Below are 104,856 nucleotides of genomic sequence, written 5' to 3' on the forward strand. Positions count from 1 at the left end.
CTTCGGGACGTTTTTTTCGTGTAGTACCAAAGCTAAAACCGAGTATAGAGCGACAACTTGCGTGTAAATCTTTCGTTTGAAAGTTACCAATTTCGCCGCTTGCATTTCCGAAATGAACGAGGCGACCATAATAAGCAAGACATTTTAAACTTTTTTCCGAAACTGTTCCAGAAATAGAATCTAAAATTACATCGACCCCTTCACCATTTGTCAGCTCATTGACTTTCTCTACAAAATCCTCATCTTGATGACAAATAACATAATCAGCTCCAGCGTCTAAAGCGATTTTACTTTTCGCTTCATTTCCGACAGTACCGATAACCGTTCCAGCACCTAATAGTTTAGCAATTTGAATTGCTGTCGTACCAATTCCACCAGCCGCTGCATGAATGAGTACAGACTCGCCTTGTTGAAGCCTTGCTACATTTGCAAGTAAATTATAGCTTGTGAAAGATACGATAGGGCATGCCGCTGCAGTTTGAAAATCGACTTCATCAGGTAAAGAAAAAGTAAGGTTTTCATTTGCAACAACGTATTCTGCGTAAGATCCATTTTGAGGAAAAGCAATGACACGTTGTCCAGGATAAATATTTTTTACATGAGAACCGACTCGTTCTACAACACCAGTTGCATCTATCCCTGGTATAAAAGGTAGTGTTGTATTTCCTTTTTTACCATAACGGGATTTAATATCGGCGAAATTTACACTAGTAGCAACAATTCGAATTAAAACTTGATTGTCTGAAATCTTTGGCATATCCACATCTGTATATTTCATCACTTCAGGACCACCGAACGACGTTACAATAATAGCTTTCATTATATATCCTCCTAAATTTGACTATATAAATCATTTTAAATCGCCATTAGAAATTGGAAAATTATATAATAGTTATGCGACTTTATAAGGGAAGCTTATGAACTCATTCGATCATTATATTAATTTATATAAAACTTTTTGGAAAAATCGAACGAAATATCAATTACTTGCCAATATATAGTGTAAGACAAAGGAGGGATGGTATATGAAGGATGAAACAGTGTATACAGATTTAATCCATTTAACTTTATCAGGCAATAAAGAAGCATATAGCGAGTTGTATGATAAAACGATTCAAGAAGTATATAAAACATCACATTTTTTAATAGATGATAAAACAGATGTAGATGATGTCGTTCAAGAAATATACATACAGCTATATGAATCGCTTCGTAAGTATGATAGCAAGAAACCATTTCGCCCTTGGCTAATTGGACTTGCGATTAAACAAATTCACTCTTATAGAAGAAAGAGGTGGATGCGATTACGAATTATAAAAAAAGCAGAAGAGCAAAGAAAACCAGTACAAATTGATTTTTCTAACGATGTTGTAAGTAAAATATCAAACCAAAAACTAATCGAACTCATTCATAAATTACCGTATAAATTGAAACAAGTTATTATATTAAGATACTTACACGATTATTCACAAGAAGAAGTAGCACAAATATTACATATTCCAATTGGTACTGTGAAATCTAGAATTCACGCAGCATTAAAAACACTACGTCAAAAAGAGCAAGTAGAAGAAATCTTTTTAGGAGAGGTAGGGAATGTGAAATGAGTTTAGATTGTAGAGTTAGAGAATCTATACGAGAAGAGGCGAAGGGGATTGTTGCCCCGCCGGAGTTAAAAGAAAAAGTAATCATTCAAATAAAAATGAATCGAGGGGGGCGTAAGAGAAAGAAACATCTTATTGCAGGAGTGCTTGCAGCAGCTCTTTTAATCCCGACGACTGGTTTTGCGTATCAATCTATTATGGCGGATGGTATATACGGATCTTTTGAGAATTTAAAAAAACATGCTGGAACGATGACATTAGAGGCGTATATGCGTTTTAGTGCAAAGTTATCAGAAGCGAAAGATGACATGGGTGCGAAGGAATATGAAGAGTTTACAAAAGAACTAAAAAAATTAACAAATGCAAAGCTTGCATACGGAGATTCGAACGGTAATATTGATTATGATCAATTATCACCAGCAAAAAGAGATGAAATGAAGAGGGTAAGTATGGGGCTTCAACCATACTTTGATAAATTAAATGGTCATAAATCTAGTAAAGAAGTATTAACAAAAGAAGAGTTTGATCGTTATGTGGAAGCTTTAATGACGTATGAAATCGTACAAGTAAAGACAAAATCAACTGGTGGAATGAAAGTAGAAGACGTACCTGAGGCGTACAAAGAAAGATTTATTCAAGCAGAGCGGTTTATGGAGTATGTAGATGAAAAGGTGAGATAAGTAAAAAAAGCTCATAGCTTAAGCTGTGAGCTTTTCTTATTGAAATGTAAATATATTAACCACCTATTCCTTTTGCTAGCAATAGGAAGTATACAACTACTAATATTACGCCATTTAATGCCGTACCAACTATTCCGAATAACCAATTCTTTGATGCGATTGCAAAAAGAATACCGAGTAATGAAAGTATAGCTAGAATCGTAATAATTAAGGTTAAATTTGCATGAGGTCCTCTTAGAATAAAGAAAGAACATATACTTGCGAGAAACATTAGACACGAGAATCCAAAAAGTTTATACATAATAATTCTCCCTTAGTTGAAGTGTCATTTAACTTAGTACACGATTTTCTTTAGTTTAACATAAATTTCCTTACCGCATGAATAGCGACTCTTACAAGTAATATCGCACTTATAAATAAACCAACGTAATCAACGAACGACACTTAAAAATTGATTATTTGGTTCTGTCGCACTGTTTGCTAAATTCAATAGAGTACTCAATTATATTTTTTCATATTTACAGTATCTTTTTGTATAAAGCAATCTAAAAGGGAATAACCAGCTATTAAACTTATTATCGTAACAAAAGTTGTATTGATAAGAATAATATTAGTTAAATAAGGTAGGTATGCACCAACTGGTGAAAAGAGTAGAGCTGGAGAAAAGGAAATGAATAGCGTAGGTACGGTAATAGCGATAAATTTATCCGGTTGAAAGCGCCAGTTTTGTTTACTTGTTTCGCGATTAATGGATTGAAGGAATCGTAATAAAATGCCAACTATAAGAGGGAAGAGTGTAAAGTAGAATAATCTTGGATACACGTTAAAATTCACCTGTGAATCTGTATCTAAATAAAATTGAATTTTCACCCCGACAAATAATAATAAGACGATAAATAAGGTGAAGCAGAGATATAGCATCACTTTTTGCATTGCATTCCACCATCCTTTATTAAAGATATATTCAAAGAAAAAAGAGATATACAATAACTACTGTTGTATATCTCTTCTTTTACGGTTAGTTAATAGTGGAGTTTACTTTTTCTTGCTTCGTGAAATAATCTATAATGCCCATCGCGCTAATTTCTATATCTAGATGTAAAATGTTATAAACAGAATGATCTGATGGAACGTTTAACTTTGTAAGGTAAGAAGAGATCTTATCCATTAATGCAGTTTGTAAAGCTTTAGTCGCTTCATCGAAATCATTATACTGTTCAAAGACCTCTTTACCAGTATGAACGAAAATAGGTAGCCAATGTTCAAGCTGGTTATATACTTCTGTAACATTGGATGATGCACCGTAATGACCGAAATAAATAGTATCTACATTCATACTTTGAATGTGATTTTTTGAAGCAATCATCGCATCTGGTTGGAATTGTGAAGGAGACGTTGATGGGAGATATAGTTCTATACCAACGTCTGCGAGTTCTCTATAATAAATGCCAATTGTATCGCCAGTAAAAATGCCGTTTGTTAATGAATCGTGAATGCTAATATGGTGCTTTGCATGTCCCGGTGTATCATAAAATGTAAGGATGCGGTCTTCGGCAATTTGTAATGTATCACCATTTTGTACAATACGAACACGTTCTTCTTCTATAGGAAGAATTGGATCAAACAGTTTATCGAAATCTTCTTTGTATACAGCTTTTGCGCCTAAAATGAGTTTTGTTGGATCAATCATATGACGAGCGCCGCGAGAATGCACATATAAAGTAGCATTTGGGCACTTTTCCATCATTAAACCAGCAGCCCCGGCGTGATCTAAATGAACATGTGTTACGATAATGTTTTTTACATCGTTTAAATCAATATGTAATTGTTGTAAGCCGTCTACAATATACGGAAGAGAAGGGGCTGCACAAGTTTCAATTAAAGTAATATCGTCACCTAATAAAACGTACGTACCAGTTCGTTCATTATGTTGTAAATCAAAATCATCAATAAGATATAGGTGAGAAGATAATTGCTCTACTTTTTTCATCATTACCACTCCTTATTTACTGTACGTTTCTATTATACGCTAAAATAGAAAAAAGGCAGAAAACGAAAGCTCGTCTTCTGCCTTTTTAAATTGTTATTATTTCGTTTGTTCTTTATTGATAGACATAACGAACAGTCCAACTATGCCACCAACAATTGGCAGCATAATCTCTCCTGCTAAATTAAAGTAGGAGCTTAAAAATAAACCATTAACATCGATTACCCAGCCGATCACATACAATAACATCATATATAGTACGAAATAAAACTCGCGATTTGAAATCGTTTCATGTTGTGCAGTTTTCATAATGAACACCATCCTTTTCTTTTATAATGGAATATAAACTGTCACATTTTGTTCACAATTCAATTGTAAAACTTTCCAACATAAAAGTCTAGTAGTTTGTGTCGAATTTTCGAACAGAAATAAAGCGCTTTTATTTTGGAGGAGAATACGTAATAAGAGCTGTATATTCACGAATGTAGTATAGTATAAACATAGAATGATAGTGAAGAGAGGGGCAAGGACCATGACAGTTTATGATTTTTCAGCTAAAACGATAACAGGAGAAGATAAGTCGTTAAAAGATTACGAAGGAAAAGCGCTTCTTATTGTAAATGTAGCTAGTAAGTGTGGTTTTACACCGCAATATAAAGGTTTACAAGAAGTATATGATAAATATAAAGACCAAGGACTAGAAATACTCGGTTTCCCTTGTAATCAATTCGGAGGACAAGAACCAGGTACAGAAGCAGATATTACTAGTTTTTGTGAGTTAAACTACGGTGTGAATTTCCCGATGTTTGCAAAGGTTGATGTGAAAGGTGATAAGGCACATCCGCTTTATACATACATGACAGAACAAGCACCAGGTTTACTCGGTATGAAAGCAGTGAAATGGAACTTTACTAAGTTTCTAATCGGAAAAGAAGGGAAAGTAGTAGGGCGTTTTGCGCCGCAGACGAAGCCGGTGGATTTAGAGGTTGAGATTGAGAAGGTACTTGGGTAAATATCACGAGTCACTGCTTTGGTCACTTCCGCTAAAAAAGTTCGTTTAGCCTTTCCGCTACCGATTTTTGCATGCTTGGTAGTACGTGACTATACGTATTTAATGTCGTACCAATATCCGTATGCCCCAGCCGTTCGGATATTAATTTCACGTTAATATTTTGCTGTATCAACACTGTCGCGTGAGTATGCCGTAGATCATGTATACGTATCTGAGGAAGCTCTAAGTGCTTCGTAAGTGAATAGAACGCTCTACGGAAACTCCGTGGCTCTAAAGGTCTTCCGTGAATTGTAGGAAGGACTAAGTCTAGGTCTGTATAATCTTCGCCATAGATAAGTTTTTCCTGTCGGATTAACTTTTTATGTGACTCTAGTTCTTCTATAAGCACGGTAGGGATGTGTAGTGACCTTACGCTTGCCTCATTTTTCGCTCCGATCTTCAGCTCTCTACCTACTGTTAAAGTCTGTCTGATATAGACAATGCCGTTTTCCATATCAACGTCTTTCCAACGTAAACCTAATATCTCGCCTTGCCTCATTCCGGTAAGTACAGCCATTAAATATCCGATATAATAGCGCGTAGGATACTTCACACGTCTTCCTTCATCGATGAATTTAGTAACCTGTTCTAATGTCCAAACTCTCATTTCTTTACGAGTCACTTTCGGTAAGGTGACCCCGATAGTTGGATTAAACTTTACCAATCGTACTAGAAATGCTTTCTTAAACGAAGCGCTTATAATTCGAAAAATTAATACGATTGTATCCTCCGCATAGTGTGACTCGTCTACTAGATCGTTTACAAACCGCTGTAAATGCCTCGCGGTCACTTCTTGTAATTTAAAGTGACCTAACTTAGGTTTGATCGTTTTCTGATATAGAGCAAAGTGAGAAGTATACGTTGATTTCTGCAACTTGTTTTTCCTCTCTTGAAAATACTCTTCCATAAACTTTTCGTAAGTCATATACGTAGGCTTGAGATATTCATTAGTTAGAATTTCCGCTTTGAGCTTAATCATTTCCTCGTTAGCTTCTTGCTTTGTTTTAAAACCTCTTCTTCTAATTTGTTTGCGTTTCCCAGTCATAGGATCCTTCGCAATATTAAATATGAAATCCCAATTACCTGTCTTTTTATTTTGTTTTATACTTCCATTCATGTCGAATGACCTCCTTTAATTTGGTCACAAGACGTAATGATAGTTTCCATTACTTGTATTTTATCGCTATAGTCACCGTTTGTATAGAGTCAGAAAAGTAAAAAACGCAGCAGTGGGAGAATACGGTTTATACAATTCTACCAATTAGTCAACTAGCGATATTCGGTAATGAACCGGAATCTATTAGTCCATGTGACACGTAACCACATATGGCGGCTTCCACACATGGTTGTAGTTCACACTAACAAGAACTATCTTTTAACTAGAAAAAGATTACGAGCCAAAACCTTGAAGTCTATTTCTAGCGAAATATCCTTCCGTCATTAATGTATTCAGCGGTAATTACTTATATAAAATAATGCCGCTAATAGATGGGGAGATACAAGAAATGTAAGCGAAGTTGTGGGGGTTTAAATGGTTAAGGAGGTGTTAATAGTGAGGAATGGAATAGCGGAGTTATCAAACGATATTAACGTAATCACCGCAGAGATAAAGGATTATCAACGAGTAGCAGGCGAAGCAGTTTTTGAAATAGGACGTCGATTGAGGTATGTAAAGGAAAACAATTTAGTTCACAGTGAATTCGGAAAATTTATCAGGATGAATGACGGTCCGTGAATTACGTGAGGTAAAGAAAGCACCCCTCCGCAAAGCAAACGAAGCTAAACAAGTACTCGGTTAACTACTAGCGGAAGAACGCAATAAACCACCGGAAGTGAAATACGTAAAGGATACCGAATCGGAAAAACAACTACGTTTGTATCGTGAACGTTATGGGGATATATCCGAAAATGTTTACCAGATTACGAACGAAACTGAAATATCCGGCATGGTAATGGAGTTTTCGGAGCACACACGTGACTTTATCAAACAGTGGGCATTCTTAAAACATTACGAAGGTGAGTTTCATGCGTTAAATAGACGATCTGAAACGGAGTATGAAAGTACGTTGAATGCATTGCTAGATTTCTTAAACGATGTGTAACGCGTAGTAGAGTATTCGAAAACATCGTCCTTTCAATTATGTATCTAACTGTATGCATTTCTAGGGTTTATTACGGAATAGGGCGGTGGCTACCTATTATTTCCGTTCTTATATTCCTTACGTATTTATAGGTTGCAGAAAGTAGTTAAATCGTGCGGGTAAAAAGGAAAAAATATAAAATTATTAGGTAGGCATAGCGGAGGAATACTTAGTAGACAGACGTAATTATTAGCCTCCGGTACGTAGGAAACGCACGAGAAAAGAAACGTGGCAAATCGATAAGGAAGCGAAGTCTAGGAACGAGGAGAGACGGAGGGTATATCGGGAGTTTACGAGGGTGCAGGCGGTTAGGGCGTATAATATAAAGAGTTAGTAAATTCATTAATAATTCCGAGATATAACTACCAAAGATGGTGGTTATATTTTTTGTTTATGTTTATAAATTGGGTATAATTTAGCAATGAAATTATGATAGTATTTTAAGAGATAGAAGTTTCGTTCCAGCTTTAAATGTAGGAGGTAGATTTGTGAAAGCAAATGAAATAATTAATGTGTTAAATCTTTTTAAAGATTCAAGCTACCAAAAGGTGTTAATTAGAGGAAATTGGGGTATTGGAAAAACTGAATATGTTTCTAAGTTTATAAAAAGTTATAAGAATGTTTGCTATATTTCTCTATTTGGAAAAAAAGACATTAACAGTATCATACAGGAAATATACTTTGAAATAGTTAAAAATGAGAAAACTGGTAAAATAAAAAAATATTGGAGGCAAATTAGTGAAAAACTAAATAAATTTAATATTTCATACCATGGAATTTCTCTATCAATTCCACTTATAGGGGATTTACATAATACATTATATAATGAATTAGGTCATAAAGATGCGTATATTATTATATTTGATGATTTAGAAAGAAAGCATGATGATCTTAATGTTAAAGAAATATTAGGGTTGATTGATAATCTTTCAAAAATAGAAAATATAAAAACGGTCCTTATTGCAGCCACAGAACAGCTTGATGAAAAGAGTAAATCAATTTTTAATGGTTATCAAGAGAAAGCTATTGATCGAGTTTATACAATAGGGGAATATGCGAATGAGGCGCCTGTAAATATCCTCGGTCAATCGGTATGGAATACCATAGGCACACTTGTTGAATCCTTGGAATTTAAAAATTTGAGGACTTTTGAAAAGACAAATTTGTTTATTAGAGAAGTGGTCCAGGTCCTAGGTCAAGATATTTTTAGCAATAAATTCACAAGAAATGACCTTTATCGAATGTGTTTTGCGACGGTATTCTTCAACATTGAACATAAAAATGAATTGAAATTATTAAATGAAAAAGATTCTAATTTTAAAACTACAAAGGCTACTTACAGTAACGAAAGTGGAAATATAGAGTATCTATGTCGTTTCATTCTTAAAGATTCAATGGACAATATAAAGAGTAAATTTGTATTTTATCATATCAAGAAATGGTTTGAAACAGGTGCCTACTCTAAAGAAACTATTATCGATGCGATTAATTTCATCAATAATAATGAAGATAACCCTATAAATTACTTTTCTTCTGAGCAGGAAATAATAGAAGATGTAGAATATTCACGAAAATACATTAGGGGTCTATCTGGGAATGAGAAAATGATTGATATTATTTCTATATTGTCTAATGCAACTATGTGGAGCAGGGATTTATCTATTGACTTTGGGATTAGCATCGATGAAATTCTCACTTTAATAAAGGGGAATATCTCTAATCATATAGATTTAGAAAAAAGTAACTATGAAAATAAAATTGATTCTTTGCGTTTCACTATTCAAAATAAAGAATTCCAAAATATATTAAATCCGATAAATAGGGCTATAGATATTGAATACTATGAGCAATTATTAAAGAAATTAAATGAATGTCTTATTGATAACTCTTACAATAAGTATTCTTATATACAAAAATTAATCCAAGAATTACCTTCGATTAAGGATGGTTCGATAAGGGTTAGTCTAGTAAAAGACATAAAGAACCAACAATTTCTCTTTCCAATCCCCTCCGGTAAAATTAGTAAAGAACATTGGTATTGGTGTGTCTTAATTGAAGAACTTATAAGAAATATAGAAGAGGTATGGGGAGTAGAGGGCTATTGTAACGATTTCAAAACTTATTGTGATAATTTAGAATGTACAAAACAAGATAAAATGCTTCAAATTAGATTAAAAGAAATTCTCAGTAGAATTACTAACTAGTAAAAGTATGTTAATTTTTTGCATATAAGGAATTTTGCGAATGTAAGTAACGTAACCAATGAAGAAGAGTAGAGGTCGCCAATTCAGGTAACCTCATTTTTTCTTATATAGACCTCTTTTAACTGGTCTCCAATTTCCGCTACGTTTTAACGCCCACCAGATAGCCTTACCTTTTGGTTCTATGTATGTATCGAATTGTTCCTTATTGAAAGTAGAACTATTAAATATACTAACTAATTCTTGCGTTGTATATGTTTTATCAGGCGATACAGTTCTTTCGAATTCTTGAATGAATTGAAGCGTTTGGTCGTTCAGTGAGTACTTTTCTACCATATATATATCCTCCGAATAAAGTTTAATAATATTATTTTAGCATTTATATCGAGTAACTACTAATTCTAATAATGACTCGTCATATAGTAGAGCGGTACGTCTAACACAGGTGAGGCTATAAATATAATATATAGTGTCGAAACGAGGAGGAGCGGAGAAAGTTACACGAGTGCAGGTAGTTAGTTCGTGTTATATAAGGAAAATGTGCTGATATACACCCTATTTGAAAATTTGTAAGGAGGTAAAATCTTAAAGAGTCAACTTTGTTATTGGAATGTTATTATCTATTAGTAGTGTTCAATTCTTATCTTATATACAGAAATATAAAAAGGTGATACTTTATAAATAAGGATTTTAAATGTAAGATATGGAAGGTGATTGGATGTTTGCAAACGTCATAGCACATACTAGTGCCAAGACGCAATTAAGTTCTATTCGAAAATTCACGAGTGAAATGGAAAAAAACAATACATTAAAGGTAGAAGAATTATTAAAAGCAATTGATGAAGGTCCTGAAGAAATAACATTAGATCAACAGGAAGAGTACCGGGAAGCTATATTAGATGAATTACATGAGCTTGAGAAAACATACCCGAGTTTATTGAGATATTCCAATGTAGTTTTAACATATTCTATCGTAGAACAATATTTAGTAAGGATTGTTAAACCACATATGATGGAAAAACTAGGTTATGAAGATTTATTTGAATTAAATCCGGAATTTGAAAACGAGTTGAGAAAATTACGTTATAAAGGTAGTTTACTAAAAAGAATAGGGAGATATATTACTAAAGATATGGGCATACCCTTCCCTTTTAATAGTAAAGAGTGGGATTTTATTGAAGATTTAAATATCATCCGTAATAATATTGTACATTGCAATGGAAGAGTGTACGATGATAGGGATTACAAAAAGTTAGAAAAGGTAATAAAATCATATAGTTCAATTAATATTAGTAATAGTTGTGAAATTGTAATAAAACAAGAATTCATTATACATATGCTTAATCAAGTAGATGTATTTTTATCACTAGTATTTGAGCGTGTAAATCAAAAAAGTAATTAAATCACTATAAATAGAGAGTAATATAAGCACCAGTTTAAAGCTGGTGTTTTTTAAAAATTTCAGAAGAAGTCGATTAAATGGAGAATAATAAATCACTAAGCAGATAAAAAATTAACGTAGAACTAGAATCAGTAGGAGAATGTCCAGATAGCGGATAGCTTGAAAAATTAGTAGAGATTAATTATTATACGAGGAGTTGCACGATACGGATCACATGAAAGTACGGAACAATGAATATCCGATTATGAGTGATACACAAATACAACGTAGGCAGGAAGGTACTCGTCAGCGAAAGGGAAACGGTAGTGAAGTTCCGTTAAAGGCAGCTTTTGGTCTAGCGGCGGTTTCGTTAGACCATCGGATTCCTAGACGAAGAAAGCGTACGATTAACGAAATGTTACGAAGTGATCGTGCGAAATCTCGTAATAAAGAGCGTCATCAGCAATATCGAGAGTTTACGAGAGTACAACCGGTTATGACGTATAACGAAAGAGAATTGGCTTCATGCAGGTAACTAATAGTAGGAATACATAGTAATAACAAAAGAGACCACATTTTAGTGGTCTTTTCTATTTTTATAATATGGAATTATCTACTATAATTGAAAGTGGAGGTGAATTTATATGAACGATGAAAAAGTAGTACGAATACCGATTAGTCCTAAGCAAAGAAGAATGAATGAGCATGGGAATGGTTACGTCGAGTGTGAAGTTTCTTCGAGATGGTTACAATTTCAAGAATATAACGAAGAATTAGGTCTTGTCCACGTAGACGTGATGACTCTAGGAGAAAATGATAAAGAGCGAAAATTATGTGAGTTAATTCTTAATAGAGATGAGCTTTTAAAGGTACTTAATATTAAAAAATAGTTTTGAAAGGGTGTTGTAGATGATATTGCCGCAACTAATGATCGATATCGAAAGTTCAAGAGAAAGTAATGTTGAATACGACGTAGAAGTAGAGACTCTTAGTGGCAAAAATGCTGTTTTTACTATTAAACTCTCTGACTTCGGGCATGAAAGCAAAATACAAGAGCAAGTAACAAGTTACATTGAGGACGCGGAAGATAAAAATGAATTTGCCCTATTTAAAAACGGAGTCTCTTTAAGAATTGGCGATATTGTATACATAAAAGTTAATGAGGGTTCCGATCTTCCGTTTTAATTACATTTAGATAATTTTCGACGGAGCTACTAACTTTTACCCTAAAAAGTATCCTATTAAGTGGATACTTTTTAGGGAAACGAATGAGGCGGGTAAGCTCCGTCCACCCTTCGCATTTATTACGGAAGGGGAAAACGAAATGCCTACATTAAGAATTTTCGATGTAACTACCGGTGAAGACCGTACACAAGAATATAGTTTAATAGGAAAGTTAATTCCTAATAACTTTATGTATAGATATAAAAATATACCACCTCGAATATTGGTGGCGTTAAAGTTTATCTTACTATTAAAGCACAATCTGGAATATAATAACTTTTTTCTGTTTGCAATATCGATCTAATTGTAGGACCAGGTAATGTGAAATAGCCGGGAATAACAACACCGTTCTTATTAATTTCATCCGTCATATGAACGCCTTGAGTACACTTAGAAGTATCAATGTTCGTTAATGGATATTGATTTTGTAATGCCCCAGTTTGGCCCATAGCTGCATATTTATTTGCCATAACATAAAGTGTTGATAAAGCAGAATCTAAATATGAAAACCATACAAGGGTTCCTAAGCCAGGATTATCTGGCATACCAGCTATCAAAGGTGCTTTATTAAATATTCCAGTGCTGGTAAAAGAATTCGCTGGAATAGCAGCTGCCATACAAAACCAAGAATTCAATGGTGGTCTCAAAGGAATGGGCTGTCTCATAACAGGTTGTTCTGTAATAAATTTATTTGCAGCATAAGCTAAGGCATAGCATCCTAAAGATAGACTTACTATAAAGATTTACTATTAAGAGATTAAAAGATATTCGGTAAGTATTCACTAACGTTCATACTTACCGGTAATCCTTTTCTAACGAAAAGAATTACTATCCTATATAGTCGATAAAGTACTTATATAAAAGATACTCCGCTAAATAATAAAGATAAAAAGAAAGTACATGAGTGTATTGATAGGATATCGATATTTCATTAATTTTAAAAAGGAACCTCGATTATTAAGTAGAAATATAGATTTATCTACTTTTTAATAGGAGATAATTTAAATGGCGAAGAAAACAGTTATCGGTTTTGAATCAGTTTCTAGTCCAAGAGAAGGTAAGAGTTGGATAGAAAACGTCGAAGAGATATCTGAAAAAGCAAGGGAAGAAGCGGAGTTTGATAAACATATACAAGCCGAACTCAAAATGCTTATAAAGTATTGCGAGCAACAAGAAAACGAAGAAGTAAAAGCATTCGCTAATAGTATCGTGGAGAAAATAAAGCCATTAATTAAAACGAAATAGTGTTACTAACGTCTCTTATAGTGAGGCGTTTTTATTTGCACAGAAAGGAGTACGTATTCTTTTCTCTAAGAGGAAAACGATAAAATACTACGAAAGTAATATAGAGGAGGGATGACGGATGAACGGTAGCGTTAAACAAAATAAAGAAACAGGTAAATGGGACTTTGTATTTAGTATCCCTAAATACCCACTGACTGGAAAGCGTAAGCAAGTACGAAGAAGGGGATTTAAAACAAAACGTGAAGCTACGGAAGCAATGGTTAAATTGAGGGTTGAATACCTAAGTGTTGAGTTTTTAGAGCCGTCAACAATGAAATATGTAACATATATGGAAAAATGGTTGAAAGAGAGAACGTATACTTTACAAGAGACTACATATGAGGTCCATTTGTCTTACTATCGAAATGTTATTAAACCTAATCTAGGCCACATTAAATTAAGAGATATCGAGCCAATAAATCTCCAAGAATTCATAAATTACCTTGTTTTTGAAATGGAGTATTCTCCAAATACCGTTCATTTAGTTTTCCGGATAATTAAGTCCTCACTAAAAAAGGCCTGTACTTTGAAGTTAATTAAAGATGACCCAACCATTGGGGTTACATTACCAAAAATCAGAAAAACAGAAATGAATATATGGACGTTAAAGCAGGTTAATTATTTTATTACACAGTCGAAACAAATCGAACGTTTAACACGTTTCTATATAGTATATACTGTCGCGTTATTAACCGGTATGAGACAAGGTGAAATATTGGCATTACGATGGAAAGATATCGATTTTAAGAAACGAATCATTTATATTCGACAAACGATTACTCAAAATGCTCAAATCAAAGTTGGTGCGAAAAATAATTCTAGTGTTCGCTCTATTCATATCCCGGATCTATTAATAAAGGAACTTGAGGAGCATCGAAATAAGATAAGAGAGGAAAAGAGGTATTTTAAGCGGGAGTATAAGGATGTGGATTTAGTTGCTTGTACTAGAAAAGGGAATCCAGTAATAGCCCGGAATTGCAGAAGAGAGTTCTATAACTTAATCGAAAAACTCGCTTTACCTAAAATTCGTTTCCACGACCTACGACACACGCACGCAACGATGCTGATACAACAAAATGTAAATGTAAAGCTGATATCAGAACGGTTGGGGCATACGGATATACAGACGACGTTAAATACATATAGTCATGTGCTGCCGAACATGCAACGAGAGGTGGCCGATAAGCTTGATGAGATGTTTGATTAACTTATTTTTAAAAGTAGATAGTTTTCATCAGATATTGACTGTATTTCTATAAAGTCCTATCCTAGTGTTAAGGGGATATTTACCAATGGGTAAGGAGTGATTTGGATGTACAGTAATTATTTAGAAGAATCTATGGCCAGACTAAAGTCCGTTATTGATGACAGTGGTACACGGCCCATATTATTTGTTGGAACGGGATTATCAATGCGCTACCTTAATGCACCAAACTGGATTGGATTACTAGATATGTTGATACATAGAAATCCTAATTGTATCTATCCAATTGCATACTACACGCAAAATTGTGAAGATAATCCTCACATCGCATCGCTATTAATTGAGGAATACAATAAGTACGCATGGGATAATTATAGAAATGGAGTCTTTCCAGAGAAACTTTATGAATCAAACAATCATAATAGTATGTTTTTAAAGTATCAGATATGTAGAATATTTGAGCGGATAATGGGAAATTTCAAATTAGAGGATCATCCATTAAGTGAAGAAATAGAACTATTACGCAAACTAAAACCGCATGCCATCATTACTACTAATTATGATAAGATGTTAGAAAAGATTTTCCCTGAGCATTCTGTAACTGTAGGGCAACAGGTTATAAAATCTAAAGAGTCTTTACGTATAGGTCAAATTTTAAAAATCCATGGTTGTATAGATAAGCCTGAAGAAGTAGTTATTTCCAGAGAAGATTATAAAAAGTTTCATAAAAAGCAAAAATATTTAACAGCTAAATTACTTACATACTTCATGGAACACCCGATAATATTTTTAGGGTATTCGCTTTCAGATTCGAATATAAAGAAAATCTTATTAGACATTGCTGAAATGGTTTGTGAAAGTCCGGAAGAAATCGTTGAGAATATTTGGTTTATTGAATGGAGTAAAGAACCTATATCAAATGAGTATAAACCGCCTAGTGACAAATACATTGCGTTAGACGACGGCAAAAGTATTAGAACAAATTACGTGCTTTTACACACGTTTGAAGAGTTGTTTAAAAACTTAGATCAAGGTGACGTATCTTCTGTGAATGCTTTACAAAGTCTCGAGGATAAAATCTATAATATTGTAAAAAGTAAATCTATATCGGATTTAAAAGTAGACTATTTAACAATGAGTCATATTGAAGATGAGGATGCATTAGCAAGGGCAATGGGCTTTCAGCGTACAGATGACCCTGGAAAAAGTGAAGCTAGAAGTGTTTCGGTTATTGGAGTAGGTGTAATGTCTGACCCTGAGCAAATTAAATTGAGATTTCCGTTCAGGCTTTCTGACATTGCTAAGCAGTTAGGATTAACACATTATAACTATGTCAGTCAACTCATAGATAAAGTCAAACAACAGACTACTGTTAACATAAAAGACACGAGTAACAGGTATCATTTTGATGTTAGTGTAGTGGAAAACCAGCCTCAACATAGGTATTCAGCCGATGCAGTAGAACTACTTAGAAAAGTACTTAATGGAGAGGAATACTCGGTTTATGACGAAAGTAATAATCTTGTAAGCCCTGAGTTTATAGAAGAACAACCTCAACAATTAGGTATGGAAATTTAAAAAAGAGGCTACCTTAATCGGCGGCCTCATTCGTTTTGCTACTACGTATAAATTTATAAAATAAATGCACATTACTGCCCTTTAAAATCAGGAAACTGATTTAAATATTCAATAGCTATTCTCATTACATAATCACAATTTACGTCTGTAAGCTTTCCTTCTACTTTATAAGTAAACGATGGGATTAAACACTGAATATGACTACCGATTTCTTGTATAAATATCGGTCTATCATCATCTTTATCTAGATCTTTCATTAAATAATGTACCTCTGTATAATCCGGACATGCATAGTGAGAAATAAAAATTAAAAATGAAACATATACAAAATGTTTAATTTCTTTTTCTTTTTCAAATATATGATTATAGTATTTATCCCATTTCTCAATAAGTATTTCTGCAAATCTTAGAAAAGCTCTAGGATTTTGAATATTAAGCTCACTCGACAAAATTCTTGATATACCAAAATATGACGCTCTGATAGTATATTCAGTATTCTCGTTTTTATAGTTATAATTATCCGATAATGAAGAATCATAAAAACTAGGGGCTTCATCCGGTTTATATATGAAATAAAAATCTTCTAAATAGAAATATGCTAATAGGGCTTCCCGCAATGCTTTATGTGATTTTTTGTCCGGAACAAGATATTTCATAATGAAATTTTCTGAAAGCGTCTTAATTTGATATTTTGTATTAATAAGATATTTTCTTTGAAAAATCTTTTGTAAATAATACTCAGGTTTACTAACTCCTTTTTCTTTTAAAGCATCAAAGACTACTTCTTCATCCATGGCGACTACGAAAAATAATCCAGGTAAATCGAGATTAGACTTAATCATCTGAAACACAGTAATAACTTCATCTGGGAAAAGTCTGTCTAATTCGTCAATCATTATGACAATTTTTTGTCCGTCTTCTTTGAGGGTTTCATCTAACATATTATTTAAATCTTGTTTCCTCTTTGATAAAGGTTTCTCGTCAAGTAGTTCATCGCTAATTACTTGTATGGTATCTCCTGCGATTGTACTTGCCGTAGCAGCGGCAGCTGGTGTTATACCGTGCATATATGATCCAGCAAATGTTAAAGCTTTTGTTGCTGAAGGTATTATTTTTCGTGCATATTTGAAGAATGAATTTTTCGCATTTTGGAAATCTCCTTCTCCCATTGCATAGTATATTTCTTCAAACAAACTTTTTATCAAATCTTCTTTTTCAGTGACCATCCAAGGATTAAAGCGTACAACTTTACATTTTCCTATATCTAATTTAGTTTCTATAAAATTTAACATTGTAGATTTACCAGCTCCCCATGAACCATTTATAGCAAGGGAATACGGTAGTTTTGGTGAAAAATCATTAATAAATGTAGCAATTTCCTGAGCTTTCTCTTTAAATCCAAGTCTATCTTTTTCTATGTCTTCTAATGGCAAATATTGTAATTCTTCTATCATTTGTTGTCCTCCCTAAATCGATAAACTATTTCTTAAATCTTATATTATAATACAACTATTGGGTTAATTTAACAATAAAGCAAACGGCCAAAAAGGCGGGTTCCCCCGTAGGTACTCCTTTTTTAGCTTCCCTATCGATTTTCTACAGCCTCTTTTTTATATAATTAACAAAACTGAACAAATGAGCGTACTCTTACCGTTATACACTACGGTACATATTACCAGCCGAACGCTCGCGGCGCACGCCCACCCTCTGAACCTCACCCTTCGATAATTTCTTCCACGCACGGAAACCGTGCATCGTAATCTATGTAATACCTAACTATGGGAAGTGCCAATTTCACTACGTATATATAGAAGCAACTATAATAACGACTTCCCAACGCTTCCCATTTCGTCAACTTTGCGTTCCTTACAGACGTCTCTTAATGAAATTTCAATAAGTAACTATAATACGGATAATCCGCGCCATATAAGGAAGAAACGGATTAAATCGCCTATAGTACGGTATAGTAATTTGCGACTTTTACCAGGTGGAAGGATCAGACGGACGTGCTCCGATAATTTTTCGATAGGAACAAGTCACAATGTAATCGTTAATTGATTTTCGCTTAAATATGCGTGAATAACGGCTTTTATTCGGAAATTCTAGTATTTTATCGTTATGAGCCGTTGTGATTTATTGTGATTTTCGCCAGCTTTCGGCTTGTTATATGCAGCCATTCCGAAACTTTTAACGCACATGTAAAGCAGTCTGATTTAACGCTATATAGAAGAGATTGGATTCGGGAGTTTACATCGTTTTACATTTCGGAAGTCTCCGCTGTCTTACACACACACCCGCTGGAATTTTCGGAAGTGGGTCATTTTTCGCCTATATATAGAAGAAACTCGTTTTGTACCTTTCTTAACACTTCCAATTTCACCAGCCGTACCCCTCCGACAGAGACGTGCCTCGAAAACCTCAACCCTACCGTTTGTTACCTCCGTTCATAAAAGTATACCTTTACGAACCATCAATAACAGGTCGATTATTAAGTGAAGTAACGTCCGTTTAATATAAGAAAACACTTTATGAACGTTCATTTATTTTATCGACTTTTGCGAACAGTTGTTTTACAATCGAATCAAACATAACGGAAAGGGAGTAAGGGGAATGGCGGAGACTAGAAAGATCGGATACGTAAGGGTAAGCGCTAAGGATCAAAACGAGGGCAGACAGTTAGCTGCGTTAAAGGAGTTAGGTATTTCGGAGCGTGATATATACGTAGATAAGCAGAGCGGTAAGGACTTCGAACGGCCAGAATATCAGACGCTTAAACGTGTGCTCCGTAAAGGCGATATATTATACGTTCATTCACTTGATAGGCTAGGACGTAATAAGGATGCGATATTAAAAGAATGGAACGAGATAACACAAGAGATACAGGCGGACATTATCGTAATTGATATGCCTCTGCTAGATACAACGAAGTATAAGGATAGCGTCGGTACATTCGTAGCTGACTTAGTATTACAAATACTCTCATGGATAGCTGAGGAAGAGCGTAAGAAGATACGCACTCGGCAAGCTGAAGGAATTGCCAACGCACGTAAGCAAGGGAAAGAACTAGGTAGACCTAAAGTAACGATTACAGATAAGTTTATTGAAGCATATAAGCGATGGAAAGCGGGAGAGATAACGGCCGTTACAGCGATGAAAGAAATAGAAGTAGGGAAGACAACGTTTTATAAGTTGGTAAAAGAATACGAAGCAAAGTTATAGTCGGTAAAATAATACCGGCTTTTTTCTTTAGGGGGGCGGGGAGCTATTTGGAATTTTGGTTCGCCAGGTGCCTGCAAAATCCGTACAAAATTTAAAACTTCGGGTCTAAATCACTAGATAATACTCTACGTTTTAGAGTATATAAGCCGTTTGGAAGGTATTTGTATTACTTCGCATGTACGTACTCGATTTTGCTGATAAATGTCTGGGGAAATGGATTTAAAATGAACATTATGGTTTCTAATACGTAATTTGGAAAGGAGAATTGCCGTGTTTCTATCGATGGATTTAGTTCAAAGGCATGGGTGGGGGAGGCGATACTTCCCTTTCTAAAGTATCGCTACAATTCTTCTTCTTTCAAATAAAAGCTAAAATGTACTATAATTAAAATTATAAAAAATCTAATAATATCTTTTGCGGATTAAAAATAATATAAAATGGAGGATTATAGCTTGAGTATATTTTCTACTGTATGGATAGATGGAAAAATCCCTGATTTTCACGAGTTAGCAGAGCAAAATAAAGATAGAAAATGGATGTTTTTTCTTGATACGAATTTCGTTATTTATGCCAGAGATTATATACATAACAAAAAAGATTGGAATAAATTGAATCCATCCCTAAAAAATGAATTTTTAAGTGCTGTAAATATTATAAAAAAATGGTCTAATCGAATAATTTATCATTACGCTTGTGAAGAAGCAGCGAGAGATAAAAAGACTGGAAACTTTAACTCTGAAAAATATAGATTACTAGTAGCATGTTTAGAAGAATTATTCGATAAAGCATATTGCAAAGAAATTTTATCTGAAAACCCCTCTATTGACAATGATCTTTCTTTTTCTAAAGTACCTTTACTAAGAGGAAATGGTCTGTTCACTATGCAATCTGCCCTGACATATGCAGCAATTTTAAAAGCCTATACCATGAAACACTTTACAAAGCATGAAAACGGTAAAGAAAAAATTTGTGACTACTTTAATTTTTTAGATGAAGAATTAGACGCATTTTCTCCGGTGCAAATAACTTTTTCTATACATTACTTAGGAAACGAACTAAATATACTTAGAAGGACAAGTCCTAATAAAGGTATTACTGAAATATTAAATAAAATATACGCTGCTGCAATAGACTTACAAATGCCTACAAGAGCTTCTCAGATTTCTGGAATATCTAATTATCAAGAAATCCCTATATTTGTTACTTTTGATAAAGGAAGTAAATTAATATTTGATTCCTTGTTAATTGAAGAATCACAAAATACTTTGGGTAATCATACTAATATTCCTAGTTATAGTTTTATGATATTTTATAGCTCTGGATGGAAAAATGATGAAATTACTGAATTATCCCAAATTGCAAGCAGTATAAGTAAAAGAAGGAGGTTAAAAGGGAAGGGAGCTGATTTTAATTTGGATCGTATATTGAATATATGTAGTTCATTAGAGGGGGAACTCATAGAACATATGGAAGCTTTGTATATCAATACATAGTATGACTGATTTGAATTGGATGCTCCGAACGAGGGATGATGGAAGGGGAGGGAGCGGTGTTTCTACAATTGAAGGCAACGGTATTTGGACGAAATGGGGGCGAATATGTAAACGAAAGAAAACCGCCTGTTATAGGCGGTTAATTTTTTATAGTATTTTAATATCACGTATAAGTTCCTTAATGTCACGTTCTTCGCCTTTCTCAAACGATTGGATAAAATCGTTTAATTTAGCCTCGTAATTTTTAATAGCTTCTGTTTCGCCCTTCGCACCTTTGATATCGCCTACATGCTCAAGTACTAACTTTAAATCACCTGAAAGCATTTTTGTATCAGAGTCAGATAACTTTCCGTTATTAATTGATGATTTTTTTAAATCAGCGATTGATTTATCGGTTGTCATAAGTATTTTCCGTATTGCCCCTTTAGCCTCGGAAACTTCTTTTTCAATCTCAGCTTGTTTTTTCTTTTCCTCTTTTTCTTTTTGCTTACTTTCCTCTTTAGCGTCTTTCTCTTGTTGCTTACGTTGTTTCTCGGCGTCTTTATTGGCTTGCTTTTGCGCTTTTTCTTCTTCTTTCTGTACCTTCGCTTGTGATGCGGCTTCTTTTTCTTGTGGAGTACATCCAGTAGTAAGTGTGAGTGACGTACCGATAATAACTAATCCGAATTTATTTAACCATCCATTCCCCATTTAGTTCACTCCCGTTTGTATATTCTAGTACAAGTATATCAAATAAAGGAATATATTGGATGAATGGGCGTGTTTTTTCAATAAAAAAGAACGCTATTATTTAGTAGCGTCCTCCTCATCTTCTACGATAAGTAGTAATTCATTCATATCGGTAATATTTAATTTATCTGCGATCTTCTCTATCGCTTCTTTCGGGTATCTCTTCATTTTTCCGCTCGCTAGTTCACTTATTGTCCGTGTAGACAATCCGTTTTCATCATCGATTAAATCTTTCTGATCCATACCGCGAGATTTTAATATGTCACGTAGCTTAACTTCGATTCTCTTTGCCACTATGTATCACCCCTTGTCTATATTATATAGATAAAGGAGAATTACGTAAAATGTAATTTAAGGGTTGACTATTACGGTAAACGTAATTTATGATGTATGTATAGATTACGGTAAACGTAATTAAAGGAGGGGAAATGAGAAAATGAATTTACAAAATATCGAAAAGGTAAACGTAAATATCACGGTGGAAAACGGGGACGGCTCGAAAGTAACATTCGCTGAGAAAGCCTATAAAATTACGGATAAACACGTTCTATCTATATATGAGGACGGAATTTCAATCGAAGAGTTTACTCACGGTGATAATGACGAAATTATTCTTGGCGATACGGTATTAGACTTACAAGGGGATTTAGATGAAAGCTTGGTCGATATTACTCAAATCGGAAATATGAGCGCGCTTGATTTTCTTTTAACACTTGCATCGATTAAAAAGGATATCCATTAAGGGAGGCGTTGAGCATGTTCGCAAAGCTAAACCGTTACTTTGGTCTGGAGACGTTATCTGATTACACTTGGTATTTTGGCACTTTCATTATCGGAACACTATTATTTTTAATCGATATGTTCATAGCGTTTATTTTATAAAAATTCGTAAAAGGTGAGTCGTAAGATTCGTCCGTTATAGGCAGGCGGATGAATCATCGATCTAAGTAATACATTAAGGTGGCATGGAGATGTGAGACGGTAAACTCGCAGTTGTGTGTGACTTTTCGGCATTGGCCTATAAATAAAAGGGGGAAACAGAAGTGGAGAAAATAACAGTTAATTTTCATTATCAAGACGTAGATGGACTAAAGGAATCGAAGTATGAAGCGTATTTATTATCAGATTCGGTGTATTACGTGTTTGACGGAAATAATTTAACTTTCCGTGAAATACCTTTGTGTGAACGCGGCAAAAAAGAGCTGACGATATACGATTCCGATAGTTTTAGAGCGGTCGAAATTAACTGTAAAGCAGAAATCGAAAATATACACGAAATGAGCGCCGTTGAATTCATTGAAGCGGTACTAGAAGGACAGAATTAAACCAGCGGCAACTGGTCAGAAAACAAACCCGGATAAGATGAAGACAAAAACAACGACGGCAATTTTATATATAGAACGGAAAAAGAAAACACGCGCAGGCTATACGCGTGTTTTTTGCGTTTATTTAATCGGAAAGTGTGCGAAATGAGAAATTCACGCGTCTTATATAGTATAGGCGGTAAAAATTACGAAAACGGAGGCGCGGAAATGAGAAAACCAAAAATATTTCGCAAAGCAAAGGGAGCGTACAAAGGGAATTTTATCAAACTTCCATCAAATCTAAAACACTACGTATATCATCCGAAGTACAAAGCCGAAATGAGTTATCTTTATGCGTTGATTGTTGACTATTTTAACGAAGAGTTTGGATACGCCTGGCCGTCAACGCACCGACTAGCGATGGAATACGGTAAAGCCGAAAAGACCGTACGAACGCACTTGAATGTGTTAGAAGAGTTGCGATTGATCCAGAAGCGAAGAGGATTATTAGGTAATAGCTATCGACCGTATGAACCATTAGACGAGGAAGAGTTTTTCGAAGAGTTCCCGGATGCAAAGAAAGCATACGAGAGAGCATTACGAAAATTAGAAGCGGAAAAAGAAGCAGGAATAGAGCGTAAAAAAGAGCTTTATGGCGCTCATTTATTCGACGATTCTTCGGAATTTTAAAGAACGGTAAAAAAGTACAGTTAAGCGAGGCATTTTAGGTAATTCCGTAAGGGTAATATTTACCGTCTAACTAGATTTATTATAACGAGATTTAAGGAAAGAGATTTAAGATAACGAAGCATTCGCTTACGCTCATACTCCGGGAATCATTTTCTATCGAAAATAATTCCTATCTTATATATTATCGATTAATTACTTATATAAAAGATACTTCGCTAAATAGTAATAAAGATAAAACATAACTGTATTGGTGGGCAAAATCTTAAAAATGAAGGAGAGCGCCCTGAACCGAAACAACTTGAGCGACTAGCAGATTTGTTGCTATACGAAGAGCTTGCGGATACACATCCGGATAAGATGGCTCGAAGTGAGTTTCCAATTATGAGTGAAACGCAGTTAGCACGAAGGCAGTTCGGTAAAGGTGTGAAGAAAGGAAAATTAGCGAAAGGTGAGGTATCGTTAAAGAAACTAAAGTATATTGGTGTTGATCATAAGAATCACCATATACCTACACGCCGTCCGTTAAGTGATTACGAATTAATTATACGAGATTGAACGAAGTCGAGGAACAAAGAAAGACTACGTAACTATAATGCGTTTGTGAAACCTGGAAAGGTTAATACATGGCAATTACAGTGAGTTATTGAAATAACCTTACGGAGTATAACTTGTAAGGTTATTTCTTCGTAATTAGACAAACTTCATTTCCACATCCGCGGGCAGTAACCCTTGGCCCTTTAATTTATTAAACATTTCCTCGGTTAATGGTTGGTAAGTTCTGAATTTAGTTAAGTCAATACCTTCGGAAGGAGTAGAATATCCGTTTTTGTTTAATAAATCGTTTAAGTATTCTTTCACCTTTTTATACCCAGAGAAAGCATCTGTAACTTGATCCCTAGTAATATTTTTATTTCCAGCATGTACTATAGAGTTTCTATATGCATATAGACTTTTTACCCATGCATTAATTACTGGATTTTTATCAAAGCTTAAGTCAGTACCTAAGTTACTACCCAAATGCTTCTCAAATAAGTTTCTAAAGTTTTTTATACCTTCTAATTGTTTTACTTTTTTATCAATTTCTGAGCGTCGCTTATTCCTTTTTTCCATTTTAGTAATGGTACTAATCTTTAATGCGGTTCTAATAAAAATCTCAAAAGACGTTTGAAGCTGTATTATTGAATGGGTATAGTCCCCTTTATATAGTGATGACTCAGCCTGAGAATAGAACTGTTCGACTAATCCGATTTCAGGATAGTTATTCCATGTAGCCACACACGACATTACACTTTGAAACGCCTCTTTAGTAACCTCTGTATCCGTTACTAAAGGGATAAGTTCCTCAATTCTAGTGTAAAGAGTCAGTTCATCATTGAATTTTATTATCGTGTGCTTAGGTAAATCAAGGAAATCTATATTACGTAAATATGTTAATCCATTAATAGAACGGAAAGCATCAATAAATGCATTTACATACTGTATCCCGTGGTCTAGAGACTCTTTAATAAGTGCAGTTTTATCTTCATCAGAGGTAACCTTATTTTTTAACTCAGGGCAAATCTCTAAATATACAATAGTATTTTCTTCTTCAGGAATATCGAGATATTCATAGGTTGAAGGGTAGGTTATTTTCTTGATATAGGTATCAAATGAGATTGTAAATTGAGCATAACCCGGGAAAATAGAGATAGCTTTTTTTCCTGTACCTACGGGAAGTTTATATGGTAGTAAAAATGGGATTTCTATTTTCATTTTTCTATTCTCCTAATCTTACAGATTTATACAAATACACTGTTTAGATTATAACACATCGAAAGGACGAATATCTAATCTGTGATTAGGAGAAAAGTTTATAGTAAAATTTATTAATTAATACTAATAAATCATACCTTAGTTAACCTTATAAGTAGAACCTCTCAATTGATAGTATTTAAGGAAGAAGTTCTATTAAGGGAAACGAATGAGACGGGTAAGCTCCGTCTCATTCGTATTTGCCTATTTATTAACACTTTGCTTTTCTTTATTTATATATCCTGGGCAGTATAGTTAATTTCAACTACCTTAGCAAGTGGTACAAACTTTTTTAGAAAGACTACTGTTTTTAATCCCTGTAGTTACCTATACCTTATATAAGAGTATCTTTATCAAATACTATTGTTATTTACACCGTTTTGTGGTTATACGTATTGAAGAGAGTACTAATTTTTATATCATTTTGTATCCTATTAAATGAGAAATCCTAATCAAATTTTGAGGTAGTACCGACTGTAAGTAATCATGGTCGTTATTATATAAACTAATTGTTCTAGTTTCTAACGCATTCGTTTTGCAAACATTTAGAGGGCGCTTCCTTAGTGGAGCGTCTTTTTCTTTTACCTTCAATGTGAAGTTTTGGAATGAAAAAATAAAAGTTTATAAGAAAGGGGTTGAATTGGATTGAGAATTGACGGCAAATTAGTTCGTTTGATTCGTTTTGATGAGGGATTAACACAAGAAGCTTTTGCGAAAACATTAGGCGTAGGATTAACTACGATCGCTAACGTTGAGACGGAGTACCGTCCTGTTTCCAATCAATTAAAAGTGAAGCTAATTCGTACGTTTAACTTAACGGACGCTAAATTGGAAGAATTGAAAGCGATAGAAAAGGTGGTCTTTGCATGAAATCAGATACGATGATAGTCGATTTTACCGTGCTACGTATTCAAAACGAGGCATACATCGCAGGTGCAGCGATAGACTTTTTAAACTTCGATGATGAAGAGAAACGCATTTACACTCCGTACAAGGTAGCGAGTCTTTACATCGATGGTACTGAAGTGAATTCAATGACGAAGTGTATTAAGTGGTTACTAAAACGATTGTTAGAAGAAGTTCCGGAAGGCGCTACGCAAATTATATTTCGTTCTGACTTACCTCATCTTATTCGCAATAGATTTTATCGGAAAGAAATCGAGAGTTTAACTGACGCTCAGGTACTTATTAAACATATCCCTCGATTGGGCAACAAACGAAACGAGATTCAGTTATTAGCAAATGACGCTTTATCTCGCAAATCAAGTGTGATAGGAGTGGTCGAATGGAACAAATGAAGGAAGCAGTAGCAATTATATTTTTACGAAGTCATCCCGTAGCAGGTTTAGCGATAAATTGGCATGTTGTTGATAAAGAATTAGGCGAAATCATTCACAGCGATGCGTTTTCTCGATTTAATTTCGAAATCGTAAATACAATGCACGAAGTCATGCAGGAAATTATCGGCGTGTGTAACGAAGCTGATTTACGTCTAGTTGACATCCAACTGAAACGGGGGTAAATGATATGAAACAAGAAGTCTACCGCGAAAAAAGTAATATCTTTATCGGCAACCAACTACAAGAGGAAACGGAGACCATCGTTTATTACAGTGACAATACTTTCGAAATATTATCACCGGAAACAACTTCAGAAGATGAAGACGACGATTAAATTACGCCGTATAAGGCGTTTCACATAAAACAATTAAAACATTTAGGAGGAATTAAATTATGAAGGATTATAAAGATGTTTACATGCTGGTAAGTGAGACTATCGATGGGAATTATTCGCAAGCAGGAAAGATTTATACGTTTACTGAAGATCGAGCGAAAGAGCTGGTTAAAGAAGGGAAGGAACCGTATGATTACATGTTAAATTATTGGTGTGAAAAATCAGAGCAATTATTAGAGGATTTTCAAAAAGAAAGAGATGCCATCCGAGAGAGCAATCGATTAACTGAGACGGCAAAAGCTGAGGATGTACAGGCTTTGATTGAAAAGTACGATAGTCAATTCGCTACAATTCAACGTCTGTATGAAGAAGAGATTAAAAGTCGATTAGAGGAAGCGAAAAAAGAAGCGGGTATCTCAGCGTTAAAGGAACAAACTCAATTTGATTCCGATAAGGTAAGAAGAGAAGCGGGAATTATTGCGTCCGATGTGATTATGACAACCTCTTTAAAAGAAGCTATTACCTATCTCGAAGGGAAATTGGAATTTATTGATAAAGAAGTGGCTAGAGAACTGTTATCTCAGTTTACTACTATCAAGACGCATCTAGATAGCTTAAAGTCAGAAAGTACAGTCGATAGAGTGATGGCAAGTACGCGAATTCGAAGTGTGTACGACAATTTAAAGCGAGCATCTTCTGGTGAAGCGCAAGTAGAAATTGACGCCAAGGTTGGATTATATACGGCTTTAAATGATCACCGAAATGATATTGCTTGGGAATGGCGAAGAAAAAAGCTTTTTATGGGAAGAAGATAACATAAAATTAAATATTTTTACTTATTTAGCACCTGCGCACAAAGCGTGGGTGTTTTTTCTATATCGATAAAAATTTAAAGGAGAGATTATATGAGCACAGTACAAAATCTAAAAGAAATGGAAAGACTTTCGACTGCATTAATGAAAACCGCGGAGACACCTGAAACGAAGTTCCATATTGGAATGTTGTTGCAATTGTTTGGGAAGGAAGCGGAAAAATTCGGGAAGTTAAATCAAGCTTTAAGCAGTGAACTAGCTGAATTAGAAGCGTTACGACAATTCATCGAATCTCAAGGGCTAACAGAGAACTTTGAAGCGTTCCGGAAGATTGGAAGTAGATAACTATGTCTACAAATCGAGTAGAAGTACAGTTACTAGCAGATATCTCTAACCTACAACGTGGAATGCAACAAGCTACGCGAGCAGTGCGTAGCTTCCATCAAGCGGTAAGTCAACCGATAAATATACCGACTCCTAACATGAGTGGTTGGAATAACGCAGTCCAAAGTACGGGACAACATGTACAACAATTGAATCATCAAATGCAAAATATGACGCCACCTTCACCACCGAATATGTCATCGTGGCAATCTACGTTTCAGAACGTGGGAAATCGAGTGCAGGAAATGGGACATCGAGTCCAACAAGCAGGGCAGACGGTACAGAATGCTTTTGCACCAGCTGCCAACGCATCGGGATTTTTTCTAGGGCGTATGGTGAAAGACGCAATGAACTTCGAATCTGAGACCCGTAGAGCGGCGATGTTAACAGGTGGTAGCTATAACAAAGTTAAGAAAGATATTTTAGAGATGGCGACCACTTCGGTGTACTCAACTGGGCAAGTAGCCCAGGCATATGCCGAATTAGGAGCGAAAGGATTTGACGCAGCAAAAGCAACGGCCGCATTACCAGGAGTACTTGTTGCCGCAGCCGCTTCGGGCGAAGACCTTGGACTTGTAGCAGATACAGTTACGAGTGCGCTTAACGCATTCGGGTTAGAAGCAGATAGGAGTGGCCATGTTGCTGACGTTTTAGCACAAGCGGCCAATCAGTCGGCAGCAGGCGTATTAGATATGCAATACGCCTTTAAGTACGCGGCAGGTCCGGCAGCACAGTTAGGTATATCAATGGAAGAACTCGCAGCTTCTGTCGGTATTATGTCTGATAATGGTATTCGTGGAGAGACGGCCGGTACAGCGTTGCGTGCATCTTTACTCCGTTTAGTTAAGCCACCAAAAGCCGCTGCAAACGAGTTGAAACGCCTAGGGGTAACCGTTACAGATCAACAAGGAAACATGCGTCCCCTAAGTCAAATTATAGGTGATTTACAAAAAGGCATGGAAGGTATGACAAAAGCCCAAAAAGGAGCGGCGTTAGCTACTATCTTCGGGACTGAAGCTGTTTCCGGTATGATGGCACTAGTTTCAGCAGGTCCTGATGCTATCAATAAGATGACAGACGCCTTAGTAAAAAGTGATGGGGCGGCAGCCACTGCAGCTAAAAAAATGAACGAAGGTTGGGCGGGCGCAATAAAAGAAATGTTGTCAGTAGTCGATACCGCATCAAAAGCTTTTGTTGACGCATTAGGACCCGCAATTATCCTCGTCGCAAACACGGTAAGAGACTTAGCGAATTGGTTTACAAACCTCTCTAAACCGATGAAAACAGTCGTTGCAACTACAGCGGTAGCAATAACCGTATTTTTAGCAATAGCTACTGTTGTTGGGATAATGATAAATGCTATAGGAGCCACCTTACTAGTATTCGGTAAATTATTTTTAGTTATAGGTAAGTTAGGTTCAATTATTGGTGTGCTAGTAGAAGGGGTAACAATTTTAGGTACTGTTATCGCAGCGCTTTTAGGTCCTGTAGGTATAGCGATTGGAATAATAGCTCTATTAGGTGTAGCGCTAGTTCAGCTATACAAACATAACGAGACGGTCCGTAACGCTGTTAATAGCGCTTGGGAATCGATTAAAACTATAACTATATCAGCCGTGGAATCTATGAAAGTGGCATTTGACTCATTTGGTGCGTATCTTGCAACAATCCCCGCTAAGTTTTCAGCGATGGGTAGTGCGATAGGTGCTTTTTTTGAGTCCGTAAAAGCGAAATTTAGCGGACTTGGGCAAATGATCGGCGTTGCGTTCGGTTCAGCTATCGAAGGATTAACCGCCAAGTTTTCAGGGATTAGTTCCGCAATTTCGCCAATAGTAGAGTTTATTAAAGCTTCATTTTCAACAATCGGTAATACAATTGCTACATTAACACCGTTAATCGTTCGTTTAGGGTTAACGTTTTTAGGTGTTTCTGGACCTGTCGGTTGGGTAATCGCTATTGTCGCTTCATTAGGTGCTACGATATTTAAACTCGTAAACACAAATGAACAAGCGAAATCAGCGTTGATGTCAGCATGGGAGTCGATAAAAGGTGTCTTCAGTACGGTTGCTTCCGTAATCATGCCAATTATCACTTCGTTAGCACAAGGGTTTATCGATGCCTTTGCGCCACTAGCACCTGAGTTTCAAAAGACAGGCCAAGTAATCGCAGAAAGTTTCGCTACTTTAGGACCAGCACTCGCTGAATTAGGAGCGGCGTTCGGTGAACTTGGCTCAACTATTGCAAGCCTATTCGGTGAAGTTGTAAAAGCCGTGGTACCAATTGCGACTGAAATGTTTACTGGATTCGGTCAAATTATGCAGCAGGTTATGCCGATGGTAACTGATCTTATTCGTATGTTCGCAGATACAACTATCCAAATTATGCCGATGATAAGTGAGGGTATCCAATTTTTATCTCAAATGTTTTCAGAGTTTGCAACTACGGTTTTACCAATATTCATCGAAGCATTTCAAACTGGATTCCCAATTATTCTACAAGTTGTTCAAGCTGCATTTAGTATAGCTGGATTGTTGATACAAGGGTTTGGAGAAATCCTGACAGTTATTGCTACTTCAGTTATTCCGATTATTTTGCAAGCAGTCCAGGCTGTTTTCCCAGTAATAGCGGCAATCATATCGGCGGCAATATCGGTCGCGATTCCGATCATTCAATTACTAGGCCAAGTAATCTCTATCATAGCCACAACTGTGATACCTTTGATCTTACAAATTGTTCAAGCGGTCTTTCCAGTAATAGTTTCGATTATTCAAGCGGCAATCCCGGTAGCAGTTGCAATTATTCAAGGTTTAGCAACGATTATAACCAATATCATAAAGTTATTTACTGCAGTTCTACAAGGAGACTGGAGTGGGGCATGGAACGCGGTGAAAGGGATAACCTCAAATGTAATGTCACTAATTGGAAGTATAATCCAAGGAGCGATAGATTTAATAAAAGCTGTAGTGACCTCGGGGCTAAATTTAGTACAATCCGTTTTTTCTAGTGTTCTATCAGCAATCGGTTCACTAGTAAGCTCGATTTTCTCGGGTATAGGTTCGGTCATTTCATCAACAATGTCTGCAGCAGGCAATATTATTTCCGCAATGTGGAATGCAGCAAGCTCTGCTACATCTAGCATCCTAAACGCTATCTATAACACCGTAACTCAAATCTTTAATAATGTGACATCCTTCTTAAGCGGGATCAATTTAGGAGATATTGGTCGTAATATGATGCAAGGACTATTAGATGGTATAAGCGGAATGGCAGGGGCAATTTGGGGCAAAATCACGGAAATCGGAAATGGAATTAAAGATAAAATTTCTGGTCTATTATCAATCCATTCACCTTCTCGTTGGTTCAGAGATTTCATTGGTGTCAATATGATGAAAGGTTGGATCAATGGTATTGATTCGATGAAAAGTGCAGTACAAAGAACAACGGGAGAGATGACTGAGTGGATGAAGCCGGAAATGTTAGCGGTTGATACAGGACCTGTAAGTACAAATCTAGCAAAATCCGTAGCGCCTTCGGTGTATGGGTCGAGTAGTGGGCGTAATGGCAACACCGAGAGCACTCAGTCGAATCGTACATTGATTATCGAAAACGTAACGGTTATGGATGGGTACGAAGTAGCTAGAGTAACTCAACCGTACATTGACGATATGCAGACGAGTAAAATCCAAGTGAAATCATATATGAAAGGGGGGCGCTGATGAATACAATAGTAGAAAGACTAGATGGGAAAAGGTATGACCTTGAGGAATTAAACGTTATTACAAGAGATTTTCTTGTATCTGCCCCCTCTTATCGTCATACAACAGAATTAATAGAAGGAAGACCAGGAGCAATTGATCTAGGCACATTCTAAACTTATTAATATTAAAAAGAATAGATGCATGGTAAAATGTAGTAAAAAATAATTGGGGGATTAGGGATGGAGTCTATGAAAGAAGCTATGATTAGAGAATATTTGAGAAAAGATTTAGAGATATTATTAGATGAAGGGATTATTGCTGAAACAGATAAAAGAATAAAGAGTTTTATATTTGTAGGAAATAATTCAAGACACCAGGCTTTAGCAGATATTATTAAAGAAATATTAGGAAAAGAAAGATATAATTATGACATTGAAAATCAAAGTGATGACGATGAAGAAGGACCTTATCGGATTTTCACTTTGCACACTCCAAATAAAAATGGCGATTGGGTAAGGTGTATATACACTACAGAGATAATCGATCCAGCTGAAGTAGTAAAATTAATGTCAAATAGAATTTAATTATAACGGCGGATTCTCCTATACGGAGGGTTCGCCACTTTTTGTGCCTATTTTTACGCCGAGAAACGTGATATATAACGACAATGATGGTTCTTCCGATTACGGAGGGCCTATTTTTATTTACAAAAGAAAGGGAGCGATGTTGTGAAAGTAGAAACACAGGTAAAACGATTAATCCGAGAAACATGCGCTTGCTATACTCCAAAGGAAGGTAACTGCATATATCAGGCGAAATGCCCGTTCCTACATACGATGTATTATCGAGATAAAGAAGTAAAATTCGAAAGTAAACGCTGTGACTATTTCGAAACGCATGTGTTACCTGCTGATAAAGAGTTGTATTCGTTATATTTTAATGAGGGGCAGAAAGGTAAAGTATGCGAGGTATGTAACGGTCATTTTATCGCTAAAGGAAATCGAGCTAAATACTGTGATGGGTGTCGTGAGGGAGTTCGAAAGAGACAGGCGAGGGAGCGGATGCGTAAGTACAATCGAAAAGTAGGATAGATATTGACGCAATAGGACGGTAGAAATGTGTTTTAAGGTCGGGTTTCACTGATAATAATCCCAGTAAATTGAACGATACATAATGGATTGATTAATTATATTACGATGAGATAAAGCGTAATCCATTGCGTAAAATTATCAAATCTATTGAGGGGGAATGTAATAGATAGAAAAAGTAAGGTGACTTCGGTGACCAAAATAAAAAGCGTAGGAAGCCCTACGCTCTAACAATGGAAACATACATCATACGTCTTGTGATTAAAAAATATTAGTCTATATTAAGATAAATTACTTAGTCACTACTTTGGTCACATTCCAATTAAAATACCACCTGCATTCACCTAGTGAACACCTATTTTACGATACGTCTTTATATGATAAATATAAAGACCAAGGACTAGAAATACTCGGTTTCCCTTGTAATCAATTCGGAGGACAAGAACCAGGTACAGAAGCAGATATTACTAGTTTTTGTGAGTTAAACTACGGTGTGAATTTCCCGATGTTTGCAAAGGTTGATGTGAAAGGTGATAAGGCACATCCGCTTTATACATACATGACAGAACAAGCACCAGGTTTACTCGGTATGAAAGCAGTGAAATGGAACTTTACTAAGTTTCTAATCGGAAAAGACGGGAAAGTAGTAGGACGTTTTGCACCGCAGACGAAACCGGTGGATTTAGAGGTTGAGATTGAGAAGGTACTTGGGTAATCACTAGAAGTTTCACTTTATTAAAAAAGCCTCAAAGAACAATGTTGTTCTTTGAGGCTTTTTCTTTTAACTCACATTATCAAGATTAAATCGCTGAATGGAAGTCATTTGATTTAGGCGGAGAAGCTGCTTTTTTCATAAGGATTTCCCATAAGTGTACGGATTTTTCCCATTCTGCTGCAGCTTGTCCCTTTTGATACATAGCGTTCTCATAACTGAAAGTAAGTTGTTGCATATGAGCCGAGTTGTAAAGCGTATCGATGTGGAGAGCGTATTCTCGGAATGTTTGACTTTCCCCTCGTGGTATGCCAATTCTCGCAAATTGTTTCAAAAGTGCGCCATAAGCTTTGCTATAAACAGCATCATCTTTTCGGTATTTGTAGAAAAGAATGATAAAAAATGTAATCCATTTCATTCTAGTAGCGAAGAGAGTGTATCCTATAATACTAATTAGTATCGAAGAGAGGAATAGGTACCACCAAGAAAATCCATTTTTAGCATTTGTAATCTTTTTAGTAGGAGCTTCTTCTGTATCTTCTATTAAACTTTTGAGCTTTGCTTCATTGTTTCTTTGGTGCATTTGCGCGTTTTGAGAATTAGTTTCTTCGCTATTTTGTATAGTAGGGGCAGGAGCATTATTTGTGAAATTATAGGGATTCGTAAATCCTTTTGTCGGTTCGAATGGAATCCATCCGTATCCAGGGAAATATACTTCGACCCAAGAATGTGCGTTATCGTTCGCGATTTTATAAACATCCTCACCTTCTGCAGAGGCAAGCGTATTATCAAGAGTTCCTTCTGAATAACCTTTTACCCAGCGAGCAGGAATCCCGGCAGAACGAAGTAACACGATCATAGACGTCGAGAAATTATTACAGTAGCCGCTTTTTGTATCAAAAAGGAATTGATCAACATAATCTTGATTTTTGGCAGGGAACAATACATTCGTTGTTTCATATACAAAAGAATGATCGGTGAAATATTTTTCAATAGCTAATACTTTATCATATCGGTTATCTTTATCATTTGTTAGATTAACAGCTAAGTCTCTTACTCGCTGCGGTAATGATTCGGGAAGTTGCGTGTATTTTGTCATGAAATAAGGATTTGTTTCTTGACCTTCATTCGTTTTTACAGCTTTCAAGTTTTCTATGGAAAACTCCGGGATCCCATATGTTACTTTATATGAATGTAAAGTAGTGGAGGAGTCTCCGTCCATCGTATAGATTTTTTCAGAAAATGGATCAACGCTGTATGATACATCTGAAGAAGCCTCAACAGATATTAACCCCGCTGGATAGGTAAGGTGAGGATAACTTTTTTGCATGGTAATTGTTGCCTCAGTTGCCTCTGTTTTTGTATTTTGTTCGTACCAGCTTACGACATCGTTTTTATTTTTAAAAGAAACCTTTTTTTGATTTTCAGAAATTCCCCAGCCTTTTCCTGTATAAAAATCTTTCGTTTCGACTCTCCAATATTGTTTGTTTTGCGTTTGTGCTGTGAAAACAATTGTAGGATCAGCCTTAAAAGGACCACCTAATCTCGAGTCATCTAAACCATACCCAATTTTAGAAACTTCTTGCTGTTTACTTGCTTCGGATGTGTTGAATTTTAAAAAATCCATTGGGTTGGGCCATTGAGGACCAAATTTTGGTGCGAAGTATGCGATGGTTGCTGACAATACAATAAACACTGTAAGAGGTCTAAGTAATTTTGAGATTTCTTTAGCATAATTTTGTAAGTGTTCCATCTCTTTTATTCGTTCTATGCGAAGAAGGCTAAGCATAAAAAAGCCGATGACAACAGTACGAATAATAGCGAAGTTTGCATCGTATAAATGTAAGTTATGAAAAACGGTGATATAAATAATAGTCAATATAAGAAATAACAACCCACGTTTTTTATGAATCATCCAAAAAGAAATGAAAGCACTCAAAAACCAAAATGATAAAAAAAATAAAAGTGTTGGAAAAACTGGAGAGATATCTAGTAAATTCCCCTGAAATAACAGGGAGAAATTTCGAGAAATATCAGTAAAAAATTTCGTTAGCCAAGATGGATTTATAAAAGCATTTTTATAATATAGGAAATGTATGATGAATAAAATCGTGATGATCTTTATTGGAATCTGCCACTTTGTTTGAAAAAAAGAGAGAGTGAAGCAAATCCCTATAAATATTACAAAAATATCAAATCTACCTACGTTTGTAATACCTATGAGGGGCCTTAGCCATTCTAGTAAAAGTAGAAATGCGCATGCATGCATGAAAAATCTGTTCATATCCCATTGTTTTTTTGTCTGTAATGTTATCATTTGTTCACCTCAAAAAATACGTTTGTATAGCGGTTTTCATAAACCGCTTTTACAAATATTTTTCGTTTTTGTAGAGCTTCTAGAATACTGAGTTCTCGATGTGAGAGTTGATTTGCTTTTTCTTTTACGACAAACACCATTAATTTTCTATTTTTAATAGCAGCATAGTCAGCCGCCTTTTGAAAATCGGGAGAAAGATCGCTTGTCACGAGTATAATCGTGACGGGCTCATAAATTTTTCTTAATTCCATTTCTACACTCCGGGAGAGCAGGAATACACTATCTGCTTGTACTTTCGCTAAATGACAAAAGATTTGATGCAACTGATTATCTCCATTGTCTAAAGGGAAAAAAGTTCGTTCTTTTCCGACAGATACGAATGACGCTGGTGAATTTTGTTTCAAGACAGACCTGACAATAGAGGCAGTAAATGTGACGACTGATTCGAATAGAGGGGATGGGGTTCTGTCCATGAATATCATAATATTATGGCTGCGCTGTTGTTCAAACTCTTTCGTCATAATGTTGTTTGTTCGGGCAGTTGCTTTCCAATCAATCCATGAAAAGCGGTCACCAGGTTTATAGTCTCTCACACCGACAGAAATGGTAGAGTCTTTTACTAAATTTATATTTGCTGAAAGTGCTCCTTGTTCGAAATGATTTTCCATTTGTCGATATGTTATATCTACATACTGGGGATAGACTAAAAATGTATCTGGAACTGAAAAAGTTATTTCTTTCTCCATCATACCGAATAAATCACCAGTTTTGACACGTACGCTTGAAAAAGAGTGCTCTCCTCTAGGGATTGTATCAATTGCATATTGAAACGAAATATTTCGTTTCAATCCTGGAAAGAGTATTACTTTATTCATCTTTGTTTGTTTACAATTTATAAAATGTGATGGCAGTACATCTTCTATAATTAAATAAAGTAAGGGAAAAGGAAAACTTCTTTTTATTGTAATCGTACTTAAAAATGGTTCTCCTGCTACATATTCGTCTTGATTTGTTATTCGTTTTACCTCGGCGTTCCGTAAAGCATAGAAGGGAAGCAGTAGTGAATAAAGTCCAATAGGAATCATACTGTAAAACAAAAACCAACTTACAAATCCTCCTTGAAGCATAGCGTATACAAATGTTAAGACTAGGCATAACGGAATAAGTGATAACTTAGTAAAATGATAGAGTGCTCGTAGTATCCGTTTCATCAAAGGTTCATCTTCCTTTGAGTAGGTACGGTAGTTCGCGCAACGATTTTTGTGATAACTTGTTCTCCTGTAATTCCTTCAAATTTTGCCTCCATTTTTAGAATGAGTCTGTGAGCCAATACGTAAGGAGCTAAAAATTTAACATCGTCTGGAATAACATAATTTCTGCCATGGATGAATGCATAAGCTTGTGAAGCTTTCATTAAAGCAATCGAACCACGTGGACTTGCACCTAGTTGTATAGAACTATAAGAACGAGTCTGACTAACAAGCTTTACAATGTAATGTTTGATTGCCTTGTCCATGCTTACTTCCCGTACGCTTTGTTGTAAATAAAGTAATTCTTCTATTGTTGTAATAGCTTGTAAATGGGAGAGGGGATTTGTTTTTTCCATCCTGTTTAAAATTTCAAATTCTTCTTCTTGTGTAGGATATCCCATTTTTAGTTTCAATAAGAAACGATCGAGCTGTGCTTCTGGTAAAGGGTATGTTCCCTCATATTCGACCGGATTCTGTGTAGCCATTACAAAGAACGGTTTTGGTAACGGTCTTGTCCTGCCATCTATTGTAATATTGCCTTCTTCCATACTTTCAAGTAAGGCAGATTGTGTTTTGGGAGATGTACGATTAATTTCATCAGCAAGTATAAAATTCCCCATGATTGGTCCAGGTTTGAACTCAAATTGGAGCTCTTTCGGATTATAAATAGAAACACCTGTTACATCTGACGGCAGTAAATCAGGTGTGAATTGAATGCGCTTGTAATCAGCATCGATAGATTTAGAAAGAGCACGTACTAACATTGTTTTCCCAACGCCAGGAACATCTTCTAATAGTACATGACCTTCAGCTAAGAGAGCTGTCAAAGCTAAGATCGTTTCTTTTCGCTTTCCGACCATTAACTTTTCAATATTATTAATTATTTTTTCTATAATGGGATGTAATGAATCAAGCTGGTGCATCGTAATCCTCCTAATGTTATTATCTTTTTTTAATCTATTTAGTGGAAAATAGAATGTATCCATCTAATTAAGGGCATAAAGATTTCATCTTTAATTCTAAGAATATTCAGATTATTTACTCTGATTACATCTAGTATAATTGTTTCCGTAACTAAGGGCAATATGGTAAATAATGATTTGTAGTTTAATGTGAAATATGCCTTGATATAAGGTAATATCGCTGAAGAAAAAATTCTTTGCATTCAATTTAGGATATTTCCCGTATGGCAGTTTTAAAATAATATCAAAACTCTTTTTCATATATTTATAAAGAAAAACGTAGGAATGTCTCCTGCGTTTTTTCTTTTGCAAAATAGTCGATACCTCAAAATACTATTCTCCTAATAATTTAGATAAACCATAAACTTTTACAACGGAACAAAAGATTTTCTCACAAACTTATTTTCTACTGAATTTTTGACAATCTCTTGAACTGTGCGAAATGTCACATCTGTATTTTACAACCTCTTTTATAGTAAGTGTATGTAAGAGAGACGTATTAAAGGAGTGAACATTATGAAGAAGAAACCTTCAGCACTAATGAGACGTTTAAAATATTTTTCACCAATAGATCGTTATAACGATAATCATACACAAGAAACATATGAAGATCGCGAATGGGAGAATGTGTACAGAAAGCGTTGGCAGCATGATAAAGTAATTCGTTCTACACACGGCGTGAACTGTACTGGTTCATGTAGCTGGAATATATATGTGAAGGATGGAATTGTAACTTGGGAAGGACAGGAGCTTAACTATCCGACTACAGGTCCTGATATGCCTGATTTTGAACCACGAGGATGCCCACGTGGAGCAAGCTTTTCTTGGTACATTTACAGTCCACTTCGTGTGAAATATCCGTATGTACGTGGTGTTCTTTGGAATATGTGGCAAGAGGAGTTGAAAAATAACGAGTCACCACTAGACGCTTGGAAAAGCATTGTGGAAAACCCTGAGAAGGCACGTACGTATAAGCAGGCGCGTGGTAAAGGGGGATTCATTCGTGCGAATTGGGATGAAGTGTTACAACTCGTTTCAGCTTCTTTACTATACACAGTAATGAAATACGGTCCAGATCGAAATGTTGGTTTCTCACCAATTCCAGCTATGTCGATGTTAAGTCATGCAGCTGGTAGTCGCTTTATGCAACTTATGGGTGGACCGATGCTTAGTTTTTATGATTGGTACGCAGATTTACCACCAGCTTCTCCGCAAATTTGGGGCGATCAAACAGATGTACCAGAAAGTAGCGATTGGTATAACTCTGGTTACATTATGACGTGGGGTTCAAATGTACCGATGACGAGAACACCAGATGCACACTTTTTAGCAGAGGTTCGATATAAAGGAACGAAAGTCGTTTCTGTCAGTCCTGACTTCGCTGAATCTACAAAGTTTGCGGATGATTGGATTAGTGTGAAACAAGGTACAGATGGTGCACTTGCGATGGCAATGGGGCACGTAATCTTACAAGAATTTTACGTAGATAATCAAGTGGAATACTTCACAAAGTATGCAAAGCAATATACTGATTTTCCTTTCTTCGTCACATTGAAACAAAAAGGAGACCAATTCGTTGCTGATCGATTCTTAAATGCTTCTGATATTGGACGCGAAACGAAGTTAGGAGAATGGAAACCTGTACTTTGGAACGAGAACACGAATGATTTTGCAACACCTCACGGTACAATGGGGTCACGTTGGGATAACGAAAAGAAATGGAACTTACGTTTAGAAGATGAAGAAACCGGTGAAAAGATTAATCCGCGTCTTTCTTTACTTGGAATGGAAGATAGTGTTCAAACTGTACAAATTCCGTACTTCTCTGATGATGGAAATACAATATTAGAACGTACAATTCCAGTGAAAAAGGTTATGACAGAAGAAGGTGAAGTGTTCGTTACAACTGTATATGACTTAACGTTAGCGAATTACGGCGTGAACCGAGGACTCGGCGGACAAGAGCCGAAAGATTTCAATGATGACGTACCGTTTACACCTGCATGGCAAGAAAAAATGACAGGAGTGAAACGAGAACTTATTATTCAAATCGCTCGTGAGTTCGCACAAAATGCTGTTGATACGAATGGTCGCTCAATGATTATTATGGGAGCTGGTATTAACCATTGGTTTAACTCTGATACGATTTATCGCGCCGTTTTAAATCTTGTACTTCTCGTCGGAGCGCAAGGTGTAAACGGCGGTGGTTGGGCGCATTATGTTGGTCAAGAAAAATTGCGACCAGCGGAAGGATGGCAAACAATCGCGATGGCAAAAGATTGGCAAGGGCCACCGAAATTACAAAACGGTACATCTTTCTTCTATTTCGTAACAGATCAATGGCGCTATGAAGATACACCAGTTGGACATTTAGCATCACCAGTAGAAGGCAACTCTCGTTATCAACATCACGGTGATTACAACGTATTAGCAGCAAGGCTTGGGTGGTTGCCTTCGTATCCGACATTCGAGAAAAATGGGATTGAATTATATAAAGAAGCTGTTGCTGCAGGTGCAACAACGCAAGAAGAAATCGGAAAATACGTTGCACAAAAATTAAAAGATAAAGAACTGAAATTCGCAATTGAAGATCCAGATAACAAAAATAACTTCCCGCGCAACTTATTCGTATGGCGTGCAAATTTAATTTCAAGTTCTGGTAAAGGCCACGAATATTTCTTAAAACATTTGTTAGGTACAACGAACGGATTAATGAATGACGATAGTGATTCGTTGCGACCAGAAGAAATTAAATGGCATGAAGAAGCGCCAGAAGGGAAGCTTGATTTACTCATTAATTTAGATTTCCGTATGGCTGGAACAGCGCTTTATTCTGATATCGTCTTACCTGCTTCAACTTGGTATGAAAAGCATGATTTAAGTAGTACAGATATGCATCCATTTGTACATCCATTTAATCCGGCAATTGGTTCACCGTGGGAAGCGCGCTCTGACTGGGATATTTTCACTTCTCTTTCTAAAGCCGTGTCTGATTTAGCGAAGAAAATCGATCTTGAACCAATGAAAGAAGTTGTGGCAACACCACTTCTTCACGATACACCGCAAGAATTAGCGCAACCACTTGGCAAAATTAAAGACTGGAGTAAAGGTGAGTGTGAACCAATACCAGGTAAAACGATGCCACAAATTCATGTTGTCGAAAGGGATTATAAAACGATTTATGACAAAATGACTGCGCTAGGACCAAATGCCGGAAAACAACCGATTGGTACGAAAGGGATTTCTTGGTCTGCAGAAAAAGAATATGAGCAATTAAAGAGCCGATTAGGAGTCGTTCGAACGGATTCTATTGCGAAAGGTTGCCCAGACATAAAAGAAGCAATCAATGCTGCTGAAGCGGTATTAACACTTTCTTCTACAACAAACGGTCATATGGCTGTAAAAGCATGGGAAGCACTTGAAAAACAAACGGATTTAAAACTACGTGATTTAGCAGAAGAACGTGAAGAAGAATGCTTCACATTTGAACAAATTACGGCGCAACCAAAAACAGTAATTACTTCTCCGGCCTTTACAGGTTCAGAAAAAGGTGGACGTCGGTACTCACCATTCACTACAAATGTGGAACGTCTCATTCCTTGGAGAACGATAACTGGTCGACAATCTTTCTACTTAGATCATGAAATGATGAAAGAGTTTGGTGAAACGATGGCAACATTTAAACCGATTCTGCAACATAAACCGTTCCGTAAATCACGGCCTGAAGTAGAAGGAAAAGAGATTACATTGAACTATTTAACACCGCATAATAAGTGGTCAATTCATAGTATGTATTTCGATTCATTACCGATGTTAACGCTGTTTAGAGGTGGTCCAACCGTTTGGATGAATAAAGAGGATGCTGAAGAAGCTGGTGTTGCAGATAATGATTGGATCGAGTGCTTTAACCGTAACGGTGTTGTTGTAGCGCGTGCTGTTGTAACGCACCGTATACCGAGAGGAATGGCATTTATGCATCATGCGCAAGATCGCCACATTAACGTACCTGGAACGAAATTAACAAGTAATCGCGGGGGAACGCATAATAGTCCAACTCGAATTCACGTAAAACCGACACATATGATTGGCGGATATGGCCAATTAAGCTATGGATTTAACTATTATGGTCCAACTGGGAATCAGCGCGACTTAAATGTTGTAATTCGCAAACTGAAGGAGGTAGATTGGCTTGAAGATTAAAGCACAAGTCGGAATGGTAATGAACCTAGATAAATGCATCGGCTGCCATACTTGTAGCGTAACATGCAAAAACACCTGGACAAATCGTCCAGGTGCTGAATATATGTATTTCAATAATGTAGAAACGAAGCCTGGTATTGGTTATCCGAAGCAATGGGAAGATCAGGAGAAATATAAAGGTGGATGGGAATTGAAAAATGGTGAAATTCAGCTGAAATCCGGTTCGAAAATGAAGCGCCTTATGAATATTTTCCATAATCCAGACCAACCGACAATTGATGATTACTTTGAACCTTGGAACTATGATTATGAAACGTTAACAAATAGTCCGCAGCGTAAGCATCAGCCAGTTGCTCGTCCGAAATCAGCAATTACAGGTGAATTTATTGATAAAATTGAATGGGGTCCAAACTGGGAAGATGATTTAGCCGGTGGACATATAACAGGATTACAAGATCCGAACGTAAAGAAAATGGAAGAAGAAATTAAAACGGATTTTGAAAATGTCTTTATGATGTATTTACCACGTATATGCGAACATTGTATGAATCCATCTTGTGTATCCTCTTGTCCATCTGGTGCGATGTATAAACGTGAAGAAGATGGGATTGTTCTTGTCGATCAAAATGCATGTCGTGCATGGAGATTTTGCGTATCTTCTTGTCCATATAAAAAAGTGTATTTTAACTGGCAAACGAATAAAGCTGAAAAGTGCACAATGTGTTTCCCTCGTATTGAAGCAGGTATGCCAACAATTTGTTCGGAAACATGTGTAGGACGTATTCGATACATTGGGGTAATGCTATATGACGCTGACAAAGTAAAAGAAGCGGCTTCTGTTGAAAATGAAAAAGATTTATATGAATCGCAGCTTACGGTTTTCTTAGATCCAAATGATCCAGAAGTAGTAACTGAAGCGAAAAAGCAAGGGATTCCTGAAGAATGGATTAAAGCGGCACAACAGTCACCAATCTATAAAATGATTATCGATTGGAAAATCGCTCTACCTCTTCACCCAGAGTATCGTACTATGCCGATGGTTTGGTATATCCCGCCGCTTAGCCCGATTATGAACATGGTGGAGGGAAAAGGTAGTAACTGGCAAGCAGAAGAGATTTTCCCTGCTATTGATAATATGCGTATTCCAATTCAATATTTAGCGAATTTACTCACTGCAGGAGATGAATCACATATTCGTCTTACATTGAAAAAAATGGCTGTTATGCGAACACATATGAGAGCACTTCAAATTAATAAAGAACCAAATGAAGCTGTATTAAAAGAAATCGGTTTAACGAAACAGGATGTAGAAGATATGTATCGACTTCTTGCGATTGCAAAATATAAAGATCGCTTCGTAATCCCAACGTCTCACCGCGAACAAGTTGCAGATTTATATAACGAACAAGGAAGCTGTGGTTTATCCTTCGCAGGTGGTCCAGGCTCTTGTATGACAATTTCTTAAATAATGGGGGCGGAAAAATATGAAACAAAGTTTACAAACTGCTTTTTCGTGTTCTTCATTCCTTCTCTCCTACCCGGAACTCGGGTGGAGAGAAGCTTTAGTTGAATTACAAGAAGAGGTTGAAGCAATTGAGCAGGACGAAGTTAAAGCTCCACTTACAACATTTATAGAACAAGTACTAAATAAAACGAACGATCAACTTATTGATAGTTACGTATATACATTTGATTTTGGTAAAAAGACAAATATGTATCTTACTTATATGAACACTGGTGAACAAAGAGAAAGAGGTATTGAATTACTAGAGTTAAAGCAGCATTATAAAAAATCTGGTTTTGAAGTAACAGATAAAGAACTACCTGATTATTTACCTCTTTTACTAGAGTTTTTTGCAAATGCAAATGAGCAAGACAGTGAACCAATTATGAGTAAATACAAGGAAAACATACAAGCATTACACGTTCAGTTAAAAGAAGCAGATAGTATGTATGAACCAATTCTTGCGGCTGTTCTACTCGCTATCGATACATGGGGTGTACAGACAAATTAGAAAGGAGAGTTGTCAAAATGATGGATCAATTTCTATGGGTATTGTTTCCCTATATCATTTTTGCAATCTTTATCGGTGGACATATTTTCAGATACAACTATGATCAATTTGGATGGACATCAAAATCTAGTGAACTATTAGAAAAGAAAATGCTCCGAATCGGAAGTCTACTATTCCATTTTGGGATTATGTTCGTAATTGGCGGTCATGTCATGGGGATTTTAATTCCAGAAGCTGTATACCGTTCAATAGGTATTTCTGAGCATATGTATCACATAATGGCAATTAGTTTCGGGCTTCCGGCAGGTGTTGCTTCTATCATCGGTTTAATTATATTAACGTACCGCCGCGTAACAGTAAAACGCATCATTGCAACGAGTACAAAGGGAGATTATATTGCGCTTATATTATTGCTTATCGTAATGCTAGCAGGACTTTCTTCAACATTTTTAAACATCGACTCAAAAGGGTTTGATTATCGTACAACAATCGGTCCTTGGTTCCGAAGTCTCTTTATTTTTCAACCGAAAGTTGAATATATGGCGGAAGTACCTGTATGGTTTAAAATTCATATTCTCGCAGGGATGGGGCTTTTCGCAGTATGGCCATTTACAAGACTTGTACATGTTTTTAGTGCCCCAATTAAATACGTAAGCCGTAGTTATGTAATTTACAGAAGACGTATTCCAAATGAATTGAAAAAATAATTTTGTTTTATATGTTTAGTAATTTATAAAGAAAGCCGAGATCTAATTGGAGACCTCGGCTTTCTTTATAGGTATAAATCTCAATAAAATGCTAATCAATGCTACAAACAGAAGCAGAGCAATCTTCACAAGCAATTTCACGTTTTAAAAATTGTAAATCGTGAATTGTAATTTTTCCTTTATGAATAGAAATTGTACCTTGCTTTTTTAATTCATTTAACATTCGATTTACACTTTCACGTGAAGTTGCACAGAAATTAGCAAGTTCTTGATTCGTTAAAGGTAAATCGATGAGAATACCATTTTCTTTTAACACACCATAACTATTTGTCATTCGAATGAGAGTAGAATACAGGGCACCTTTTTTGCCATGTAATACTAAATCTCGAAACTTCGTCTGCATTCTTCTTAAATGTTCACTAATCCATTTCATAAATTCAAATACAAGTGCCGGCTTTTGGAGTAATTCTTTTTCTAATGCTTCACGCTTTATAACGCCTACTTCCACATCTTCAAGGCATTTTGAATTTAATAAATACTTCGCATTGTCCGTGAACAATGTTAATTCTCCAATAATGTCATATGCCGAACAAATACGGAGTGTCAATTCCTGCCCATCAGCACTTAATTTACTAATTTGTACTTTTCCTGAGTGGATGATATAGAGTTCGGTCGCCTCCATACCTTCTTGAAAAATAAAACATCCTTTTTTAATTTGCATTTTATATTCAACAGATGCAAGTAATTCCTTTAAATCTTGAGATAATTTCATACTGTTTGTCACAGCAATCACCTTTCTTCTTATAAGCAATACATTTCCTATTTTGAGTGTAAGTATGCTGAAAATGCAAGAGCTATTTCAAAATTGTTGTAAAATTTCAATGACCGTAAGGAGTAGGGATTGAAGATGTGAACAAAATGCGAACAGATTTGTGAAGAATTTTTGAATGGGGAAAGTAATGTGAGAAAAGTCACATTGAATATGTCGCTTCTTTTTTATAATGAAGGCAAATAAAAAAACGATAGCTTACTAAGGATTGCAGTAGAAAAGAAGGGATATAGATGCACGAGAAAATGAAAGATTCTTTAGAACGGCCACTTCAAGATTTGCGTATTTCAGTTATTGATCGTTGTAATTTTAGGTGCACATATTGTATGCCTGCTGAAGTGTTCGGGCCTGATTACGCTTTTTTACAAGAAGAGTTTTTATTAACGTTCGATGAAATAGAAAGATTAGCAAGATTGTTTATAAGTATGGGAGTCAATAAAATTAGGCTTACTGGCGGCGAACCTTTATTGCGTAAAGACTTACCGCAGTTAATTGCAAGTCTTACAAAGCTAGAAGGTTTAAAAGATATTGGGCTCACAACAAACGGTATTCATTTAGCAAAACACGCTAAGGCGCTAAAAGAGGCGGGATTAAAACGTGTAAATATTAGTTTAGATGCGATAGAGGACCACGCCTTCAAAAAAATTAACGGAAGAAATGTAAGTACAAAACCTGTACTGAAAGGAATTGAAGCAGCAAAGGCTGTTGGATTAGAAGTAAAGGTAAATATGGTCGTAAAAAAAGGAATGAATGATAGTCAAATCCTTCATATGGCCCGTTATTTTAAAGAACAAGAAATTCAGCTCCGTTTTATCGAGTTTATGGATGTAGGCAGTACGAACGGATGGGATTTTGAACAAGTTATTACGAAGGAACAATTAATAGAGAAGATTAATCGAGTATATCCAATTGAGCCTGTTCCACCTCGTTACTTTGGAGAAGTTGCGAAATTGTATCGATATGTAGGGAGCGATTCAGAAGTTGGATTTATTACTTCAGTATCAGAGTCATTTTGTTCTTCTTGTACGAGAGCTCGTATTTCGGCAGACGGCAAGTTTTTTACGTGTCTATTTGGAACGAAAGGAACGAATTTGCGAACGCTTCTTCGAGAAAATATTTCGGATGCATCACTATTAAAAATTTTACAACATACGTGGCGATATAGAACAGATCGATATTCAGATGAAAGAACGGCGGAAAGTACAAGTACACGCCCAAAAGTTGAAATGTCTTACATTGGCGGATAGTGAAAGGAGGATTCTCTATGAAAGATCGATATTCAAGGCAAGTATTGTTTTCTGGAATTGGTGAAATGGGACAAAGAAAAATAAGAGAAAAGCATGTGCTCTTAATCGGTGCGGGTGCACTAGGAGCTGCGAATGCCGAAGCACTCGTTAGGATGGGAATTGGGAAATTGATAATTGCCGATCGTGACTACGTCGAATGGAGTAATTTACAGCGGCAACAGTTATATACAGAAGAAGATGCACACCAGTGCAAACCGAAAGCAATTGCAGCGGCAGAGCATTTAAGAAAGATTAATTCTGAAGTGGGAATTGTACCAGTTGTAACGGATGTCACGATGCAAGAAATAGAAGAGTTAACAAAAGATGTGGGTCTCATCATAGATGCGACTGACAATTTTGATACGCGCCTACTTATAAATGACATTTCACAAAAAGAAAATATACCTTGGATATACGGTGGATGCATCGGAAGTTACGGTGTAACGTATACAATTCTTCCTGGGAAAACACCATGTTTTCGCTGCTTAATGGATCATCCAATAGGCGGTGCAACATGCGATACAGCTGGAATCATTCAGCCAGCTGTACAGATGGTAGTTGCTCACCAAGTAACAGAGGCGATGAAAATATTGCTAGATGATTATGAGTCGCTAAGGGGGACGATGTTATCATTGGATATTTGGAACAATCAATATCTCTCATTAAAAGTAAATAGACAGAAGAAAAGTACATGTCCATCTTGTGGGGAATTACGAACGTATCCAAGTTTAACATTTGAAGCGCAAATGAAAACGGAAGTGTTATGCGGACGGAATACAGTTCAAATCCGTTCAGGAATAAAGAGAGATCTTAATTTAACCGAAATTCAAAAACGATTACAAAAAAGTGTACATGTCAAAAGAACGCCGTACTTACTATCATTTCTAATTGATGAATATCGTTTCGTTTTATTTACAGACGGTAGGGCATTTATTCATGGGACAAATGATGTGAAATTAGCAAAACGATTATACGCAAAATATATAGGATGAATAGAAAGAGAGTTTCAGTTTATTAAAACGAGGTGAAAAAGAATGTTAGAAAAACGTATACCAATTCCAGTGGCAGAAGCAGTTGCGCGTGTAATGGAATATGCCTACCAGGGTGAAATAGAAATGGTTTCTCTTATAGAAAGCTACGGTAGAACGCTTGGAGAAGATGTTATTGCAGATCATGATGTCCCTCATTTTGATCGCTCTCCATACGACGGATTTGCGATTCGAGCAGAAGATACAAAAGAAGCAAGTAGCAGTAACCCAATTCGGTTTGAAGTGATTGGCGAAATTGGAGCAGGTTTTGTTTTTACAGAAGAAGTGAAACCATTTCAAGCTGTACGTATTATGACAGGAGCGGCAATTCCATTCGGGTGTAATGCCGTTGTTATGTTAGAGTTAACAGAAGGATTTGAAGAAAAAGAAAAGACGTATATGAAATTAAAACGCTCCTTTGCCGCCGGTGATAACATTTCTTTTAAAGGTGAAGATGTAAAACAAAATACCATCCTTGTGAAAAAAGGGACTGCTATTAACCCTGGAGTAGTGGCGCTTCTTTCTACGTTTGGTTATAGTGTAGTGCAAGTTGTAAAACAGCCGGTTATTGGAATTATAACGACAGGAAGTGAACTACTTGAAGTACATGAACAATTAAAGCCAGGGAAGATACGAAATAGTAACTCTTATATGATTGCTGCTCAAATTGAACGAGCGGGCGGGGCTGTACAGTATTATGGACAATTCGCTGATGATTTTGAGACGTGTTATAACACTGTAAAAAAAGCGATGAAAGAAGTCGATATTTTAATTACAACTGGTGGTGTTTCAGTAGGAGACTATGACTATTTACCTGCTATTTATGAGAGATTACAAGCTAATGTACTTTTCAATAAAATAGCAATGCGACCAGGAAGTGTGACAACTGTAGCTGAGTTAGAAGGAAAACTATTATTTGGTCTATCTGGTAATCCTTCAGCTTGTTATGTCGGATGTGAATTATATGTTCGACCAGTCATTGGAACATACTTGCATAGGAAAAATCCGCACGTATATCGTGCAGAAGCAATTTTACAGAAAGACTTTCCGAAAGCAAATCCGTTTACTCGTTTTGTAAGAGGGAGAGTAGAGATTGTAGATGGTCAATTACAAGTTACACCAGTTGGTTTAGATAAATCTAGTGCAATTTCTTCACTTGCAGAAGCGAATACATTTATCGTCCTGCCGGGAGGAACGAGAGGATTTAAAGCAGGAATTACTGTTTCGGTACTTTTATTAGAATCAAACGCCGGAAGTGAGTGGCCTTGGGAAGAACCACTTCGATCATACAAATAATAGAAAAATAGATTACTAACTTATACAAAGACAAGAGGTGCAAGATGACACATACGTATTATGAAGTAATTGATACACCTATTTCAATTGAAGAAGTTACAAACAAAGTAATTCGTCGTGAGTGCGGAGCAGTTACTACTTTCATTGGTACTGTTAGAGAATTTACGAAAGGCCGTCGTACGCTATATTTAGAGTATGTAGCATATAAAACAATGGCAGAAAAACAGCTTGAGAAAATTGGCACCGAAGTAGGAGAGAAGTGGCCTGAGACATATGTCGCCATTACACATCGCATTGGTACATTACAAATTTCTGATCGTGCTGTTGTCGTCGCTGTTTCTACACCACACCGGAAAGCTGCCTATGAGGCGAACGAATATATTATGGAGCGTATAAAACAAATTGTTCCCATTTGGAAGAAAGAGTTTTGGGAAGATGGTGAATCATGGATTGGTGATCAGTTAGAGAAGGTAGCATATGAGAATGGTGAGCCTGAAAAGGAGATGAGAATGGTGAGCCTGAAAAGGAGATGAGAATATGATTGAAGTACTATTATTTGCACATTTACAAGAAGAAGTAAGCGAGCCAGCATTACATATAGATTGTGAAAATATTACGGTTGCTGAACTAAAGGAAGTGCTCACTAAAAAATACAACGTAGCGATTTCAAGTGAGATCATGGTCGCTATCAATGAAGAGTATGCAAATGAGGATGACATCATTCAAACTGGCGATGTTATAGCAATGATTCCGCCAGTAAGTGGTGGTTGATTCTTTTCAGCCTAATCATGTTAGGACGTGATTAGGCTGGAGGGAATGAATATAACTATGCATACATAGGAGGGAACAGGATGAAAAGTCCTAATTTTCAATTAAGTTTACAAACTTCTAATCTAGTTATCGGTTTTATGGTATGGGTCATTTTATCATCATTAATGCCTTATATTAAAGCGGATATTCCATTAACTGCGGGACAAATTTCTATGGTAACAGCAGTACCGGTTATTTTAGGTTCTGTTCTTCGCATTCCAATTGGTTATTGGACAAATCGTTTTGGAGCAAGAAAATTATTCTTTATTAGTTTTATTCTATTATTATTTCCTGTCTTTTATATTAGTGTTGCCAATTCAATGATGGATTTAATTATTGGCGGATTATTTGTCGGAATCGGTGGCGCAGTATTCTCTGTAGGTGTAACTTCTTTACCGAAATACTTTCCTAAAGAGAGTCACGGTTTTGTAAATGGTATTTACGGTGTCGGTAACGCCGGAACAGCAATTACTTCGTTTTTAGCACCTGTCATTGCAACTTCAGTTGGCTGGAGAACGACAGTACAGTGTTATTTAATTTTACTTGCAGCATTTGCACTTATAAACTTTTTATTAGGCGATCGTAAGGAGAAAAAGGTGAATACACCATTAATGGAACAAATAAAAGGTGTATATAAAAATGAAAAACTTTGGTTTCTATGTATCTTTTACTTTTTAACATTCGGATCATTTGTCGCATTTACAGTATACTTACCAAACTTTTTAGTATCTCACTTCGGATTAGAGAAAGTGGATGCAGGTATGCGGACAGCCGGATTCATCGTATTAGCAACAATGATGCGTCCCATTGGTGGTTGGCTTGGTGATAAGTTTAACCCGTTTAAAATATTAATCTTCGTATTTATCGGTTTAACACTTTCAGGTATTATTTTATCATTTATGCCTAGTATGAACGTGTATACATTTGGTTGCTTACTAGTAGCATTTTGTGCAGGGATTGGTAATGGTACAATCTTCAAACTCGTTCCAATGTACTTCTCAGAGCAAGCAGGGATTGTAAACGGACTCGTTTCAGCTTTAGGCGGACTAGGAGGGTTCTTCCCGCCACTAATTTTAACTTTACTATTCCAACTAACAGGCCATTATGCAATTGGATTTATGGCATTATCAGAAGTCGCACTTGCTTGTTTAATCATTACAGTATGGATGTATAGTCAAGAAAAGCTGTTAGTGATGTTAAAGAATCATTAATTAAGAAAAAGAACCATCCTAAAGTAATCTAGGATGGTTCTTTTAGTAAGAGGCTTCAATATGTTATATTGCTATCTTAACAAAGCTTGTTTTCTAAAATAATGTGGTATTAAAATGAAAACCAGAAGTTTTATGGGGTTTTATGTTAAAATATAGATATCAGATGTTATTCAATTAAAGGGTAGGTTAGTTAAAGAAAGTTTAAATTTCTTCCAAAGATCGAACTAATTTTTAATATACAAATATTTAATTGGATCGGGGTGTTTAGATGAAAAAATTATATAAGTCCACTCAAGATAAACAAGTATCCGGTGTATTAGGTGGTTTAAGCGATAAGTATGGAATTGATGTTAGTATCCTTCGTATAGTAACTGCATTATCAGCCTTTTTTACTAGTGGATTTACGGTGTTACTTTATATAATAGCTGCGATTGTTTTGCCTACAGATAAAGAAATGAAGAGATAAATGTATGAACTCAAATAATGGAACCTTTAACAGAACAAGTAGATAAAGGCACTCCGCCTCTTACACGTCTAGGATAACAGAAAAGAACTTCCTCTAAGAGGTAGGAGTGTCAATTATTTGCTAAATAATAAAAAGAACAAACGCTTTTAAAAAACGTTTGTCCAAAGTAAATACATAGTTAGATAAAAGATAAATTACGATTTATGTGTACGAGAAATCTTTTGTATTAGTTTAGGGAAAATAGATGTTAGTTCCTTCTTCATACGCTTCGTAAACGATGGATCTTTACCTGAAGTTGAAATAGTGACAACATATTCATCATGTCGGATGACGCCAGGTGTGTGAAAAGATGATTCTGTACCATCACTTACAACGTTAACCCACTGGAAATCGTGGGCGGCTTGTTTGACCATCATATTTACATCATGTTGATTTGTAGCCGCATAAATAAGGTGAGCATCTTTAATATCATCATTACTAAAAGTTTTTTGCTTCCATGAAATATAAGGGAGTTCTTTCATTTCCTCGCAAATTTCTGGGCTGATAACGGTGACAAAAGCGCCTGTATCCTTTAATCCATACGCTTTTCGATATGCAATTTTACCTCCACCAATAATAACGACCACTTTTTTATTTAGATTAAGCATAAGAGGGTGCATGTCATACATACACACATTCCTCCATTCGTTCTAACAACGTTAACTTCATATATGTATCAAACTGAAGACAGTTACAAGTCGTAACGTGATCATATTTTTTTGTATGCAACTTAATTTTTTGAAGCAACAATCCGGTAAAGAGAAGGTACGGCATGACATATACATGGGATGCAGTCGATGTTATAGTCTTTAGCTCAGCAGTAAAAGAGGGTAATCCTTTCGTTAAAAAGGAACATATTACTGGCATACCGAGTTTTCGCTCGACAGCTGCTCCGATTTGTTGTAACTCTTGTATAGGCTGTGGGTCACTACTGCCTCGTCCAACGAGTAAAATACTACTACTTTGCATTGGCATAGCTTCACGTATTCTTTTTACGACAAGTTCCACCATATATGGATGCGTACTAAAAGGAGGTACAACTGAAAATGTTATTTGTGGATATTTCTTTTGTAGTTGCTCTATTTCAAAAGGAATATCACGTTTATAGTGAACTGCTGCAAATAATAAAACAGGTACAATCATTATTTCAGTTGCGCCCTCTAGTATCGTTTCTGTAACTGCATCCGAAATAGTAGGTGTTGTTAGTTCTAGGAAAGCTATTTTTTGAATCCTTTCGTTACGTTCTGTCATAACAGAATGAATAAAGTGAATGAATTGTTCATTACCTTCTTGCAAACGACTCCCGTGTCCAACATATAAAATACCTTTCATCGTACCACCAAATCTTTCTTCATAATCATGTCTTGTAATTGCTCATCTATATGATGAAATCCGACTTTATTCGCATAGTGTAAAGTTGGAATGTCGGTATACGAGAAGGGAAGAGTAAGAATATCGCTAAAGCCAAGTCGTTTTATTTCTGTTAAAAATGTATCAATTGAGGCACGCCCATCAAACACAATGCTATCCCATGAGAATTCAGAAAGCATACGAGAATGGACTTCATCAAAACGATGATCAATAGTATATTCATGAGTCATCATGTAGGAGCCAGCACCAATTTTCTCTTGTATAAAAGCAATTCGATTAATATTTCTGCTTAAATAAGCAGTAGTATCGGAAGAAAACTCTGCTTGTTTACTTAGTAGCCCATATTGTAAAAGTTTTTCTTGAGTGGTAACGTTCATATGTTGTAGTCGCGCCTGTAAAGAACGAATATCTTTTTGGTGTTTACTACATGATTTCATCAATATTTCTACACTTTCAGGTGAACAAAAAACAAGGCGGTTAACGTTAAAAATTTCATCGATTTGTTCAAGTGTTAATGTGTATTCTGCCTTTTTGAAAGTAGGAATTTGATATATTTCTGCACCGGATTCTTGTAACTTTTGCATCATTGAACTTGTTTTATTTGTTGCGGATGCAAATAAAACTTTTTTACCATGTAATGGTTTACGTTCTTTCCAACCGATTTGAGCCCGTAAGGAAACGACATCACCAACAATTGTCATGGATGGATTTGAAATATTCTCGTTTTTGACGATAGAAACAATGGTTGAAAGAGTTCCTGTGACAACGCGTTGTTTTCCAGTTGTACCCCATTCAATGACGGCTACTGGCGTATCATCTTTTTTTCCTGCTTGTAGTAAGTTTTCACAAATTGTAGGTAAGTTTTGTATACCCATGTAGTAGGCAATTGTATCGCTATTATGGGATGAATTATATTTTCCGTGATCGGTTAAAGGACCTTTCGCATGCCCAGTTAGTAAAGTGACGCTATTACTGTAGTTACGGTGGGTGAGGGGGATACCTGCATAGCTACTAGCGGCGATGCTAGATGTAATACCTGGTACAATTTCATATGGAATGTTCGCCGCTGCTAAAGTTTCTGCTTCTTCACCAACACGGCCAAAAATAGATGGATCTCCGCCCTTTAATCGGACGACGATTTTTCCTTCTTTCGCAAATTGCAGGAGGTGGGCGTTAATCATTTCTTGTCGCATAATATGATTCTTTGGCATTTTTCCGCAATAAATAAGTTCACATGTTTCTTTTGTATAACGAAGAAAAGAAGGGTTTAATAAACGGTCATATAAGACAATATCTGCATGCTTTAAACAATCTATCGCTTTCTTTGTAATAAGCCCTTCATCACCTGGTCCCGCACCAACTAAATATACATATCCGTTCATAATCGCACCTCATCAATTTTTATTTAAAAGGAAGCCAGAGGAGGCTTCCTTTCGAAAATTACATGTATAAATAAATGTCACCATCAATAACTTCTACTTCGTAAGTTTGGATACAGCCGTCATCAGGTTTTTGAACTTCACCTGTTATTAATGAGATTTTCCAATCATGCAGTGGACAAAAGACGAATTCTCCAGATACAATTCCTTCTGCTAACGGTCCGTTTTTATGAGGACAACGATTTTCTACAGCTCGAATATCACCATTTGAAAGGCGAAATAGAGCGATAGACATACCTTTCATTTGTACCTCTTTACCGATTTGAATAGGAAGGTCTTCCGCACGCATGACTTTTATTTTTTCTTTCGTTTGTATCATATAGATCACAGCTCCTTATTTCACAGTTTCTACTTTATACATCGCTTTTAATGATTTCGTTTCTAGCGCTTGTCCCCATGCTTCTGTATATGTGCTACGAGCTGTTTGGAAGCGTTCATTTAGCGTAGTAACCATGCTTTCATCTTGAAGTATTTCTTTTATATGATCGAAGCCTAAACGTTCTGTCCAGTAGGCAGTACGCTCTCCGTAAATACCAGTTTCACGATAATATTGCATATAAGCTGTAGCGATGCGAAGGACATCATCTTCAGTAGAGACGATCATTACAAAATCAGCTTCGCGTACTTCCGTACCACCATTTCCGCCAATATAAAGTTGGTATCCATTTTCGACACAAACAACGCCAAAATCTTTCGTTAGTACTTCCGCACAGTTACGCGGACAGCCCGTTACACCCATCTTCATTTTATGTGGTGTATCTACCATTTCTAATGATTGTTCAAGTAACATACCAAGTCCTAATGAATCTTTCGTACCGAAACGGCAGAAGCGAGAACCGACGCACGATTTTACATTACGAAGCGATTTTGAATACGCATATCCCGAATTCATATGTAAGTCAGCCCATACGTTAGGTAAATCTTGTTTCTTAACACCATATAAGCCAATTCGGCTCGCACCTGTAATTTTCACAAGAGGAACATCGTACTTCTTCGCAACTTCCGCAATTTTCATTAAATCATCAGCTGTTGTAACACCACCGTACATACGTGGAATAACAGAGAATGTACCATCATGCTGGATATTACCATTCATTCTTTCATTAACGTAACGGGATGATTTATCATCTTCATATTCTTCTGGAATCGCCATCCGTAAGTAGTAATTTAAAGCAGGGCGACATTTTGAACAGCCGTCTTCATGTGCAAAACCAAGAACATTGCGTACTTCTTTTGGAGATTTTAAACCTTTCTCGTGAATGGCTGCTACGACTTCATCACGTGATAAAGTTGTACATCCGCACATACCAGCAGACTGCGCTGAAGCATCAAAAGCATCTCCGAGTGTATGAGATAAAACTTGTTCCACAAGCGGACGACATTTACCACAAGAACCAGCAGCTTTCGTGCATCCTTTTACTTCTTCAAAAGTAGTTAGCTCTTGTTCTAAAATGGCATGGACGATTGTACCTTTCGTAACACCATTACATCCACAAATCGTGTCATCCGCACTCATTGTAGCAACGTCAAGTTCACTTTCTTCACCAGCTTTGTGAAGAAGGGAAGCGGCTGTATAGTCTTGAATATCTTCTTCTTTCTTTAACATGCTAAAGAGGCGTGTACCATCAGCTGTGTCACCATATAAAACGATACCGACGACTTTATTATCACGAATTAAAACTTTTTTATAGGAGCGTTTACATTCATCAAAGATTGATATTGCTTTAGTCTGATCATCTTCATAAATTTGGCCAGCAGAGAATAAATCACAACCAGCAACTTTTAATTGCGTACCGACGATACTGCCCGTATATCCATTCGTTTGTAAATTTGTTATATGTTTCGCTAATATTGTGCCTTGTTCATAAAGAGGGGCAACAAGTCCATATGCGATACCATCATGTTCTGCGCATTCGCCAACTGCATGAATGGATTCATCGTTTGTTAGCATATAGTCATTGACTACAATGCCGCGATTGACAATTAGACCAGCATCTCTTGCTATTTGCGTATTTGGTCGTATTCCGACAGCCATTACGATTAAATCACAGTCTACAACTTCACCATCTTCAAATTGAATGCCCTCAACATAGTCTGTACCAATAATTTTTATGGTTTTCTTTTCCATTAGAAACTTCATGCCTTGTGCTTCTAAATCTTCACGCAGAAGAGAAGCTGCTTTCGTATCTAGTTGTTGCTCCATTAAGCTAGGCATTAAATGAACAACATGTACGTCCATTCCTAAATCAATTAGACCTCTTGCAGCTTCTAAACCAAGTAACCCACCACCAATGACAACGGCCTTTTTCCTTTCTTTAGCGGTATCGATCATAAATTGTGTATCTTCAATAGTTCGAAATCCTGTTACACCAGGAAGAGTGGAACCTTCAACAGGTAAAATAAAAGCACTAGAGCCTGTTGCTATAATGAGTTTGTCATATGTAACAATACGATTCTTTTCTGTAATAATAATTTTTTCTTTTCTGTTAATACTTTGAACTCTTTCATTCGTATACAAAGTTATTTCGTTCTCTTCATACCAACTGTATTCATTCATAATGATATCTTGCATATTTGTTTTGCCTTGTAAAACATGAGAGAGCATAATGCGGTTGTAGTTTGGATGTGGTTCATCTCCAAAAATAGTAATCTCATATGAATCACTATCATGTTTTAATATTTCTTCCATACAGCGTATGCCCGCCATACCATTTCCGATCATAACTAAACGTTTTTTCATTTTTATTTCCCCTTTTATGTGAAATATTGAACAAAGGATTATATTCCTATTATAGAAAATCAAAAAAGGGGGAGATGTGATATTTATCACATTTCTATAATGATTCACAAATTATTAAAATTCGGGTTTATGTGAAGGGGAGAAGTGTGAATGTTATTCATGTAATGAAAAAGCAGGACATGAGTAGAAATACTTATGTCCTGCTTTTATTTATGCTTTCGTAATCGCACGCGGAAATAAAATATTATTTTCTAAATGAATATGCTCAAATAAATCAGACTCTAGCGCTTCAAGACGTTGGTAAACAAGTCGATAAGTGCCGCAAGCGCCTTCTGGAGGAGTAAAGTCATTTGTCACTTTACGAAGTTCTTTTATAATATTTCCAGCATGATTGTGCTCATTTTCTAGTTCATCTACTACTTTACGTAACTTTGCATAGTTTTCATCAGTTGGATTTTGTTCAAATTCTAAAATTAATGGGAAATCTTTTGTTTCTTCTTTAATTAAATGCTGTTCTAATTCCATTTTAAGTTCATGAAATAGCTTATGAATTTGAGCTAAATGAGGCTGATTCGCTCCATGAACGCGTAACACTTTCGTCACATATGGACTTAACTGTGGTAACTCTTCATTTAAATAACGATGATGCTTATGAATTACATAATCAATCAATTCACGATAAGAAGCATTTTTCCAATCAATTTCAGATTCATTTAATCGTTTCGTATTATGATAAAGCGTATTTAACTCTGTAATTACTTCAGAAGCTGATAAATTTCTTTCATGAATTGCATCAATAAGTGGCTTATTACCGCCACAACAAAAATCTATTCTATACGATTTAAAAAGATCACTAGCTTTCGGGAACTGTGTAACAATCTCACCAACAATTGAAGTTTCAGTAAATGTATGTTCCATATGAATGCCTCCATAAAGTTTTAATATAGTATCTAAATTAAGAATAGCGATAAATGAAAATCAATGTGGTGATTGAAATCACTTATAGTGTGTCAGTTTTGAGAATAATAAAATGAGTTTTATAAAAGGAAGAGAGAGGAGGTAATTAGTCGTAATACTATGTAATAAAAAAGAAGCTTACTAGAAGCTTCTTTGTTCATTACTATTTTTCACATGCAATTCCATCGCCATCACGATCGAGATGAGAGCTATATCCTGGTTGATCTCTATATAATGGAGCTTTTCCTGCAGCTCTAACTGCAGCACAATTTTTGTAGTATGTATTACCAGTATTTCCAGAAGCTGGTTGTGTTTGAACTTGTTGTGCTTTTTTCTGCTCTTCTTGTTGTTTACGAGCTTGCTCATCGGCCTGGCGTTTTTGCTCTTCTTGTTGTTTACGAGCTTGTTCATCAGCTAGACGTTTTTGCTCTTCTTGTTGTTTACGAGCCTGTTCATCAGCTAGACGTTTTTGTTCTTCTTGTTGTTTACGAGCCTGTTCATCAGCTAGACGTTTTTGCTCTTCTTGTTGTTTACGAGCTTGCTCTTCGGCTTGGCGTTTTTCATCCTCTTGCTTACGAGCTTTTTCATCCGCTTGACGCTTCTCATCTTCTTGCTTTTGAGTTTTTTCGTCCGCTTCTTTCTTTTCTAGTTCTTTTTTCTTCTCGTTCTCTTTTTGTTCTGCATTGTTAGAAGAAACTTTTTTACTAGCTGCTGTCTTTTTTTCAGAAGTAGGGTTTGAAATACTTGATAATGCAACAAAAATGACAAATAAAATAGCAGTGATAATAAATTGTTTTTTTGCTACACCCGTCTTTTTAATTACAGATAAGATTGCTAAAACAAGGAAAAAAATAAATAAAATTAAACTTAAAGTAGCAAAAAAATCGATGACTGGGTGTTCAGATTTTGTAGTGCCCATTCCTGTTAAGAGAATTGAAATCATAAAAAGAATAACGGTAGGACGACCGTATTGTTTTGTTTTTCCATTTTTCTTAAAGAATGAAATGATACATAAAATTAAAAGAATAAAAGCAATAAAAAATAAAGCTGCACCAATATTACTCAAAATCGCCATTTTTATACCTCCATTTGTAAGATTTTCACTATTGATTATATAGGAACTTATTGGTAATTACACGTTTTATATAAATTTAGAAAATTAGTATTTTTAATAGACTCATAAACATTTATTTTATATATAAGGAAAAATAGATATATTTCCTATTACGTTTTTAACGATATTTCATAAAGTATAGTATATCGATTGAAAGGAGGAGATTTGAATGGAATTTCAATTGTTAGTGAATTGTGTGTTACAAGAAGGTAATGCTTACTTTTTAGTAACGAAAGTAGACGATGTAATTACTTTGAAAGTACCGATTACAGCAGGAGTAGCAGGTTTATTCTTGGCTTTCGGTGTACCAAGATGTTCTTAATTTAAATCTCTACAGTAGAAAGAGGAGGACAAGCCTCTTTCTACTACTACATAATAATTTTATGTAAACTAAAATTATGTTTTATTAATAGCACATTTAAAATGGACATGCATATACTATAATGTTTTTTAAGTTATGAAAATTAAAGAGGTGCTATTATATATGAAAAGAAGAACATTTGATATTCCAGTTACATTGCGAAGAGAGTGGTTTTTAATAGAATTAGCCCATTTAACGAAAAAATATGGAATTGAAATTGCAACTAGCAAAATGGAAGCTGCACCGTTTTTAAGAGATCAAGTTACGGAATCAAAAATAGGGTCAGGGCTCCAATATGATAAATATGATGATGAGTATATCATTGATTTATAAGAAAGAAGCTGCGTATAAAAGGTTATGGTATAAACCTTTTATACGCAGCTTTTTTAGTTAGAAATATGTTGAGAAATTTTTAATGAGCTTAATAGGAAAAGGAATGAATACATGTTGAGAGAATAACGTTTCATAAGAAAGGACAGTTACTATTTTTTTACCTAAAAAATAAGTAAGAAATAACTAGAGTAAAAATAGTACTTCCTTTCAAAAAAGGGGGAATGTTAATGAGGATTTTGAAAAGGTGTATGTTATTACTTCTCGTATTTTTTATTATGACTCCGATGGCTGTTAGTACGAAGGTAGAGGCGGAGGAAGTAAAAGAAATTAAAACAGGATTTCCAGATAAAGAAGTAGCTACACCTGGAGAATGGTTTTTAGGTCAAAAACCTGCAAATTATGATGAGAATAAACCTCCAATTCTTTTTGTACAAGGAAGGAATGGGAATGCTGATAGTTGGTATGGAAAGACAGTGTATCACGATATAAATGATATGTATGATTATGCTTTGAAAGCAGGCTACCAAACAGTATTTATACAATTATATGATGCTGCTGGAAAAGGCTCAGCTAGTCAGTGGGACAACGGAAAATTGTTAGCACAAAAATTAGAAGAAATATATAATCATTTCGGTAAAAAAGTTAATATTGTAGCACATAGTAAAGGCGGTATCGATACACAGGCTGCATTAGTAGGATATGGCGCAAATCGATTTGTCGGAAATGTTATTACGCTTGCGACGCCACATCATGGATCAAACTTGGCGGATTTATCATATAGTTGGTGGGCGGGATGGCTTGCTTCTATATTAGGTCAAAAAGATGATGGTACGTATTCATTACAAATGGGGGAAATGGCAAAATTTCGTTCAACGATTGATAATAATCCAGCAGCTAAATTAAACAGTTACTATACGGCTACCGGGACTAGCTGGGGACCAGTATTTTCTGCTTTATCTATGGGCGGGCTCTATTTGTCATCATACGGTTCAAATGATGGATTAGTAAATGAGTGGAGTGCTAAATTACCGTATGGAACGCATTTATTTACAGATTCCAAATTTGATCATGATAATATACGAAAAGGATCAGCTGTTTTCTCTCGAATTGAACCATATTTACGGACATCAAATGTAGCTGTACCAGCTTTAGTAGCATCCAGCACTAGTTCAAATGAAAATATAGAACAATTAAATACGACTTCAAATCAAAACATACTAGGAGGAGAATTGCCACAAAATCAGTGGATAGAGCAAACTGTTCCGGTTGATAAAAAAGCTGAAGGAATCGTTTCTATCTTAACAGCGTCTTCTGATGTAGAAGTACAAATGATATCACCAAAAGGAAAAGTATATACAAATAAGGATAGTGTTATAACTACTGGTGAAGGTGAATCTTTCTTTAATGGTGCAACAATTAGAACATTTAAATTTGATAAAGTGGATGTAGGAGAATGGAAAGTTAAAATGATGGCGAAGCAGTCGAAAGATGCATATTTAGTTGTAAGCGATTACAATAGTAACGCGCCATTTGTTCTCCAAATGCCAACAAAAGTTAAAGTGAATAAATCTGAGTATAAACTGAAAAAATCACCTGTGGCGCCTGAAATGAAAGGGGATCTTTCCATAACAGTAAGAGTAGTTAATAAAGAAGGGAAACTAGTCTCTGAATATAATGAATTACAAAATGTTAATAATACTACATTTACTGGTGCTTTGAAGGACATAAAGCAACCAGGAGTATACAACGTTACGATGGATATAAAAGGAATGAATAAAGAAGGACAACCATACAATCGTACAATTGTTAAGTCGGTTTATGTGGAGAAGTAAGAAAGAATGAGGGATTTTTAATATAAAAAGTACCGAACTTTTGTAATAGAAGAGTTCGGTACTTTTTTCATGTTATTAGATTAACAGAAAAGCATAATGGGAATCAAAAGAACAGTATTCAATAAAAAAAGATGCTGAAATAGCATCTAAATGTGAAGATGATTATTAACTTAGTTTTATAACTGTTAATTCAACTGAATTGATACCATTATCACAAGTTGCAATACTTTGACGATTAAAACCACTATTATTTTTCAGTTGAAGAGTTGAATTAGCGGTAACTGTAATGAGCGTTTCGCCTGCTAGTTGAAGGCATTCGTTATTTGATGAAGTATTCATTTGAAAAGCAAAGTCACCTTGACTATTAGCAAGTGGATTGTCATTTAGAAATATAGTCATGACTGGAATATGTGGAAACACAGGATTTACAGTAGTGTTAATCGTTGAAATGAAAGAAACTCTATAATCACCCGCTTGACTAAATTGTATAGTAGTAGGATTTAGTAAGGAAACGCCTCCTGCTCTAGGGCCAACGTGATTAAATGGAAAAGGATCTCCAAAAGGAACAGTTATAAACTCTGTTTGCCAAAAAGTGCCGTATGCCGGACAGCTTTTTTTACAGGAACTAGAAGAGGAATTGCATGAGCATTTTTTAAATGAGCTAGAAGAAGATTTACATGAACATTTTTTATTGGAGTTTGAAGAATGATAGTACGAACCCAATATATTACCTCCTATTATGAATGAAGTGTATACTCATAGTATTTTATGCCTGTCTTATATAAAAGGTGATAGATTTGGAGTATAAAGTGCTAATACGATGAAATATAGTAATAGAATAGAAACTGTAACCATTTTTGAAGAAGACAAGGGTAATAATTTGATGAAAATATCAGTGGAATATATTGGGATGTCGAGGTGGAGCGGGAGCGCATATTTTACTTTCACATGTAAAAATAAAACCAGTACCCTTAGTTGCAATGATGTGATTGTTAAAGCGAATGTCTGTCTTTTAAAATATTTGTATATTAGAGTTTACGGTTATTTACCTTTATTTACGTAGCGGGGCAGGAAGAAGACGAAAAGTATCGAATGAATGTACATATGTAGCATTGTTTGCTTTTGGTGTGAATAGTAGTAAAAGATACGTTGAAATATTTTAAACGGTAACAAAAGAGCGATTAAATAATAGAGGGAGCAACTTACATGGAAAATATATTAAAGGTATCTTCAAAATCAAAACCAAATTCAGTGGCAGGTGCAATTGCAGGTGTACTAAGAACAAGTGGAAATGTAGAAATTCAAGCGATTGGGGCTGGCTCTTTAAATCAGGCAATTAAAGCAATTGCGATCGCAAGAGGGTTTGTTGCTCCAAGTGGTATTGACTTAGCCTTCGTTCCAGCGTTTCAAGAGGTTACTATTAATGATCAAGAAAGAACGGCGATTAAATTAATTATTGGTCCTAGAAAGAAAAGGTAACTGCAGTAATACAGTATTGAAATGACATTTAACATAACAAACAAAAAGTGTCACAAATGCTTATAAAACAGGCATTTGTGACACTTTTTTTGTTTTATTTAAATTGAAACGAACAACCCTAAAACTGCTCATTCTTCTCCCAAGATTCTACAATATAATGTGCAATCGTTGGATTGAATCCTTTCCCAACTAAAAACATAATCGCAGCAACTTCTGTTAAAGCATGTTTGTGCGATGTATGTTTTGCTTCATTTAAACCGTAATCTACCCAAGGTTTTACGAAATCTAGTACAGGTTTCTTTAAGGGTAAAAACTGTGTACCGACAACTTGTTGAATTTGTTGTTGTGTTGGTTCTGTAATTGGTCCAGGCGGTAAGATTTGAGGCTGTGTGATATCAAATGTTGGTCCTGGTGGTAAGATTTGCGGTTGTGTAATATCGAGTGTTGGTCCTGGTGGTAAAATTTGTGGTTGTGTTGGATCAATTGTTGGTGGTGCCGGTGGTGAAACACGTGCGCCATAGTTTGGTTGATACATTTGCGGCTGAGTTGCGTATGGGTTTTGTTGATATTGTTGTTCTTGATTTTGTGGTGTTACATATGGATTTTGTTGATATTGTTGTTCTTGATTTTGTGGTGTTGCATATGGATTTTGTTGATATTGTTGTTCTTGATTTTGTGGTGTTGCATATGGATTTTGTTGATATTGTTGTTCTTGATTTTGTGGTGCTACATATGGATTTTGCTGAAGTTGTTGTTCTTGATTTTGCGGTGCTGCATATGGGTTTTGAGGGTAATCATAATTTGGACGTGTGTCGTATGCGTTTTGCTGATATTGTTGCTCTTGATTTTGCGGTGTTTCGTATGGATTTTGTTCATATTGTTGTTCTTGTTCCCCATATTCCTCATATTGTTCTTCATACCGTTGTTCCTGTTGCTGAGGGTAAAATGGTTGTTGTGGATAAGGCGGTTGATTATTATAGAACATATTTATTCCTCCTTCATGATGATGCTTACCACTCAGTGTATGGGCGGACAAGAAAATATGTGATGAAAAAATGCGGGCGTGTTACAATAAGTAACTGGGTGAAGATAAAATGACAAAACAAGAAAAGATTCAAAAAACAATTACTTTTGTAAAACATATTTTAGAAAAAGATGCGAGTGGGCATGATTGGTATCATATTGAACGCGTACATAAACTGGCGATTTCTTTATCCGAGCAAGAAGGAGGAAATCGTTTTATAATTGAAATGGCAGCATTACTTCACGATGTGGCAGATGAGAAGTTAAATGAAAGTGAAGAAGCAGGAATGAAAAAAGTTTCTGATTGGTTAGAAGAATTACATGTGGAAGAAGAGGAAAGTAAACATGTTCTTCATATCATTGCCAATATGTCTTATAAAGGTGGTCATGGCGGTAAAGTGGATTCACTTGAAGGAAAGCTTGTTCAAGATGCGGATCGCTTAGACGCTCTTGGAGCAATTGGAATAGCTCGCACATTTGCGTATGGTGGGGCGAAAGGGAGATTAATGTATGATCCAACTATTCCTCCGCGTGAAGTGATGACGAAAGATGAATATAGAAAAAATAACGATCCATCTTTAAATCATTTTTATGAAAAACTTTTGAAATTAAAAGACTTAATGAACACGGACGCAGCAAAACAAGAGGCTGAAGTTCGACATCGTTATATGGAACAGTTTATTGAACAATTTATGAAAGAGTGGAATGCACAAATATGAAAATGTTAACTGTGGAAAACTTATCGAAATCATACGGAGAAAAACCGTTATTTGATGGATTATCATGTAGTATTACAGAAGGACAACGTGTCGGAATTATTGGTGTAAACGGTACTGGTAAATCGACATTATTAAAAATTATTGCAGGATTAGAAACTCCTGATACAGGTGATATGACGCATTCACGTGGGTATACAATTAGTTATTTATCACAGCAACCAGAGTTTGATGAAAAACTAACAGTATTAGAGCAAGTGTTCCATGGTGATACACCTTTAATTCGTCTTCTTCGTGATTATGAACAATCGTTATTAAATATCGAAAAAGATCCAAGTAATGAAAAAGTACAGGAACAATTATTTGCAGTGCAGCAACGTATGGATGCGATGAGTGCATGGGAAGCAAATGCGAATGCAAAATCGTTATTAACGAAATTAGGAATTACTGATTTTACAGCAACTGTTGGAAATTTATCTGGTGGACAGAAAAAACGTATTGCGATGGCGCAGTGTTTTATTGAAACACCTGATTTATTAATTTTGGATGAGCCTACGAACCATCTTGACCATGAGACAGTTGAGTGGTTAGAGGAATATTTAGCTAGATATAATGGTGCCGTATTACTTGTAACCCATGATCGTTATTTCTTAGATCGTGTGACGAATCGTATTTTTGAATTAGACAATGGTAAACTATATAGTTACGAAGGAAACTATAGTACATTTTTAGAAGCGAAAGCACTTCGTGAAGAACAAGAAATTGCGCAAGAATCAAAACGTCAAAACTTATACCGCCGCGAACTAGCATGGATTCGCCGTGGTGCAAAAGCTCGTTCGACAAAGCAAAAAGCACGTATTCAACGATTTGATGAGTTAAAAGGTCAAGAAGGACCAGCTGCAAAACAGTCAGTTGATATTGCGCTTAGCGGGAGTCGTCTTGGCAAAAAAGTACTTGAGTTAAAAGATGTAACGAAAAAATTCGGTGATAAAACGGTATTATACAACTTTAATCATATAGTGAAGCCGGGCGATCGCATCGGGATTATCGGAGCGAATGGAAGCGGGAAATCTTCTCTATTAAATATGCTTGCAGGTAAGCTATCTCCTGATAGTGGTGAAGTTGAAGTAGGACAAACTGTAAAAGTTGCTTATTATACGCAAGAAAATGAAGAGATGAATTTAAATCAGCGTATGATTGAATACATTAAAGAGATTGCAGAAGTTATTCATACGACAGATGGAAAAGTAATTGGTGCATCTCAAATGTTAGAACGTTTCTTATTCCCGACGCATTCACATGGTACACCGCTTGGTAAACTATCTGGTGGTGAAAGAAGACGTTTATTTTTATTACGTATTTTAATGGGAGAACCAAACGTACTATTACTTGATGAACCTACGAATGATCTAGATACACAAACATTAACAGTACTGGAAGATTATTTAGAAGATTTCCCAGGTGTCGTTTTAACTGTATCGCATGACCGTTACTTCTTAGATAAAGTAGTAGATGAATTGTTCATCTTTAGTGGCGGAGGCGAAGTGCGTGAATTCCTAGGTAGTTATACGGACTTTTTAGAAATGGAAAAGACGAAAGAACTGATTGAGAAGGCGGAAGTTCAAAAAGAGAAAAAAGTGGTAGAAGAAGCGCCGAAACAACAACGTAAACGTAAACTTTCATACAATGAGCAGCGTGAATGGGAAACAATTGAAGATACAATTGCCGAACTAGAAGAGAAAATTGAGTCAATTGGAGAAGAACTTGCGAAAGTTGGATCTGATTTCACAAAGGCACAAGAATTATCTGAAGCACAGCAGAAAACAGAAGAAGAGCTAGAAAAAACGATGGAGAGATGGAGTGAACTATCGGACATCGTTGAAGGATTAAAATAAAAACAAGCTGCATATATTGAAAAGTAAAGAGAAAAACTTTACACTATTGGTAGAACCTATTTTAGGAGGGAAAAAATGAGAACATCTAATCCAATGTTGAAAAAAGAGGCATTCCGTAAAGAGGGAGCAAGCGCTTCTGCGATGACGATTGGCGGAACAGTAGGCAAAACGTTTATTATGCTTATCTTGCTACTTGCAACGTCTGTCTATTCATACATACAGATGATGCAGGGGACGATGAAGATGCCAGTATTAATTGGTGCTTTAATCGTTGCGGCAATCATCGCATTTGCGTCTATGTTCTTCCCGCGTATTTCACCTTTTGGTGCGCCAATCTATGCGGCGGTAGAAGGGGTTGTATTAGGTAGTATTTCAGCTGTTTATACAATGAAGTTTGGCGATTCTATCGTTTTAAATGCTGTATTACTAACAATCTCAATTCTATTTGCAATGTTAGTGTTATATGCAACGCGCGTAGTAAAAGTAACGGATAAATTCCGTACAGGCGTGATGGCAGCGACACTTGGAATTATGGTTATGTACTTAGTCGTATTTCTACTAAACATGTTTGGTGTAACGGTTCCGTACATTCACCAAGGTGGTACAATCGGCATTATTATTAGTGCAGTTGTTATCGTAGTTGCTGCATTAAACTTATTACTAGATTTCGATTTAATCGAAAACGGTGTACGTAGTCAAGCTCCAAAATATATGGAGTGGTACACTGCAATGGGACTAATGCTTACATTAGTATGGCTATACTTAGAAATTCTTCGTTTTGTTTCTTACTTTACGAAAAATGACTAATAAAAAAATCCTGCATGAAAAATGCAGGATTTTTTTATTTTCAAAGATAAATTGAGAATATAGTATCATTGGATGCTGTTAATTTGAAATGAAGGGGATGGAATATGATGAAAGAGAAGAAAGGAATTATGAAAAAACTATTTTCTAAAAGTTTTTTCATAGAACTAGATGATGCTTTAATGTATCCATCAGCAGAAGTTATTACTTCAGCAATAGAAAGATATGCGGCTGAATGTAATGAATGACTAAAATTCGAGAGTAAAGTAAAACCGATTACTTTTTGCTTAGAAAATGTAATGTACTGCGTTGAAATAAAGATGGCTCGCGGTGGATATTACATATCCTGCAGTGAAGTATAAAGTGAAACTTTAATCAGTGGGGGGGCTTCATCCCCCACTGATTATTAGTTGAACCAATCGGACTTTTATGGGCAGTTGATCCCCCACCTAAATTCTTTGCTTTCGCTGAATTTTGAGGTGGGGGTCTTACTGCCCATTAAAGCGGGATAAATTTTGAAACCTTACATGTTTTAAATATGTAAGGTTTCTTTTTTGTTTATATCAGATATAAAAATAATATTTTTTACTTTAAAATATATAATTTTACACTTTTTACCCTTCAAACATTTTTCTTTACAATGAAGAAAAATATGTGAGGTGGTATAACTTATGATGAATCGAGTTGTATTAATCGGTAGATTGACGAAGGAGCCAGAATTATACTACACAAAGCAAGACGTCGCGTATGCACGAGTATGTGTTGCGGTGAATAGAGGTTTTCGAAATAGTTTAGGTGAGCAACAAGTAGATTTTATTAATTGTGTCGTTTGGCGAAAATCAGCAGAGAATGTAACTGAATATTGTACGAAAGGCTCACTTGTTGGAATTACTGGACGTATTCATACGAGGAATTACGAAGATGATCAAGGAAAGAGAATATATATAACGGAAGTTATGATTGAGAGCATTACATTTTTGGAGAGAAGGCGGGAGGGCGCATCACAATAAGATGGGACTTTAAACAATGGGTTGGGGAGAATTAGGTGGAAAGAGAAAGTATGATGATGGAAAGAAATCAGCAAAATAAAGCATCCGAGTAGGTTTAGAGAGGTGGAACATGTTACAATACACGTAAGAACACGCAATAAAGGAGAGTTTTTTACGTGAAGATTAAAGCAATTGAACCTACGCCAAGTCCAAATACAATGAAAGTTATTTTGAATGAAGTATTACCATCAGGAGCGCGTAATAATTATACAAATGAAAATAAAGAACAAGCCCCAATGCAAGTGCAAGAAATTTTGAAAATTGAAGGCATTAAAGGTGTATATCATGTAGCCGACTTTTTAGCAGTGGAGCGAAATGCAAAGTATGACTGGAAAGTTTTATTACAACAAGTTCGTGCTGTTTTCGGTGAAGAGGTAGTAGAAGAAAGTGAAGAACAACAACTTGCTCATTTTGGGGAAGTGAAAGTGTTTGTTCAAATGTTCTTTACAATTCCAATGCAAGTAAAGTTAACAGATGGAACAACAGAAGAGCGTGTTGGCTTACCTGATCGTTTTAAAGAATCAATTATGAAAGTGCAAATGTCTGCACCAAACGTCGTAAAAGAACGTAAATGGGTGGAACAAAGTACACGTTACGGTAATTTTGAAGAAATCGGGAAAGAAGTAGTAGAAGAGATTGTGGCTGCTTATTCAGAAGAACGTGTAAATGAAACGGTTAAAGAATTATTAAACCAGGCAGGTGCTGTTGAAGTAACGATTCAAAAGCGTGAGCCATATAAAGTAACAGAAGAGATGATGAAAGATGCTGACTGGAAAAAACGTTTTGCAGCATTAGAACAAATGGATCCTACTGAAGAAGATATGCCAGTGTTGAAGATGGCGTTAGATGATGAAAAAGTTTCGATCCGCCGTTTAGCAACAGCGTATTTAGGTATGGTAAAAGGTGATGGAGTATTGCCGTTATTATATAAAGCGTTATTAGATCGTTCAGTAAGTGTTCGCCGTACAGCGGGCGATTGCTTATCAGACGTAGGTGATCCAGCAGCGATGTTCGTTATGATTAAATCTCTGAAAGATTCAAGTAAATTAGTACGCTGGCGTGCAGCGATGTTCTTATTTGAACTTGGAGATGAAAGTGCAATTCCTGCCTTAAAAGCAGCGCAAGATGATCCAGAATTTGAAGTAGCGATGCAAGCACGTCTAGCATTAGAGCGTATTGAAGGCGGAGAAGAAGCAAAAGGTTCTGTATGGAAACAAATGACGGAGTCTCGTAAAGGGGAATAATGTATGATTGTTTTCTATGATAGTTGGTGCCCGATGTGTACGGCGGTTGCAGAACGTACGAAAAAATTAGATAAAAAGGGTAAGATGAATTTTGTTTCATTTCGAGATGAAGATGTAGTTGAGAAGTATGAACTTTCTCAAGAACTACAAAGTAAGATGGAACAAAGATTGTATATTTTTAAAAATAATAAGTGGTATGACGGAATTCATAGCATACATGTATTAGCAAAGGCTGTTCCATCTTACTGGTTTGCTGTTCCTTTTATAAAACTATCTATCGTACTCGGATTTGGAAGTAAAGTATACGATTATATCGCTAACAATAGAAAACTTGTTCCAGTTGGACATTGCCGCGGTGGGGTTTGTGAAATCCCTACAAAAAAATGAAATCATCGTAATCTTTCTTTTGCACCTAGTAATAGAGCGTGATATGATGAATTTGGAATGAAAGTTGAAGGAGAGATTACAAGATGTCAAATGCTTATGAAGAATACATGCGCCAAATGGTAATCCCAATGCGTCAAGAATTAGTGCGTTCTGGGTTTGAAGAGTTAACTACAGAAGAAGCTGTAACAGAATTTATGGAAAAAGCATCAGGTACAACTTTAGTAGTTGTAAACTCAGTTTGTGGTTGTGCAGCTGGTTTAGCACGTCCATCAGCAGGTCAAGCAGTTGTTCGTGCTGAAAAACAACCTGATCATCTTGTAACTGTATTCGCAGGTCAAGATAAAGATGCTACTGCAAAAATGCGTGAATACTTCGGAGAAATTCCTCCATCTTCACCATCTATGGCATTGTTAAAAGGTAAAGAAGTTGTTCACTTCATTCACCGTCATGAAATTGAAGGTGCAACTATGGACGAAATTATTACGAACTTAGAACAAGCTTTCGAAAAGAATTGCTAAAGAAGGGGGAGAGTAAATCTCCCTCTTTTCTTTATATAGAGGTGAAAAAATGATCGTAACAACAGCAGGAAGAACAAACAAAGAAATGACAGATTATGCAAATAAGGTAGCAGCAGAATTAAATGTTTCTTTCGTTAAACGTAATGACATACCAGTACATAAACTACATGAGCAGTATAAACAAGATATACTTGTTGTAGGGAAAAACCGATTAGCAATTTATCCAAGAGGAACGGAAGAGTCGTTTTTCTTTCATCCAAACTCAGCGATGTTTCGTGTGAAAAGGTTAATGCGCGGAGAACACGATCCGTTTGTACAAGCCACGCAATTAGAGAGTGGAATGACAGTGTTAGATTGTACGCTCGGTATGGCATCAGATAGTATTGTAGCTAGTTATATTGTTGGTGAAAACGGAAAAGTAACGGGACTTGAAGGCAATGATTATATGGCTTATATTATGGAAAATGGTTTAAAAACATGGTCTTCATCTATTTCTGAAATTGATGAGGCAATGCAACGAATCGATGTGAAGCAAACGGAGCATTACGCATTTTTAAAACAATGTGAAGATAATAGTTATGATGTTGTGTACCTTGATCCAATGTTTGAAGAAACTGTTATAGAATCAGATGGCATAAAAGGATTAAAACACTTCGCTTTGTATCATGATATTACTGACGAAACAATTGCGGAAGCGAAGCGTGTGGCGAGAAAACGTGTCGTTTTGAAAGACCATTTCCGTAGTTCTAGATTTGAAAAACATAATTTTCATGTATACAAAAGAAAAAGTGCTAAGTTTCACTTTGGTGTAATTGACCCTTGCTAATTGTTTGAAAAGATGTATAATAAGCAATAATTAATTAAATATACTGTCGGTGATGAAGAGAGTAGTCTTTTTTAGAAGGAAAGCGAGCTAGGGATGGTGTGAGCCTAGTACGGAAGAAAAAGATGAAGCGCACTTCGGAGATGCTTCTTGAACGAATAGTAGAGTAAGCCGAGGCCCCCTGTCCTCGTTATAAACGGGAAAGTGGTTCGTAATGAACAACAAGGGTGGTACCACGGGTTTAAACTCGTCTCTTTTTTAGAGACGAGTTTTTTGTGTTTTAAAAAATAAGGAGGTTGTAGTATGGATTATAAAACGCAGTTTGCGGAAAGTTTATCTAATATTTTCACGAATGAATTAACACAAAAACAAATTTTAGATTTAATTGAAACGCCGAAACAAGATGAATTCGGAGATGCGGCATTTCCATGTTTTTCACTTGCGAAGCAATATAAAAAATCACCAGCTCTTATCGCACAGGAAGTTGCGGAGAAATTAAGTGATCCATTTTTTACGAAAGTAGAGGCTGTCGGTCCTTACGTAAATGTATTTTTTAATCGTGAAATTGTAAGTGATGATGTATTAAAAACGGTTTTAGCGGAGAAAGAAGAGTACGGTCAAAATTACTTTGGTTGTGAAAAAACGGTGGTTATCGATTATTCCTCTCCTAATATCGCGAAACCTTTTTCAATGGGGCATTTACGTTCTACAATGATTGGAAATTCACTGAAACATATCGCTGAAAAATGCGGCTATGAAGTTGTAGGAATTAATTATATTGGAGACTGGGGTACACAGTTTGGAAAGTTAATTACCGCTTATAAAAAGTGGGGAAATGAAGAAGTAGTTAAAGAAGATCCAATCCGTGAACTATTTAAGTTATACGTTCAATTCCATGAAGAGGTAAAAGGCGACGAAGAACTAGAAGAAGAAGGGCGTGCTTGGTTTAAGAAATTAGAAGAAGGTGATGAAGAAGCTGTTGAGCTTTGGAATTGGTTCCGTCACGAATCCTTAAAAGAATTTTCTCGTATTTATGAACTTCTCGGTGTTGAATTTACTAATTTTCAAGGAGAAGCTTTTTATAATAATTTAATGGAAGATTTTATTGGTATTTTAGAGGGACATGATTTGCTTGAAGAGTCAGAAGGCGCGTTAGTCGTTAATTTAGAAGAAGATGGAATGCCGCCTTGCTTAATAAGAAAATCAGATGGTGCAACGATTTACGCAACACGTGACTTAACGGCAGCTGTATACCGTCAAAACACATATGCATTTGATAAAGCCCTTTATGTAGTTGGCCCGGAACAAAGTTTACACTTCAATCAATTTTTCACTGTATTAAAAAAGCTTGGCTACAATTGGGTTGATGGCATGGAACATGTACCGTTTGGGTTCATTTTAAAAGACGGTAAGAAAATGTCGACACGTAAAGGAAGAGTTATTTTACTTGAAGAAGTACTTGAGGAGGCGATAGACCTTGCAAAACAAAATATTGAAGAGAAAAATCCAAACTTAAAACAGAAAGAAGAAGTAGCAAAGCAAGTCGGTGTTGGTGCAGTTATCTTCCACGATTTAAAAAACGAGCGTATGCATAATATCGAATTCTCATTAGAAAACATGCTGAAATTTGAAGGTGAAACAGGACCGTATGTACAGTACACACATGCACGTGCTTGCTCTATTTTAAGAAAAGAAAGTGTAGAATTTGAAACGTGTACGTTTGCATTAAAAGATGATCATAGCTGGAGCGTCGTAAAATTACTGAATAAATTCCCACAAATAATCGAAGCAGCCTTCAACAAAAATGAGCCATCAATCATTTCGAAATACGTATTAGATGTAGCACAATCATTTAATAAATACTATGGTAATGTTCGTATATTAGAAGAGAGCGAAGAGAAAGACAGCAGACTGGCATTAGTGTATGCTGTGACGGTTGTATTAAAAGAGGGATTACGTTTACTTGGGGTGGATGCTCCTGAGGAGATGTAAAATAAATAGGTATATGTATCATAGTAGATATGTATGCCTATTTATTTTTATAGAAAATGTGAAAGCGGAAGTTTTATTTTATTAAATCTAAATTTTTTAGAATTGTTTCAAGTGTAGGAATGTCCTTATTAAATGGAGAATTGTAATGTCATATATAAAAGGAGGCGTTAAACTTGGAAATGTACGATTGGAACAGTAAACTAACATATTTAAAAAACACTAGAGATTTATATTACAATGACGATTATGTAAGCTTTTTAGTAAATACAGTTTGGAGGATTACTAAGCCCGTACATATCGTTGATTACGGCTGTGGATATGGTTATTTAGGCTTAGTATTAATGCCTTTACTTCCAAAAGGATCAAAGTATACAGGCATTGATAGTGGAGAAACATTACTAGCTGAAGCGAGAGATCTGTTTCGTTTCCTTCCGTATGACTCAGAATTTATTGAGGGAGATGCTACAGAAATTGAATTGAACGATACATACGATATAGCAATCTGTCATGCGTTCTTATTACATATGAGTTCACCAAAAACGATGCTACAAAAAATGATACATTCAATTAAAAAGGGCGGAAAAATAATTTGTTTTGAACCACACTGGATATCAAATATGTCTTCATATTATTTGAATGGAGAGAATCATTCGGAAATTATTAGGCTAGGTGCTTTGCAGCAGTTATTTGAAAGTGACATGCAGAGAAGCGGAAAAGATGGAAATATTGGCATGAAAATACCGGTGTTTTTAAGTGAACTAGGCGTAAAAAATATTGAATGTAGAGTAAGTGATAAAGTGAACTTTTTAGATTCTAATATGCAGCATAATGATAAGCAAAGTTTGTATCATTCACTAAAAGAAGAAGGGATTGCAGGGAATCCAGGTGATAAGCAGCAATTTATAGAGCGTTTAATGACTAGAGGATTAACATATAATGATGCGCTAGCTCAATATGAAGCTGAACTCCGATTTTTTAAAGCATTTCAAATGAACTTTTTTTTAGTATATGCTCCGAATATGAAAATTACATTTGGTGACATAGAATGTTGAAAGATAGCGATTTATTGAGGGTTGTCACTTTTTGTCGGTAAGTCGATAACCACTGTATAATCGCTGATATATTTTGAAAATCGCCAATATAATTTTATGTACTCATTTCAGTTTCCAATAGATAAGATCCTCATGTTACGTTATTCCATATAATCAAACAAAATACAGAGAAAAACAATCATTTTTACTATATTTTGTTATAAATTCGAATAATATTAAATAATACTATCCATTATAGGAGATTTTAGTTGAATCCCTACAATATGATGTGTAAAATCTAAGCAAGTAGCAGTGCAAATAAATATTCGAGGTGAATACATGCTAGATTTTAAGCAGTTAGATGCTTGTTTGAAAGACAAGAGATTTATAGATGGATTACAGGAAATAAATAATGAAATTTCATATATAAAAGAAAAGAATACTTTATCTTATTTGAAGAATTGGCTTGCTAATGTTCCTTCACATAAGGAGTTTGACATATTAATACGTCTTACCGATGAAGGGCTTATGCACCAATACAGTTCATTCCTCATTCGCTACGCTTATAAAAAATTCCCAAATTTGAGAACGCTCTCTTTATATTGTGATGAGTTAATTGATGAGCGGAAAATACTTGAAGTAGAACAGTTGTTAAAAGACTCATTAGAAGAGGTAAATAAAGAAGAAATAGAAGTTGATCTTTTAGCAAAAACATATTTTACATTAGTACGATGCTTGTTGGAAATGAAACGAAATGAAGAAGCCCTAATCTATATGCAAAAGGCAGAGGAGTACAGTGCACGTGCCGTTTTTGATAAATGGGGCTACGTCTATATGCATACAGGTGAATGGGAGAAAGCAGAAGAACAATTTATAGCTGGCATGCAGCATAAAGATTGTGAAGAGCTATCTACCTATTTATTATCACAGTTATATGCGAATCAAGGAGAACAAAAACGTGCATTACAGCTAATTGATGATGCGATTGTAAAGTTCCCCCAAGTACCATATTTTCATTTTGAAAAGGTAAAATATTTATTAGATTTAAGGAAGTATGAAGAGATGTTAACGGTAATAGATAACATAAATAATCAGCTTCCTTATCATGCGTATAAAACTTACTTTGTACATTTACGTGCAGAAGCGCTTTACAAAATGAATAAACTTGCAGATTTACAACAGTTATTAAAAGAAGAAAAAAGTTTAAAAGAGTCTTTATATCATAATTTAGAAAAAAATCCAGATGGCAAAAAGGTTCATTTACCGATAGTTCCAATTGTACAAAAGGATAATTATTGTGTTCCGACAAGTTTAGAAATGATGTTGCAGTTATGGGGAGAAAAACGTACACAAGATGAAATAGCAGAGTTTATCTTTGATATGACAGGCTCGAAGTTTTCAGATACTGTTTCTTATTTAGAACAATTAGATTTTGAATATCGTTATTTTAAAGGTAATGAAGAAAATTATAAGAGACTACTGGATGAAGGGATTCCTGTTTTATTAAGTATAGATATTGAGCATGCTTCACATGTGCAAGTATTATGTGGGTATGATGATACGTTACAAGCTTTTTATGTTCAAGATCCGAACTTTATCGAACCCGTTATTGTGGAATATAGTAAGTTACAAGAAAAATATCGTTACACAGGGTGTTTAGCGATTACGTTCGTTCCGAAAGAAAAGAAGGAGCAACTAGCATTTTTAAATGGAGAAGAAAATCATTATTTTAAATCTATTTTTTCTCTTACGGATCATTTAGATGAACATGATAAAGAGGGGATTCATAACTTAGTACAATTTTTAAAAGAGACGAGTGATAATCCGAATACGTGGTTATATACGGTAAAGCATTTAGATGTTGAAGTAGATAATGAGTTTATTATAAGTTGTATTGAAAAGTTAATGGAGAAGTTTCCGAACTCGGATTTTGTTAAATTGCATGGTGCGCAGTGTTTTATTCGCCTTCAAGAATTAGAAAAAGCAGGGCAAATGCTCGCGAGTGTTGAGAAGAAAAATAATCGTGCTTTATATCATTTAATAAACGGAAGATATGCTTTTGAACAGGAAAGTTATATAGAAGCGATTTCAAGTTTTCGTTCTTCGTTACAATTAGATGCAGATCAGCCGATTGCTTGGAGTTTTCTCGCTTTATCATATATGTATATCGACCAATCTGAAAAGGCGTTGCAGTTTTCTCAAGTTGCTTTAGAACGTAGTCCAGAACGATTCACTTTAACGAATCATGGGTTAATATTAATAGATTTAGAAAGATATGAAGAAGCGTATGAAATTTTTAATAATCTGTTAAAAGAGTATAAAAATGAGGCACATGTATGGTATGAGCGAGCGAGATGTGCGCATCATTTAGGGAAATTACATTTAGCGATTAAAGGGCTTAAAATAGCGATTCATTTGGATAGTAATGCACCTTACATTTATACGAAACTTTCGGAAATATACGAGTCTGATTTGAAGGATGAGGAACGTACGAAAGAAATTTTATTAAAAGGTATTAAGAATTGTGACGATAAGGCACCATTATACGTAAAATTAGGTGACTATCATTTTCAAAATGATAGCCTAGAAGAAGCAGAAACACTGTATACTCGTGCTTTAGAAGAAAATCATGATGATGTTTATTCTCACTTCGGAATTACGCAAGTTTATATGGCAAGAGAACAATACAAGGAAGCAAAAAAATATATACTCGGTATTGAAAAGCAAATTGAAAAGAGCCAAGATTTTCTTATGAATGCGGGAATGGTTTTATGGGATGCTGAGGTTGAACTTGGTGGAAGTGAAGAAGGGTTTAAAGTAGCATTGTCTAAGTTAGAGAATGGTATAAAGCAGAGCGAATATAATGTAGCAAGTGCATTAGATGAATATGTGAATCGAATTAAAGGAACGGTATTTGTACAACGAGGAATAGCATTCTTAAGAACGTTACACAAAGAAAGAAATGAGGTAAGTGAATACGGTTGTTATATAGGTATTTTATATGAATCTATTGGGCAGTACGGCCAAGCGATGAAAAGATATAAAAGGGCGATAGAACAAAAGGAAACGGCATTACCGTATTACCGAATTGGTGAAACACTTATGGCATTAGGGCAATTGAAAGAAGCGAAACAAGCGTATGAAACATGTTTAGAGCTTGATGAGCATTTCGTAGGGGTACATTTACAGCTTGCGGAAATATACGAAAAAGAAGAAAACCGTTCTAAAGAACAAAGCCATATGGTTCAGGCGATGAAAGAAGAGCCGTTGCATATTAATATGGAATATTTGGCACAGCTTTCAGTAGAAATGAATCTTCAGGAAGAATTGCTGACTGAACTAGAACAATTAGCGGACGAAGTACCTGAAATATGGCGATTGGATGCGATTGCATATGTGTATGGAGCGATGGATGAAATAGATAAAGAACAGGCATGGATTGAATACGCGCTACAATTAGATGGTGAGCATACAGAAGTTCTATATCATTATGCAAAAGTGTTAGTGAGAAGTAGAAATGAAAAAGCAATTGAAATTGCAATGAAAGTGATACAAAAAGATGTAAATAATGAACGTATATTTGAGGTATACGTAAAAGCGATAGAACAACATAAGAAATTGTCTAACATACGAGATTTTCTTCATACATTAAAAGTGAAAAAGGCAGAAAGAAGTATGGTATTTATGTATGCTGCATCTGCGGTGACGGAAAGATGGATTGAACGTCAACAAAATGAACAGCCGAAGAAATCCATAATTACGAGAGCTTTTTATCGAATGAAAAACCGTGCGAAAGAAATTTCGATTATTACTACAATCATTGATTTGTATGAAATTTCGTTAAAGTTAAATCAAAAAAATAGTATGGCAGCGCAGCGATTTGCACTATTTTACGGGAATGTGGCGATGTATAAAGAGGCGATAGATGTATTGCAAACATCGTTAGAAAATAAATGGGATTACGATGTAGCGAAGCAACTTGTAAATCTTTTCATAGAGTGTGAGGAAGAAGATATGTTAAGGGATGCTTCAGAATTAACGAAGCAAATGGTTCGAGAGTTACCAGATGATTATGATACGCTTCTTTTACAAGCACAAGTATTCTTTAAAATAGGGGAAGAAAGAAAAGCAGAAAAGATTACCTTACAGTTAACGGAGCAAACACCGTTTGTAAGTAGAGCGTTTCTTGCTTTAGGAGAAATGTATCAAAGTCAAGAAAGGTTTGAAGAGGCGATTCATATATTAGAAAATGCTTCTAAACATCATTCAAATGAAACAGCGATTCTTCTTTCTTTAGCGTCTTCATATCATAGTGCCGGCCAAACACTAAAGGCAGAAAAAATAGCAAATGAAGTATTAACAATTGATGCGAGTGATTTGTTAGCAAGATATGATCGCGCTTGTTATTTAGCACAGTTAAACAGAATTGAAGAGGCGAAGGAAGAGCTTGAAATTGTTCTTCGTGAGGATGAATCAGGATTCTTTGCTGAGCTTATTGAAGAAGATGAAGATTTAGCTGGAATACGAGAATTTGAAAAGTAATTGTATAACAATCGCGAAAAAGGACATAAATAAAAATATATTTTGAATTAGTTGACAATTTATTGCCTAATGGCATAAAATAGCTTTTAACAAAGTATACAAATCTGAAGACGAGAAAGAGTAAAATAGTGTACTGTTCCCCAGAGAGCCGGTATGTTGCTGAAAGCCGGTGTTCAGACGTTATTTGAAAATCATCTCCGAGGAGCCGAGGCTGAAAATAAGTAAGCCCGGACGGATGTCTACCGTTACAAAGAACACGTATGACAGTACGTTGCTAAGTGCTATTAGTTAAGAGCTAATAGAATTAGGGTGGTAACGCGGGTAAACCCGTCCCTACTTTATAGGGATGGGTTTTTTGTGTGCTTTAAAACATTCAAAGGAGTGATTGTAGATGAAGAAAGTAGATGTAAAAGAGTCAGCTGTAGGGAGAGAAACACGTATTCGTAAGCAGTGGAACGAGCAAAGTATTTTCGAGCAATCAATTCAGAATCGAGAAGGTGCACAATCTTTTGTGTTTTATGAAGGACCACCAACGGCGAATGGATTACCGCATGTAGGTCATGCTCTTGGGCGGACAATTAAAGATGTAGTAGCAAGATATAAAACGATGGCTGGTTATAAAGTGTTAAGAAAAGCGGGATGGGATACACACGGTTTACCTGTAGAATTAGGTGTTGAGAAGCAACTCGGTATTTCTGGTAAACATGAAATAGAAGAGTATGGAATTGAGCCATTTATTCAGAAGTGTAAAGAGAGTGTATTCACATATGAGAAGCAGTGGCGTGAATTCACTGAAAGCATCGGTTATTGGGTAGATATGGATGATCCATACGTTACGTTAGAGAATCCATATATTGAAAGCGTATGGCATATTTTAGGAACGATTCATGAAAAAGGCTTATTGTATAAGGGACATAGAGTTTCGCCATATTGCCCAAGTTGTCAAACTTCACTAAGTTCACATGAGGTTGCACAAGGGTATAAAACAGTAAAAGATTTAAGTGCAACAGTTAAGTTTAAAGTGAAAGATAGTGAAAATGAGTATTTCCTAGGTTGGACAACGACACCTTGGACACTTCCAGCAAATGTTGCGCTCGCTGTACATCCAAATATGGAATACGTGAAAGCGAAACAAGAAGGTCATGTATACATTGTTGCGAAAGAACGTGTACAAGATGTATTAAAAGAAAACTATGAAGTACTATCTGTCCATAAAGGTGAAGAATTAGTAAATACATCTTATTTGCCGCCATTTCCAATGAAAGAAGTTACAAATGGCTACCACGTTATCGCGGCAGATTTTGTCACGGCAGATAGTGGTACAGGACTCGTTCATATCGCTCCGGCATATGGGGAGGACGATTATAGAGTCGTTCAAAGTGCAGGATTGTCATTCTTACATGTTGTAGATGAAAAAGGTGAGTATACAGAAGCAGTACCATTTTTGAAAGGGAAATTTGTAAAAGATTGTGACGTGGATATCGTTCGTTATTTAGCGAAGGAAGGCTTACTATATCATAAAGAAAAGTATGAACATAGCTACCCACATTGCTGGCGCTGTGATTCACCACTTCTTTATTATGCAGGAGAGAGTTGGTTAATCCGAACAACTGCAATTAAAGATACATTTTTACAAAATAACGATTCTGTTACTTGGTATCCAGATCATATGAAACATGGACGCTTTGGTAAATTTTTAGAAAATATGGTGGACTGGAATATTAGTCGAAATAGATATTGGGGAACACCATTAAACGTATGGGAATGTGAAAGTTGCGATCATCAATTCGCACCGAAAAGCATTGCTGATCTAAGAAAGCATAGTACGAAAGAAACACCGGAAGATTTAGAATTGCATAAGCCATATGTGGATGAAGTGCAAGTATGCTGCGAAAAATGCGGAAGTACAATGAATCGTACACCAGAAGTAATTGATGTTTGGTTTGATAGTGGTTCCATGCCATTTGCGCAATATCATTATCCATTTGAAAATAAAGAGTTATTTGAAGAACAGTTTCCAGCAGATGTAATTGCAGAAGGCATTGATCAAACACGTGGATGGTTTTATAGTTTATTAGCAGTATCAGCACTTTATACAGGAAAAGTACCGTATAAACGAGTGCTATCACTAGGGCATGTATTAGATGAAGAAGGCCAGAAAATGTCTAAAAGTAAAGGAAATGCATTAGATCCAGTTGATCTAGTAAATCAGTTTGGTGCAGATGCTTTAAGGTGGGCGTTACTCGTTGACAGTGCTCCGTGGAATGCGAAGCGTTTTTCTGAAAGAACAGTACTAGAAGCAAAATCTAAATTTGTAGATACATTAGTCAATGTGTATAGCTTCTACGTTTTATATGCAAATTTAGATGAGTATAATCCGAAAGAAACGTATGATGTAAAGCGGACGAAATTGGATGAATGGGTATTATCAAGATTGCATAGCACAACGAAAAAAGTGAGAACAGCACTTGATGATTATCAATTTACGAATGCAGCTCGTGAAATCGCGGCACTTGTAGATGAAGTAAGTAACTGGTACGTAAGACGATCACGTAATCGTTTCTGGGAATCTGGTATGAATGCCGAAAAAGCAGCTGCGTATGAGACACTTCATAAAGTGCTTGTGACAATTAGTAAATTAATCGCACCATTTACACCGTTTGTCGCTGAAGATATTCATTTAAATTTAACTGGAAGTAGCGTTCATTTAGAGGATTATCCAGTTGTGAATGAATCACTACTTCAGCCGAAGTTAGAAGCAGAAATGGATGCAGTTTTACAAGTTGTTGAACTTGGAAGAAGTAATCGTAATCAGCATTCTTTAAAAGTAAAACAGCCATTAGCGGAACTTGTATTACTAGCACATAATGAGAATGATATGGATTGGGAATCGTATCGTGATATCGTCATGGATGAACTAAATGTCAAAGCGTTCCATGTTGAACTCGATGAAACGAAATATACGTCCTATCAATTAAAGCTGAACTTTAAAACAGCTGGGCCGAAGTTTGGTAAAAATGTGAACTCAGTAAATACATGGCTAAAACAATTATCAAAAGAAGAAGTAGAGCACTTTGTATCTACAGAAAGAGCAGTTTACGAAGCTGCACCAGGAGAAGAAGTAGTTGTAACAGCTGAAGATGTAGTAGTCGAGAAAGTCGCGAAATCAGGATTTTCTAATACGACTAACGGACAATATACAGTTATGTTAGATACGAATGTCACGGAAGAATTGTTGCAAGAAGGAGTAGCGCGTGAATTCATTCGAGCAGTTCAAGAATATCGTAAACAGTTGAATTTACCGGTTAATTTACGAGTAGATGTTATTCTTGATACAGAGGAAAAACTACAACGCACATTAACGAACCATAAAGATTTATTGGAAGAAAATTTACTCGTTAAGAGATTTACATTTGATCACTTAACGAATGAAGACGATGAACTAGCTTTAGGTGAAGCGAAAGTTCGAATTAAATTAAGCGCGGCTCATTAAAGAAAAAAGGAAGTTGGAATCATTCCAACTTCCTTTTTGTATGATGGAAATTTATCCCGCTTTAATGGGCAGTAAGATCCCCAACTCAAAATTCAGCGAAAGCAAAGAATTTAGGTGGGGGATCAGCTGCCCATAAAAGTCCGATTGGTGAGGGCTAATAATCAGTGGGGGATGAAGAAAACCCCACTGATTAAAGTTTCACTTTATCCGGCTAATTTCCTCATAATCCATTCGATAGGGCCTCTAGAAAATTTCTTTCTCCATAACACACTAATTACAATGCTGAAAATGAAAAATGCAGTAGCAAATAATAAAACGAATAGTAGTGATTGATGTTCCATTCTATTTAATAGAATTAATGTCCCAATACCGATAAAAACATGACTGACATAATGAGTTAATGTTAATTGTCCTGTTTGTACAATGGAAGTGACAAACCAATTATTTGTATATTTTTCAGCGAAATTGAGGCAAATGATTAATATAGCAATAGCGGATCCTGTAGCAGATAAAATATATAATATGTTTGGTAAGATGGGTCCTGTATTAAATAAAAACGTGGCGGCCTCTTTGCCGATGTATGGAATAAAAAAGTGTGTAAGTCCTTTTGATAAAAGTTCTGTTAATATTGTGATTGTAATACCGAGTAAGAGTAATCTTTCTCTAATTTTCTTATTATGAAGATCTAACCTGCCAATTATCATACCGATTAAGAAGAACGAGAACCAAGGGAAAATTGGGTGATATCCATTAAAGAATAAATTGCGAAGAAAACCCTTTATTGTCCAGAAGTCTACATAGTTAATAAATGGAGTTGGACCTCCCCAGCCCTCGAAAGTATTAAAAGTAAGCTGAAGAGATTGTGCGATGAGTAGGATAATAATAGATAGCAATAGTAATACTTTTTTGCGTACTGTAATAAGGAATGCAGCGACGAAAAGGTAAACACCGTAGTAGTGTAATATATCCCCAGTCCACTCCATTACATATAGTAGTAATCCTAAAATAAATAAGAATAGTGATCGTTTCCATATGGTCTTTCGACTACTAGAAATTTTTATTTGTTCATTGCTAGCAACGGCTGACCTAGTCATTAAAGTTATACCGATGCCTGCAAGTATAACAAACAAAGCAGAAGCTCTACCTTCAAATATTGACATGAAGGTTATTAAAAAAGGAGGACCATTTCCTTCTGCACCTGTTATCACCATGAAATTGACAAGTAGCATACCAAACATCGCCAAAGCTCTAGCAAAATCTAAGCCGATAATGCGCTTATTTGTATTCACTTCAATCCCTTCTTTCAAAAATGCTATTTACAGCTTCAATCCAAATTTGTTTATAATCTATCTTTGCGTCAATCATCATAAAATTTCCGATATTATCAAGCACTAATGCTAACATATGAGCTTTTGAAACTAGATTTTTATTTTCAATTAATTGAAGTTCATTTGCTTTTGTAAGGAGTACTTCAAATCCATGTAAATATTCTGTTTGCACAGTTAGTAATCGATCTTTGTACATATTGTTTCTGGAAGATAGTAATACATATTCTTGTAACACAAGATTAAAATAAGGGTCGTTTCGCTGTTCATCAATTATTTTAAGGCCAATTGCAGTGCATTTTTCAATAAAATTTGTTTTCGTAAATTCTTCTGTATGAAAATACGAAGAGAACTGCATCGCTTTACATAATTCAGTAAAAATACATTCAATTAAGGTATCTTTAGACTTAAAGTAGTAATATATAGATGGTTTTGCGATACGAACCTCCTCACCAATCATCGTATAAGTTGTTTTAGCAATACCGTACGTAGCAAAAAGGCGATAACTTGCTTCCATTATTGAAGAGAGTGTTTCTTCACTTTTACTCATATAGATCCTCCTAAAAAAAGGTTATTAAAATCGTATCATTCATAAGTGATTTTTTCAACCTACCGTTAGGTAAAAAATAGCCTATTTTTTTACACAGTAATATGAAAAGTTTCAGGGGGAAGGAATGGATTTAGAAATTTCTTTCTAAAGTATTGTTTTTACTTTACACATAAATATTGAGAAAATTTCACTCACCCTAAATGGAAAGGTAATAGAATTGTTTATGGAGAATTACTCGTAGATTCAATTTTTATCCCCCCATTTTGTGGGGAATGATTGCCTAGTGGTAATGGGATAAGGTTGAGCTACTTTATTAGGGGGAGTGGTTCTATGTTTAATAAAAAAATGGTGGCAATGGCAATGACTGTACCATTAGTAATGGGGACGATTTCAACGGTCTCGGCGTTGGAAAAACAACAGCAAGTAAAGCTAGAAGCTTATTCACCGCAGAAAAAAGCAACTGAATATTTAAAAGAAAATGCTGCGCAGTATGGATTGAAAGCTGACCTCTCAGACTTGCAATATATTTCAACAACAGAAACGTCAGTAGCTTCATATGTTAGGTTCCAACAAGTTGTAAATGGTGCGCCTGTATTTTCAAAACAAATTACAGTTACACTTAACGGAGAGGGAAAGGGAGTACTTGCTGTTTCTGATTATCAATCCGTCAATGGTGTAAAGGAAGTAACGACAAAAATTAGTGAAAAAGATGCAATCCAAAAATCAATGGCGTATGTTGGAGAAGCAAGTGAGCAAAACTTATGGGCTCCTACTGAGAAAGAATTCGGATATATTGTTGAAGAGGGAATTGCTCGTCCAGTATATAAAGTTGTAGTCCATTCTAATAACCCGTTTGGTGCATGGGAAACATTTATTGATGCAGAAAATGGAAAGTTAATTAAAAAGGTTGATATAAACCGAAAAGTAGAAGGGTCAGGAAAAGTATTTTTACCTAATCCGGTCGTATCTAGTGGTAGTAAAGTAGGCTTAAAAGATAATAACGATGCAGATTCAACGGCGCTAACGAACCAATTGAAGACTGTTACGTTAAAAGGTTTAGATGGAACAGGATTTTTAATTGGAGAGTATGTTACGATTTCTTCAAAAGCAAAAACAAAATCTACAAACTTACAATTTAACTACACACGAGCAAATGATAGCTTTGAAGATGTGATGTCGTATTATCATATCGATACATTACAACGTTACATTCAAAGTCTAGGGTTTAAAAATATTAATAATCGCTCTATTAAAGTGAATGTGAATGGAACGACAGATGACAACTCATTTTATTCTCCGACAACGAAAGCTTTAACTTTTGGTACTGGCGGAGTAGATGATGCAGAAGATGCTGGTATTATCGCACATGAATATGGGCATTCGATTCAAGATAACCAAGTTCCTGGCTTTGGTAGTTCAGCAGAAGGCGGAGCGATGGGAGAAGGATTTGGTGACTTCTTAGGTGCTACGTATGAAGATGCAGTATCAACTACAGGATACGGAAAAGCATGTGTTGGAGAATGGGATGCGACTGCTTACTCTAGTTCAGATCCAACGTGCTTACGTCGTTTAGATAATAATAAAGTGTATCCAAAAGATATAAAGAATGAAGTACACGATGATGGTGAAATTTGGGCTCAAGGTCAATATGAGATGGCACAAGCTTTTGGACGTGATGTTGCAACGAAAATTATTTTACAATCACACTGGTCATTAACACCAAACTCTAAATTCAATGATGGAGCAAAAGCAATTAAGCAAGCGGATGCTCTTTTATATGGCGGACAACATGCTGCTGATATCGATCGTATTTGGGCAGCAAGAGGAATTAGCACGAATTAATATAAAAAGTCGTGGCATTTATAAGCCACGACTTTTTAATTTGCTTATGAACTGGTACTAGTAAAGGTAGCTAAATGAATGGTAGTGTGAATGTATCCACATTCTATTTATTTTTTTCGTCTTTAAAAACAAAATGCTCTTTAAATTTTCTAGACTCAACTTTTTGACCGTTTCTCATGGAGCGGAAAGGGTGTTCTTGCCAAGTAATGATTACATCAACTACATCTGCTTTTGTAGCAACTGGAAAATTAGCATGTCTAAATCCAGTTTTTCCACTTGCTAAACGACTTTCCTTTAGGGAAAAGAGTTCATATTTAGTTTTTGTTTTTGGCTCGTTGCGGAATACTTCGACTTGTACGTTATATACTTCACTGTTTCCAACATTTTTTACTGAAAATTGATATGTATTAAATTCATTTTTTTTAGCTTGAAGCATATTTTTATCATTGTTCTTCGGTTCATCAATATTCACTTTCCATTGATCAGAGTTTTTGGAGATCGGTAAAGCTTTTGGAGAATAGGCGTACGTTTCATTTACTACGATTAGGCATAACAAAAGGAGAAAGAAACTTATTGTTTTTTTCATATACACACCTCGCTTTAAATTTGTTAATTAATATGCGAAAAAAATACAATTTTTATGTAATAAAATGGAAAATGGTGATAATTTGATTCAAATACAATTAAATAAACTGGAAGAGGTAATAGATGGTGAAGGGTTACAAGAATCATTTCACAATATAGAGATACAAGGTATCTGCATTGACTCCAAGAAAATTAAGAAAGGGAATTTGTTTGTCCCAATTATTAGAGTGAAAGATGGACATGAGTATGTGAAAGAGGCAATTGATAATGGAGCTGTCGCTTCCTTATGGAAAAAGTCGTATGGTACTCCGCCAAAAGGGATGCCAATTATATTTGTAGATGACACTTTGCTTGCTTTGCAACAATTGGCACAATTTTATCGAGCAGAGCTAAATGTAAAAGTAATCGGAGTTACTGGTAGTAATGGCAAGACAACAGTAAAAGATATAATAAACACAATTTTAAGTACTACGTATCGTGTGCATAAAACAAAGGGCAATTTTAATAGTCAAATCGGTTTACCATTAACAATTTTAGAGATGAAACGAGATACAGAGTTTTTAATACTTGAAATGGGGATGAGTGAAAAAGGGCAAATTAGAAACTTATCGATAATAGCACAGCTGGATGTAGCGATCATTACAATGATTGGCCAGTCTCACTTAGAAACGCTTGGATCAAGAGAAGAGATTGCGAAGGCTAAATTAGAAATTATTGATGGATTAAAAGATGAAGGATTATGTTTGTATAATGGTGATGAACCATTGCTTTTGAAAAATAAGAATCTATTGAGTATAAACTGTAAGGCATTTGGTGAAAAGTATACAAATGATTTGTATCCAACAAACGTGCAATTAGATGAATATGGTGTTCATTTTAAATTAAACGATTCAAAAATACAGTACGATGTTCCCTTGCATGGAAAACATAATATTTTAAATACAATTGTCGGAATCGCCGTAGGTCAATTTTACAATATCTCTACAGAAAAAATACAGGAAGCATTGCGGCAAGTAAATATTACTCATATGCGCTTTCAATTTTTAACTGCCAAAACAGGTTTTACAATTATTGACGATGCATGGAATGCTAGTCCCTCTTCAATGAAGGCTGCAATTGAAACGTTACAGACATTAAATGCCTATAAGAAAAAAATGATAGTAATTGGGGATATGTTGGAGTTAGGGAAAAATGCGGAAACATATCATAGAGAAATCGGTAAAATGTTAAATGAAGAGAGCATTCAATATGTATTTACTTATGGAAAGTTAGCTGAAATTGTAGCGGAAGAAGCAAGAAAGAAATATGATACAGGAAAAGTACAGCCATTTAATAATAAGACCAAAATAGCAGAGGAAGTATTAAAAGTAATAACGGAAAATGATGTTGTATTATTAAAAGGCTCACGTGGAATGGCTTTAGAGGAGATTGTACAAAATTGGATATGAAAAATGAAAATGTATGTAAAAAGGCTTGCGTTTTATAAAGAGAAGAGATAGAATACTCTGTAAATATAAAAAGTGATGATCAGGAAAAGTACATGATGCAAAGGTCTACAGAGAGCAATCGATTGCTGAGAAGATTGCGATACCGCATGATGGAAAGACACCTGTGAGTGTTGCTTTGAACGTGATAATTAGTAAAAGCAAACGGTACCTACCGTTATCAGGGCTAAGATGGTCATTATGACAATTTGGGTGGTACCGCGGAAATATCCGTCCCTATTTATAGGGGCGGATTTTTGTATTCTTTGAAGGGAGGTGAGTGACCGTGGATGATGACGATGACAACAACAATAACGTAAATAAATATAAATTTACTGGAGGGAAATGTAATGAAGCGTTCACTCACAAAAGAATGTACAAAGCAAAGCGGAAAAGTTGTAGTACTTCAAGGATGGGTAAAAAAGATTCGTCATCTAGGTAATGTTAGTTTTTTATTAATAAGGGATCGATCAGGAGTTATGCAATGTGTCTTAGAAAATGAGTTAGCTGGATTTAAAGTAGATGTGGAAAGTGTCGTGCAAGTAGTTGGTCAAATAGTAGAGACTTCGAAAACAGAATTAGGGGTGGAAGTGCTTGCTCATGAAGTGAAAATATTAAATGGCGCAGAACCACTTCCATTTGAAATAAATAAAAAGAAATTGCAAGTTGGCTTAGATCAACTACTGAATGAGCGGGTATTATCATTAAGACATGAGAGAACCGCGGCGATATTTAAAGTGAAATCTACACTTGTTCAGAGCTTTAGTGAATTTCTTATAGAGAACGATTTCACACGTATATTTACTCCGAAAATTGTTTCACAAGGGGCAGAAGGAGGAGCGAATGTTTTTAAAGTTCCATACTTTCAAAAAGAAGCTTATTTAGCACAATCACCGCAGTTTTATAAACAGATGATGGTAGCTGGAGGGTTAGAACGTGTTTTTGAAGTTGCACCTGTTTACAGGGCGGAACATCATAATTCTTCCCGTCATTTGAATGAATATATCTCGTTAGACGTAGAGCTTGGATTTATTCATGATTTTTATGAAGTGATGCAACTAGAAACGGATGTTTTACGATATATGTTTCAACAAGTAGCAAAAAACTGTGAAAAAGAACTAAAACTATTACAAATAGAAGTACCTGTTATTACAGAAATACCGAAGATTACATTGTTACAAGCGCAAGAAATTTTGAAAAGTAAATACCGGAAAGAATCGCCAATTGGGGATTTAGATACAGAAGGTGAAAAGCTACTAGGCAAATATGTGAAGGAAACATATAAGAGTGAGTTAGTTTTCATTACACATTATCCAAAAGAAGCTAGACCGATGTATACGATGCCGAATAAAGAGAATCCATCTATTACTGATTCGTTCGACTTACTATATAAAGGGCTAGAAATAACTTCAGGGGCACAGCGAATTCATGAATATGAAATGTTACTTGCTTCTTTTAAAGAAAAAGGATTACATCCAGATAAATTTCAATCTTATTTAAATACATTCCGATACGGTTGTCCCCCGCACGGTGGTTTTGGAATTGGATTAGAGAGAGTTGTATACAGACTATTAGAATTAACAAATGTACGAGAGGCGAGTGCTTTTCCAAGGGACTGTACAAGACTTATCCCTTAATAATAGGGGGAAGAAAATGTATCCGTTGTGCTATTTTATAGTACAACGGATTTTTTAGTTCATAAAACTCAGCACTTTCTTATCAAATTTTAATATAGCCCTTGACAGTTATAAATATAACCGATATACTTCATATTAATTTCAAAAGAAAATATATTCTTAATATTTAAATGTGTTGAATAGGAGTAGTAAGGTCGTATATTTGTACAGAGAGCTATGGGTTGGTGTGACATAGTCAAATGACATCCTGAACTCGCCTAGGAGCAGTAAGGTGGAACGGAATCACATTCTTAGTAAATCTTAACGGTTAACCTTCGATATTAGGTTTGTAATCAAACGATTACTACTAAGGTGGATTCATAATGGAATCAATAAGGGTGGTACCGCGTTAAGTAAATGGCTTAGCGTCTCTTTATATAGAGACGCTAGGCCATTTTTTATTTTATGGAAATAGAAATGGAGGGGTTATTCGGATTGGTTTATAAAATTTAATTATTTATATAAAAGGATTTAACTAGGAGGAAAATAAGATGAAACAGACGGAGCAATGGACTTCGAAATTAGGTTTTATAATGGCTGCAGCAGGATCGGCAATTGGACTTGGCGCAATATGGAAGTTTCCTTATATTGCTGGGAAAAGCGGGGGAGGAGCATTCTTTTTAATCTTTATATTATTTACTGTATTAATTGGGCTACCGCTACTTATAGCTGAATTTATGATTGGTCGCAGTACACAGAAGCAAGCAGTTGGAGCATTTAAAAGTATCGCGCCAAATACAGGATGGCACTGGATTGGACGACTTGGCGTTGGAACATGTTTTATACTACTTTCGTTTTATAGCGTTGTAGGTGGATGGGTGTTAATTTATTTATTCAGAGGAGTAACGGGACAACTTATTACTCCGGGACAAAATTACGGAGCATTATTTACTGAAACAATTGGAAATCCCGCTTGGGCGATTATAGGACATTTCGCTTTTATGTTTATTACGATTTGGGTTGTATCAAAAGGTGTACAAAACGGAATTGAAAAAGCAAGTAAATATATGTTGCCAGCATTGTTCGTATTATTTGTTGCTCTTATTGTTCGCTCACTAACACTTGATAACGCAATGAAAGGTGTGAAGTTTTTCTTACAACCAGATTTCTCAAAGATTACTTCAGAAAGTATTTTGTTCGCAATGGGCCAATCATTCTTTGCCATTAGTATCGGGATTTCGATTATGGTCACGTATAGTTCCTATTTAAATAAAAAAGAAAGTTTACCAAAATCAGCAATAACAATTGTTGGATTAAATTTATTTGTTTCATTATTCGCGGGTCTTGCTATTTTCCCAGCTGTATTTTCATTAGGAATGGAACCAACAGAAGGACCTGGATTACTATTTATCGTATTACCATCTGTATTTAGTCAAATTCCATTCGGTGGATTTTTCTTAACAGTATTTCTTGCACTATTTACATTTGCGACATTAACATCGGCATTTTCTTTACTAGAGACAGTTGTTTCAGCGTTTGCAAATGGTGAACAAGAAAAGCGAACGAAATTATCATGGATGATTGGTTTTGGCATTTTCTTAGTAGGTATACCTTCAGCGCTATCATTTGGAGTATGGAGTGATATTACGATTTTCGAAAAGAATATTTTTGATGCAGTAGACTTCTTATCTAGTAATATATTAATGCCACTTGGAGCACTATTTATTAGTATTTTCGTTTCATTCAAAATGGAAAAGAAGGTGCTAGAAGCAGAATTTTTTGTAGGTGGAAATTATGGAAAGAAAGTATTTATTTGTTGGGCTTTCTTACTTCGATTTGTAGCACCACTCGCAATCATCATCGTCTTTTTAAATGTAATAGGGATTATTTAAGGTGAAATGTTATAATATTCAGTAAAAAAGTGGTGATTTTTATGAAGAATTTGATAGAAGCAGGGAAATACATGAACATTAGAGGGAAAAAGCTATACGCTGAAACGCATGGAAACCCTAAAAATAAACCAGTTCTATACTTGCATGGTGGACCGGGAGAAAGTTGCTATGATTTTTCATTTCATCAAGCGGAACGTTTAAAAGATTCTTTATATGTAATGATGATAGATCAAAGAGGTGTTTGTCGCTCAGAAGAAATTACTGAGGACGAAGCTTTTGGATTAAATGATTTAATTGAAGACTGTGAGGAACTAAGAAAAGCATTACAAATTGAAAAGTGGTCTGTAATTGGACATTCTTTCGGTGGATATGTAGCGTTGTTATATGCGTCGAGATATCTAAGTTCAATAGAGAAAATAATATTCGAAGGGCCAACTTTCGATTTTGCGTTAACAAGTAGGGCCTTGTTACAAAAGACAGGGAATTTATTAAAAAAGTATGGAAAAGAAGAAGTAGCAGAAGAGTCCTTTGCTTATTCATCTAGCAATGCGAGTTCAGAAGAGTTGCTAGAAGCTTATATAAGACTAAGCAATGAATTAGAAGAAAATAGAATGGAGATTTACAATTATAAGGAAGATGAGACAGACGAGAGTTTATATAGTGATGAAGTGTGGGAAGTATTTTCAAATCGCTCCAAAATTCATTTTGATAGATTAAAAGTAGAAGGAGCAGTTCATACTTCATTATTACAAAAAATAAAAGAAATACAAAATCCAATGTTATTAATTGTAGGAAAATACGATGCAGTAACGTGTGAAAAACAAATTGAAATATTTAATAAAGATGCTCGAAACGGCAAGTATATCGCTTTTGAAGAGAGTGGTCATTCACCACATTATGAGGAAGCAGATAGATTTGCAGAAACAGTCATACATTTTTTGAAATAAAGAAAAGGGTGCTTCTATAAATGGGAAGCACCCTTTCTAAATTTCTGGATATGTGATTGTAATATTAGGCCATTTGTTTTGCCAATTCTTTTTAGTAACTCTAGTATTGTACATATGCAGTCGTTCTTTTGATTCAAGAAAATGATCTGTTGGTCTCACTTGTAATGAAAGCACATCTTCAATCCCGCACGGAGCTGTTAATATAACTTTGTTTTTTTCGCCTAATGTAACCCCTAAAGCCGTTGCGGTTTCAGGAAATTTAGAAATAGCATCAACAGAAGAAGAGTACGGTGGCATATTATTCACTACATGCATACGAGCTTGATTCTTTACAGACCAAGGGATCGTAGCATCAATATTCATTAATTTCGTTTCTAATGATTGTTCGTATATCTCATCTTTATGTAGACTATCATAATAAATCACATCAACATCAGGCATAGCTGTTTTAGCTTCATAGTTATGTAAAGTATCCCAAATTTTAGAGCGAACAAATCCGGCGCAAATCCACCAATCAGGTAGCTCTAGTGATTTTGCCATTTGTAATACGTTCATCATCCATTCGTCGTTTTCGATTAAGCGAATTATATCTTGCTCTGTTTGTATAGTCATTTGTTATCCCACCTACTATTTTTATAGAGGACTAATTCATCAGTTTAATAATCCATGTGATCCAGTAAGCACCTGGTATGAATAATAGTTGTGCTAGTAACGTACCCAAAAGTCTAGAAATCATTAGCCAACCATACATTTTACTCATTGCTTCTGCACCTTCTTCTGATTGAAGAGCTCGCTCTGTTAAAAGAGCGATACGTGGATCTAGTAGCACTGTTAATAAAATAGTAGCAAAGCCATTAATAAGGCCAGAAGCTGTAGTAGCTTTTGTTGCGTAAGCTGGAAGTAAAAAAGAAGCGTATAGGGCTGAAAGAACACCAGCTGTATAAATTGCAGTAGCAATCATGTTAATAAGCATAATACGTTTTGGAATACCACCGATACGCAGTCTATGAATCATTCCTAATTTTGGAAATCGTACGTATTTTCTTGTGTTCTTTAATTTTTGAATGTTATTTGTTTTCATCATTCGAATGAAAGAACCATCTGTTTCAAAGTTTTGAATGACGTATCCAAATAATTTGGTCAAAGTTGGATACAGTATAATCGCAAGTAAAGTACCGACAGAGGCGGATAATAGAACGAGCCGTATAGTATGTTCTAAATTAATGGAAGCGTCTCGTTTTGCCTCATCAACAATCCCGCCGATTAAAAAGGCTTGTAGCATGTTAGATGTTCTTGATATAAGTAACACCATACCTACGACAGACAAAGCAACAGCAATTCTCTTTAAACGAACTCCAGCTAACCGAATACTATAAGAGCTCGTTTCAACCGCGTGAATAACAATTGTGAAAGCCATTATAACAATTAACGTAATTGACATTAGGTTCACCAGTTTCTATTAAAATAATTGTAACTTTTTTACCTTATCATATGTATCGATTTTTTGTAACTGAAAGTATGTGACATAGGAAAAGTAATTTTTAAGAAAAAATAATGATAGTATAATAGAAGGAAAAGTGAGAAAAGATGTTATAGGATACTTATACAGTAAAATGAGTGGGGGAAGAAAACATGTATACAACATTTCTATTTGATTTAGATGGAACATTGACGGATCCGAAAGAAGGAATTGTAAATTCAGTATTGTATGCATTAAAGAAGCTTGGAATTGAAGAATTACATGTAAGCGAGTTAGATTCATTTATTGGTCCACCCATCCAGCAATCATTCATAGAGAGATACGATATGAATGAAGGAGAAGTTGAACGAGCTGTTTTTTATTTCAGAGAGTATTTACAGCAGCGTGGATTGTTAGAAAATAATGTTTACGATGGTATTCCAAATCTCTTAAAACAATTAAAATATACAGGAAATCGTTTATTTATAGCAACTTCAAAACCTACTGTATTTGCTGAACAAGTTATAGAACATTTTCAACTAACGAATTATTTCGAAGGTATTATTGGAAGTAATTTAGATGGTACGAGAATAAAAAAAGAAGAAATTATTTCTCATCTTTTACAAACAAATGAAGAACTTAAAAAAGAAGACATTGTTATGATTGGAGATAGAAAGCACGATATAATCGGTGCGAATCATAATGGAATTGCTTCAATTGGCGTTTTATACGGTTATGGTAGTAAAACAGAATTGACTGAAGTTGGTGCGAATCATATAGTAAAGGATGTAAAAGAACTACATCATTTTTGTTTAGAAAATAGTTTGGTAAAGAAGTAAATATAGAGACTAAAAATCCCTTTATAATGTATGATGATCAAATCGTATTTGTTTAAAGGGATTTTTCATATGTAATCGAATATGTATAATTAGACATTTTTAGCATGAAAAATTTGTATGAATAAGAGGAGGGATGTCAGAATCAAAAGATTAGTAGAAATTTAACTATAAAAGTTTGAATTTTCTGTTTAAAGGAGGGGTATAATTGGAGCTAGTTATTATATTATTAGCACTTAGTTTACTAATGTTTGTAGCATATAGAGGGTTTTCTGTTATTTTATTTGCACCGATATTTGCATTATTTGCGGTATTTTTGACAGAGCCTAGTTTTGTATTACCTTTCTTTTCGAATATTTTTATGGAGAAAATGGTAGGTTTTATTAAACTATATTTCCCGGTATTTTTACTTGGAGCAATATTTGGGAAAGTAGTAGAAATGTCAGGAATTGCAGACTCGATTGCAAAGACAATTATAGAGTTAGTTGGTGAAAAACGTACGATTTTAGCGATTGTATTAATGGGTGCGATCTTAACGTATAGTGGCGTTAGTGTATACGTAGTAGTGTTTGCTGTATATCCGTTCGCAGCTAAGCTGTTTAGAGAAGCGAATATCCCGAAACGTTTAATCCCTGGAACGATTGTACTTGGAGCAGTCACGTTTACAATGGATGCGCTACCTGGATCACCACAAATTCAAAACGTAATACCTACAACATTTTTTAAAACGGACATTTATGCTGCGCCGATACTAGGTATTGTAGGGGCAATTTTTGTACTGACGTTAGGTTTACTATATTTAGAGAGTAGACGTAAGAAGGCGAAGGCAGCAGGAGAAGGGTATTTTGGTTTTAACGATGGGGATACTGAAATGGCAGCATCTTTGCAAGTGCAAGTAGAACAAAAAGATATGCCATTACTGAAAAGCATTGAAATTACAAGAGTACAACAAGTGATTGCTTTTATACCACTTATTTTAGTAGGTGTAATGAATAAAGTTTTTACTATTATGATACCGAAGTGGTATCCGAATGGTTTTGATTTTTCTACAATTGGTATGAAAGCATTTGGAAAAGTAGAATTAAGTGCAGTAGTTGGAATCTGGTCAGTAGAATTGGCACTTATAATAGGTATTGTAACGACGTTATTATTATATTGGAAACGAGTAGTAACAGGATTTCAAGCTGGATTGAATACAAGTATTGGTGGAGCGCTACTTGCAACGATGAATACAGGAGCTGAGTTTGGATTCGGTGGTGTCATCGCAGCACTTCCAGGATTTGCGATTATGAGAGATGGTATTTCTGCCACATTCACAAATCCTTTAGTGAATGGAGCAGTCACGACGAATATTTTAGCTGGAATGACAGGTTCTGCATCAGGAGGAATGGGGATTGTTTTAAGTGCGATGGGAGATAAGTTTATTGCAGCGGCCAATCAATTTGATATTCCATTAGAAGTAATGCATCGCATCGTATCAATGGCATCAGGAGGAATGGATACATTACCACATAACGGAGCAATTATTACTATTCTTACAGTAACAGGTTTAACACATAAACAGTCATACAAAGATATATTTGCTATTACAATTTTGAAAACGGTTGCTGTGTTTTTAGTAATTGCATTCTATACTGTAACAGGAATTTATTAAGTCGATATTTTATAAACTAAAACATTAATTAGGGTAAGAAGGGGTGGAGTACTTGCAAGAAGTTGCTGAGTTTCGTATGCCGAAGTCCGTATTATATGGAAGAAATTCGCTTGAAAAGCTGGGGGAACAATCTAAGAAGTTGGGGAAAAGAGCGTTTATAGTTACTGATACAATTATGGAGAATTTAGGATATGTTGAGAGGTGTATACAACAATTAAATACGAAAGGTATTACTGTTATTACATATAATAAAGTAAATGCTGAGCCTACAAATATACACGTGTTAGAAGCGTTAACTATTTGTAAAGAAGGAAAGTGTGATTTTATTATCGGTATTGGCGGTGGAAGTTGTATTGATGCAGCGAAAGCAGTTGCAGTGTTATATACAAATGGTGGAGAAGTGGAAGATTATGTTCAAAAGGATATAGAAATAGACAATGATCCGCTACCACTTATTGCAATCCCAACAACTTCTGGTACTGGATCGGAAGTAACAAGTGTAGCAGTAATTACGAATAAACGAACAGATGTAAAAATGATGATGAAGCATCCGAGTTTTACCCCACAAGTAGCGATTATTGACCCAATTTTAACACGTTCGGTACCACCTCATATTACAGCAGCAACAGGGATAGATGCATTATGTCATGCAGTCGAAGCATATATTTCTAAAGTTTCACAATCACTTACCGATGTACTTGCACTTTCCGCAATTGAAAGTATTATGAAATATTTACGTATTGCATATGAAGATGGAGAGAATATGGAGGCAAGAGAAGCAATGATGATTGCGTCCTTACAAGCTGGAATCGCATTTTCAAATGCATCTGTTACGTTAGTTCATGGAATGTCTAGGCCAGTAGGGGCGTTATTTCATGTACCACATGGTATATCGAACGCAATACTATTACCTACAGTTTTAGATTATACAAAAGTTAGTGCAGTAAAAAAACTAGCTGAAATCGGACGTTGTTTAAATAAAGATATGTATTCGTATTGTGATGAAGAAGTAGCAGACTACACGCTGAGGGAAATAAAAAAGCTTTGTTTTGATCTTCGAATTCCAAATTTAAAAGAATATGGAATTGGTGAAGTTGAATTTGAAAAAGCTATTTCTAAAATGGCATCAGATGCAATTACAAGTGGAAGTCCAGCAAATAATCCACGTGTGCCATCGTATGATGAAATTAAACAGTTGTATCGAGCGTGTTTTCATTATCAATATGAAGATTCTATAAAAACATTAGATGATTAATTTCAGAATATTCTTATAAAATTTCCTTGGAAATAGTTAAAACAAGACTTTATATTACAAACGTAAAGTCTTGTTTTATTATGTATAATATACATAATAAAATGTTATGATTAGTTTTAAAAAACAGTTAAGGTGGGTGTTGTGTGTAATGAAAACAATAGGTTTAATTGGTGGCATGAGTTGGGAATCAACTTCTGAATATTATCGGATTATAAATGAAGAAATAAAAGTGAGATTAGGAGGGTTACATTCAGCAAAATGTATGATTAATAGTGTGGACTTTGAAGAGATTGAACGCTTTCAGTCTAACGGGGATTGGGATGGAGCAGGAGAAATATTAGGAAATGCAGCATATTCATTACAAAAGGGAGGAGCCGATTTTATAATTATTTGCACAAATACAATGCATAAAGTAGTTGAGAAAATAAAGGAGAATATTCATATTCCAGTTTTACATATCGCTGATGCAACTGTAAAAGAAATGAAAAGGAAAGATATTCAAAAGGTTGGTTTACTTGGAACTAAATATACAATGGAGCAAGACTTTTATAAATTACGCATAGAAGAAAATCATATAAAAGTAATGGTTCCATCAAAAAAGGATAGAGATAAGCTAAACGAAGTAATATATACAGAATTGTGTTTAGGAAAGATAACATCTCAATCTAGAGAGTATTACAAAAGAGTTATAGAAGAGCTAGTACAAGAAGGGGCGCAAGGAATCATATTAGGTTGTACAGAAATAGGATTATTAATAAAGCAGGAAGACGTATCTATTCCGATATTTGACACAGCTCATATACATGCAGTTGAAGCTGTTAATTTCGCTTTACAAAATAGATTATAATTATATTATGTAACCTAATTCGTGTTTGTGGAAAACATTCAGAAAATATTTTATAATGTAAGTGGTTACATTTAAGGGGGAATGCGTATGTTTTTAGTTCAACCAATCGCATTTGTGCATAATGAAAGAAAGGAAATAAAAGACGATGAGTGGGGAGAAGTAAGATCCTATATTACTTTAACTGAAACGTATACAGAAGAAAGTATACAAGGGATTGAAGATTTTTCTCACATTGAAGTTGTTTTTTACTTTCATAAAGTAGCTGATGAACAAATTCAATATTTTGCTAGACATCCTAGAAATAATAATGATTATCCTATAGTAGGCATTTTTGCACAGCGCGGGAAAAATCGTCCGAATCGTATAGGATCCACAATTGTAAAGGTGATCAAAAGAGAAGGTAAATCAATTATTGTTGAGGGGTTAGATGCTATTGATGGTACCCCTATATTGGATATAAAGCCGATAATGAAAGAGTTTATGCCGAAAGAAGAAATTGTACAGCCTAAATGGGCAACAGATATAATGAGACAGTATTGGAAGGGGAATGGAGTAAAATGAGAATATATGAGGCAACAATTGCAGATTTAGATGGACTAGCATCAGTTTTTAATAACTATCGTATGTTTTATAGACAAGATTCCGATCTAGAAGGAGCAAAAGTATTTTTACGAAATCGAATCGAGAGAAAAGAATCCGTAATTTTCGTGGCAGTTGAAGACGGTGAATATATTGGATTCACACAATTATATCCATCATTTTCTTCCATTTCGATGAAGGAATTATGGATATTAAATGATCTGTTTGTACAAGCCACTAAGCGTGGAGCAGGAACAGGTAAAAAATTACTAGAAGCTGCTAAAGAATTTGCCTTAGAAAATGGTGCAAAAGGTGTAAAATTACAAACGGAAATCGATAATTTATCAGCGCAGCGATTATACGCTGAAAATGGTTATTTGAGAGATAATCGTTATTTCCATTATGAATTGACATTTTAAAGAAATATAAGATTAAAAGAGACGTTTTCATTGTGAAAACGTCTCTTTTAATTTGTATTATAGTTGATTTAAAACCCAATTTGTAGCATCTTCAAAGTTTTCTGCAATGTAGTTTGGTTCAATATGTGCCCATTTGTCCCGGTACGTATGTAAAGCATCATATCCAGCGCCTGTTCGAACTAATATCGTCGTCGCATGTACAGTTGCTCCTGCAACGATATCAGTCCAACGATCACCAATTACAGCGCATTTTGTTAAATTAAGCCCATGTTTTTCGGCTGCTTGCAGCAACATACCTGTACTTGGTTTGCGGCATTCACAACCATCACCGTGTTTATGAGGACATACGTAAATATCATCAAAGCCGAACTCTTTTAATTCTTGTGCAAAATCAGCAACAGTCGCTATCCCATCCGCGATACCTGGCTGGTTTGTGAAAGAGAAAATTTTTATATTTTGAGCTTTTAGTTTTTGCAGAGCTGCTTTTGTAAAAGGAAATAATGTAAAAGAACCTGGATAATGTATTGTAGTGTCACCACCGATTGTACCGTCACGATCAATAAAAATAGCTTCGATGTTTGTCATATTTTTTAGTCCTTTCCATTTATAAATAGTTTAAAAATGTTTTACAAATCGATATCCATTCACTTCATATCCTAATTTTTTGTAAAAAGGATGTGCTTCTACTCTATTTGTTCCACTAACTAGCCATGTACCAATGCAATTATGTTTTTTTGCTAATTGTTCTGCATAATACATTAATGCTTGTCCAATGCCTTTCCTCCGTATCGTAGAATCAACGCTAATAATTGAAATTTCCCCATAACGAGTTATATCTTCTAAATTTTCACGTATACGAAATCCAAGTAATCCATATATAGTGTCTTCTTCTTCATAAACATATAAAAAATCAAAAGGACTCATTTTTACGAATCGCAATCGGTTGTTCATATCTTCATAGGAAATAGAGGAACCTTTTAATTCTTTCGTTAAAGAACAAAGTGCATCTATATCGTCTATCGTAGCTTCACGTATATGAAAGGACATATTATCCACTCCAATAAAATGTAATCAAACATTAAGTATTCTACTAAAAGATATTTATTCCTGCTATGAAAATGAATATTTTATAATGATATATAGATAGTTATATGTTATTCTTTTCCTTGATTGTATTGGAAATGGAAAGAAGGGGAATGTATGTTAGACGTGAATATCCGTTCTGCCGGATATGATATAGGAGAAAAGACAATTCATGATATTGCCTTTTCGATTGAAAAAGGTGAATTAGTTGCACTTATTGGTGCGAATGGTGCTGGGAAGAGTACGACGATTAAAACAATGCTCGGTTTACTTGTAAATATGAATGGTGAAATATCATTCGGTGAAAAAAAGAACCCTTATGCATATGTGCCGGAGCATCCGACATATTATGATTATTTAACGCTCTGGGAACATATTGAACTATTAATGGCTGCTCGCGAGAATGAGGGAGGAAGCTGGGAAAGGAAAGCTGAAGAATTATTACATATGTTTCGAATGGATAAACATAAACATGAGTATTTATCAAAGTTTTCAAAAGGAATGAAACAAAAATCGATGCTCATTTTGGCGTTTTTAACTGAACCAGATTTTTATATCATTGATGAACCTTTTATCGGCTTAGATCCAGTAGCTACGAAAGAGTTTTTAAGTTATTTATATAAAGAGAAAGAACGCGGCGCAGGAATCTTACTTTGTACGCACGTATTAGATACAGCTGAAAGAATTTGTGAGAGATTTTTACTCATTTCACAAGGTACATTAGTCGCAGATGGACATTTAGAATCTATTCAAAAGTTAGCTGAAATGCCAGGTAGTTCATTGTTAGACTGTTTTGATGTAATCGTTAGGCGTGAACAGCATGATTAAACAACAATTTTATAAAAGGTTGCGCCATGAACTGGGGCGTAAATGGAAGTCCATACGTTCTATAACTGATTGGACAGTTGCACTATATATTATTATTCCAGCACTTATATTTATAGGAATTTATTATCGTTCACTATGGATAGAAGAATTATCGATGGGGGAGACCGTTTATTTCGGATTAGGTCTACTTGTATTTTATGTGATTACATATTCAAGAGGAGTTCGCTCATTTTTTGAACAAGCGGATGGTTTATTTTTAATTTCATACCCCGCTCATATGCAAAAGTTAATGCAGTACGGTATGACATATACGTTTATTCGAATAGCGATAACGAATGTAGGGGTAGTAGTTTCTATGTTACCAGTGTTGATGAAAAGTATCGGAGTGACGAAGATACAAGTCGTATTATTTTGGTTATTCTTTACAGTATTTCGATTTATGTTGTCGTTATTAACGAGATTTATTCATGTACGAGTGGGGAAACGATGGCTACTCTGGACTATAAAAAATATAATATCTTCTATAAGTCTATCCTTTTTTGGATTGAGTCTGTTTCTTATTTATAAAAATCCATTTTATTCTATACCAAGTATCGGTCTAGCAGTTTTTCTAATTATCGTATTGATAAAAGAAAAACGAAATTATAAAAATTGCTTTTTTAAAGAAATTGAGAAAGAGAAAGAAGAAAGTATGCGCTGGACGAGTGGGATTATGCAAGTTGGTGGTCATACAGCTAAACCGAGTAGTTCGAATAAAAAACCGTGGATGTTTCCACGTTCTAAAAAGTTATTAGGGAAGAAAAAAGATTCTCGTATTGTTGAATCCTTTTTAAAAGAATTTTTCCGTACAAGTAGTGCACGAATATTTTATATTCAAATTGTTTGTATAAGTACTGTTAGTATTATCATGAGTCCGAGGTGGATTGCAGCTATTATTCTTGCATTTGCTTTAGTTGGAATTTCTCGTTATGCGCGCGATTATTGGAATGAATTTACGAAAAAAATGTTTCTTCATTTATATTGTGATGAAGGAAAATTACTATTGTTAAGATGGAAGGCAGATCGCTATTTATTACTTCCAGTACTACTTTTGTATGGAATAGTGATCCTTTCTCATTTTTATTTATTACCAGCTGTAATTGCCGGGGTTATTTTTATAGTATGGATTGGTTGGATTGTATTTTTACCGTAGAAAAAGAGCCTAAAAACGGCTCTTTTTTTAATCTGTTACACATTGATAAAGAAAATATACTAAAACGAGTATGCTTGCGGCGGAATACATGACATCTAAAGTCATCTGATTGCCTCCTCATTGTTGTTGTATTTATATTGTATGAAATCTTACAATTTCATATTCAAGTGAAAAATATGTGAACGTTAACAAAATTGTAAAGTGCAAAAATTACAATCATTTTGTATAATAGAAGGAACAACCGTTATATAAAACATAATAAGTGAAAGGGGAGGGAACATACATGCCAAATTGGTTTAGAAAAACCTTAGTCGCATTAATTACCGTATTTACATTTGGTTTAGTGACGCCTCCTTCCATATTACTTGATAATGCCAAAGCTGCGGACAAGCCTACGAGCACAGCTGGGCAACAAAATTTGGAGAGTACGTCCTATACATATGAAGAAACGAATGACAGGTTAACCACAGATACTTTTATTACGTACGCAATGCAAGAAGCAGAGAAGCAGTCGATGCAAAAGTTTGGCACTAAAATTGGTCCAGTAATTGAAGATGAGTTTAAAGATGTAATATTACCGAAAATTGAAGAGGCAATTGCTGAGCTTGCAAGTGATGTACCAGAGGAGTCATTACAATCATTAGCGATTTCTCAAAGACCAGCTGGCGGAAATAATGAAAAGATTTTTCATGTGTATGACACGAAATCAGGAGATGACTTATTACGATTTCATGTAAGAAGAGATCATCCACCGCAAGATGGTTATTATTTTAATTTCCACTATCACCGTTTTGATGATGGGTACTCTGGACACCATGAATTAGGAAATATTTATTGGAATACGAATGTACCGCCAAAATGGCTTTCTTAAAAAGAACAAGAGAAAATGAACTGCACCCCAATTGTTAGACACAGTCTAACAATTGGAGGTGCAGTTTTTCTATGGCTAAATTTACAGCTGATGAAAAAACACAAATC

Annotated in this window: 103 protein-coding genes, 2 pseudogenes and 4 other annotated features (1 of these 109 cut by a window edge); of the genes and pseudogenes, 73 read left to right on the forward strand and 32 right to left on the reverse strand. The window is 35.4% G+C overall.

The features are described from left to right. Positions 1 to 820, reverse strand: the 5' portion of a protein-coding gene (locus MR115_RS13985; protein WP_242241694.1) for a quinone oxidoreductase family protein. It extends 167 nt beyond the left edge of the window; the window shows 820 of its 987 coding nt (coding positions 1–820); it begins with the start codon at positions 818 to 820; its stop codon lies beyond the left edge, outside the window. Positions 821 to 1,025: 205 nt separating this feature from the next. Here MR115_RS13985 and MR115_RS13990 point away from each other — a divergent pair, with 205 nt between their 5' ends. Together MR115_RS13990 and MR115_RS13995 are read left to right on the forward strand one after the other, a co-directional pair. Beyond that, on the forward strand, positions 1,026 to 1,604 hold the full coding sequence (locus MR115_RS13990) for a sigma-70 family RNA polymerase sigma factor (protein WP_242241695.1): 579 nt from the start codon (positions 1,026 to 1,028) through the stop codon (positions 1,602 to 1,604). Then, complete coding sequence (locus tag MR115_RS13995) at positions 1,601 to 2,281, forward strand: DUF3600 domain-containing protein (protein WP_242241696.1); 681 nt, start codon at positions 1,601 to 1,603, stop codon at positions 2,279 to 2,281. Before MR115_RS13990 ends, MR115_RS13995 begins: the two co-directional genes overlap by 4 nt. Positions 2,282 to 2,336: 55 nt before the next feature. On the opposite strand, the gene MR115_RS14000 is transcribed toward MR115_RS13995, so the two are convergent. The 4 genes from MR115_RS14000 to MR115_RS14015 all read right to left on the reverse strand — a co-directional run bounded on the left by MR115_RS14000 (position 2,337) and on the right by MR115_RS14015 (position 4,577). Further along, the gene (locus MR115_RS14000) at positions 2,337 to 2,582 is read right to left on the reverse strand and encodes a hypothetical protein (RefSeq protein WP_242241697.1); all 246 of its coding nucleotides are present in this window, start codon (positions 2,580 to 2,582) and stop codon (positions 2,337 to 2,339) included. Between the two features lie 197 nt (positions 2,583 to 2,779). After that, a complete protein-coding gene (locus MR115_RS14005) occupies positions 2,780 to 3,214 on the reverse strand; it encodes a hypothetical protein (RefSeq protein WP_242241698.1) in 435 nt (144 codons plus the stop codon). 85 nt (positions 3,215 to 3,299) lie between these two features. Beyond that, the gene (locus MR115_RS14010; protein WP_242241763.1) at positions 3,300 to 4,271 is read right to left on the reverse strand and encodes an MBL fold metallo-hydrolase; all 972 of its coding nucleotides are present in this window, start codon (positions 4,269 to 4,271) and stop codon (positions 3,300 to 3,302) included. A gap of 96 nt (positions 4,272 to 4,367) precedes the next feature. Beyond that, a complete protein-coding gene (locus MR115_RS14015; RefSeq protein WP_002127081.1) occupies positions 4,368 to 4,577 on the reverse strand; it encodes a DUF3925 family protein in 210 nt (69 codons plus the stop codon). A 223-nt stretch (positions 4,578 to 4,800) separates the two neighbouring features. Between MR115_RS14015 and bsaA (MR115_RS14020) the strand changes: the two genes are divergently transcribed. Further along, entirely contained in the window at positions 4,801 to 5,280 is a 480-nt protein-coding gene (gene bsaA / locus MR115_RS14020; protein ID WP_242241699.1) for a glutathione peroxidase, read from the forward strand. 31 nt (positions 5,281 to 5,311) lie between these two features. Here bsaA (MR115_RS14020) and MR115_RS14025 read toward each other — a convergent pair whose 3' ends face one another. After that, complete coding sequence (locus tag MR115_RS14025) at positions 5,312 to 6,436, reverse strand: site-specific integrase (RefSeq protein ID WP_098222638.1); 1,125 nt, start codon at positions 6,434 to 6,436, stop codon at positions 5,312 to 5,314. A gap of 435 nt (positions 6,437 to 6,871) precedes the next feature. Between MR115_RS14025 and MR115_RS14030 the strand changes: the two genes are divergently transcribed. From MR115_RS14030 to MR115_RS14040, 3 genes are all read left to right on the forward strand, one after another. Then, on the forward strand, positions 6,872 to 7,054 hold the full coding sequence (locus MR115_RS14030; protein WP_309243102.1) for a hypothetical protein: 183 nt from the start codon (positions 6,872 to 6,874) through the stop codon (positions 7,052 to 7,054). A 97-nt stretch (positions 7,055 to 7,151) separates the two neighbouring features. Then, the gene (locus MR115_RS14035) at positions 7,152 to 7,421 is read left to right on the forward strand and encodes a hypothetical protein (RefSeq protein WP_098222644.1); all 270 of its coding nucleotides are present in this window, start codon (positions 7,152 to 7,154) and stop codon (positions 7,419 to 7,421) included. Between the two features lie 527 nt (positions 7,422 to 7,948). After that, positions 7,949 to 9,664 carry a KAP family NTPase gene (locus MR115_RS14040; protein WP_242241700.1) on the forward strand — a complete coding sequence of 572 codons (1,716 nt, stop codon included), beginning with the start codon at positions 7,949 to 7,951 and terminating at the stop codon, positions 9,662 to 9,664. A 93-nt stretch (positions 9,665 to 9,757) separates the two neighbouring features. On the opposite strand, the gene MR115_RS14045 is transcribed toward MR115_RS14040, so the two are convergent. Then, positions 9,758 to 9,997: a hypothetical protein gene (locus MR115_RS14045; RefSeq protein WP_098222650.1), complete on the reverse strand. Its 240-nt coding sequence runs from the start codon at positions 9,995 to 9,997 to the stop codon at positions 9,758 to 9,760. Between the two features lie 382 nt (positions 9,998 to 10,379). Here MR115_RS14045 and MR115_RS14050 point away from each other — a divergent pair, with 382 nt between their 5' ends. The 4 genes from MR115_RS14050 (at position 10,380) to MR115_RS14065 (ending at position 12,227) form a co-directional block, all read left to right on the forward strand. Next, positions 10,380 to 11,063 carry a hypothetical protein gene (locus MR115_RS14050; protein WP_098222718.1) on the forward strand — a complete coding sequence of 228 codons (684 nt, stop codon included), beginning with the start codon at positions 10,380 to 10,382 and terminating at the stop codon, positions 11,061 to 11,063. Positions 11,064 to 11,277: 214 nt separating this feature from the next. Beyond that, positions 11,278 to 11,577: a hypothetical protein gene (locus MR115_RS14055; RefSeq protein WP_098222653.1), complete on the forward strand. Its 300-nt coding sequence runs from the start codon at positions 11,278 to 11,280 to the stop codon at positions 11,575 to 11,577. Between the two features lie 109 nt (positions 11,578 to 11,686). Beyond that, positions 11,687 to 11,932 (forward strand): hypothetical protein, encoded by a 246-nt coding sequence (locus MR115_RS14060; protein ID WP_242241701.1) that lies wholly within the window; start codon positions 11,687 to 11,689, stop codon positions 11,930 to 11,932. Between the two features lie 19 nt (positions 11,933 to 11,951). Beyond that, positions 11,952 to 12,227 carry a hypothetical protein gene (locus MR115_RS14065; protein WP_098222659.1) on the forward strand — a complete coding sequence of 92 codons (276 nt, stop codon included), beginning with the start codon at positions 11,952 to 11,954 and terminating at the stop codon, positions 12,225 to 12,227. A gap of 278 nt (positions 12,228 to 12,505) precedes the next feature. On the opposite strand, the gene MR115_RS14070 is transcribed toward MR115_RS14065, so the two are convergent. Continuing rightward, positions 12,506 to 12,913, reverse strand: a complete 408-nt coding sequence (locus tag MR115_RS14070; RefSeq protein ID WP_179867232.1) for a hypothetical protein — start codon at positions 12,911 to 12,913, stop codon at positions 12,506 to 12,508. A 358-nt stretch (positions 12,914 to 13,271) separates the two neighbouring features. Here MR115_RS14070 and MR115_RS14075 point away from each other — a divergent pair, with 358 nt between their 5' ends. The 3 genes from MR115_RS14075 (at position 13,272) to MR115_RS14085 (ending at position 16,332) form a co-directional block, all read left to right on the forward strand. Continuing rightward, positions 13,272 to 13,511, forward strand: coding sequence for a hypothetical protein (locus tag MR115_RS14075; RefSeq protein WP_098222664.1), 240 nt, complete (start codon positions 13,272 to 13,274; stop codon positions 13,509 to 13,511). Between the two features lie 118 nt (positions 13,512 to 13,629). Then, entirely contained in the window at positions 13,630 to 14,757 is a 1,128-nt protein-coding gene (locus MR115_RS14080) for a site-specific integrase (protein ID WP_098222667.1), read from the forward strand. 105 nt (positions 14,758 to 14,862) lie between these two features. Then, a complete protein-coding gene (locus MR115_RS14085; RefSeq protein WP_242241702.1) occupies positions 14,863 to 16,332 on the forward strand; it encodes an SIR2 family protein in 1,470 nt (489 codons plus the stop codon). Positions 16,333 to 16,403: 71 nt separating this feature from the next. Here MR115_RS14085 and MR115_RS14090 read toward each other — a convergent pair whose 3' ends face one another. Continuing rightward, complete coding sequence (locus MR115_RS14090) at positions 16,404 to 17,786, reverse strand: KAP family P-loop NTPase fold protein (RefSeq protein ID WP_242241703.1); 1,383 nt, start codon at positions 17,784 to 17,786, stop codon at positions 16,404 to 16,406. Positions 17,787 to 18,942: 1,156 nt separating this feature from the next. On the opposite strand from MR115_RS14090, the gene MR115_RS14095 reads away from it, so the two are divergent. Beyond that, entirely contained in the window at positions 18,943 to 19,551 is a 609-nt protein-coding gene (locus MR115_RS14095; RefSeq protein WP_098222676.1) for a recombinase family protein, read from the forward strand. Positions 19,552 to 20,003: 452 nt separating this feature from the next. Next, the gene (locus MR115_RS14100) at positions 20,004 to 21,044 is read left to right on the forward strand and encodes a hypothetical protein (protein ID WP_242241704.1); all 1,041 of its coding nucleotides are present in this window, start codon (positions 20,004 to 20,006) and stop codon (positions 21,042 to 21,044) included. A 147-nt stretch (positions 21,045 to 21,191) separates the two neighbouring features. Here MR115_RS14100 and MR115_RS14105 read toward each other — a convergent pair whose 3' ends face one another. Continuing rightward, complete coding sequence (locus MR115_RS14105; RefSeq protein WP_242241705.1) at positions 21,192 to 21,734, reverse strand: hypothetical protein; 543 nt, start codon at positions 21,732 to 21,734, stop codon at positions 21,192 to 21,194. 96 nt (positions 21,735 to 21,830) lie between these two features. Further along, positions 21,831 to 22,067, reverse strand: a complete 237-nt coding sequence (locus MR115_RS14110; protein WP_098222685.1) for a helix-turn-helix domain-containing protein — start codon at positions 22,065 to 22,067, stop codon at positions 21,831 to 21,833. A gap of 142 nt (positions 22,068 to 22,209) precedes the next feature. On the opposite strand from MR115_RS14110, the gene MR115_RS14115 reads away from it, so the two are divergent. From MR115_RS14115 to MR115_RS14130, 5 genes are all read left to right on the forward strand, one after another. Continuing rightward, on the forward strand, positions 22,210 to 22,515 hold the full coding sequence (locus MR115_RS14115; protein WP_242241706.1) for a hypothetical protein: 306 nt from the start codon (positions 22,210 to 22,212) through the stop codon (positions 22,513 to 22,515). A 14-nt stretch (positions 22,516 to 22,529) separates the two neighbouring features. Continuing rightward, positions 22,530 to 22,655 carry a hypothetical protein gene (locus MR115_RS29840; RefSeq protein WP_255863982.1) on the forward strand — a complete coding sequence of 42 codons (126 nt, stop codon included), beginning with the start codon at positions 22,530 to 22,532 and terminating at the stop codon, positions 22,653 to 22,655. A gap of 161 nt (positions 22,656 to 22,816) precedes the next feature. Then, the gene (locus tag MR115_RS14120) at positions 22,817 to 23,098 is read left to right on the forward strand and encodes a hypothetical protein (protein ID WP_098222692.1); all 282 of its coding nucleotides are present in this window, start codon (positions 22,817 to 22,819) and stop codon (positions 23,096 to 23,098) included. Between the two features lie 144 nt (positions 23,099 to 23,242). After that, on the forward strand, positions 23,243 to 23,767 hold the full coding sequence (locus MR115_RS14125) for a helix-turn-helix domain-containing protein (RefSeq protein ID WP_142313705.1): 525 nt from the start codon (positions 23,243 to 23,245) through the stop codon (positions 23,765 to 23,767). Between the two features lie 318 nt (positions 23,768 to 24,085). After that, complete coding sequence (locus tag MR115_RS14130; RefSeq protein ID WP_242241707.1) at positions 24,086 to 24,322, forward strand: hypothetical protein; 237 nt, start codon at positions 24,086 to 24,088, stop codon at positions 24,320 to 24,322. Between the two features lie 135 nt (positions 24,323 to 24,457). On the opposite strand, the gene MR115_RS14135 is transcribed toward MR115_RS14130, so the two are convergent. Further along, positions 24,458 to 25,519, reverse strand: coding sequence for a hypothetical protein (locus MR115_RS14135; protein WP_242241708.1), 1,062 nt, complete (start codon positions 25,517 to 25,519; stop codon positions 24,458 to 24,460). A gap of 684 nt (positions 25,520 to 26,203) precedes the next feature. Here MR115_RS14135 and MR115_RS14140 point away from each other — a divergent pair. The 11 genes and pseudogenes from MR115_RS14140 to bsaA (MR115_RS14190) all read left to right on the forward strand — a co-directional run. Next, positions 26,204 to 26,428, forward strand: a complete 225-nt coding sequence (locus tag MR115_RS14140) for a helix-turn-helix domain-containing protein (RefSeq protein WP_179867234.1) — start codon at positions 26,204 to 26,206, stop codon at positions 26,426 to 26,428. Next, positions 26,425 to 26,856, forward strand: coding sequence for a hypothetical protein (locus tag MR115_RS14145; protein ID WP_242241709.1), 432 nt, complete (start codon positions 26,425 to 26,427; stop codon positions 26,854 to 26,856). The genes MR115_RS14140 and MR115_RS14145 overlap by 4 nt, the downstream gene beginning before the upstream one ends. After that, on the forward strand, positions 26,844 to 27,080 hold the full coding sequence (locus tag MR115_RS14150) for a hypothetical protein (protein ID WP_098222703.1): 237 nt from the start codon (positions 26,844 to 26,846) through the stop codon (positions 27,078 to 27,080). The genes MR115_RS14145 and MR115_RS14150 overlap by 13 nt, the downstream gene beginning before the upstream one ends. 5 nt (positions 27,081 to 27,085) lie before the next feature. Then, positions 27,086 to 27,232, forward strand: a complete 147-nt coding sequence (locus MR115_RS14155; protein WP_179867235.1) for a hypothetical protein — start codon at positions 27,086 to 27,088, stop codon at positions 27,230 to 27,232. Between the two features lie 59 nt (positions 27,233 to 27,291). After that, entirely contained in the window at positions 27,292 to 28,047 is a 756-nt protein-coding gene (locus tag MR115_RS14160) for a hypothetical protein (protein ID WP_242241710.1), read from the forward strand. A gap of 90 nt (positions 28,048 to 28,137) precedes the next feature. Further along, a complete protein-coding gene (locus MR115_RS14165) occupies positions 28,138 to 28,389 on the forward strand; it encodes a hypothetical protein (protein ID WP_098222709.1) in 252 nt (83 codons plus the stop codon). A gap of 2 nt (positions 28,390 to 28,391) precedes the next feature. After that, complete coding sequence (locus tag MR115_RS14170) at positions 28,392 to 32,144, forward strand: phage tail tape measure protein (RefSeq protein WP_242241711.1); 3,753 nt, start codon at positions 28,392 to 28,394, stop codon at positions 32,142 to 32,144. After that, a complete protein-coding gene (locus tag MR115_RS14175; RefSeq protein ID WP_179867236.1) occupies positions 32,144 to 32,299 on the forward strand; it encodes a hypothetical protein in 156 nt (51 codons plus the stop codon). Before MR115_RS14170 ends, MR115_RS14175 begins: the two co-directional genes overlap by 1 nt. A gap of 66 nt (positions 32,300 to 32,365) precedes the next feature. Continuing rightward, on the forward strand, positions 32,366 to 32,710 hold the full coding sequence (locus MR115_RS14180) for a hypothetical protein (RefSeq protein ID WP_242241712.1): 345 nt from the start codon (positions 32,366 to 32,368) through the stop codon (positions 32,708 to 32,710). A gap of 144 nt (positions 32,711 to 32,854) precedes the next feature. Further along, complete coding sequence (locus MR115_RS14185) at positions 32,855 to 33,217, forward strand: cysteine-rich VLP protein (protein WP_098222715.1); 363 nt, start codon at positions 32,855 to 32,857, stop codon at positions 33,215 to 33,217. Between the two features lie 370 nt (positions 33,218 to 33,587). Continuing rightward, positions 33,588 to 33,929: pseudogene (gene bsaA, locus MR115_RS14190) on the forward strand (glutathione peroxidase); the annotation flags it as partial. Positions 33,930 to 34,014: 85 nt separating this feature from the next. Here the strand turns inward: bsaA (MR115_RS14190) and MR115_RS14195 are convergent. Genes MR115_RS14195 through MR115_RS14205 form a run of 3 tightly spaced genes read right to left on the reverse strand, consistent with a single transcriptional unit; the run spans position 34,015 to position 38,416 of the window. Further along, entirely contained in the window at positions 34,015 to 36,243 is a 2,229-nt protein-coding gene (locus tag MR115_RS14195) for a transglutaminase TgpA family protein (protein ID WP_242241713.1), read from the reverse strand. Then, complete coding sequence (locus MR115_RS14200; RefSeq protein WP_242241764.1) at positions 36,240 to 37,454, reverse strand: DUF58 domain-containing protein; 1,215 nt, start codon at positions 37,452 to 37,454, stop codon at positions 36,240 to 36,242. Before MR115_RS14200 ends, MR115_RS14195 begins: the two co-directional genes overlap by 4 nt. Beyond that, complete coding sequence (locus tag MR115_RS14205) at positions 37,454 to 38,416, reverse strand: AAA family ATPase (protein ID WP_060630624.1); 963 nt, start codon at positions 38,414 to 38,416, stop codon at positions 37,454 to 37,456. The genes MR115_RS14200 and MR115_RS14205 overlap by 1 nt, the downstream gene beginning before the upstream one ends. 555 nt (positions 38,417 to 38,971) lie before the next feature. Here MR115_RS14205 and MR115_RS14210 point away from each other — a divergent pair. From MR115_RS14210 to narI, 4 genes are read left to right on the forward strand one after another with little or no spacing between them, the layout of a single operon-like run. Further along, on the forward strand, positions 38,972 to 42,655 hold the full coding sequence (locus tag MR115_RS14210; protein WP_242241714.1) for a nitrate reductase subunit alpha: 3,684 nt from the start codon (positions 38,972 to 38,974) through the stop codon (positions 42,653 to 42,655). Continuing rightward, positions 42,645 to 44,120, forward strand: coding sequence for a nitrate reductase subunit beta (narH, locus tag MR115_RS14215; RefSeq protein ID WP_242241715.1), 1,476 nt, complete (start codon positions 42,645 to 42,647; stop codon positions 44,118 to 44,120). The genes MR115_RS14210 and narH overlap by 11 nt, the downstream gene beginning before the upstream one ends. A gap of 19 nt (positions 44,121 to 44,139) precedes the next feature. Continuing rightward, complete coding sequence (gene narJ / locus MR115_RS14220; protein ID WP_242241716.1) at positions 44,140 to 44,670, forward strand: nitrate reductase molybdenum cofactor assembly chaperone; 531 nt, start codon at positions 44,140 to 44,142, stop codon at positions 44,668 to 44,670. A gap of 17 nt (positions 44,671 to 44,687) precedes the next feature. After that, positions 44,688 to 45,377 (forward strand): respiratory nitrate reductase subunit gamma, encoded by a 690-nt coding sequence (gene narI / locus MR115_RS14225; RefSeq protein ID WP_242241717.1) that lies wholly within the window; start codon positions 44,688 to 44,690, stop codon positions 45,375 to 45,377. Positions 45,378 to 45,468: 91 nt separating this feature from the next. Here narI and MR115_RS14230 read toward each other — a convergent pair whose 3' ends face one another. Beyond that, on the reverse strand, positions 45,469 to 46,161 hold the full coding sequence (locus tag MR115_RS14230; RefSeq protein ID WP_016129254.1) for a Crp/Fnr family transcriptional regulator: 693 nt from the start codon (positions 46,159 to 46,161) through the stop codon (positions 45,469 to 45,471). A gap of 278 nt (positions 46,162 to 46,439) precedes the next feature. Here MR115_RS14230 and moaA point away from each other — a divergent pair, with 278 nt between their 5' ends. From moaA to MR115_RS14265, 7 genes are all read left to right on the forward strand, one after another. After that, complete coding sequence (gene moaA / locus MR115_RS14235) at positions 46,440 to 47,453, forward strand: GTP 3',8-cyclase MoaA (RefSeq protein WP_242241718.1); 1,014 nt, start codon at positions 46,440 to 46,442, stop codon at positions 47,451 to 47,453. Between the two features lie 17 nt (positions 47,454 to 47,470). Further along, the gene (locus tag MR115_RS14240; RefSeq protein WP_242241719.1) at positions 47,471 to 48,484 is read left to right on the forward strand and encodes a molybdopterin-synthase adenylyltransferase MoeB; all 1,014 of its coding nucleotides are present in this window, start codon (positions 47,471 to 47,473) and stop codon (positions 48,482 to 48,484) included. Positions 48,485 to 48,526: 42 nt separating this feature from the next. Next, entirely contained in the window at positions 48,527 to 49,816 is a 1,290-nt protein-coding gene (locus MR115_RS14245; protein ID WP_242241720.1) for a molybdopterin molybdotransferase MoeA, read from the forward strand. A 44-nt stretch (positions 49,817 to 49,860) separates the two neighbouring features. Beyond that, on the forward strand, positions 49,861 to 50,349 hold the full coding sequence (locus tag MR115_RS14250; RefSeq protein ID WP_242241721.1) for a molybdenum cofactor biosynthesis protein MoaE: 489 nt from the start codon (positions 49,861 to 49,863) through the stop codon (positions 50,347 to 50,349). 4 nt (positions 50,350 to 50,353) lie between these two features. Then, positions 50,354 to 50,587: a molybdopterin converting factor subunit 1 gene (gene moaD, locus MR115_RS14255; RefSeq protein WP_242241722.1), complete on the forward strand. Its 234-nt coding sequence runs from the start codon at positions 50,354 to 50,356 to the stop codon at positions 50,585 to 50,587. Positions 50,588 to 50,667: 80 nt separating this feature from the next. Continuing rightward, entirely contained in the window at positions 50,668 to 51,837 is a 1,170-nt protein-coding gene (gene narK / locus MR115_RS14260; RefSeq protein WP_242241723.1) for a nitrate transporter NarK, read from the forward strand. 268 nt (positions 51,838 to 52,105) lie between these two features. Continuing rightward, positions 52,106 to 52,303 (forward strand): PspC domain-containing protein, encoded by a 198-nt coding sequence (locus MR115_RS14265; RefSeq protein ID WP_097818563.1) that lies wholly within the window; start codon positions 52,106 to 52,108, stop codon positions 52,301 to 52,303. Positions 52,304 to 52,497: 194 nt separating this feature from the next. Here the strand turns inward: MR115_RS14265 and MR115_RS14270 are convergent, their stop codons facing one another. From MR115_RS14270 to MR115_RS14300, 7 genes are all read right to left on the reverse strand, one after another. Next, positions 52,498 to 52,971: a precorrin-2 dehydrogenase gene (locus MR115_RS14270; protein ID WP_242241724.1), complete on the reverse strand. Its 474-nt coding sequence runs from the start codon at positions 52,969 to 52,971 to the stop codon at positions 52,498 to 52,500. Next, entirely contained in the window at positions 52,964 to 53,674 is a 711-nt protein-coding gene (locus MR115_RS14275; protein WP_242241725.1) for a sirohydrochlorin chelatase, read from the reverse strand. Before MR115_RS14275 ends, MR115_RS14270 begins: the two co-directional genes overlap by 8 nt. Next, entirely contained in the window at positions 53,671 to 55,095 is a 1,425-nt protein-coding gene (locus MR115_RS14280) for a uroporphyrin-III C-methyltransferase (RefSeq protein ID WP_242241726.1), read from the reverse strand. The genes MR115_RS14275 and MR115_RS14280 overlap by 4 nt, the downstream gene beginning before the upstream one ends. A 58-nt stretch (positions 55,096 to 55,153) precedes the next feature. Then, positions 55,154 to 55,471, reverse strand: a complete 318-nt coding sequence (gene nirD, locus MR115_RS14285) for a nitrite reductase small subunit NirD (RefSeq protein ID WP_087959673.1) — start codon at positions 55,469 to 55,471, stop codon at positions 55,154 to 55,156. 15 nt (positions 55,472 to 55,486) lie between these two features. Then, positions 55,487 to 57,892 (reverse strand): NADPH-nitrite reductase large subunit, encoded by a 2,406-nt coding sequence (nirB, locus tag MR115_RS14290; RefSeq protein WP_242241727.1) that lies wholly within the window; start codon positions 57,890 to 57,892, stop codon positions 55,487 to 55,489. A gap of 210 nt (positions 57,893 to 58,102) precedes the next feature. Beyond that, entirely contained in the window at positions 58,103 to 58,810 is a 708-nt protein-coding gene (gene ric / locus MR115_RS14295; protein WP_242241728.1) for an iron-sulfur cluster repair di-iron protein, read from the reverse strand. A 202-nt stretch (positions 58,811 to 59,012) separates the two neighbouring features. Then, positions 59,013 to 59,924 (reverse strand): excalibur calcium-binding domain-containing protein, encoded by a 912-nt coding sequence (locus MR115_RS14300; RefSeq protein WP_242241729.1) that lies wholly within the window; start codon positions 59,922 to 59,924, stop codon positions 59,013 to 59,015. A 208-nt stretch (positions 59,925 to 60,132) separates the two neighbouring features. On the opposite strand from MR115_RS14300, the gene exsG reads away from it, so the two are divergent. From exsG to MR115_RS14315, 3 genes are all read left to right on the forward strand, one after another. Further along, complete coding sequence (gene exsG, locus MR115_RS14305) at positions 60,133 to 60,285, forward strand: exosporium protein ExsG (protein WP_000395675.1); 153 nt, start codon at positions 60,133 to 60,135, stop codon at positions 60,283 to 60,285. A 162-nt stretch (positions 60,286 to 60,447) separates the two neighbouring features. Beyond that, the gene (locus MR115_RS14310) at positions 60,448 to 60,657 is read left to right on the forward strand and encodes a hypothetical protein (protein WP_046959276.1); all 210 of its coding nucleotides are present in this window, start codon (positions 60,448 to 60,450) and stop codon (positions 60,655 to 60,657) included. A 248-nt stretch (positions 60,658 to 60,905) separates the two neighbouring features. After that, positions 60,906 to 62,489 (forward strand): esterase/lipase family protein, encoded by a 1,584-nt coding sequence (locus MR115_RS14315; RefSeq protein WP_375337815.1) that lies wholly within the window; start codon positions 60,906 to 60,908, stop codon positions 62,487 to 62,489. A 165-nt stretch (positions 62,490 to 62,654) separates the two neighbouring features. Here MR115_RS14315 and MR115_RS14320 read toward each other — a convergent pair whose 3' ends face one another. After that, positions 62,655 to 63,212: a preprotein translocase gene (locus MR115_RS14320; protein ID WP_242241731.1), complete on the reverse strand. Its 558-nt coding sequence runs from the start codon at positions 63,210 to 63,212 to the stop codon at positions 62,655 to 62,657. A 483-nt stretch (positions 63,213 to 63,695) separates the two neighbouring features. Between MR115_RS14320 and spoVS the strand changes: the two genes are divergently transcribed. Continuing rightward, the gene (gene spoVS / locus MR115_RS14325; protein ID WP_061678591.1) at positions 63,696 to 63,968 is read left to right on the forward strand and encodes a stage V sporulation protein SpoVS; all 273 of its coding nucleotides are present in this window, start codon (positions 63,696 to 63,698) and stop codon (positions 63,966 to 63,968) included. 118 nt (positions 63,969 to 64,086) lie between these two features. On the opposite strand, the gene MR115_RS14330 is transcribed toward spoVS, so the two are convergent. Next, positions 64,087 to 64,953 (reverse strand): hypothetical protein, encoded by an 867-nt coding sequence (locus MR115_RS14330; RefSeq protein WP_242241732.1) that lies wholly within the window; start codon positions 64,951 to 64,953, stop codon positions 64,087 to 64,089. 109 nt (positions 64,954 to 65,062) lie between these two features. Here MR115_RS14330 and MR115_RS14335 point away from each other — a divergent pair, with 109 nt between their 5' ends. The 13 genes and pseudogenes from MR115_RS14335 to ileS all read left to right on the forward strand — a co-directional run bounded on the left by MR115_RS14335 (position 65,063) and on the right by ileS (position 83,485). Beyond that, the gene (locus tag MR115_RS14335) at positions 65,063 to 65,710 is read left to right on the forward strand and encodes an HD domain-containing protein (protein WP_061679546.1); all 648 of its coding nucleotides are present in this window, start codon (positions 65,063 to 65,065) and stop codon (positions 65,708 to 65,710) included. Continuing rightward, positions 65,707 to 67,602 carry an ABC-F family ATP-binding cassette domain-containing protein gene (locus MR115_RS14340; protein ID WP_242241733.1) on the forward strand — a complete coding sequence of 632 codons (1,896 nt, stop codon included), beginning with the start codon at positions 65,707 to 65,709 and terminating at the stop codon, positions 67,600 to 67,602. The genes MR115_RS14335 and MR115_RS14340 overlap by 4 nt, the downstream gene beginning before the upstream one ends. 75 nt (positions 67,603 to 67,677) lie before the next feature. Beyond that, complete coding sequence (locus MR115_RS14345) at positions 67,678 to 68,409, forward strand: Bax inhibitor-1/YccA family protein (RefSeq protein WP_001260655.1); 732 nt, start codon at positions 67,678 to 67,680, stop codon at positions 68,407 to 68,409. Positions 68,410 to 68,513: 104 nt separating this feature from the next. After that, positions 68,514 to 68,768 (forward strand): annotated as a pseudogene (locus tag MR115_RS14350) (DUF4318 domain-containing protein). A gap of 309 nt (positions 68,769 to 69,077) precedes the next feature. After that, positions 69,078 to 69,416: a single-stranded DNA-binding protein gene (locus MR115_RS14355; protein ID WP_063262726.1), complete on the forward strand. Its 339-nt coding sequence runs from the start codon at positions 69,078 to 69,080 to the stop codon at positions 69,414 to 69,416. 155 nt (positions 69,417 to 69,571) lie between these two features. Then, a complete protein-coding gene (locus tag MR115_RS14360) occupies positions 69,572 to 70,699 on the forward strand; it encodes a conserved virulence factor C family protein (protein WP_088096252.1) in 1,128 nt (375 codons plus the stop codon). A 3-nt stretch (positions 70,700 to 70,702) separates the two neighbouring features. Further along, on the forward strand, positions 70,703 to 71,086 hold the full coding sequence (locus tag MR115_RS14365; protein ID WP_073518519.1) for a thiol-disulfide oxidoreductase DCC family protein: 384 nt from the start codon (positions 70,703 to 70,705) through the stop codon (positions 71,084 to 71,086). 83 nt (positions 71,087 to 71,169) lie between these two features. Next, on the forward strand, positions 71,170 to 71,604 hold the full coding sequence (locus MR115_RS14370) for a BrxA/BrxB family bacilliredoxin (protein ID WP_061679552.1): 435 nt from the start codon (positions 71,170 to 71,172) through the stop codon (positions 71,602 to 71,604). Positions 71,605 to 71,653: 49 nt separating this feature from the next. Continuing rightward, on the forward strand, positions 71,654 to 72,430 hold the full coding sequence (locus MR115_RS14375) for a class I SAM-dependent methyltransferase (protein WP_242241734.1): 777 nt from the start codon (positions 71,654 to 71,656) through the stop codon (positions 72,428 to 72,430). Between the two features lie 40 nt (positions 72,431 to 72,470). After that, positions 72,471 to 72,685, forward strand: a binding site (T-box leader). A 45-nt stretch (positions 72,686 to 72,730) separates the two neighbouring features. After that, positions 72,731 to 74,419, forward strand: coding sequence for an arginine--tRNA ligase (gene argS, locus MR115_RS14380; RefSeq protein WP_242241735.1), 1,689 nt, complete (start codon positions 72,731 to 72,733; stop codon positions 74,417 to 74,419). Positions 74,420 to 74,592: 173 nt separating this feature from the next. After that, positions 74,593 to 75,471, forward strand: a complete 879-nt coding sequence (locus MR115_RS14385; protein WP_242241736.1) for a class I SAM-dependent methyltransferase — start codon at positions 74,593 to 74,595, stop codon at positions 75,469 to 75,471. A 318-nt stretch (positions 75,472 to 75,789) separates the two neighbouring features. Then, on the forward strand, positions 75,790 to 79,992 hold the full coding sequence (locus MR115_RS14390) for a bacteriocin-processing peptidase family protein (protein WP_242241737.1): 4,203 nt from the start codon (positions 75,790 to 75,792) through the stop codon (positions 79,990 to 79,992). 98 nt (positions 79,993 to 80,090) lie between these two features. Beyond that, positions 80,091 to 80,330: a binding site (T-box leader), on the forward strand. Positions 80,331 to 80,383: 53 nt separating this feature from the next. Next, a complete protein-coding gene (ileS, locus tag MR115_RS14395) occupies positions 80,384 to 83,485 on the forward strand; it encodes an isoleucine--tRNA ligase (RefSeq protein WP_242241738.1) in 3,102 nt (1,033 codons plus the stop codon). 203 nt (positions 83,486 to 83,688) lie between these two features. On the opposite strand, the gene MR115_RS14400 is transcribed toward ileS, so the two are convergent. Together MR115_RS14400 and MR115_RS14405 are read right to left on the reverse strand one after the other, a co-directional pair. After that, positions 83,689 to 84,774, reverse strand: coding sequence for a DUF418 domain-containing protein (locus tag MR115_RS14400; RefSeq protein ID WP_242241739.1), 1,086 nt, complete (start codon positions 84,772 to 84,774; stop codon positions 83,689 to 83,691). A gap of 1 nt (position 84,775) precedes the next feature. Then, on the reverse strand, positions 84,776 to 85,360 hold the full coding sequence (locus MR115_RS14405; protein WP_242241740.1) for a TetR/AcrR family transcriptional regulator: 585 nt from the start codon (positions 85,358 to 85,360) through the stop codon (positions 84,776 to 84,778). A 330-nt stretch (positions 85,361 to 85,690) separates the two neighbouring features. Between MR115_RS14405 and MR115_RS14410 the strand changes: the two genes are divergently transcribed. Further along, entirely contained in the window at positions 85,691 to 87,202 is a 1,512-nt protein-coding gene (locus tag MR115_RS14410) for a M36 family metallopeptidase (RefSeq protein ID WP_242241741.1), read from the forward strand. A 103-nt stretch (positions 87,203 to 87,305) separates the two neighbouring features. Here the strand turns inward: MR115_RS14410 and MR115_RS14415 are convergent, their stop codons facing one another. After that, positions 87,306 to 87,788 carry a hypothetical protein gene (locus MR115_RS14415; RefSeq protein WP_242241742.1) on the reverse strand — a complete coding sequence of 161 codons (483 nt, stop codon included), beginning with the start codon at positions 87,786 to 87,788 and terminating at the stop codon, positions 87,306 to 87,308. 64 nt (positions 87,789 to 87,852) lie between these two features. On the opposite strand from MR115_RS14415, the gene MR115_RS14420 reads away from it, so the two are divergent. The 4 genes from MR115_RS14420 (at position 87,853) to MR115_RS14435 (ending at position 93,726) form a co-directional block, all read left to right on the forward strand. Further along, positions 87,853 to 89,235 (forward strand): UDP-N-acetylmuramoyl-tripeptide--D-alanyl-D-alanine ligase, encoded by a 1,383-nt coding sequence (locus tag MR115_RS14420; protein WP_242241743.1) that lies wholly within the window; start codon positions 87,853 to 87,855, stop codon positions 89,233 to 89,235. A 66-nt stretch (positions 89,236 to 89,301) separates the two neighbouring features. Continuing rightward, positions 89,302 to 89,513, forward strand: a binding site (T-box leader). 108 nt (positions 89,514 to 89,621) lie between these two features. Further along, a complete protein-coding gene (gene aspS / locus MR115_RS14425; RefSeq protein WP_242241744.1) occupies positions 89,622 to 90,908 on the forward strand; it encodes an aspartate--tRNA(Asn) ligase in 1,287 nt (428 codons plus the stop codon). Between the two features lie 166 nt (positions 90,909 to 91,074). Beyond that, positions 91,075 to 91,323 (forward strand) — a binding site (T-box leader). 115 nt (positions 91,324 to 91,438) lie between these two features. After that, entirely contained in the window at positions 91,439 to 92,779 is a 1,341-nt protein-coding gene (locus MR115_RS14430) for a sodium-dependent transporter (protein ID WP_242241745.1), read from the forward strand. Between the two features lie 41 nt (positions 92,780 to 92,820). After that, entirely contained in the window at positions 92,821 to 93,726 is a 906-nt protein-coding gene (locus tag MR115_RS14435) for an alpha/beta fold hydrolase (RefSeq protein ID WP_242241746.1), read from the forward strand. Positions 93,727 to 93,762: 36 nt separating this feature from the next. Here the strand turns inward: MR115_RS14435 and MR115_RS14440 are convergent, their stop codons facing one another. After that, positions 93,763 to 94,338 carry a nucleotidyltransferase family protein gene (locus MR115_RS14440; RefSeq protein ID WP_242241747.1) on the reverse strand — a complete coding sequence of 192 codons (576 nt, stop codon included), beginning with the start codon at positions 94,336 to 94,338 and terminating at the stop codon, positions 93,763 to 93,765. Positions 94,339 to 94,369: 31 nt separating this feature from the next. Beyond that, positions 94,370 to 95,167 carry a lipid II flippase family protein gene (locus MR115_RS14445; protein WP_242241748.1) on the reverse strand — a complete coding sequence of 266 codons (798 nt, stop codon included), beginning with the start codon at positions 95,165 to 95,167 and terminating at the stop codon, positions 94,370 to 94,372. 191 nt (positions 95,168 to 95,358) lie between these two features. On the opposite strand from MR115_RS14445, the gene MR115_RS14450 reads away from it, so the two are divergent. The 6 genes from MR115_RS14450 (at position 95,359) to MR115_RS14475 (ending at position 100,775) form a co-directional block, all read left to right on the forward strand. Next, on the forward strand, positions 95,359 to 96,024 hold the full coding sequence (locus MR115_RS14450; protein WP_242241749.1) for an HAD family hydrolase: 666 nt from the start codon (positions 95,359 to 95,361) through the stop codon (positions 96,022 to 96,024). Positions 96,025 to 96,229: 205 nt separating this feature from the next. Further along, entirely contained in the window at positions 96,230 to 97,675 is a 1,446-nt protein-coding gene (locus tag MR115_RS14455) for a GntP family permease (protein ID WP_242241750.1), read from the forward strand. Positions 97,676 to 97,727: 52 nt separating this feature from the next. Beyond that, positions 97,728 to 98,930: an alcohol dehydrogenase EutG gene (gene eutG, locus MR115_RS14460; protein ID WP_242241765.1), complete on the forward strand. Its 1,203-nt coding sequence runs from the start codon at positions 97,728 to 97,730 to the stop codon at positions 98,928 to 98,930. 148 nt (positions 98,931 to 99,078) lie between these two features. Then, positions 99,079 to 99,777 carry an aspartate/glutamate racemase family protein gene (locus MR115_RS14465; RefSeq protein WP_242241751.1) on the forward strand — a complete coding sequence of 233 codons (699 nt, stop codon included), beginning with the start codon at positions 99,079 to 99,081 and terminating at the stop codon, positions 99,775 to 99,777. An 87-nt stretch (positions 99,778 to 99,864) separates the two neighbouring features. Continuing rightward, on the forward strand, positions 99,865 to 100,338 hold the full coding sequence (locus MR115_RS14470; protein ID WP_242241752.1) for an SAM-dependent methyltransferase: 474 nt from the start codon (positions 99,865 to 99,867) through the stop codon (positions 100,336 to 100,338). Beyond that, positions 100,335 to 100,775: a GNAT family N-acetyltransferase gene (locus MR115_RS14475; protein WP_061679521.1), complete on the forward strand. Its 441-nt coding sequence runs from the start codon at positions 100,335 to 100,337 to the stop codon at positions 100,773 to 100,775. The genes MR115_RS14470 and MR115_RS14475 overlap by 4 nt, the downstream gene beginning before the upstream one ends. Before the next feature lie 57 nt (positions 100,776 to 100,832). On the opposite strand, the gene MR115_RS14480 is transcribed toward MR115_RS14475, so the two are convergent. Continuing rightward, positions 100,833 to 101,360 carry an HAD-IIIA family hydrolase gene (locus MR115_RS14480; protein WP_242241753.1) on the reverse strand — a complete coding sequence of 176 codons (528 nt, stop codon included), beginning with the start codon at positions 101,358 to 101,360 and terminating at the stop codon, positions 100,833 to 100,835. 30 nt (positions 101,361 to 101,390) lie between these two features. Then, positions 101,391 to 101,822 (reverse strand): GNAT family N-acetyltransferase, encoded by a 432-nt coding sequence (locus MR115_RS14485; RefSeq protein ID WP_242241754.1) that lies wholly within the window; start codon positions 101,820 to 101,822, stop codon positions 101,391 to 101,393. A 153-nt stretch (positions 101,823 to 101,975) separates the two neighbouring features. Between MR115_RS14485 and MR115_RS14490 the strand changes: the two genes are divergently transcribed. The 3 genes from MR115_RS14490 to MR115_RS14500 all read left to right on the forward strand — a co-directional run bounded on the left by MR115_RS14490 (position 101,976) and on the right by MR115_RS14500 (position 104,749). Further along, positions 101,976 to 102,686, forward strand: coding sequence for an ABC transporter ATP-binding protein (locus MR115_RS14490; protein ID WP_061679524.1), 711 nt, complete (start codon positions 101,976 to 101,978; stop codon positions 102,684 to 102,686). Continuing rightward, on the forward strand, positions 102,679 to 103,878 hold the full coding sequence (locus MR115_RS14495) for an ABC transporter permease (RefSeq protein WP_242241755.1): 1,200 nt from the start codon (positions 102,679 to 102,681) through the stop codon (positions 103,876 to 103,878). Before MR115_RS14490 ends, MR115_RS14495 begins: the two co-directional genes overlap by 8 nt. Before the next feature lie 283 nt (positions 103,879 to 104,161). After that, on the forward strand, positions 104,162 to 104,749 hold the full coding sequence (locus MR115_RS14500; RefSeq protein WP_061679526.1) for a YpjP family protein: 588 nt from the start codon (positions 104,162 to 104,164) through the stop codon (positions 104,747 to 104,749). Positions 104,750 to 104,856: the final 107 nt, after the last annotated feature.

Source organism: Bacillus cereus group sp. BfR-BA-01309, from assembly GCF_022664315.1.
Lineage (GTDB): Bacteria > Bacillota > Bacilli > Bacillales > Bacillaceae_G > Bacillus_A > Bacillus_A mobilis.

Excerpts from the sequence above, each read along its gene's own strand:
- MR115_RS13990 (WP_242241695.1), top strand. The coding sequence starts at position 1,026 with ATGAAGGATGAAACAGTGTATACAGATTTAATCCATTTAACTTTATCA.
- MR115_RS13995 (WP_242241696.1), top strand. The coding sequence starts at position 1,601 with ATGAGTTTAGATTGTAGAGTTAGAGAATCTATACGAGAAGAGGCGAAG.
- MR115_RS14000 (WP_242241697.1), bottom strand. The coding sequence starts at position 2,582 with ATGTATAAACTTTTTGGATTCTCGTGTCTAATGTTTCTCGCAAGTATA.
- MR115_RS14005 (WP_242241698.1), bottom strand. The coding sequence starts at position 3,214 with ATGCAAAAAGTGATGCTATATCTCTGCTTCACCTTATTTATCGTCTTA.
- MR115_RS14010 (WP_242241763.1), bottom strand. The coding sequence starts at position 4,271 with ATGAAAAAAGTAGAGCAATTATCTTCTCACCTATATCTTATTGATGAT.
- MR115_RS14015 (WP_002127081.1), bottom strand. The coding sequence starts at position 4,577 with ATGAAAACTGCACAACATGAAACGATTTCAAATCGCGAGTTTTATTTC.
- bsaA (WP_242241699.1), top strand. The coding sequence starts at position 4,801 with ATGACAGTTTATGATTTTTCAGCTAAAACGATAACAGGAGAAGATAAG.
- MR115_RS14025 (WP_098222638.1), bottom strand. The coding sequence starts at position 6,436 with ATGAATGGAAGTATAAAACAAAATAAAAAGACAGGTAATTGGGATTTC.
- MR115_RS14045 (WP_098222650.1), bottom strand. The coding sequence starts at position 9,997 with ATGGTAGAAAAGTACTCACTGAACGACCAAACGCTTCAATTCATTCAA.
- MR115_RS14050 (WP_098222718.1), top strand. The coding sequence starts at position 10,380 with ATGTTTGCAAACGTCATAGCACATACTAGTGCCAAGACGCAATTAAGT.
- MR115_RS14055 (WP_098222653.1), top strand. The coding sequence starts at position 11,278 with ATGAAAGTACGGAACAATGAATATCCGATTATGAGTGATACACAAATA.
- MR115_RS14060 (WP_242241701.1), top strand. The coding sequence starts at position 11,687 with ATGAACGATGAAAAAGTAGTACGAATACCGATTAGTCCTAAGCAAAGA.
- MR115_RS14065 (WP_098222659.1), top strand. The coding sequence starts at position 11,952 with ATGATATTGCCGCAACTAATGATCGATATCGAAAGTTCAAGAGAAAGT.
- MR115_RS14075 (WP_098222664.1), top strand. The coding sequence starts at position 13,272 with ATGGCGAAGAAAACAGTTATCGGTTTTGAATCAGTTTCTAGTCCAAGA.
- MR115_RS14080 (WP_098222667.1), top strand. The coding sequence starts at position 13,630 with ATGAACGGTAGCGTTAAACAAAATAAAGAAACAGGTAAATGGGACTTT.
- MR115_RS14085 (WP_242241702.1), top strand. The coding sequence starts at position 14,863 with ATGTACAGTAATTATTTAGAAGAATCTATGGCCAGACTAAAGTCCGTT.
- MR115_RS14090 (WP_242241703.1), bottom strand. The coding sequence starts at position 17,786 with ATGATAGAAGAATTACAATATTTGCCATTAGAAGACATAGAAAAAGAT.
- MR115_RS14095 (WP_098222676.1), top strand. The coding sequence starts at position 18,943 with ATGGCGGAGACTAGAAAGATCGGATACGTAAGGGTAAGCGCTAAGGAT.
- MR115_RS14105 (WP_242241705.1), bottom strand. The coding sequence starts at position 21,734 with ATGGGGAATGGATGGTTAAATAAATTCGGATTAGTTATTATCGGTACG.
- MR115_RS14115 (WP_242241706.1), top strand. The coding sequence starts at position 22,210 with ATGAATTTACAAAATATCGAAAAGGTAAACGTAAATATCACGGTGGAA.
- MR115_RS29840 (WP_255863982.1), top strand. The coding sequence starts at position 22,530 with ATGTTCGCAAAGCTAAACCGTTACTTTGGTCTGGAGACGTTATCTGAT.
- MR115_RS14125 (WP_142313705.1), top strand. The coding sequence starts at position 23,243 with ATGAGAAATTCACGCGTCTTATATAGTATAGGCGGTAAAAATTACGAA.
- MR115_RS14135 (WP_242241708.1), bottom strand. The coding sequence starts at position 25,519 with ATGAAAATAGAAATCCCATTTTTACTACCATATAAACTTCCCGTAGGT.
- MR115_RS14145 (WP_242241709.1), top strand. The coding sequence starts at position 26,425 with ATGAAATCAGATACGATGATAGTCGATTTTACCGTGCTACGTATTCAA.
- MR115_RS14150 (WP_098222703.1), top strand. The coding sequence starts at position 26,844 with ATGGAACAAATGAAGGAAGCAGTAGCAATTATATTTTTACGAAGTCAT.
- MR115_RS14155 (WP_179867235.1), top strand. The coding sequence starts at position 27,086 with ATGAAACAAGAAGTCTACCGCGAAAAAAGTAATATCTTTATCGGCAAC.
- MR115_RS14160 (WP_242241710.1), top strand. The coding sequence starts at position 27,292 with ATGAAGGATTATAAAGATGTTTACATGCTGGTAAGTGAGACTATCGAT.
- MR115_RS14165 (WP_098222709.1), top strand. The coding sequence starts at position 28,138 with ATGAGCACAGTACAAAATCTAAAAGAAATGGAAAGACTTTCGACTGCA.
- MR115_RS14170 (WP_242241711.1), top strand. The coding sequence starts at position 28,392 with ATGTCTACAAATCGAGTAGAAGTACAGTTACTAGCAGATATCTCTAAC.
- MR115_RS14175 (WP_179867236.1), top strand. The coding sequence starts at position 32,144 with ATGAATACAATAGTAGAAAGACTAGATGGGAAAAGGTATGACCTTGAG.
- MR115_RS14180 (WP_242241712.1), top strand. The coding sequence starts at position 32,366 with ATGGAGTCTATGAAAGAAGCTATGATTAGAGAATATTTGAGAAAAGAT.
- MR115_RS14195 (WP_242241713.1), bottom strand. The coding sequence starts at position 36,243 with ATGATAACATTACAGACAAAAAAACAATGGGATATGAACAGATTTTTC.
- MR115_RS14200 (WP_242241764.1), bottom strand. The coding sequence starts at position 37,454 with ATGAAACGGATACTACGAGCACTCTATCATTTTACTAAGTTATCACTT.
- MR115_RS14205 (WP_060630624.1), bottom strand. The coding sequence starts at position 38,416 with ATGCACCAGCTTGATTCATTACATCCCATTATAGAAAAAATAATTAAT.
- MR115_RS14210 (WP_242241714.1), top strand. The coding sequence starts at position 38,972 with ATGAAGAAGAAACCTTCAGCACTAATGAGACGTTTAAAATATTTTTCA.
- narJ (WP_242241716.1), top strand. The coding sequence starts at position 44,140 with ATGAAACAAAGTTTACAAACTGCTTTTTCGTGTTCTTCATTCCTTCTC.
- narI (WP_242241717.1), top strand. The coding sequence starts at position 44,688 with ATGATGGATCAATTTCTATGGGTATTGTTTCCCTATATCATTTTTGCA.
- moaA (WP_242241718.1), top strand. The coding sequence starts at position 46,440 with ATGCACGAGAAAATGAAAGATTCTTTAGAACGGCCACTTCAAGATTTG.
- MR115_RS14240 (WP_242241719.1), top strand. The coding sequence starts at position 47,471 with ATGAAAGATCGATATTCAAGGCAAGTATTGTTTTCTGGAATTGGTGAA.
- MR115_RS14245 (WP_242241720.1), top strand. The coding sequence starts at position 48,527 with ATGTTAGAAAAACGTATACCAATTCCAGTGGCAGAAGCAGTTGCGCGT.
- MR115_RS14250 (WP_242241721.1), top strand. The coding sequence starts at position 49,861 with ATGACACATACGTATTATGAAGTAATTGATACACCTATTTCAATTGAA.
- moaD (WP_242241722.1), top strand. The coding sequence starts at position 50,354 with ATGATTGAAGTACTATTATTTGCACATTTACAAGAAGAAGTAAGCGAG.
- narK (WP_242241723.1), top strand. The coding sequence starts at position 50,668 with ATGAAAAGTCCTAATTTTCAATTAAGTTTACAAACTTCTAATCTAGTT.
- MR115_RS14265 (WP_097818563.1), top strand. The coding sequence starts at position 52,106 with ATGAAAAAATTATATAAGTCCACTCAAGATAAACAAGTATCCGGTGTA.
- MR115_RS14270 (WP_242241724.1), bottom strand. The coding sequence starts at position 52,971 with ATGTATGACATGCACCCTCTTATGCTTAATCTAAATAAAAAAGTGGTC.
- MR115_RS14275 (WP_242241725.1), bottom strand. The coding sequence starts at position 53,674 with ATGAAAGGTATTTTATATGTTGGACACGGGAGTCGTTTGCAAGAAGGT.
- MR115_RS14280 (WP_242241726.1), bottom strand. The coding sequence starts at position 55,095 with ATGAACGGATATGTATATTTAGTTGGTGCGGGACCAGGTGATGAAGGG.
- nirD (WP_087959673.1), bottom strand. The coding sequence starts at position 55,471 with ATGATACAAACGAAAGAAAAAATAAAAGTCATGCGTGCGGAAGACCTT.
- nirB (WP_242241727.1), bottom strand. The coding sequence starts at position 57,892 with ATGAAAAAACGTTTAGTTATGATCGGAAATGGTATGGCGGGCATACGC.
- ric (WP_242241728.1), bottom strand. The coding sequence starts at position 58,810 with ATGGAACATACATTTACTGAAACTTCAATTGTTGGTGAGATTGTTACA.
- MR115_RS14300 (WP_242241729.1), bottom strand. The coding sequence starts at position 59,924 with ATGGCGATTTTGAGTAATATTGGTGCAGCTTTATTTTTTATTGCTTTT.
- exsG (WP_000395675.1), top strand. The coding sequence starts at position 60,133 with ATGGAATTTCAATTGTTAGTGAATTGTGTGTTACAAGAAGGTAATGCT.
- MR115_RS14310 (WP_046959276.1), top strand. The coding sequence starts at position 60,448 with ATGAAAAGAAGAACATTTGATATTCCAGTTACATTGCGAAGAGAGTGG.
- MR115_RS14315 (WP_375337815.1), top strand. The coding sequence starts at position 60,906 with ATGTTATTACTTCTCGTATTTTTTATTATGACTCCGATGGCTGTTAGT.
- spoVS (WP_061678591.1), top strand. The coding sequence starts at position 63,696 with ATGGAAAATATATTAAAGGTATCTTCAAAATCAAAACCAAATTCAGTG.
- MR115_RS14330 (WP_242241732.1), bottom strand. The coding sequence starts at position 64,953 with ATGTTCTATAATAATCAACCGCCTTATCCACAACAACCATTTTACCCT.
- MR115_RS14335 (WP_061679546.1), top strand. The coding sequence starts at position 65,063 with ATGACAAAACAAGAAAAGATTCAAAAAACAATTACTTTTGTAAAACAT.
- MR115_RS14340 (WP_242241733.1), top strand. The coding sequence starts at position 65,707 with ATGAAAATGTTAACTGTGGAAAACTTATCGAAATCATACGGAGAAAAA.
- MR115_RS14345 (WP_001260655.1), top strand. The coding sequence starts at position 67,678 with ATGAGAACATCTAATCCAATGTTGAAAAAAGAGGCATTCCGTAAAGAG.
- MR115_RS14355 (WP_063262726.1), top strand. The coding sequence starts at position 69,078 with ATGATGAATCGAGTTGTATTAATCGGTAGATTGACGAAGGAGCCAGAA.
- MR115_RS14365 (WP_073518519.1), top strand. The coding sequence starts at position 70,703 with ATGATTGTTTTCTATGATAGTTGGTGCCCGATGTGTACGGCGGTTGCA.
- MR115_RS14370 (WP_061679552.1), top strand. The coding sequence starts at position 71,170 with ATGTCAAATGCTTATGAAGAATACATGCGCCAAATGGTAATCCCAATG.
- MR115_RS14375 (WP_242241734.1), top strand. The coding sequence starts at position 71,654 with ATGATCGTAACAACAGCAGGAAGAACAAACAAAGAAATGACAGATTAT.
- argS (WP_242241735.1), top strand. The coding sequence starts at position 72,731 with ATGGATTATAAAACGCAGTTTGCGGAAAGTTTATCTAATATTTTCACG.
- MR115_RS14390 (WP_242241737.1), top strand. The coding sequence starts at position 75,790 with ATGCTAGATTTTAAGCAGTTAGATGCTTGTTTGAAAGACAAGAGATTT.
- ileS (WP_242241738.1), top strand. The coding sequence starts at position 80,384 with ATGAAGAAAGTAGATGTAAAAGAGTCAGCTGTAGGGAGAGAAACACGT.
- MR115_RS14405 (WP_242241740.1), bottom strand. The coding sequence starts at position 85,360 with ATGAGTAAAAGTGAAGAAACACTCTCTTCAATAATGGAAGCAAGTTAT.
- MR115_RS14410 (WP_242241741.1), top strand. The coding sequence starts at position 85,691 with ATGTTTAATAAAAAAATGGTGGCAATGGCAATGACTGTACCATTAGTA.
- MR115_RS14415 (WP_242241742.1), bottom strand. The coding sequence starts at position 87,788 with ATGAAAAAAACAATAAGTTTCTTTCTCCTTTTGTTATGCCTAATCGTA.
- MR115_RS14420 (WP_242241743.1), top strand. The coding sequence starts at position 87,853 with ATGGAAAATGGTGATAATTTGATTCAAATACAATTAAATAAACTGGAA.
- aspS (WP_242241744.1), top strand. The coding sequence starts at position 89,622 with ATGAAGCGTTCACTCACAAAAGAATGTACAAAGCAAAGCGGAAAAGTT.
- MR115_RS14430 (WP_242241745.1), top strand. The coding sequence starts at position 91,439 with ATGAAACAGACGGAGCAATGGACTTCGAAATTAGGTTTTATAATGGCT.
- MR115_RS14435 (WP_242241746.1), top strand. The coding sequence starts at position 92,821 with ATGAAGAATTTGATAGAAGCAGGGAAATACATGAACATTAGAGGGAAA.
- MR115_RS14440 (WP_242241747.1), bottom strand. The coding sequence starts at position 94,338 with ATGACTATACAAACAGAGCAAGATATAATTCGCTTAATCGAAAACGAC.
- MR115_RS14445 (WP_242241748.1), bottom strand. The coding sequence starts at position 95,167 with ATGTCAATTACGTTAATTGTTATAATGGCTTTCACAATTGTTATTCAC.
- MR115_RS14450 (WP_242241749.1), top strand. The coding sequence starts at position 95,359 with ATGTATACAACATTTCTATTTGATTTAGATGGAACATTGACGGATCCG.
- MR115_RS14465 (WP_242241751.1), top strand. The coding sequence starts at position 99,079 with ATGAAAACAATAGGTTTAATTGGTGGCATGAGTTGGGAATCAACTTCT.
- MR115_RS14470 (WP_242241752.1), top strand. The coding sequence starts at position 99,865 with ATGTTTTTAGTTCAACCAATCGCATTTGTGCATAATGAAAGAAAGGAA.
- MR115_RS14475 (WP_061679521.1), top strand. The coding sequence starts at position 100,335 with ATGAGAATATATGAGGCAACAATTGCAGATTTAGATGGACTAGCATCA.
- MR115_RS14480 (WP_242241753.1), bottom strand. The coding sequence starts at position 101,360 with ATGACAAACATCGAAGCTATTTTTATTGATCGTGACGGTACAATCGGT.
- MR115_RS14485 (WP_242241754.1), bottom strand. The coding sequence starts at position 101,822 with ATGTCCTTTCATATACGTGAAGCTACGATAGACGATATAGATGCACTT.
- MR115_RS14490 (WP_061679524.1), top strand. The coding sequence starts at position 101,976 with ATGTTAGACGTGAATATCCGTTCTGCCGGATATGATATAGGAGAAAAG.
- MR115_RS14495 (WP_242241755.1), top strand. The coding sequence starts at position 102,679 with ATGATTAAACAACAATTTTATAAAAGGTTGCGCCATGAACTGGGGCGT.
- MR115_RS14500 (WP_061679526.1), top strand. The coding sequence starts at position 104,162 with ATGCCAAATTGGTTTAGAAAAACCTTAGTCGCATTAATTACCGTATTT.